Origin of the sequence: Fretibacterium fastidiosum (genome assembly GCF_964642095.1) — a bacterium.
Taxonomy (GTDB): domain Bacteria; phylum Synergistota; class Synergistia; order Synergistales; family Aminobacteriaceae; genus Fretibacterium; species Fretibacterium fastidiosum.
In genome coordinates, this window is the sequence record NZ_OZ209244.1 from 915,489 (window position 1) to 1,030,831 (window position 115,343).

The 115,343-nt window shown below is 62.5% G+C and carries 96 protein-coding genes and 1 tRNA gene (2 of these 97 cut by a window edge); 37 read left to right on the forward strand and 60 right to left on the reverse strand.

Features of this window, described 5'->3' with window-relative positions; all coding sequences use genetic code 11:
• Nucleotides 1-1,530 carry the 5' portion of an AAA family ATPase gene (locus tag ACK28C_RS04100; RefSeq protein ID WP_409152481.1) on the reverse strand. It extends 42 nt beyond the left edge of the window, so 1,530 of the gene's 1,572 nt are visible here — the first part of the coding sequence; its start codon is at nt 1,528-1,530; the stop codon falls past the left edge of the window.
• A gap of 155 nt (nt 1,531-1,685) precedes the next feature.
• Here ACK28C_RS04100 and ACK28C_RS04105 point away from each other — a divergent pair, with 155 nt between their 5' ends.
• Nucleotides 1,686-1,937 (forward strand): hypothetical protein, encoded by a 252-nt coding sequence (locus ACK28C_RS04105; protein ID WP_208873679.1) that lies wholly within the window; start codon nt 1,686-1,688, stop codon nt 1,935-1,937.
• A 149-nt stretch (nt 1,938-2,086) separates the two neighbouring features.
• Here the strand turns inward: ACK28C_RS04105 and ACK28C_RS04110 are convergent, their stop codons facing one another.
• From ACK28C_RS04110 to istA (ACK28C_RS04125), 4 genes are all read right to left on the reverse strand, one after another.
• On the reverse strand, nt 2,087-3,829 hold the full coding sequence (locus tag ACK28C_RS04110; RefSeq protein WP_015556951.1) for an ABC transporter ATP-binding protein: 1,743 nt from the start codon (nt 3,827-3,829) through the stop codon (nt 2,087-2,089).
• The gene (locus ACK28C_RS04115) at nt 3,822-5,630 is read right to left on the reverse strand and encodes an ABC transporter ATP-binding protein (protein WP_015556950.1); all 1,809 of its coding nucleotides are present in this window, start codon (nt 5,628-5,630) and stop codon (nt 3,822-3,824) included. Before ACK28C_RS04115 ends, ACK28C_RS04110 begins: the two co-directional genes overlap by 8 nt.
• Nucleotides 5,631-6,092: 462 nt before the next feature.
• The gene (gene istB, locus ACK28C_RS04120) at nt 6,093-6,875 is read right to left on the reverse strand and encodes an IS21-like element helper ATPase IstB (protein WP_409151923.1); all 783 of its coding nucleotides are present in this window, start codon (nt 6,873-6,875) and stop codon (nt 6,093-6,095) included.
• Nucleotides 6,872-8,179 carry an IS21 family transposase gene (gene istA, locus ACK28C_RS04125; RefSeq protein ID WP_409151924.1) on the reverse strand — a complete coding sequence of 436 codons (1,308 nt, stop codon included), beginning with the start codon at nt 8,177-8,179 and terminating at the stop codon, nt 6,872-6,874. The genes istB (ACK28C_RS04120) and istA (ACK28C_RS04125) overlap by 4 nt, the downstream gene beginning before the upstream one ends.
• A gap of 213 nt (nt 8,180-8,392) precedes the next feature.
• On the opposite strand from istA (ACK28C_RS04125), the gene ACK28C_RS04130 reads away from it, so the two are divergent.
• Nucleotides 8,393-9,106 carry a helix-turn-helix domain-containing protein gene (locus tag ACK28C_RS04130; protein ID WP_409152482.1) on the forward strand — a complete coding sequence of 238 codons (714 nt, stop codon included), beginning with the start codon at nt 8,393-8,395 and terminating at the stop codon, nt 9,104-9,106.
• Between the two features lie 183 nt (nt 9,107-9,289).
• On the opposite strand, the gene ACK28C_RS04135 is transcribed toward ACK28C_RS04130, so the two are convergent.
• The gene (locus tag ACK28C_RS04135) at nt 9,290-10,855 is read right to left on the reverse strand and encodes an AAA family ATPase (protein WP_409152483.1); all 1,566 of its coding nucleotides are present in this window, start codon (nt 10,853-10,855) and stop codon (nt 9,290-9,292) included.
• An 881-nt stretch (nt 10,856-11,736) separates the two neighbouring features.
• Here ACK28C_RS04135 and infC point away from each other — a divergent pair.
• From infC to istB (ACK28C_RS04185), 10 genes are all read left to right on the forward strand, one after another.
• Entirely contained in the window at nt 11,737-12,339 is a 603-nt protein-coding gene (infC, locus tag ACK28C_RS04140; protein WP_243440657.1) for a translation initiation factor IF-3, read from the forward strand.
• Nucleotides 12,340-12,405: 66 nt separating this feature from the next.
• Nucleotides 12,406-12,606, forward strand: coding sequence for a 50S ribosomal protein L35 (gene rpmI / locus ACK28C_RS04145; RefSeq protein WP_015556949.1), 201 nt, complete (start codon nt 12,406-12,408; stop codon nt 12,604-12,606).
• A gap of 43 nt (nt 12,607-12,649) precedes the next feature.
• A complete protein-coding gene (rplT, locus tag ACK28C_RS04150) occupies nt 12,650-13,003 on the forward strand; it encodes a 50S ribosomal protein L20 (protein WP_015556948.1) in 354 nt (117 codons plus the stop codon).
• 142 nt (nt 13,004-13,145) lie between these two features.
• Nucleotides 13,146-14,189, forward strand: coding sequence for a phenylalanine--tRNA ligase subunit alpha (gene pheS / locus ACK28C_RS04155; protein WP_341523988.1), 1,044 nt, complete (start codon nt 13,146-13,148; stop codon nt 14,187-14,189).
• On the forward strand, nt 14,189-16,618 hold the full coding sequence (pheT, locus tag ACK28C_RS04160; protein WP_409152484.1) for a phenylalanine--tRNA ligase subunit beta: 2,430 nt from the start codon (nt 14,189-14,191) through the stop codon (nt 16,616-16,618). Before pheS ends, pheT begins: the two co-directional genes overlap by 1 nt.
• Nucleotides 16,619-16,688: 70 nt before the next feature.
• Nucleotides 16,689-16,973 (forward strand): hypothetical protein, encoded by a 285-nt coding sequence (locus ACK28C_RS04165; protein ID WP_015556947.1) that lies wholly within the window; start codon nt 16,689-16,691, stop codon nt 16,971-16,973.
• Between the two features lie 5 nt (nt 16,974-16,978).
• A complete protein-coding gene (locus tag ACK28C_RS04170; protein ID WP_208873667.1) occupies nt 16,979-17,326 on the forward strand; it encodes a hypothetical protein in 348 nt (115 codons plus the stop codon).
• A 90-nt stretch (nt 17,327-17,416) separates the two neighbouring features.
• Entirely contained in the window at nt 17,417-18,949 is a 1,533-nt protein-coding gene (locus ACK28C_RS04175; protein WP_409152485.1) for a sodium:solute symporter, read from the forward strand.
• A gap of 254 nt (nt 18,950-19,203) precedes the next feature.
• Nucleotides 19,204-20,511, forward strand: a complete 1,308-nt coding sequence (gene istA / locus ACK28C_RS04180; RefSeq protein WP_409152486.1) for an IS21 family transposase — start codon at nt 19,204-19,206, stop codon at nt 20,509-20,511.
• A complete protein-coding gene (istB, locus tag ACK28C_RS04185; protein ID WP_409152487.1) occupies nt 20,508-21,290 on the forward strand; it encodes an IS21-like element helper ATPase IstB in 783 nt (260 codons plus the stop codon). The genes istA (ACK28C_RS04180) and istB (ACK28C_RS04185) overlap by 4 nt, the downstream gene beginning before the upstream one ends.
• Nucleotides 21,291-21,905: 615 nt before the next feature.
• Here the strand turns inward: istB (ACK28C_RS04185) and ACK28C_RS04190 are convergent.
• On the reverse strand, nt 21,906-22,298 hold the full coding sequence (locus ACK28C_RS04190) for a pyridoxamine 5'-phosphate oxidase family protein (RefSeq protein WP_015556944.1): 393 nt from the start codon (nt 22,296-22,298) through the stop codon (nt 21,906-21,908).
• A 218-nt stretch (nt 22,299-22,516) separates the two neighbouring features.
• On the opposite strand from ACK28C_RS04190, the gene ACK28C_RS04195 reads away from it, so the two are divergent.
• Nucleotides 22,517-22,912 carry a helix-turn-helix domain-containing protein gene (locus ACK28C_RS04195; RefSeq protein ID WP_015556943.1) on the forward strand — a complete coding sequence of 132 codons (396 nt, stop codon included), beginning with the start codon at nt 22,517-22,519 and terminating at the stop codon, nt 22,910-22,912.
• Between the two features lie 79 nt (nt 22,913-22,991).
• Here the strand turns inward: ACK28C_RS04195 and ACK28C_RS04200 are convergent, their stop codons facing one another.
• The 19 genes from ACK28C_RS04200 to ACK28C_RS04290 all read right to left on the reverse strand — a co-directional run bounded on the left by ACK28C_RS04200 (nt 22,992) and on the right by ACK28C_RS04290 (nt 42,908).
• Entirely contained in the window at nt 22,992-23,525 is a 534-nt protein-coding gene (locus ACK28C_RS04200) for a type II secretion system protein (protein WP_409152488.1), read from the reverse strand.
• Nucleotides 23,518-23,958, reverse strand: coding sequence for a type II secretion system major pseudopilin GspG (gene gspG, locus ACK28C_RS04205; RefSeq protein ID WP_015556941.1), 441 nt, complete (start codon nt 23,956-23,958; stop codon nt 23,518-23,520). The genes ACK28C_RS04200 and gspG overlap by 8 nt, the downstream gene beginning before the upstream one ends.
• 59 nt (nt 23,959-24,017) lie before the next feature.
• Nucleotides 24,018-25,166 (reverse strand): type II secretion system F family protein, encoded by a 1,149-nt coding sequence (locus ACK28C_RS04210; RefSeq protein ID WP_015556940.1) that lies wholly within the window; start codon nt 25,164-25,166, stop codon nt 24,018-24,020.
• 1 nt (nt 25,167) lies between these two features.
• Nucleotides 25,168-26,733, reverse strand: a complete 1,566-nt coding sequence (locus ACK28C_RS04215) for a GspE/PulE family protein (RefSeq protein ID WP_015556939.1) — start codon at nt 26,731-26,733, stop codon at nt 25,168-25,170.
• 2 nt (nt 26,734-26,735) lie between these two features.
• Nucleotides 26,736-28,793 (reverse strand): type II secretion system secretin GspD, encoded by a 2,058-nt coding sequence (gspD, locus tag ACK28C_RS04220; RefSeq protein WP_208873663.1) that lies wholly within the window; start codon nt 28,791-28,793, stop codon nt 26,736-26,738.
• A 75-nt stretch (nt 28,794-28,868) separates the two neighbouring features.
• Entirely contained in the window at nt 28,869-29,216 is a 348-nt protein-coding gene (locus tag ACK28C_RS04225) for a prepilin-type N-terminal cleavage/methylation domain-containing protein (RefSeq protein WP_208873661.1), read from the reverse strand.
• Nucleotides 29,217-29,218: 2 nt separating this feature from the next.
• Complete coding sequence (gspC, locus tag ACK28C_RS04230) at nt 29,219-30,175, reverse strand: type II secretion system protein GspC (RefSeq protein WP_409152489.1); 957 nt, start codon at nt 30,173-30,175, stop codon at nt 29,219-29,221.
• Nucleotides 30,172-30,774, reverse strand: coding sequence for a hypothetical protein (locus ACK28C_RS04235; RefSeq protein ID WP_409152490.1), 603 nt, complete (start codon nt 30,772-30,774; stop codon nt 30,172-30,174). Before ACK28C_RS04235 ends, gspC begins: the two co-directional genes overlap by 4 nt.
• On the reverse strand, nt 30,771-31,292 hold the full coding sequence (locus ACK28C_RS04240) for a hypothetical protein (protein ID WP_409152491.1): 522 nt from the start codon (nt 31,290-31,292) through the stop codon (nt 30,771-30,773). Before ACK28C_RS04240 ends, ACK28C_RS04235 begins: the two co-directional genes overlap by 4 nt.
• Entirely contained in the window at nt 31,289-32,482 is a 1,194-nt protein-coding gene (gene gspL, locus ACK28C_RS04245; protein WP_409152492.1) for a type II secretion system protein GspL, read from the reverse strand. The genes ACK28C_RS04240 and gspL overlap by 4 nt, the downstream gene beginning before the upstream one ends.
• 2 nt (nt 32,483-32,484) lie before the next feature.
• On the reverse strand, nt 32,485-33,402 hold the full coding sequence (locus tag ACK28C_RS04250) for a general secretion pathway protein GspK (RefSeq protein ID WP_409152493.1): 918 nt from the start codon (nt 33,400-33,402) through the stop codon (nt 32,485-32,487).
• Complete coding sequence (locus ACK28C_RS04255; RefSeq protein WP_409152494.1) at nt 33,377-33,994, reverse strand: type II secretion system protein J; 618 nt, start codon at nt 33,992-33,994, stop codon at nt 33,377-33,379. The genes ACK28C_RS04250 and ACK28C_RS04255 overlap by 26 nt, the downstream gene beginning before the upstream one ends.
• The gene (locus ACK28C_RS04260; protein ID WP_409152495.1) at nt 33,991-35,976 is read right to left on the reverse strand and encodes an O-antigen ligase family protein; all 1,986 of its coding nucleotides are present in this window, start codon (nt 35,974-35,976) and stop codon (nt 33,991-33,993) included. The genes ACK28C_RS04255 and ACK28C_RS04260 overlap by 4 nt, the downstream gene beginning before the upstream one ends.
• Nucleotides 35,977-36,067: 91 nt before the next feature.
• The gene (locus ACK28C_RS04265; RefSeq protein ID WP_409152496.1) at nt 36,068-37,708 is read right to left on the reverse strand and encodes a fused MFS/spermidine synthase; all 1,641 of its coding nucleotides are present in this window, start codon (nt 37,706-37,708) and stop codon (nt 36,068-36,070) included.
• A gap of 235 nt (nt 37,709-37,943) precedes the next feature.
• The gene (locus ACK28C_RS04270; protein ID WP_409152497.1) at nt 37,944-39,413 is read right to left on the reverse strand and encodes a TrkH family potassium uptake protein; all 1,470 of its coding nucleotides are present in this window, start codon (nt 39,411-39,413) and stop codon (nt 37,944-37,946) included.
• Nucleotides 39,414-39,441: 28 nt separating this feature from the next.
• Nucleotides 39,442-40,824, reverse strand: coding sequence for a Trk system potassium transporter TrkA (gene trkA / locus ACK28C_RS04275; protein WP_015556937.1), 1,383 nt, complete (start codon nt 40,822-40,824; stop codon nt 39,442-39,444).
• Nucleotides 40,821-41,579, reverse strand: a complete 759-nt coding sequence (locus ACK28C_RS04280) for an acyl-[acyl-carrier-protein] thioesterase (protein ID WP_409152499.1) — start codon at nt 41,577-41,579, stop codon at nt 40,821-40,823. Before ACK28C_RS04280 ends, trkA begins: the two co-directional genes overlap by 4 nt.
• Nucleotides 41,566-42,756, reverse strand: a complete 1,191-nt coding sequence (locus ACK28C_RS04285; protein WP_409152500.1) for an aminotransferase class V-fold PLP-dependent enzyme — start codon at nt 42,754-42,756, stop codon at nt 41,566-41,568. The genes ACK28C_RS04280 and ACK28C_RS04285 overlap by 14 nt, the downstream gene beginning before the upstream one ends.
• Before the next feature lie 14 nt (nt 42,757-42,770).
• On the reverse strand, nt 42,771-42,908 hold the full coding sequence (locus ACK28C_RS04290) for a hypothetical protein (protein WP_409152501.1): 138 nt from the start codon (nt 42,906-42,908) through the stop codon (nt 42,771-42,773).
• Nucleotides 42,909-43,231: 323 nt separating this feature from the next.
• Here ACK28C_RS04290 and dnaA point away from each other — a divergent pair, with 323 nt between their 5' ends.
• From dnaA to ACK28C_RS04315, 5 genes are all read left to right on the forward strand, one after another.
• Nucleotides 43,232-44,593 (forward strand): chromosomal replication initiator protein DnaA, encoded by a 1,362-nt coding sequence (gene dnaA / locus ACK28C_RS04295; RefSeq protein WP_409152502.1) that lies wholly within the window; start codon nt 43,232-43,234, stop codon nt 44,591-44,593.
• A 271-nt stretch (nt 44,594-44,864) separates the two neighbouring features.
• Nucleotides 44,865-46,034: a DNA polymerase III subunit beta gene (gene dnaN / locus ACK28C_RS04300; protein ID WP_409152503.1), complete on the forward strand. Its 1,170-nt coding sequence runs from the start codon at nt 44,865-44,867 to the stop codon at nt 46,032-46,034.
• 24 nt (nt 46,035-46,058) lie between these two features.
• Nucleotides 46,059-47,084 carry a DNA replication/repair protein RecF gene (gene recF / locus ACK28C_RS04305; RefSeq protein WP_409152504.1) on the forward strand — a complete coding sequence of 342 codons (1,026 nt, stop codon included), beginning with the start codon at nt 46,059-46,061 and terminating at the stop codon, nt 47,082-47,084.
• Nucleotides 47,085-47,118: 34 nt separating this feature from the next.
• Nucleotides 47,119-49,011 carry a tRNA uridine-5-carboxymethylaminomethyl(34) synthesis enzyme MnmG gene (gene mnmG, locus ACK28C_RS04310; RefSeq protein WP_208873647.1) on the forward strand — a complete coding sequence of 631 codons (1,893 nt, stop codon included), beginning with the start codon at nt 47,119-47,121 and terminating at the stop codon, nt 49,009-49,011.
• Nucleotides 49,008-49,538: a DUF721 domain-containing protein gene (locus ACK28C_RS04315; protein WP_015556932.1), complete on the forward strand. Its 531-nt coding sequence runs from the start codon at nt 49,008-49,010 to the stop codon at nt 49,536-49,538. Before mnmG ends, ACK28C_RS04315 begins: the two co-directional genes overlap by 4 nt.
• A gap of 16 nt (nt 49,539-49,554) precedes the next feature.
• On the opposite strand, the gene ACK28C_RS04320 is transcribed toward ACK28C_RS04315, so the two are convergent.
• Nucleotides 49,555-50,790 (reverse strand): four-carbon acid sugar kinase family protein, encoded by a 1,236-nt coding sequence (locus tag ACK28C_RS04320; protein ID WP_208873644.1) that lies wholly within the window; start codon nt 50,788-50,790, stop codon nt 49,555-49,557.
• A gap of 323 nt (nt 50,791-51,113) precedes the next feature.
• Entirely contained in the window at nt 51,114-53,132 is a 2,019-nt protein-coding gene (locus ACK28C_RS04325) for a TerB N-terminal domain-containing protein (protein WP_409152505.1), read from the reverse strand.
• A gap of 170 nt (nt 53,133-53,302) precedes the next feature.
• Between ACK28C_RS04325 and ACK28C_RS04330 the strand changes: the two genes are divergently transcribed.
• A complete protein-coding gene (locus ACK28C_RS04330) occupies nt 53,303-53,527 on the forward strand; it encodes a DUF3343 domain-containing protein (protein WP_208873639.1) in 225 nt (74 codons plus the stop codon).
• Here ACK28C_RS04330 and ACK28C_RS04335 read toward each other — a convergent pair.
• Nucleotides 53,524-54,429 carry a DUF2156 domain-containing protein gene (locus ACK28C_RS04335; RefSeq protein ID WP_015556931.1) on the reverse strand — a complete coding sequence of 302 codons (906 nt, stop codon included), beginning with the start codon at nt 54,427-54,429 and terminating at the stop codon, nt 53,524-53,526. The two genes, ACK28C_RS04330 and ACK28C_RS04335, sit on opposite strands and share 4 nt — an antisense overlap.
• A gap of 126 nt (nt 54,430-54,555) precedes the next feature.
• A complete protein-coding gene (locus ACK28C_RS04340; protein WP_015556930.1) occupies nt 54,556-54,858 on the reverse strand; it encodes an HU family DNA-binding protein in 303 nt (100 codons plus the stop codon).
• A 587-nt stretch (nt 54,859-55,445) separates the two neighbouring features.
• Here ACK28C_RS04340 and ACK28C_RS04345 point away from each other — a divergent pair.
• Nucleotides 55,446-55,877, forward strand: coding sequence for a hypothetical protein (locus ACK28C_RS04345; RefSeq protein ID WP_409152506.1), 432 nt, complete (start codon nt 55,446-55,448; stop codon nt 55,875-55,877).
• Between the two features lie 1,840 nt (nt 55,878-57,717).
• On the opposite strand, the gene ACK28C_RS04350 is transcribed toward ACK28C_RS04345, so the two are convergent.
• The gene (locus ACK28C_RS04350; protein ID WP_015556929.1) at nt 57,718-58,536 is read right to left on the reverse strand and encodes a slipin family protein; all 819 of its coding nucleotides are present in this window, start codon (nt 58,534-58,536) and stop codon (nt 57,718-57,720) included.
• A 605-nt stretch (nt 58,537-59,141) separates the two neighbouring features.
• The gene (locus ACK28C_RS04355) at nt 59,142-59,756 is read right to left on the reverse strand and encodes a hypothetical protein (protein WP_409152508.1); all 615 of its coding nucleotides are present in this window, start codon (nt 59,754-59,756) and stop codon (nt 59,142-59,144) included.
• A gap of 174 nt (nt 59,757-59,930) precedes the next feature.
• On the opposite strand from ACK28C_RS04355, the gene ACK28C_RS04360 reads away from it, so the two are divergent.
• A complete protein-coding gene (locus ACK28C_RS04360; protein ID WP_409152509.1) occupies nt 59,931-60,770 on the forward strand; it encodes a class I SAM-dependent methyltransferase in 840 nt (279 codons plus the stop codon).
• A 125-nt stretch (nt 60,771-60,895) separates the two neighbouring features.
• On the opposite strand, the gene ACK28C_RS04365 is transcribed toward ACK28C_RS04360, so the two are convergent.
• The 15 genes from ACK28C_RS04365 to ACK28C_RS04435 form a co-directional block, all read right to left on the reverse strand.
• A complete protein-coding gene (locus ACK28C_RS04365; RefSeq protein WP_409152510.1) occupies nt 60,896-61,729 on the reverse strand; it encodes an endo alpha-1,4 polygalactosaminidase in 834 nt (277 codons plus the stop codon).
• Between the two features lie 97 nt (nt 61,730-61,826).
• The gene (locus tag ACK28C_RS04370; protein WP_015556926.1) at nt 61,827-63,182 is read right to left on the reverse strand and encodes an MATE family efflux transporter; all 1,356 of its coding nucleotides are present in this window, start codon (nt 63,180-63,182) and stop codon (nt 61,827-61,829) included.
• A gap of 185 nt (nt 63,183-63,367) precedes the next feature.
• The gene (locus ACK28C_RS04375) at nt 63,368-63,814 is read right to left on the reverse strand and encodes a hypothetical protein (RefSeq protein ID WP_015556925.1); all 447 of its coding nucleotides are present in this window, start codon (nt 63,812-63,814) and stop codon (nt 63,368-63,370) included.
• Nucleotides 63,815-63,833: 19 nt separating this feature from the next.
• Nucleotides 63,834-64,661 carry a metal ABC transporter permease gene (locus ACK28C_RS04380; RefSeq protein WP_015556924.1) on the reverse strand — a complete coding sequence of 276 codons (828 nt, stop codon included), beginning with the start codon at nt 64,659-64,661 and terminating at the stop codon, nt 63,834-63,836.
• Nucleotides 64,658-65,401 (reverse strand): metal ABC transporter ATP-binding protein, encoded by a 744-nt coding sequence (locus ACK28C_RS04385; RefSeq protein ID WP_208873633.1) that lies wholly within the window; start codon nt 65,399-65,401, stop codon nt 64,658-64,660. Before ACK28C_RS04385 ends, ACK28C_RS04380 begins: the two co-directional genes overlap by 4 nt.
• An 11-nt stretch (nt 65,402-65,412) precedes the next feature.
• Complete coding sequence (locus ACK28C_RS04390) at nt 65,413-66,351, reverse strand: metal ABC transporter solute-binding protein, Zn/Mn family (RefSeq protein ID WP_208873632.1); 939 nt, start codon at nt 66,349-66,351, stop codon at nt 65,413-65,415.
• 95 nt (nt 66,352-66,446) lie between these two features.
• Nucleotides 66,447-66,890: a Fur family transcriptional regulator gene (locus ACK28C_RS04395; protein ID WP_208873631.1), complete on the reverse strand. Its 444-nt coding sequence runs from the start codon at nt 66,888-66,890 to the stop codon at nt 66,447-66,449.
• Between the two features lie 353 nt (nt 66,891-67,243).
• Entirely contained in the window at nt 67,244-68,512 is a 1,269-nt protein-coding gene (locus ACK28C_RS04400; protein WP_208873630.1) for an OFA family MFS transporter, read from the reverse strand.
• 17 nt (nt 68,513-68,529) lie between these two features.
• Nucleotides 68,530-69,750 carry a CaiB/BaiF CoA-transferase family protein gene (locus ACK28C_RS04405; protein ID WP_015556922.1) on the reverse strand — a complete coding sequence of 407 codons (1,221 nt, stop codon included), beginning with the start codon at nt 69,748-69,750 and terminating at the stop codon, nt 68,530-68,532.
• A 74-nt stretch (nt 69,751-69,824) separates the two neighbouring features.
• Complete coding sequence (locus ACK28C_RS04410) at nt 69,825-70,895, reverse strand: proline racemase family protein (protein WP_015556921.1); 1,071 nt, start codon at nt 70,893-70,895, stop codon at nt 69,825-69,827.
• A 61-nt stretch (nt 70,896-70,956) separates the two neighbouring features.
• A complete protein-coding gene (locus ACK28C_RS04415; RefSeq protein WP_409152511.1) occupies nt 70,957-72,528 on the reverse strand; it encodes a BCCT family transporter in 1,572 nt (523 codons plus the stop codon).
• Nucleotides 72,529-72,913: 385 nt separating this feature from the next.
• Nucleotides 72,914-73,450 carry a 2-oxoacid:acceptor oxidoreductase family protein gene (locus ACK28C_RS04420; protein WP_015556918.1) on the reverse strand — a complete coding sequence of 179 codons (537 nt, stop codon included), beginning with the start codon at nt 73,448-73,450 and terminating at the stop codon, nt 72,914-72,916.
• 3 nt (nt 73,451-73,453) lie between these two features.
• A complete protein-coding gene (locus ACK28C_RS04425) occupies nt 73,454-74,212 on the reverse strand; it encodes a thiamine pyrophosphate-dependent enzyme (protein WP_015556917.1) in 759 nt (252 codons plus the stop codon).
• A 1-nt stretch (nt 74,213) separates the two neighbouring features.
• Nucleotides 74,214-75,290 carry a 3-methyl-2-oxobutanoate dehydrogenase subunit VorB gene (vorB, locus tag ACK28C_RS04430; protein WP_015556916.1) on the reverse strand — a complete coding sequence of 359 codons (1,077 nt, stop codon included), beginning with the start codon at nt 75,288-75,290 and terminating at the stop codon, nt 74,214-74,216.
• A gap of 14 nt (nt 75,291-75,304) precedes the next feature.
• Nucleotides 75,305-75,502, reverse strand: coding sequence for a 4Fe-4S binding protein (locus ACK28C_RS04435; RefSeq protein WP_015556915.1), 198 nt, complete (start codon nt 75,500-75,502; stop codon nt 75,305-75,307).
• A gap of 360 nt (nt 75,503-75,862) precedes the next feature.
• Here ACK28C_RS04435 and ACK28C_RS04440 point away from each other — a divergent pair, with 360 nt between their 5' ends.
• The 3 genes from ACK28C_RS04440 (at nt 75,863) to ACK28C_RS04450 (ending at nt 79,758) form a co-directional block, all read left to right on the forward strand.
• A complete protein-coding gene (locus ACK28C_RS04440) occupies nt 75,863-76,633 on the forward strand; it encodes an IclR family transcriptional regulator (protein ID WP_015556914.1) in 771 nt (256 codons plus the stop codon).
• Between the two features lie 563 nt (nt 76,634-77,196).
• Nucleotides 77,197-78,501, forward strand: a complete 1,305-nt coding sequence (locus ACK28C_RS04445; RefSeq protein ID WP_015556913.1) for a dicarboxylate/amino acid:cation symporter — start codon at nt 77,197-77,199, stop codon at nt 78,499-78,501.
• Between the two features lie 75 nt (nt 78,502-78,576).
• The gene (locus tag ACK28C_RS04450; RefSeq protein ID WP_409152512.1) at nt 78,577-79,758 is read left to right on the forward strand and encodes a hypothetical protein; all 1,182 of its coding nucleotides are present in this window, start codon (nt 78,577-78,579) and stop codon (nt 79,756-79,758) included.
• Nucleotides 79,759-80,025: 267 nt separating this feature from the next.
• Here ACK28C_RS04450 and ACK28C_RS04455 read toward each other — a convergent pair whose 3' ends face one another.
• The 8 genes from ACK28C_RS04455 to ACK28C_RS04490 all read right to left on the reverse strand — a co-directional run bounded on the left by ACK28C_RS04455 (nt 80,026) and on the right by ACK28C_RS04490 (nt 91,684).
• The gene (locus ACK28C_RS04455; RefSeq protein ID WP_409152513.1) at nt 80,026-80,793 is read right to left on the reverse strand and encodes a hypothetical protein; all 768 of its coding nucleotides are present in this window, start codon (nt 80,791-80,793) and stop codon (nt 80,026-80,028) included.
• A 385-nt stretch (nt 80,794-81,178) separates the two neighbouring features.
• Complete coding sequence (locus ACK28C_RS04460) at nt 81,179-82,063, reverse strand: LysR family transcriptional regulator (protein WP_015556912.1); 885 nt, start codon at nt 82,061-82,063, stop codon at nt 81,179-81,181.
• Nucleotides 82,064-82,453: 390 nt separating this feature from the next.
• Nucleotides 82,454-85,750, reverse strand: a complete 3,297-nt coding sequence (locus tag ACK28C_RS04465; RefSeq protein WP_015556911.1) for a DEAD/DEAH box helicase family protein — start codon at nt 85,748-85,750, stop codon at nt 82,454-82,456.
• Nucleotides 85,751-85,833: 83 nt separating this feature from the next.
• A complete protein-coding gene (locus ACK28C_RS04470; protein WP_208873625.1) occupies nt 85,834-86,943 on the reverse strand; it encodes a restriction endonuclease subunit S in 1,110 nt (369 codons plus the stop codon).
• 16 nt (nt 86,944-86,959) lie between these two features.
• Nucleotides 86,960-88,462 (reverse strand): class I SAM-dependent DNA methyltransferase, encoded by a 1,503-nt coding sequence (locus ACK28C_RS04475; RefSeq protein WP_015556909.1) that lies wholly within the window; start codon nt 88,460-88,462, stop codon nt 86,960-86,962.
• Between the two features lie 4 nt (nt 88,463-88,466).
• Nucleotides 88,467-89,525, reverse strand: coding sequence for a Fic family protein (locus tag ACK28C_RS04480; RefSeq protein ID WP_015556908.1), 1,059 nt, complete (start codon nt 89,523-89,525; stop codon nt 88,467-88,469).
• Nucleotides 89,526-89,732: 207 nt separating this feature from the next.
• Complete coding sequence (locus ACK28C_RS04485) at nt 89,733-90,125, reverse strand: metal-dependent transcriptional regulator (RefSeq protein WP_015556907.1); 393 nt, start codon at nt 90,123-90,125, stop codon at nt 89,733-89,735.
• 176 nt (nt 90,126-90,301) lie between these two features.
• Entirely contained in the window at nt 90,302-91,684 is a 1,383-nt protein-coding gene (locus ACK28C_RS04490; protein WP_015556906.1) for an MATE family efflux transporter, read from the reverse strand.
• A 176-nt stretch (nt 91,685-91,860) separates the two neighbouring features.
• On the opposite strand from ACK28C_RS04490, the gene ACK28C_RS04495 reads away from it, so the two are divergent.
• The 12 genes from ACK28C_RS04495 to ACK28C_RS04550 all read left to right on the forward strand — a co-directional run bounded on the left by ACK28C_RS04495 (nt 91,861) and on the right by ACK28C_RS04550 (nt 105,248).
• Entirely contained in the window at nt 91,861-93,036 is a 1,176-nt protein-coding gene (locus ACK28C_RS04495; protein WP_015556905.1) for an NADP-dependent malic enzyme, read from the forward strand.
• Nucleotides 93,037-93,062: 26 nt separating this feature from the next.
• Nucleotides 93,063-94,439 (forward strand): class II fumarate hydratase, encoded by a 1,377-nt coding sequence (fumC, locus tag ACK28C_RS04500; protein WP_409152514.1) that lies wholly within the window; start codon nt 93,063-93,065, stop codon nt 94,437-94,439.
• Between the two features lie 161 nt (nt 94,440-94,600).
• Nucleotides 94,601-94,687 (forward strand) — tRNA-Leu (locus tag ACK28C_RS04505).
• A gap of 350 nt (nt 94,688-95,037) precedes the next feature.
• On the forward strand, nt 95,038-96,054 hold the full coding sequence (locus ACK28C_RS04510) for a gamma-polyglutamic acid synthetase (protein WP_409152515.1): 1,017 nt from the start codon (nt 95,038-95,040) through the stop codon (nt 96,052-96,054).
• Nucleotides 96,051-96,512: a poly-gamma-glutamate biosynthesis protein PgsC/CapC gene (locus ACK28C_RS04515; RefSeq protein WP_409152516.1), complete on the forward strand. Its 462-nt coding sequence runs from the start codon at nt 96,051-96,053 to the stop codon at nt 96,510-96,512. Before ACK28C_RS04510 ends, ACK28C_RS04515 begins: the two co-directional genes overlap by 4 nt.
• On the forward strand, nt 96,509-97,534 hold the full coding sequence (gene pgsW, locus ACK28C_RS04520) for a poly-gamma-glutamate system protein (protein WP_409152517.1): 1,026 nt from the start codon (nt 96,509-96,511) through the stop codon (nt 97,532-97,534). The genes ACK28C_RS04515 and pgsW overlap by 4 nt, the downstream gene beginning before the upstream one ends.
• 816 nt (nt 97,535-98,350) lie before the next feature.
• Nucleotides 98,351-99,967 (forward strand): dipeptidase, encoded by a 1,617-nt coding sequence (locus tag ACK28C_RS04525; RefSeq protein ID WP_015556902.1) that lies wholly within the window; start codon nt 98,351-98,353, stop codon nt 99,965-99,967.
• A gap of 69 nt (nt 99,968-100,036) precedes the next feature.
• Entirely contained in the window at nt 100,037-100,597 is a 561-nt protein-coding gene (locus tag ACK28C_RS04530; protein ID WP_015556901.1) for a DUF6305 family protein, read from the forward strand.
• Nucleotides 100,598-100,670: 73 nt separating this feature from the next.
• Complete coding sequence (locus tag ACK28C_RS04535; RefSeq protein WP_208874039.1) at nt 100,671-101,987, forward strand: C4-dicarboxylate ABC transporter; 1,317 nt, start codon at nt 100,671-100,673, stop codon at nt 101,985-101,987.
• Nucleotides 101,988-102,018: 31 nt separating this feature from the next.
• Nucleotides 102,019-102,198, forward strand: a complete 180-nt coding sequence (locus tag ACK28C_RS04540; protein ID WP_208874077.1) for a hypothetical protein — start codon at nt 102,019-102,021, stop codon at nt 102,196-102,198.
• 12 nt (nt 102,199-102,210) lie between these two features.
• On the forward strand, nt 102,211-103,377 hold the full coding sequence (locus ACK28C_RS04545) for a succinylglutamate desuccinylase/aspartoacylase family protein (RefSeq protein ID WP_015556899.1): 1,167 nt from the start codon (nt 102,211-102,213) through the stop codon (nt 103,375-103,377).
• A 236-nt stretch (nt 103,378-103,613) separates the two neighbouring features.
• Nucleotides 103,614-105,248, forward strand: coding sequence for a dipeptidase (locus ACK28C_RS04550; protein ID WP_015556898.1), 1,635 nt, complete (start codon nt 103,614-103,616; stop codon nt 105,246-105,248).
• A gap of 573 nt (nt 105,249-105,821) precedes the next feature.
• Here ACK28C_RS04550 and ACK28C_RS04555 read toward each other — a convergent pair.
• Both ACK28C_RS04555 and ACK28C_RS04560 read right to left on the reverse strand, forming a co-directional pair.
• Nucleotides 105,822-106,922, reverse strand: a complete 1,101-nt coding sequence (locus ACK28C_RS04555) for an Rpn family recombination-promoting nuclease/putative transposase (RefSeq protein ID WP_409152518.1) — start codon at nt 106,920-106,922, stop codon at nt 105,822-105,824.
• Between the two features lie 214 nt (nt 106,923-107,136).
• Nucleotides 107,137-108,129 carry a helix-turn-helix transcriptional regulator gene (locus ACK28C_RS04560; protein WP_409152519.1) on the reverse strand — a complete coding sequence of 331 codons (993 nt, stop codon included), beginning with the start codon at nt 108,127-108,129 and terminating at the stop codon, nt 107,137-107,139.
• A gap of 251 nt (nt 108,130-108,380) precedes the next feature.
• Between ACK28C_RS04560 and ACK28C_RS04565 the strand changes: the two genes are divergently transcribed.
• Nucleotides 108,381-109,745, forward strand: coding sequence for an MATE family efflux transporter (locus ACK28C_RS04565; RefSeq protein WP_409152521.1), 1,365 nt, complete (start codon nt 108,381-108,383; stop codon nt 109,743-109,745).
• 215 nt (nt 109,746-109,960) lie between these two features.
• Here ACK28C_RS04565 and ACK28C_RS04570 read toward each other — a convergent pair whose 3' ends face one another.
• The 3 genes from ACK28C_RS04570 to ACK28C_RS04580 all read right to left on the reverse strand — a co-directional run.
• A complete protein-coding gene (locus ACK28C_RS04570; protein ID WP_409152522.1) occupies nt 109,961-111,160 on the reverse strand; it encodes a sigma-54-dependent transcriptional regulator in 1,200 nt (399 codons plus the stop codon).
• A 77-nt stretch (nt 111,161-111,237) separates the two neighbouring features.
• Nucleotides 111,238-112,098 carry a hypothetical protein gene (locus ACK28C_RS04575; protein WP_015556896.1) on the reverse strand — a complete coding sequence of 287 codons (861 nt, stop codon included), beginning with the start codon at nt 112,096-112,098 and terminating at the stop codon, nt 111,238-111,240.
• Nucleotides 112,095-115,343, reverse strand: partial view of a DNA-directed RNA polymerase, beta subunit/140 kD subunit gene (locus ACK28C_RS04580; RefSeq protein WP_015556895.1) — the 3' portion only. It continues 1,338 nt past the right edge of the window; the window shows 3,249 of its 4,587 coding nt (coding positions 1,339-4,587); the start codon falls outside the window, past its right edge; the stop codon is at nt 112,095-112,097. The genes ACK28C_RS04575 and ACK28C_RS04580 overlap by 4 nt, the downstream gene beginning before the upstream one ends.

Below are 115,343 nucleotides of genomic sequence, written 5' to 3' on the forward strand. Positions count from 1 at the left end.
GATGACCGCGGACGTCATGGCGCGGCCCTCTCCGTCGTAGGGTTTTGCATAGCCCTTCTCCTCGATCTGCTTCCGACCCTCGTCCCGAAGCCTCGCGATCTCGCCCGCGCTCCGCGCCAGCTTGAACTCCAGCACCACTGCGCGGTTCGGGAAAAGGACCAGGACATCGCTTCGCCCCCGGTTCGTGGGGACCTCCCCGTGGGCCGTGATGCCCGCCCCACGCAGGAGCATCAAAAACAGAGATCGGTACAGGGACTCGTTCCGCCGGGTGAAATCCTGGTAGGGGATGCCGGCCAGCGCGGTGTTGTACAGCCTGACCGCCCCCTCGATATCCCCGTCCTTCAGCGCGCGCCAGAGGTTCGAGCCAAGGGCCGTGAAGCCCTCCACACGATAGACGTTATCCAGGTACAGGCGCGAGATGGAGTTCAGGACCTCGCGGTTGGGATAGTCCAGAGTCAGCTCCTGCTCCTCCGCGGATTCGATGGTCAGATAGCCGCTCTGGAAGAGGAAGCTCTCCGGCCTAGCCCGCTCGATCTCCTGGCTGTCCGCGAAGTCGGCGGGGACGCTTTTGTGCCGATAGACCTCCGGGTCGTCGATCCCGTGGCTGCGCAGATAGGAGAGGATGAACGTGGGGGAGCCCGAGTGATACCAGTAGTTTTTGAACTCCCTGTCGGCCAGGAAGTTAAGGATCGAGAAGGGATTGTAGAGCCGCGTTTTGCCGTCGAAGCAGAAGCCGTCGTAGTAGTCCTTCATCCGCATCAAGAGCTCCTGGCGGGAGAGGCTCATCTTGCCGGCTGCGTCGTCGATCCAGTCCGCGAAGTCGGCCTCGAGCTCCTCCTGTGTGTAGCCCACGACGTCGCCAAACTCCTCCACCATGGAGATGTCCCGCAGGTTGTTCATGGCGGAGAAGACACCCGTCTTCGTGAACTTGGAGATGCCGGTCAGCATGACAAAGCGGAGGTACTCGTCGCAGCCCTTCAGGACGGTGTAGAAGCTACGGAGCGCTTCGCGCATGGCCTCCGCCGCCTCCAGGTTTCCGATCTTGTCCAGGATGGGCTTGTCGTACTCGTCGATCAGCACGACGACCGGCCCGCCCTGGTCATAAAGCCCGGAGATCATCCCCTTGAAGGCGCCTCCAGGCTCGTCTGCATCGCTTCGGGTCAACGTTATCCCGTGCCTGTGGCTCCGATCGGTAAGCTCCGCCACGAGGTTCTTCTCGAAGCACGCGACGTCCCGCACGTCCATCATGCTCATGTCGAGCCGCAGCACCGGCGCGGGGTGTTTCGCCTGCTCCGCCACCCACGCCTCGGCGGCCAAGCCCTTGAAGAGTTCGGCCTTCCCACGGAACATCGCGTCGAGCGTCGAGAGCGTCAACGACTTGCCGAACCGCCGGGGGCGGGACAGGAAACAACGGTCAGAGCTGACAAGTTCCATCAGCCGCGCCGTCTTGTCCACATAAAGATGCCCCCGCTTCCGCAGCCTCTCGAAGCTCTGGATGCCTATAGGCAGAGTTTGAAGTTTTTCGCTCATAATCCCGTCACCTCGCTTCGATTGAGTGTTTTATGACCTTATTCTAGCAGAGATGGAGGGGGGATTGTGAAGACCCTCATTCACTCGGCGCCTCCTGTGCTTTCAGGAGGTGCCGGCATTTGAGACTTCAGGAATTTCGGAGAGGAGAACAGCTTTTGAGGAACTTCGAGAATTTGCCTGTTGTACTTGGCCTGACAGCCCGGCATTTACCTGTTACATTTGGCTTGACAATCCAGCGCCTGAAAAAATTTCGGCGTTGTGCCGCTTTTTGTTCTTTCCACGCTCATGCGCACACCGGCAGGATTAAAGTGCTTGCCCAGCATTTTTACGCCCAGCAGCTAACCGCCAACGCAGAGAGCCGCCGTTACGTCAAGAGAAGTCGGAATGTTTTACGGGGCGCACTATAATCAGCCCCGGTTCAAGGAGATTGAGAGAACTTGCATATTGCCGCAAAGGACAGCATAATGAGATAGCCGATGCCGATCATCAGAAGGACAGTACGATAACAAGGACGAACACCTTGAAGTTCAGGATTTTTGATTTCATGTTTCTCCTCCTAAGATGATTTGAAAGTATAATTTCCAGCCTGATTTTGCAATTTCCACAGCCGGGAGTAGAGTCCGTCCGTCCCAACAAGCTGGTCGTGGGTCCCATGCTGCGTGATCCTGCCGTTTTCAAGGACAAGGATCAGCTGTGCGCCGCGCACGGTTTTCAGCCGGTGTGCGATCATAATTACGGTGCGCTCTTTGGATATTTCATCCAGTGCCTTTTGCACCATTGCCTCGTTGTCTGCGTCTAGGGAGGCGGTAGGCTCGTCCAGAAGCAAGATCGAAACATCCTTCAAAAATGCTCTCGCCAGCGAGATGCGCTGCCGTTCACCCCCGGACAGGGTTGCGCCGCCTTCGCCCACCACCGTATCGTAGCCCTCCGGTAACGCTGAAATGAAGTCGTGGCAGCGCGCTTTCCGGCAGGCGTCGATTATTTTTTGTTCGGTGATGTTCTCATCCCCAAAGCACAGATTTTCCCGTATTGTCCCCCGGAACAGATAGGCGTTTTGCATCACCATAGATACCTGCGAAAGCAGGCTTTCCGGCACAATGCTGCGAAGCTCTTTCCCGGCAAAACGTACCTGTCCCTGCTGATAGTCCCAGAATCGCGCCATCAGCCGCAGAAGCGTAGATTTGCCGCTGCCGGAGGGCCCTGTCAGCGCAGTAAGCGCCCCTGCCGGCGTTTCAAAGCTCACGTCATGGATCACATCGTTGCCCTCCGTGTAGCAGAAGGAAACGCGGTCAAACGCATAGCTGTCGCCGTGGTCGATTTCGTCCGTACCGGAAGGGGCAGGCGTTGTCATCACCCTGTCCAGACGTTCACCGGAGAGCGCCATGCCCCGCAGAGCGGAAAGGCTGCTCACAAGGGTAAGCGCCGGTTCGGTCAGCTTTGTGGCAATCACAAGAAAGCCCGCGAAGTCCAATATGGTAAGACTGCCGCCCAGCAGCAGATACAATCCCACTGCCGCTGTCACGGGAACAACGAATTTGACCAGCGAGGCACACAGGGTAGAAAGGCTGCCTGCAACGGCCTCGTCCTGCAGAGATTCCCTGCGCAGGTCTGAAAACGCTTTTTCCAGAGCATCGAATCCGTTGCCGGTACGGTGGTAGGCTTTGAGGTCTTTCATACCGTGCAGGTATTCATTGAGCTGCGTTGCAGCTCTTGTCTTGGCCTCCATAACGGAGCGGCTGTGCTTTTCCTTAACCTTTGTAATTTGCAGCATCAGGATTGCGCAGACAGGCAGCATGGCAAAAATCGCCACCGCCATGTGCCAGTCGAAGAACAGCATACAAACAAAGGAAAGCAGCAGCAGGAAGCCTACGCCGATGGGATAGGGCAGCCAGAAGCACATGGTATATTCCACATTGGCAAAATCGCCTGCAAAGGAGCTGATCAGCTCGCCGGATTCCTTTGAGGAAAAGAAGCCGAGGCTTTGACGGCGCAGCTTTTGAATATAAGCGATACGCTTATCTGCGGTGTCGTGATAAGCCCGCCCGTAGGTGTTGTAGTAGGAAATCAGCTCCACTGCGTATTGCAGGAGGACATAGCCAAGCCCAATGATAGCTATTTTTGTCAATAGTGAAATGTCCAGCGTATAGGGCAGATAAAACGCCTGCCCCAAGAGATAAATCGCCCTATATGCGAGGATGGCGGGAAGTATGCTGGACGACTGAGAGAGAAACAGCCACAGCGTCGGCGCAAGGATCTGCTTCGGGTGGTGGAAGGTAAATTGCCGGATCATCTTAAACATGGGCAAGCCCTCCCTTCATCTGCCAGCTTTCCGTTTCGTTCTGGATTGCCCACAGGTGTGCGTACAGTCCGTTTGCTTGCAGCAAATCGCTGTGTGAGCCGCGTTCCTTGAGCTGCCCGTTCTCCAATACGAAAATGTAGTCTGCGTCCTGGATAGAGTAAAGCCGGTGGGCTATCATCAGGACAGTCTTGTCTTTCAAAAGCTCCGTCATGCCTTTCCGCAGAGCAAGCTCGTTTTCCGCGTCAGTAAAAGCCATCGCTTCGTCCAGTACGACAATGGGCGCGTCCTTCAATATCGCCCTTGCAATGGCGATGCGCTGCGCCTCGCCGCCCGACAGCCTGTGCCCGCCGTCGCCCAGCCTCGTATCATAGCCTTTCGGGAGGGAGAGGATGAAATCGTGGCACCTTGCCGCCTTTGCCGCCCGTTCCACGTCCTCGCGGTGAACCTTACGGTGCATGGCGATATTGTCGTAGACGCTTTCCGCAAAGATATGCGTGTCCTGAAAAACAAAGGCGACAGTGTTCATCAGGGCTTCCGTGGAATACTCCCGGATGTCCCGCCCCGCAATGCTGATAGAGCCGCTTTCCACATCCCAAAACCGGGCGATGAGCTGCCCTGCCGTGGATTTGCCCCCACCGGACGGCCCTACCAGCGCGGCAAAGCTCCCGGCCGGGATCTCCATTGTCAGGTGATCCAGCGCCATGCGGCGCAGGGGAGTGGCAGCGCTCTGATAAGAAAAACTCACATCCTGAAATGCGATTTCGGCTCCTCCCCTTGGCGCGGCCTCCGTCCCCTCGGACATGGGCTGCATATTCAGCACCTCGTCGATCTGATCCATGCGTACCGACAGGTTAAGCAAATCGGCACCGAACTCCACAAGTTCCATCAAGGGACTGATGCAGGCAGGGCCGACGATCAGGAACATCAGCAGCTCCATCATAAGCTCGTGGTCGCCGGGATGCAGGTGCAGCAATACGCAGCCGGAGGCGAGCAGAAAAGCCAGCACCGAAATCGTGATGGTCTTATACGCGCCGAAAATCGGCGTGACACGTTTCAGATAGGCCTTCCAATTTTCCCTGTTCTTCTCTATCAGTCCAGTCAGACGACGTGCTGCCGCCTCCGGCCTGCCAAAGATTTTTTCTTCCTCCATGCCCGCCACATATTCAGAAAACGCGGCGTCCAGCTCGGTTGAGGAACGGTTCAGATCGTTCCAGATCTTTTGCCCCCGCTTTCCGCCGAACGCGGAAAACTGGATAAGAAAGGCAAGCGCTAAGGCGATAAAGATCGTCAGCGCCAGCGGTATGTTGAGAGAGAACATCAGCACGGCAAAAGCTGCCAGCAGCAACCCCGCACCGAAGATATTGGAAACATCGTGAGCAATGATGTTTTCCATCTTTTCGATGTTCTCGTTCATCATCTTCTGTGTAGCTCCGGATTGCCCGCCTGTATAAAAACCGAGGTCCAGCCGCCCCATGTGGTCGAGGATGCGCATACGTAAATCATACAGGGCGTTGAACGCGCAGGCATGACAGGAAAAGCTGCCGATCACGGACAATACAATGCCCAACGCGATACTTCCTATCGTAACCGCTGCCCACAGCCACATCTCGCCGGTCGGGACAGCCGTACCATCAAGCGATGCCAGCAGGAAAAGTCGAACGATTCGGTAGACCGTGTAAAACGGTACGCCGGACAACAAAACGCTGAGTGCAGAGCAGGTCACTCCAAGGATGTATTTTCCCGGACTGCAATGTGCGGTTCGGAATACGCGAAGAATGACGTTTTTCTTTGCTTCTTGCATAGAAATCCTTTCTCTGCGGCTTTTGTCTTGACACGAATACCGCAAAATCTTTATTGGTTATACGCCCTTAACTGATAACAATTATATGCATGGAAGCCGGGTTGTCAAAGCGGCAAAAAGTGCCTCAAGGCCAAGCCTGTATTTCATAAAAGCTCCGTAAATCGTTGGGATACAGGCTATTTTGTGGTAGAATTTCATTCAAAAGTTGCCTACAGTTAACCCAAATTCGTGCCAAAACAGAAAACGATATGCCAAAACGGAAAGGGAGGGGGCGACGAGATGGTTACAATACACAGCATCGAAGAAATGCTGAACTTCTATATATCGCTTGGCGGCTTGCGGGAGGACGCGGCGAACGGCTTTCGCTATGTGTTTCCGAGGCAGCACTCCAAGATTGGTGTCAAGCGACATGCAAAATTGACCCATGGGCGACATCGAAAACTGACCCCCCTTGAGCCCTGTTCATTGTCCTGCGATATCCTGCTCCTTTCGCATTAAGCCCGAACGGCGCTTTTCAAGCAGCCGATAACTGTCCCCCCGAAGCGTCACCACCGTCGAGTGGTGCAGCAGGCGGTCTAAAGTTGCAGTGGCCACGACGTTGTCTCCAAACACGTCCCCCCATTCCGATACGCTCCGGTTACTCGTCAGAAGAAGGCTGCCCCTCTCGTATCTCCTGGACACAAGCTGAAAAAACAGGTGCGCGCTTTCGCGCTCAAGGGGAAGGTAACCCAGCTCGTCTACTATCAGCAGCTTCGGCTTGCTGAAAAAGGACAACCGCTCCTCAAGACGAAGCTCATTCTTGCTCTTGCTCAGACTCGTCAGCAAGGCAACCGCCGTGGTGAACAGAACCGAGTAGCCCCGCTCTATCGACGCTCTGCCCAGAGCTATAGCCAGATGCGTTTTACCCACTCCGGGCGGTCCCAGAAAAAGCAAACTGTCCCCATTCGCCACCCACCGACAGTGACTCAGCTCCTCAAGCTGACGACGGTCCGCTGAACTCGATCCCCAATCGAAACCATCAAGCGTCCTCACACACGGGAAGTGGGCGATCCTCAGCCCCATCTGGATTCGACGGATGTCCTTATGCCGCGCCTCCTCGCAGCAAAGACGGTACAAAACCTCGCGGTAGCTCAGCCCCTCCTTGGACGCTGCGTCCAACAAAGTATCCAGATTCTCTCGAATGCCAGTCAGCTTCAGACGACCCAGCAGACTCATGAAATGCTCCTCGTCAATAACCTTGCTCATGACGCCTGCACTGCTTCTTCGTACTCACTCAGCGGACGGCTCAAGGAATCTGTCGTGACCACGCGCAAAGAGGAGCTTTCCCCCTCCCCACCACAATACATAATTCCTCTAAGGTGCTCCTTGTCCGTGCTCTTCTGGTGCGTGCCGGGCTGCAGGACATGCCGCGCCAACTCCGTACCGTCAGACTGGTAAATCACGACCTCCGCTTCTGTAACCTGCACCTGGACACGTTTGCCGATGGCCGACCACGGCACACTGTAACGGTTCGTGTCCACAACCACATGGGCGTCCGAGGGCACCTTCCTCACATACTCCCGGACCTGGACAAACGGGGCTCTGCCATGAGCGGGCCGGAGCGCTGCTCTCTCCGTCGACTCAAAACGGCACAACGGCGTGTCCGAGGCATCTGTCAACACCCGCCCGTCCGACTCCGTACGAAGCCAGTTCGCAATATGCCGTTCCATATCCGACCAGCTTGAGAACTCCCGACCCGCGATGCAGTTCCGCTTCACGTAACGGACCCCGTTCTCCACCTTTCCCTTCGTGCGGGCCCGGAAGGGCGCGCAAGCCCGTGGGGTGAAGCCCCAATAATCTGCAAACGCTTTGAACTTCTCGTTCAGCAAAAGCTCTCGTGTCCTGGGGTTGTGCTCTGTGACCAAAGCCCGGGGATTGTCCGTCAAAACCTCCGCAGGAACTCCTCCAAAATACGCAAAGGAATCCTCCATCCCCTGAAACCAAGCCTGTTGGTTCTCATGCTCGAAGGCTTTAACGTAGAGACGACGGGAGTACCCAAGCTTCGAGACAAAAAAGTACACCTTGACCTCAGTCCCCCCTATCAGGACTCTCTTCTCTCCAAAGTCTATCTGCATTTGATGGCCTGGGGGCGTCTCAAAGCGAACGGTTGCTAAAGCCTCCCGGCCTAAAACCTCACGATGCGCCTGCACTGCACGCTCTACCGTACGCAGCGAAACGGCTATCCCCTTCTCCGACTCCAACTCCTGCCGGATAACGTCGGCATTACCGCCGTGCTGAAAAAATTTCTCGTGGAGCCAGTCCTCGTGACCCCGAAGGGCTCCCTGAAAAACACGCTTGTCCGTAAGGTTGTACTTCACAACTCCGCCGTTGCGGAGGTATTTACGAACCGTAACCCGGCTCATGGAGAACTCCCTCGATAATTTGTGGATGCTCCATCCCTGAGAATGAAGCCGCAGCATGGCTGAAACTTCGTCCTGATGTTTGATAGCTCCCTCACCTGCCAACTGTAGGGTTGTTCCACTCAACAGTTTGGCAGAACGCTGAACCATACAAAACCCCTCCCCTCATCTTTCCTCTGAGGGTGGGTCAGTTTCCTCTGTCGCCTATGGGTCAGTTTATACTGTCGCCTGACAATTGGCTTCTGGGGCGATCTGCACGGCTTTTCCGCAGCGGACGCAGACTTTACCTATCCGCAGGATACGATCATCCGCAGCCAGTTCCGTCAGCGGTATGTGGGGATCGGTCTGAGTAAGCAGGGCTCGGTGGAAGCCTACACGCAGAGGGATCAGACGATTCACTTCGGTGCGGGTATCAACTGCTTTGTCTTTGATTCGCCCGTCCCATTTTTTATGAAAGTTCCCGGAGGGCAACGGCTGCGGTTTCAAGGGCTGTATTTTCAGGAAGCGTTTTTCACGGAGAACAGCGTTCCGCTCTATGACAGCTTCTGGCGGGATGCAAAAAACACGATTCATGGTGCAGACCTTCATGCGCCGGAGCTGGTGTCCATCTATCGCCGCATCGAGCAATGCTGCTTGACAGGACTTGCTTTTGATACATGGCTGAGAGGATTGGGACTGGAGGCTGCGGGCTATCTGATCGAACTTGTGCAGCAGCTATCCTCGCAGACGCCGGTCTATCTCGACGAGAATGAGATCCACGCGGTGGAAAAGGCAAAGGCTATCCTGCAAGCCAGCCTGGAGCACCCACCTGCCGTTATTGACCTTTGCAGGAAGGTTGGCGTCAACAAGAACAAGCTGCAAAAGGGCTTCCGGCTGACCGAGGGGAAAAGCGTTGCGGAATACGTCCGCACCCTGCGCATGAAACGCGCCCTTGATCTGCTGGGGGACGATACCCTCTCCATCCAGGAGGTGGCGAAGGAGGTTGGCTATAACGGCATCAGCAATTTCTATGCGGTTTTCCGGCAGACCTTCGGGGACACGCCCGCCGTGATACAAAAGCTGCTGGGGATGAAGTGATTTTTGCAGGTTTGGATTTGCAATCCAAAGGCAACGGTCAGCGGCTCGAATGCTCGCAGCGGTTCAGGATCATGTCGGTTTCCAAACCCAGCTCTTCCCATTCGCGCAGAAGCAGGTGTTTGAGCCTTCGGATGCGGAATGAGCCGGCCTCTCGAGAGATTTTTCCCCTTTCGTCTGCCCCTCCTACAAGCAGACGAGCGCCGTGTGTTTTTTTGCGTCGACGACGATGACCGCGGTCGTCACGGCGCGGCCCTCTCCGTCGTAGGGTTTTGCATAGCCCTTCTCCTCGATCTGCTTCCGACCCTCGTCCCGAAGCCTCGCGATCTCGCCCGCGCTCCGCGCCAGCTTGAACTCCAGCACCACTGCGCGGTTTGGGAAAAGGACCAGGACATCGCTTCGCCCCCGGTTCGTGGGGACCTCCCCGTGGGCCGTGATGCCCGCCCCACGCAGGAGCATCAAAAACAGAGATCGGTACAGGGACTCGTTCCGCCGGGTGAAATCCTGGTAGGGGATGCCGGCCAGCGCGGTGTTGTACAGCCTGACCGCCCCCTCGATATCCCCGTCCTTCAGCGCGCGCCAGAGGTTCGAGCCAAGGGCCGTGAAGCCCTCCACACGATAGACGTTATCCAGGTACAGGCGCGAGATCGAGTTCAGTACCTCGCGGTTGGGATAGTCCAGCGTCAGCTCCTGCTCCTCTGCGGATTCGATGGTCAGGTAGCCCGCCTGGTAGAGGAAGCTCTCCGGCCTGGCCCGCTCGATCTCCTGGCTGTCCGCGAAGTCGGCGGAAACGCTTTTGTGCCGATAGACCTCCGGGTCATCGATCCCGTGGCTGCGCAGATAAGAGAGGATGAACGTAGGGGAGCCCGAGTGATACCAGTAGTTTTTGAACTCCCTGTCGGCCAGGAAGTTGAGGATGGAGAAGGGGTTGTAGAGGCGGGTCGCGCCGTCGAAGCAGAAGCCGTCGTAGTAGTCCTTCATCCGCGTCAGGAGCTCCTGGCGGGAGAGGCTCATCTTGCCGGCCGCGTGGTCAATCCAGTCCGCGAAGTCCCACTCAAGCTCCTCCTGCGTGTAGCCAACGACGTCGCCAAACTCCTCCACCATGGAGATGTCCCGCAGGTTGTTCATGGCGGAGAAGACGCCGGTCTTGGTGAACTTGGAGATGCCGGTCAGCATGACGAAGCGGAGGTACTCGTCGCAGCCCTTGAGCACGGTGTAGAAACCACGGAGCGCCTCGCGCATGGCCTCCGCCGCCTCCAGGTTCCCGATCTTGTCCAGGATGGGCTTGTCGTACTCGTCGATCAGCACGACGACAGGGCCGCCCTGCTTGTAGAGGGCGCGGATAAGCTCTTGAAACTTATCGCTGGGCTGCTGACTGGAGAGCGTCACGCCTGCATCTTCGGCCCTCCAGGTCAACGTGCTGTTAAGGGACTCTTCAAACTGAGCGACGTCCCTGACGTTCATCATGCTCATGTCGAGCCGCAGCACGGGCGCGGGGTGTTTCGCCTGCTCTGCGGCCCACGCCTCGGCGGCCAGGCCACGGAACAGATCGACCTTCCCCCGGAACATCGCGTCGAGCGTCGAGAGGGTCAGCGACTTGCCGAACCGCCGGGGGCGGGACAGGAAGTACCGTCTTCCGCTTGAGATGACTTTCTGCAGCCGATGGGTCTTGTCCACATAGAGAAGCCCCTCCTGGCGCAGCATCTCGAAGCTCTGGATGCCTATGGGCAGAGTCTGAAGTTTTTCGCTCATAATCCCGTCACCTCGCTTCGATTGGTCTTTTTATGACTCTATTCTAGCAGAAGTGGAAAGGGCGTGTGAGGAGCTCGATGCACACGGCGCCTCCTGCAGGCTTGGGAGGCGCTGGCGTTTGATATTTAAGGGGTTTCGGACGAGGAAGGCAGCCCGTCTTTAAGGAAACACTGATTAAGTCGCTAGGAACTGTCACCCGTATTGGCTCCCTTCAGTGCCAGAAACTTCATCAGGCCGCGCGAAGCGCGTGGGGATTGGGACTGACGGCCCGTGAGCAAGGGCGAACGGCAGCCGGAAGGCTCCCCGAAGGGAGGGCGTAGCCCCATTTTCAAATTTTAAGAAGCGCTGAAGGATACCCTTCGTTTGATGCTCCTTGATCGCTTTCAACAACTTTTGAAGATTAATCAGCTCTTCCTTAAACTTTTCCTCTGCCTGGCCCTTTACTTTGCCCGCGCTTTGCGTTCCCGTGGATTTGGGTGGGCCCCAAATCCACAGGTTGCGATGGCTTTATCGGCGCTCAAGCCCGTCGTTGTACAGGTTAAGCCGATACTGACCTTTCACCCGTCAGGTGCAGCAGAAAATGTGCAAAACCGGTTTCCGACGCACGTTAAAAACTTTGCCTGTGGTTTGGGGTGGGCCGCTCCCCCTTGTCCTTTGGCGCGGACTGTGCTATAGTTTCAGAATAAATTTCGTGCGAAGCAGAGGTTGGCCCCTCTCGCCTGTTCGGCGTCCGCCCGGCGGACCGCTGTCGGGCTACGATGAACGCTTTTCAACCGGCGCGGGCCGGAGGCGAGTTTCAACGGGGGATGGGCTGACGCTTGTCCCCCGTTTTTTTACGGGCTGCGGCGGACGGAACGATCACAATGGAGGTGAGGCTTATATTGCCCAGAACGGATGAGGACGCGCCGCGTGTCAACGAGGAGATCACAGCGCCGAACGTGCTGCTGATAGACGAGAACGGGGTCAAGGTTGGCCAGACGGACACTCGTGAGGCCATGCGTATGGCCGAGGAGAAGATGCTGGACCTGGTGGAGGTGGCCCCGCAGGCGAAGCCGCCCGTGTGCCGTATCATGGACTACGGCAAGTATCGCTACCAGCTGCAGAAGAAGGAGAAGGACGCGAGGAAGAAGCAGAAGGTCCAGGCTCTGAAGGAGATCAAGATGCGCCCCAAGATCGACGAGCACGACTTCGACTTCAAGATGAAGGCCATCCAGAACTTCCTTGCGGGGGGCCATCGTGTCAAGGTCTCCGTGTTCTTCCGAGGGCGCGAGATGGCCTTTCTCAACCGCGGTGAGGACGTCTTGAACCGGGTCATTGCGGAGTGCGGTGAACTGGGCAAGTGTGAGGACTCCCCCAAGATGGAGGGGCGCTACATGCGCATCCTGGTGACGCCCACGCCCCAGGCTTCGGCCAGGGCGAGCGCCAGGGATGCCGCGGAGGCAAAGAAGCCCTCTCCTGAGCCGGCCGAAGCCGCCGAGGCCTGAGCGCCGGCCGCCGAAAGGCGCGCGCCACGGCCTTAAGACAGTCATACGAGTGAGGAGAATGTTCTGATGCCTAAGATGAAACTGAAGTCGCACTCCGGTGCGAAGAAGCGCTTTTTCCGCACGGCGAGCGGCAAGCTGGCCTATCGTAAGTGCGGCCGCTCCCACATCATGGTCCACAAGGGAGCCAAGCGTATGCGCACCCTGCGCAAGACGGGCTACGTCACGGAAACGCTGATGGAGCAGATGAACCACCTGCTCCCCTACTAGGGATGTCCCGCCGTTCTGGTCCGTTTGAAAGGATTGATGACAAATGCGCGTTAAGGGTGCGTCGATCAGCAACAAGAAGAGGAAGAAGCTTTTTACCGTCACGAAGGGGTATTGGGGCCAGCACAAGCACGCCTACCGCCGCGCGCGGGAGGCCTACCTTGCCGCCCTGTCCCGCGCCTACAACGACCGCAAGCGCAAGAAGCGCGACTACCGCCGCCTGTGGATCACCCGCATCAGCGCCGCCGTCCGCTCCGAGGGCATGAGCTACAGCGTCTTCATGAACGGCCTGAAGCGGGCCGGGGTCGCCATGAACCGCAAGATGCTGTCCGAGCTGGCCATTCACGACATGGAGGCCTTCCGCTCCCTCGTGGGGCAGGCAAAGTCCGCCCTCAGGTAGGCCGTCGCCACGGCCTGGGGCGATCGCGGCCCCGACTTTTTTTGAAGGCTGTCCCTGGGGTTCCCCGTCGCAGGCACGACGGGGGCCCTTTTCGTTTTGTGCCGTCCCACGCGGCCGGCGTTCCGGAAGAGGCTGAGACATTGTGAACGACGAATTGATGAAGGGTATGCAGGAGGTGCGCGCCTCCTTTGAACGGGCGCTGGCCGACGCCGCCACGACGGAGGCGCTCGAGGAGGTCCGCGTGCGCTGCATGGGCAAGAAGGGCGCCCTGACGGCGCTCCTGCGCTCCCTGGGCAGGCTTTCCGCGGAGGAGAGGCCCGCGGCGGGACAGGACCTGAACGCCCTGCGCGACGAGATGGAGGAGAAGCTCTCCTCCCGCAGGCGCCAGCTGCGCGACGCGGAGAACGAGGCGCGGGAGGCGGGAGAACGCATCGACGTGACGCTGCCCTCCCGCGGCCGCCCGGCGGGGGCGTTCCACCCCGTGCTCCAGACCCTGCACGAGCTGGCGGAGATCATGGTGGGCCTGGGCTACTCCGTGGCCCTGGGGCCGGAAAAGGAGGAGGAGCACTACAACTTCGACTGTCTGAACATGCCCTCCTGGCACCCGGCCCGTGACATGCAGGACACGTTCTACTTCCCGGACGGCACGCTGCTGCGCACCCACACCTCGCCCGTCCAGGTGCGGTCCATGCTGAAGTACGGCGCCCCCCTTCGCATCGTCTGCCCCGGCAAGGTCTACCGTCGGGACAACGACCCGACCCACTCCCCCATGTTCAACCAGATGGAGGGCCTCCTGATCGACCGGGATGTCTCCTTCGCCGTCCTGAAGGGGACGATCGGAGCGGCGGTGAACGCCTTCTTCGGCCGCACGCTGAAGAACCGCTTCCGCGCCAGCTACTTCCCCTTCACCGAGCCCTCGATGGAGCTCGACATCGAGTGCGTGGTGTGCGGCGGCCGCGACCCCCGCTGCCGCGTGTGCAAGGGCACGGGCTGGCTCGAGGCCGGCGGCATGGGCATGGTCCACCCGGAGGTGGTGCGGGCCGGAGGCATCGACCCGGACCGCTACAACGGCTTCGCCTTCGGCCTGGGGCTGGACCGCATGGCCATGCTGAAGTACGGCATCGGCGACCTGCGCCTGCTCTTTGACGGCAACGTCTCGTATTTCCTGTCGGGGAGGGATGCCTGATGCTCATATCCTGGGAACTGTTGAAGGACTTTATCGACGTCGGCGTCTCGCCGGAGGAGGCCGCGGAGCGCCTGACGCTCTCCGGCGCGGAGGTCGAGGGCCTGCGGCGCACGGCGGGGGCCATGAGGGGTGTCGTGACGGCGCGAATCGCCTCCCTCGCGAAGCACCCGACTCAGGACCGCCTCGCGGTCGCCCGTCTGGACGCCGGCGATAGACGGAACCCCCTCTGCATCACAAGCGCAGTGAACATGAAGCAGGGGGACCTGGTGTTCTACGCGCCCCCCGGCTCCGTCCTGCCCGACGGCACGGAGCTCGGCATGCGCGACTTCTTCGGCGTGGACAGCGCGGGGATGATGCTCTCCGCCGAGGAGCTGGGCCTGCCGGACGTGGACTCCCCCGACGGGCTCCTGATCCTGCCCCCGGACACCCCAGCAGGCGTCCCGGCGGAGGCCCTCTACCACCTGGGGGATACGGTGCTCGACGTCTCCGTCACCCCGAACCGCGGCGACCTCCTGAGCCTCCTCGGTCTGGCCAGGGAGCTGAAGGGGCTCTTCCCCGACGCGACGCTCAGGACGCCCGCCTGGATGGCGCCCCTGAAGCAGGAGGAGGACTGGACGGAGCGGTTCGGCGCTATCTCCCTGCCGGACCGGGGTTGCCTGTGCTACCGCCTGGGGCTGGCCACGGGCGCCAAGATCGGGCCGTCGCCCCTGACGGCGCGGATCGACCTGAGCCACATGGGCATGAGGCCGCTCACCAACGCTGTGGACGCCACGAACTACGTCATGCTGGCGCTGGGACAGCCCCTCCACGCCTTCGACCTCAACACGCTGCCGGAGCGGGAGATCACGGTGCGCGCCGCCCGCGAGGGTGAGCGCATGACGACCCTGGACGACAAGGAGCGCCTCCTGACGGAGCGCGACATGCTCATCACGAGCGGCGGGACCCCCATCGCGCTGGCCGGCGTGATGGGAGGAAAGCAGACCGGCATCGCTGAGGACACCCGAACGATCGTGGTGGAGAGCGCCTGCTTCTCCCCCGTGCGGGTGGGACACACGGCCCGTCGCCTCGGCATCACCTCGGAGGCTGCCTTCCGCTTCTCCCGAACGGTGGACCCCACCCTCTCCGGAACGGCTCTATCCGCGGCGCTTTCCCTCCTGCGCGACTGGTGCGGAGCGGACGTGAGCTGCCGTCCGCTGTCCGCCGAAAACGCCCTCCCGACCCCGAAGCCCGTGACCCTGACGCGGCGCAAGCTCTCCGTCTACCTGTCCTTCGACGACATGGACGGGGCTCAGAGGATCCTCGAGGGCTTCGGCATCGCGCGCCACGGCGGGACGGAGGACGCCCGGACCTTCCTGCCCCCAAGCTGGAGGCCGGACGTCGCCATCGAGGAGGACCTCATCGAGGAGGTCGGCCGATTCCGGGGCTACAACGACGAGCCGGGCCGCCTGCCGGGCGAGATGCCCGTCCGCGCGGAGGTGGGCTCTCCCACCAGCCTGGCCGCCGCCCTGCGCAGCGCCCTCGTGGCGCGCGGCTACACCGAGGTCATGACCTACAGCTTCCTGCCCGATGACTTTCCGGCCCGGCTGCACCTGCCGGACGAGGACCTGCGGGCGCACCCATTGACGCTGGCCAACCCGATCAGCCGCGACCAGATCGCCATGCGCACTACCCTCGTGCCGGGGCTGCTCATGGGGCTTCGGACGACCCTGGCCTCCGGCTGGCGCGGCGCGGTGCGGACGTTCGAGCAGGGGCGCGCCTTCCTGAGGACCGCGCCCGACGCGGCGGAACACGTGGAGATCGACCGCGTGGCGGGCCTGGCCTTCAACGGCACGGACCCCCGCACGCCCTGGAAGGGGCAGGAGGAGGACTTCTACAGCGTCCGTGCGGACGTCGAGGCGCTGCTCCTGGGGCGGGGGCTCACGCCGCGCTTCGTGCCGGGCAAAGAGCCCTTCGCCCACTCCGGGCAGACGGCCGAGGTGCGGGCCGTCACGCCGGAGGGGGAGAAGCGGATCGGCTGGCTGGCCCGCCTGAAACCGGCCCTGGAACAGGAGCTGGACGTGACGGGGCCGGTCTGTCTCTTCGAGCTGGACCTTGCACCCCTCGAGGAGCTGCGCAAGCCGAGCTACAGGCCCGGTAGCCCCTTCCCCGCCTCCCTGCGCGACATCTCCATGTTCGTGCCGGCGGGCCGCGACCAGGACGAGGTGGCTGCGGACGTCCGCGGGGCTGCCCACGAGGCGGGGGGCAACATCCTGGAGACGCTTCGCCTCTTCGACGTCTACGCGGGGAAGGGCGTGCCCGACGGCTTCGTCAGCATGGCCTACTCGCTGAACTACCGCGCCCCCGACCGTACCCTGAAGGACGAGGAAGTGGAGTCCATCCACCGAAAGGTGCGGGACGCCCTGACACGGAAAGGGTACAATATACGGTAAGTCATCCCGGCCCTGTCGGGCCTCCGGCCCGGCAGGGCCGTCCCGTGCGGCAGAGGAGTTGTGATAACGGATGGAACTGAAGAGCATCGAGAACCTTGTGGATCGCCTCGCGGAGCGGATCGAAACGCTGATCGAGGAGCGGGACGACCTGCGGCGCGAGGTGGACCGCCTCAATGCCTGCGTCGCCGAGCGCGACGAGGAGTGCGTCCGCGTCCGCCAGGAGATGGCGCGGACCATCGAGGAGGCGGCGGACGAGTCCGCGCACGTGGAGCGCAGCGGCACGGAGATCGAGGCGAAGCTCCAGACCCTGAACGACCGCCTCATCGAACTCGTGATGGAACAGCAGCGGGGCTGACGGTCGTGAAGGCGCCAAGGAACGTGCCCCTGACCGTCGGAAAGAGGACCTATACCATCAAGACCCCGCTGGACGACGCGGCGCTCTCCCGCGTGCAGGCCCTGCTCCGCGACGCCTGCGGAGACCCAGCCCGCGGGACGGGTCAGGAGGAACTGATGCTCCTGGCCTGCCTGAAGCTCGCCTACTCCCTGGACACGCTGACGGAGCGCCTGGAGGTGCTGGCGGACCGCCTCTCCGATGCGGAGGGCCTCCGGAAGGCGCCCTCCGTCTCCGGGGCCTCCGGGAGGGCCACGGACGAAGGGGAGGAAGCCAGCGAAGAGGACCGCAAGAGCGGATTTCCTGCGCCGCGATGACCGCGAAGGGCGACGGTCCGGCGGGGGAGCGCGGGCTGCAGGGCAGCGCGTCATTTCAGGGCCGCCGGTGCGGCAGAGGGGATTGATTTCATGGAATTTCAGATGGGGCTGGGGATCGTATTGGTGCTGGCGTTGATCGTCGGCGTGGGGCTCTGGTCGGGCAGGAGGGTGAAGAGCAAGGCGGACTTCCTGACCGGCGGTGGCCAGGCGGGGCCCGCTCTGGTCTGTGGCGCGCTGATGGGGAGCCTCGTCAGCGCCCAGTCCACGATCGGCTCCGCGCAGATGGCCTTTTACTACGGCCTGACGGCCTGGTGGTTCACCCTGGGTTCGGGGCTGGGCTGTCTCCTCATGGCCCTGGGCTACGTCCGCGCCCTCCGGGCCAGCGGCTGCGTGACGGAGCTGCAGGTCATCTCGAAGGAGTACGGCGGAGCGGCGGAGAGCGTCGGAGCCGTGCTGAGCGCCCTGGGCATCTTCATCACCGTGCTGTCTCAGATCATCGCCTGCATCGGGCTCTTCACGATCCTGTTCCCCAACCTCTCCATAGCGTGGGCCGCAGTCCTGACCGTGGCCGTGATGGGCTGTTATGTCGTGTTCGGCGGCGCCTGGGGGGCGGGCATGGGCGGCGTGGTGAAGGTGGCCCTGCTCTACCTGGCCTTTATGGCCGGCATCGTGCTGGTGCTGCGCTGCGAGGGCGGGCTTCCGGGGCTGGCGGAGACGCTCTCGAACCTCCTGGCGGGCACCCCCCTGGGGATGGTCCAGCGCGCCGCCGCCAACGTGCCCAACGTAGCGGACGGAGGGGACCTGGCACAACGCTTCGCCAGCCTCACCGCCCGGGGGCTCCCCACGGACATGGGCTCCTGCCTGTCCCTCATCGTGGGGGTCCTCTCCACCCAGACCTACGCACAGGCCGTCTGGAGCGCCAAAACGGACGCGGCGGCGCGCAGGGGCGTGCTGATCAGCGCCCTCCTGATCCCCATCCTCGGAGCCGCGGGCATCCTCATGGGGCTCTCGGTGCGCGCCCACTACATCACTCAGGCGGAGGCGGAGGCGCTCGCCGCCGCGGGACAGGCCATCCCTGACCTTCCGGTCCTGGCCAGCACGCTGCACGTGCTGCCGGCCTTCGCCATGGACCACATGCCGCCGCTGATGGCCGGCGCCGTGCTGGGGACGCTCCTGATCACGGTGATCGGCGGCGGGGCGGGGCTGTCGCTGGGCATGGCCACCATCCTGGTGGAGGACCTGTACCGGCGCGCCACGAAGCGCATCGACACCGCCTCGAAGGAGCTCCTGGCGACGCGCCTCACCATCGTGGGGATCCTCGCCGTCGGGGCGGCGCTGGCCGTCCTCGCCCACGACAGCAAGCTGAACGACCTGGGCTTCCTCTCCATGGGCCTGCGGGGGGCGGTGGTGTTCGCCCCCATGACCTGCGCACTGATGATGAAGGGGCGCATTCGTCCACCCTTCATCATGGCCGCGATCGTGCTCGGCCCGTCGGCGGTGGCGGCCGTCCCCCTCCTGAGCCTGCCCGTGGACCCGATCCTGAGCGGCACGGCAGTCTCCATCGCCTGCTGCCTCGCGGGGCTGATCTTCCAGCCATCCAGGGAAGTACGGGCCAGGGCCTGATCCTGGCGGAGCGCGGGGAGGAAACAGAGGCCAACGCACCCATTCTCGGAACATCGCCCCTTGCCTGTTGAAGATTTTTGCAGTAAACTGCAAAAATCTTCAACAGAAGGTGTGCTGCATGGAAATCAAAAGAGACCGTTACCTGATACCAATTCGCGTTTAAAGAAAGGTGTCAGGCGACAGTATAAACTGACCCATAGGCGACAGAGGAAACTGACCCACCCTCAGAGGAAAGATGAGGGGAGGGGTTTTGTATGGTTCAGCGTTCTGCCAAACTGTTGAGTGGAACAACCCTACAGTTGGCAGGTGAGGGAGCTATCAAACATCAGGACGAAGTTTCAGCCATGCTGCGGCTTCATTCTCAGGGATGGAGCATCCACAAATTATCGAGGGAGTTCTCCATGAGCCGGGTTACGGTTCGTAAATACCTCCGCAACGGCGGAGTTGTGAAGTACAACCTTACGGACAAGCGTGTTTTTCAGGGAGCCCTTCGGGGTCACGAGGACTGGCTCCACGAGAAATTTTTTCAGCACGGCGGTAATGCCGACGTTATCCGGCAGGAGTTGGAGTCGGAGAAGGGGATAGCCGTTTCGCTGCGTACGGTAGAGCGTGCAGTGCAGGCGCATCGTGAGGTTTTAGGCCGGGAGGCTTTAGCAACCGTTCGCTTTGAGACGCCCCCAGGCCATCAAATGCAGATAGACTTTGGAGAGAAGAGAGTCCTGATAGGGGGGACTGAGGTCAAGGTGCACTTTTTTGTCTCGAAGCTTGGGTACTCCCGTCGTCTCTACGTTAAAGCCTTCGAGCATGAGAACCAACAGGCTTGGTTTCAGGGGATGGAGGATTCCTTTGCGTATTTTGGAGGAGTTCCTGCGGAGGTTTTGACGGACAATCCCCGGGCTTTGGTCACAGAGCACAACCCCAGGACACGAGAGCTTTTGCTGAACGAGAAGTTCAAAGCGTTTGCAGATTATTGGGGCTTCACCCCACGGGCTTGCGCGCCCTTCCGGGCCCGCACGAAGGGAAAGGTGGAGAACGGGGTCCGTTACGTGAAGCGGAACTGCATCGCGGGTCGGGAGTTCTCAAGCTGGTCGGATATGGAACGGCATATTGCGAACTGGCTTCGTACGGAGTCGGACGGGCGGGTGTTGACAGATGCCTCGGACACGCCGTTGTGCCGTTTTGAGTCGACGGAGAGAGCAGCGCTCCGGCCCGCTCATGGCAGAGCCCCGTTTGTCCAGGTCCGGGAGTATGTGAGGAAGGTGCCCTCGGACGCCCATGTGGTTGTGGACACGAACCGTTACAGTGTGCCGTGGTCGGCCATCGGCAAACGTGTCCAGGTGCAGGTTACAGAAGCGGAGGTCGTGATTTACCAGTCTGACGGTACGGAGTTGGCGCGGCATGTCCTGCAGCCCGGCACGCACCAGAAGAGCACGGACAAGGAGCACCTTAGAGGAATTATGTATTGTGGTGGGGAGGGGGAAAGCTCCTCTTTGCGCGTGGTCACGACAGATTCCTTGAGCCGTCCGCTGAGTGAGTACGAAGAAGCAGTGCAGGCGTCATGAGCAAGGTTATTGACGAGGAGCATTTCATGAGTCTGCTGGGTCGTCTGAAGCTGACTGGCATTCGAGAGAATCTGGATACTTTGTTGGACGCAGCGTCCAAGGAGGGGCTGAGCTACCGCGAGGTTTTGTACCGTCTTTGCTGCGAGGAGGCGCGGCATAAGGACATCCGTCGAATCCAGATGGGGCTGAGGATCGCCCACTTCCCGTGTGTGAGGACGCTTGATGGTTTCGATTGGGGATCGAGTTCAGCGGACCGTCGTCAGCTTGAGGAGCTGAGTCACTGTCGGTGGGTGGCGAATGGGGACAGTTTGCTTTTTCTGGGACCGCCCGGAGTGGGTAAAACGCATCTGGCTATAGCTCTGGGCAGAGCGTCGATAGAGCGGGGCTACTCGGTTCTGTTCACCACGGCGGTTGCCTTGCTGGCGAGTCTGAGCAAGAGCAAGAATGAGCTTCGTCTTGAGGAGCGGTTGTCCTTTTTCAGCAAGCCGAAGCTGCTGATAGTAGACGAGCTGGGTTACCTTCCCCTTGAGCGCGAAAGCGCGCACCTGTTTTTTCAGCTTGTGTCCAGGAGATACGAGAGGGGCAGCCTTCTTCTGACGAGTAACCGGAGCGTATCGGAATGGGGGGACGTGTTTGGAGACAACGTCGTGGCCACTGCAACTTTAGACCGCCTGCTGCACCACTCGACGGTGGTGACGCTTCGGGGGGACAGTTATCGGCTGCTTGAAAAGCGCCGTTCGGGCTTAATGCGAAAGGAGCAGGATATCGCAGGACAATGAACAGGGCTCAAGGGGGGTCAGTTTTCGATGTCGCCCATGGGTCAATTTTGCATGTCGCTTGACAAAAGGCAAGAAAGGCCCCCCTGATGGAGCCCCTAAGCGACCTGCACAGCTCACTGCGTTCGCTGGCAGTTTGCTTATGCAAGGGGGGCTGCCCTGAAGGGGCTGGGTGACGGCCCGTGAGCAAGGGCGAACGGCAGCCGGAAGGCTCCCCGAAGGGGAGGGGTGTTTTTCATAAGACGCGCCTGTCTGACATTCCCCGTCAACGCCTCCACAAGGCAATCCATTGCCTTGTTTCGGCACAGCCGACCGACCGGCCGCCGCAATCCTCCCGAAAGATCGGCTTGCGTGAGGCCGGTCGTCTGGCCGAACCCCTCCGGTTCGCTGACGCGAACCACCTCCCCTTTCAGGGGAGGCAATCCATATTAAACGCGAATTGGTATGATCTTCCAGCCGAAGCACACGGGCGCCCTGACCTGATCGGTCCCCGCGCCCCAAAGCACAAACAAAGGGAGAGGGCCGATGGGGCGACGCGCCCCATCGGCCCTCTCGTACCGGCCTTCCTTCAATCCGGCCCGTCCGGGCGACGTCTCGTCCCCCGGACGAGACCGTCCGTTAGAGCTCCTTCTTGTTCTCGGCGCCCGGCGTCGTCACGATGACCTTCGCGGGCGTGATGACGAGAGCGCCCTTGGCGGTGGCCGCCCCGTTGAACATCTTTTCGACCATGGCCTTGAAGGTGTCCACGACGGCCCCCTCCGTGACGTACTCCGCAGTTCCCTTGACCTGGTAGCCCTGCAGGCTCTGCGGATCGTAAACCGATACGGCGATCCTGCCGTTCTCCCGGACGTTCTTGAGGGTGGTGTCGAGGAACACGTCGCCAACGACCAGCTTCCCGTCTTCGCTCACGTCCTTGAACGCCACCGGAACGACGTTCGGCCCATCGGCAGAGCAGGTGGCCAGGTCCCACATGGCGCTCTTCAGCAGCTTCTTTACCTCTTCGTTCAACATCCGTATCGCCTCCACTGGGTCGTGTCTTGCACAGCGCTGCGCTCCGTTGCCTCGTTCCTCATCGCGGCTTTATTTTAGCATCGCCACTCCTTCCTTCAAAGATATAAGCAAATTTATTAGCGACTCATAAATTTAATAGCCGCTACAAATAACGAAGCGAGCGTGATATACTGAAGTTCTTCAACGAAGCCGCCGTTTGCACACGAAAAGAGGCCGTCATGTACCAGAAGAAGCTGGACCCGGACGTCCGTTGCCCCCTGGAATACGGGCTCGAGGTGTTCGGGGGGAAGTGGAAGTCCAGGGTGATCTGTGTGTTGAACGAGAAGAAGGTGCTGCGGTACAGCCAGATTCGCTCCGAGATGGCGAACATTAAGGACGCCGTGCTGGCCGGGACCCTGAAGGAGCTGATCGCCGACGACATCATCCGGCGCAAGTCCTACGACGAGATCCCGCCGAGGGTGGAGTACTCCCTCACGGAGAAGGGGCTGTCGGTCGTCCCCATCCTGCAGAGCATCTGCAGGTGGAGCGGGGTCTTGACCAGGGAGGGGGCGGAAAACCCGGACACCCTGTTCAAGCAGTGCCAGAAGTGCGATTACAACCGGCGCGCGAGGTGAAGCCCCAGGGCAGGGAGGGCAGCCGTCGGGCTTGAAGGGCGCCCTCCCCGGAAATGGCCTGACGACGGGCTCCGGGCCGTCAGCGGCCCCGCCGGGGCACCGGAGCGCAGTAGCCCGTCACCGTCAGGAGAAAGCGATCCGCTGCGCCCTCCGCCGTCCCCGGATCCGCCCAGGAGATTCGGGCCGGCGTGCAGGAGCCGTCCGTGTAGAAGTAGACGACCTCCGGCTCCATGCTCCAACCGGCGCCCGCCGGCGGGTAGGCCAGCTTCACGGGGCTCCAGGCCAACACGCCCTCCCGCGCCCGGGCCGTGCCCAGAAAGACGCCGAGGTCCCGGCTGTCCGGGGCCCGCCGAACCAGCGCCTCCACGTCGATTCGGCCGCGCCGGGAGCGTTCCTCCGGCCTCAGCACGAAGCGGATGGACACCCCGGACAGGGCCAGGTCCCCCGCCTCCTCCACGCTGCGCTGCAGCAGCGCCGCGGGGGGCTCGTAGTAAAACGAGATGCGCGGCGCCAGGACGGCGGCCATGAGCCCCACGATCGTGAGCACGATCATGATCTCGATCAGCGTGAAGCCGCGCCGCCGCACCTCCCCGAAGAGCGGGGAATCAGTCATCGTTCGTGACGTCCGCGCCCTCGCCCTCACCGCCCTCCTCGCCGTCCGGACCGGTGCTGACGATCTGGATGCGCCCGTTTCGGTTGCGATAGATGTAGGGGTTGCCCCAGGGATCGTCCGGGACCTTTTTCAAGTACCCTCCCTCGACGTAGTGCTTCGGCACGGGGGAGATGGTGGGCGCCTTCACCAGCGCGTCCAGTCCCTGCTGCGTGGAGGGGTAGAAGCCGTTGTGCATTCGGTACATCTCAAGGGCCTCCTCGAAGCTCTTGATCTGCGACCGGGCCATCGTGCGCTGGGCCTCCGCCACCTGGGGGCCGATGCGCGGCACCACCAGAGCCGCCAGAAGGCCGAGGATCACCACCACCACCATGATCTCGATCAGCGTGAAGCCGCGCCGACGGGTCATGTGTAAACCGTACTTCGTCTTGCTCATCTCACGTTCCTCCCAAAGCGCGCCCGCGCCGAATTGGCATACGGGAACGTCAATTTCAGTTACTTTACGATGCCCGCCAGGTCGAACACCGGCGTCAGTATGGCCAGGACGATGAACCCGACGGAGACGCCCAAAAGCAGCACCATCATGGGCTCCATGAGCGTCGAGAGGCGCTCCATCCGGCTCTGGGCGATCTCCCGGCACTGGCCGGAGACGTTCGAGAGCGCCTGGGACAGCTCGCCGCCCATCTCTCCCACCCGCACCACCGCCACGATCTCCTCCGGGAAGCCCGTCCTCTCCAGGGCCCTGTCGAACCGGTGCCCCGCCTTGACCATCTCCGCACAGTCCAGCCAGCGCCTGGCCCTGGGGTCCATCGAGGAGGCCATCCGCAGCGCCTGAACCAGGGGAATTCCAGAGCGCAGGAGCGTGCTGAGGTGCGACGTCACGAGCGCCAGCGTCAGCTGTTCGTTGATGCCCCGCATGAAAGGGATCGCGATCTTCTTCCCGCGCCGCTTCATCCACAGGAACAGCAGCAGGAGCCCCGCCAGGACCCAGACGCCCCAGTCGATGATGAAGGAGGACAGGCCGATCAGGATGCGGGTCGGCAGGGGCAGCGTCTGGTGCATGTCCTCGAACAGGGACGAGATCTTCGGCACCACATAGGTCAGCATGAAGGTGACGACGCCGACCCCCACCACCGCCATGACGATGGGGTACGTCATCGCCCCGCGGATCTTGCGCACCAGGCCGTCCTCCAGCTTGAACTGCTCCGCCGCCTCCGCCAGCACGGAGATGAGGGAGCCGCTCTGCTCGCCGGACTCCGCCACGCGCCACAGGCTCTCGCGGAAGGCGCCGCTCTCGGCCAGGGCCGTGTGGAACTTCCGCCCGCCCTCCACCTCCGCCAGGAGCTTCTCCAGCGCCGGCCCCATGTGCCTGTCCCGCGCCTGCTTCGCCATGATCCTCAGGGAGTCCGCCAGGGGCAGGCCGGACTTGAGGTAGGACGCCAGGCTGCGACAGAAGAAGATGTGCGCGTCGAGGGACAGGAGCTTCGGGCGTCCGCTGCGCTTCCGCTCCGCCGCCGCGACGTCCACCACCACGATGCCGCGCTCCGTCAGGCGCTCCACCGCCTGCATGGAGGAGGAGGCCTCCACCGTCCCCCTGGTCTGCTTCCCCCGCGCGTCGTAACCCGAATAGGTGAAGTAGGGCATGTCACTCCTCCCCCGCCACGCGAATCAGCTCGTCCGGCGAGGTCCGTCCCGCCTCGACGGCGGAGAGCCCGATCTCCCACAGCGTGCGGAAGCCACCGTCCCTGGCGATCTCCCGCAGCCTGGAGGCCGTCGCACCGGCCACGAAGGCCTCCTGCACCGCCTCGTCCACCACGAACTGCTCGTAGAGGCCGATGCGTCCCCTGTAGCCCGTGTTGTGGCACTCGGAGCAGCCCACGGGCTCAAACGCCCGCTTCAGCCCTTGACGGGCCATGGCCGCCGGCGGGGCCACCTCCCTCATGCAGTGCGGACAGAGGCGGCGCGCCAGGCGCTGGGCCACCGCCCCGATCATGCAGTTGGCCGCCAGGTAGGGCTCGATGCCCATGTCCACCAGACGAATGACGGCGCCGATGGAGTCGTTCGTGTGGAGGGTCGAGAGCACCAGGTGCCCCGTCAGGGAGGCCTGGACGCCGATGTGGGCCGTCTCGAAGTCGCGCATCTCCCCGATCATCACGATGTCCGGGTCCTGCCGCAGGATGGAGCGCAGGGCGGAGGCGAAGGTCACGCCGGCCTTCTCGTTCACCTGAATCTGCGCCACTCCCGGCAGAGCGTACTCCACGGGGTCCTCCACCGTGATGATGTTCACCTCGGGCCGGGCCAGCGCCTGGAGGATCGCGTAGAGGCTCGTGGACTTCCCCGACCCCGTGGGACCGGTGAAGAGGATCATGCCGTGGGGGCGGTGGATCAAGGCCTCCATCGTCTCGCGCTCATCCCTCTCCATGCCCAGGTCCTCCAGCGTCAGGAGCCCGTGTCCCTTGTCCAGAAGGCGCATGGCCAGCCGCTCGCCGTACTGCGTCGGCACGAGCCCCACCCGGACGTCCACCGCCCTGTCCCCCAGGGTGATGCCGATCCGGCCGTCCTGGGGCGTCATGTGCTCCGCGATGTCCATCTTGGCCATGACCTTGATGCGGCTCGTCAGCGGGGCCTGGTGCGTGCGCGGCAGGCGCAGGCGGTCCTGCAGCACGCCGTCGATGCGAAAGCGGATCAGGACGTCGTCCTCGTAGGGCTCCACGTGGATGTCCGTGGCGCGCTGGCGCAGCGCGTCCACGAAGAGGCCGTTCACCAGGCGGATGACCGGCACGTCCACCGAGTCGCTCAGCACGTCCTCCCGGCTCAGGTCCTCGATGTCGTCGATGCCCTCCATCTTCCGCGCCGCCTCGTCCGCGGCCACGCTGCGAAGGTCGTAGAGCTTGCGCAGGAGCTCGCTCACCTCCGACTCCGTGCGCAGCTCGACCTCCACGGGACACCCCAGGGCCGTGCCCAGCACCTGGGCCCTGGGCCAGGCGTCCAGGGACGACGCCCCCACGATCAGCACGCCACTGTCGATGCGCAGGGGGACCACACCGCCCTGGCGCAGCACGTCGAGGCCCATCCCCTCCGGCAGGAGCTCGGAAACCTCCTTTGCGTCCGGCAGGGGCGGCAGGGGCGCGCTTCCGTCGGCGGGGAGGGCGGCCGCCTCCGGGTCCTCTCCCAGGGCCCGGACGTCCACGCTCCTCAGGCGTTCGGACATCGCTACTGCCTCCTGCTCTTTCGGACGCTCTCGTGATAGAGCTCCTGGAAGCGGCGATCGACCTCGCGCTCGATGGGGTTCATGTCCATGCTCGTCAGCGAAGGCCGCGCGCCGGACGGGAAGATATCCGCGTTCCCGCCGATGACGTCGGCGGAGGCAAAGGCACCCGTGAGGCCGGAGGCCCGGAGCGTCGCGCCCCGCATCTCCTCTGGGTTCGAGATGATCTGGGGCGTCAGGAAGATGACGAAGTCCACCTTCTCCTTCTCCTTCGAGACCTTCTGGAACAGGCTGCCGATCAGGGGGATGTAGGACAGGCCCGGCACGCGCCGTCTGAGGGCCCGCTCCGTCTCCTTGATCATGCCCCCCAGGATCACGGTCTCCCCGTTCGCCACCACCACCGAGGTGTGCACCTCCCGCTTGGCCGTCACGGGCGTCACGGACCCCGTGGCCGTCAGCACGTCCTCCGTCGTCTGCTTGATGTCGAGCGCCACCACGTTGCCGCTTCGGATGTGGGGCGTCACGGTGAGCGTCAGGCCCGTGTCCTTGTAGTCGTAGCTCTGCTGGGTGGCGTTGGGGTTCGACAGCTCCGAGGTGCTGGCCTTCAGGACGGGGATCACCTGCCCCACCTGGAAGGAGCTCTCCTTGTTGTCCGTACACATCAGGCGCGGCACGGAGAGGACGTTGACGGCGTCGTACTTCTTCAACATCTCGATGGAAGCGTAGATCAGCGCGAGGGGCTTGTAGTTCTTCACGGAGTAGGTGGAGCCGTTGCGCTCCACCAGCTCCTCCTTCTTCGAGAGCTCGCTGAACCACTGCGCGAATTGGGAGGGGACGGACCCCTCGCCCAGCTGGCCCATGCCGCCCAGCATGATGTTGTCCCAGATCTGGCCGCCCAGGATGTTCCAGTCCACGCCGGCCCGGTCCAGGTTCGTGACGTTGATCTCCGCGATGAAGCCGCGCAGCAGCACCTGCTTGGCCTGGACGTCGATGGCGTCCAGCACCCCCGTCAGGGCCTCGTACTGCTTCTGGGTGGCCGCGAAGATCAGGCTGTTGGTGGTGAGGTCCGGCACCACCGTGGCGGGGTACTTGCCCTCCTGGTTCGGCTGCAGCAGGGAGGACGCCGCCAGCACCTTGCTCAGCTGCTCGGACGCCGCCGTGGCGTCGATGTTCTTCAGCTTGTAGACGTGGAAGTCCCCCACCTTGGAGTCCACGTCCAGCTCCTTCACGATCCTGGCGGCCTGGTCGATGTTCCCCCGGTCTCCCACCACCACCACCTTGCGGCTCGCGGGGTCCGCGACGGCGCTGAGCCCCTGCATCGGGCCCCCCGTCTGGGCGATGGCGTTCAGCTGCGCCGCCACCGTCGTCGCGTCCGCGTGCTTCAGGAGGAAAGCCCGCGTCACCCGCGCGCTCTGGGGCGTATCCAGCTTCCGCAGGAGGTCCGCGCCCTTGTTGACGTCCGTCGCCTGCCCCTGGAGCAGCACGTCGCGCCCGTTGCCCACGGGCAGCGCGATGAGGGTCTGTCCGAAGGCCTGCTGGAGCGCCGGGACCACGGAGTCCACCGTCACGTAGTCCAGCGGGAAGATGTAGGTCATGGTCTCGCTGCCATAGTCGGGGCCCCTGCGCCCGCGGTCCACGGTCGGCGAGGAGCTGACGCCGCCCTGCTGCACGATGGAGAAGTTCCCCATGTCCCGCAGGGAGAAGTTGTAGATCTGGAGCGTGGCGATCATGATCTGCCGCGCCTCCGCGAGGGAGGAGGGCTTGGGCGAGATGATGGTGATCTTCGCGTTGACGTTCGGGGGAACGATGATGTTGTCCTGCAGGAGCTCGGACATGAACCGGATGAACTTCACGAGGTCCATGTCCTTGAAGTTGAACTGCACCAGCCCGGAGCGGCGCATGGCCTGGGCGGCCGCCACCACCTCCCTCTCCTCGTCGGCGGGCAGGGTCTGCCCCGCCGGCGCTTCGGCCGGCGCCTCCGCCGCAAGGGCTCCCCCCGCGACAAGGACGCCGAGGGACAGCGCAAGCACGCCCCACAAAAACACCCCGTAAACTCTCTTCAAGGCACTTCCCCCTTACACACTGCTGACTCCAGGCAAAACCCGGTTCGTACCGGGAGCTCTATCCACGACGGGCCCCTACCGGGAGGCCTCAGGCAGGTAGATGACCATCGAGCGCTTCCCCATGCTCACCGTCACCCGCCTGAAGGGCAGCTCCAGGTCCTCGATGGGCACGGAGTCGATCTCCGTGCGCCACTCCACGTCCTCCTCCCTGCCGCTGTCGGGCATGTCCCTCTCCGTGCGGAAGCGCAGCCATATCCTCTGCGCCGCCGCAGTCAGCGCCCGCTCCGCCGCGATCTCGGAGAGCGACCGCAGCGACATGGTGATGAGGCGAAACCCGCCGGCGACCACCATCCCCACGATGGCCACCGCCACCAGGACCTCCATCAGGGTGAAGCCGCGCCGGGCGCCGGACATGCCGCTCACGCTCAATGCACCACGTACCGCAGTGCGGTGGGCTTGCCCTCCCGGTCCACCTCCACGTCGAAGCGCTCGCTGTTCATCAGGGAGTTGATGGAGTTCGCGATATCCGCCATGTTCGTGAAGGGGATCCCGTTGACGGACTTGATGACGTCGCCCTTCTGCACGCCCAGCTGCTTCAGGATGCTGTCGTCCTGGATCCACTGGATTTCGAGGCCGTTCCCTCCGTCGTTGGGGCGCAGGCGGATCTTCTTCAATTCGTCGAAGGGGTTCTGCACCAGGCTGGTCACGAGTTCGCTTGGAACCTCGCCGTCCTGCTCCCCCGGCCTGGCGGGCGTCACGCTACCCTCCGGGACGCCCACGGGCCGGGCCTCCGCCATGGGAGCCGAGAACGCGCCCCGTTCCGAACCGGGCTCGCTGTAGCGGAGCTCCCGCACTACCACCTCGTCCTCCTTGACGAAGACGGCCTCCCGGTAGGTGACCTTCGCCAGCGTGTAGACGTCAAAGCTCGTCCCCATCAGCACCAGGCGCACCTTCCCCTTGTCCTCGATCCAGGCCCCCACATCCGGCAGGGTCCCCCGCAGCACGGCCGTCGCCAGGGAGCCGGTGACCTCGACGTCCGCGCTCCGGGCCGTCGGGAGGCTCACCTCCATCGGCGAGACGCGGAAGGGGTTGGCCGTCAGGAACTCCTCCATGCCGGCGCCGACGGAGGACGCCCGCTCCGCCTCCGCCGGCAGGGCGGACCGGCCCACGGCGCGCTCCGTGCCGAAGCGCCCCAGCAGCGCCTCGAGGCAGGCGTCGGCGAACCAGCCCAGCGTCAGCCCCATCAGGACGGGCAGGAGCCAGAGCCACGCCGAGTAGACGCGCCCGCCCTCAGCACTGCGCGGGACGGCCGCCTCCCGGCGCGCCCGCCCCCGGAGCCGGGAGAGCCTCCCCCTGAGGGAGGACACCAGCTCGCCCCTCATTGTCCCGCGCCCCCTTCCGACGGAGCGCGGCGCAGGACCCAGCCGCCCCCCTCGCGAACCAGGGGCAGAAAGCCCTGCAGCGTCTCCATGTTGCCCTCGAAGGACTGCGGCACGGAGATCGCGGCCTCGGCCCTCGATATTTTCATGCGGGCGGGGTCCACCGCCACGAAGCCCGACACCGCGAAGTCCCCGTCCGCGCGCAGCCGCTCCAGCAGCACCCCGTCCCGGCCCGCCGTCAGCAGGAAGCCGCCGTCCCCGAAGTTCATCGCCTGACCCATCGTCATCTCGCCCCCGGTGAAGTCCGCCTCGCAGACCGGCGCCAGGCTCAGCAGGCTCGCCATCAGCTGAGGGCGCAGGGTGAGGGACCTGAAGGAGAAGGTCGTGAAGCCGCTCACGGAGAGGCCGTTGACCGTAAAGCCCCCTTCCGCCGCCTCCACGTCCGAGAAGGCCAGCCTCATGCCGTGCCGCTCCAGCGCGTCCCCCGCCAGGGTCAGGGAGGCCACGCCCGCCTCGCGCCAGGGCAGGAAGGCCCAGAGCGCGGCCACGAAGGCGACCAGGAACAGAAGCGCCTTCAGGAGGCGCGTCGCCAGGCGCCTCATCGCCCGGCGTCCCCCTTGACGGGGCCGATGATCGCGGAGACCGACAGGAGCTGCTTGTCCCCCGCGGGCAGCACCCGCACCTCCGCAGAGAGGAAGTGCACGCCCCGCACGGCCAGCTGTCGGTTCAGCTCCACCAGCTCCTCCGCGTGGAGCCGGTTGATCTCCACGGACTGGTTCCTTCCGTCCGGCGAGATGCGGTTCACCCGGCTGCCCAGCTCCATCCGCTCGGAGACCTGGGCGAACACCGTGGGGACGTCCACGCTTCCCTCCGACGCGCCCGCCCCTCCGGCGGGCGCCATGCGGCGGTACTCCTCCGCCAGCATGGAGAGGGTGCGCAAACGCTCCTCCTGGGTCGCCAGCGCGACCGCGGCCTCGGCGGTCCAGCCCGACACCCAGCTCACCGCCGCCCAGACCCCCAGCGCCAGGAGGGCAACGGCTAAAAAGCGCACCGACCCCGGCGCCTCGCCCCGAAGGACGGCCCTCGCGTTGTTGATCGTCCCGTCAAAGTTCATCGTCATTCCCCGCCTCCCAGAGGCTGCCAGCGGACGCGGAGGTCAAAGCGATACCCCACGCCCGATACGCTCTGCGTGTTGTCCAGCTGCGACAGCGCGGCCCGACCCTCCCAGGCCTTGCGGAAGGCCAGCACCGTGCTCATGTCCGGGGCCGATCCCGTGCAGTCCAGTCCCTCCGCATTATAGCGCAGGACGTCCACCTTGACGTCCATGCTGGGGTTCTCCGCGAAGACGGCGCCCAGGTCCGCCAGCACGCTCCCCAGCTCGCGCCCCTCCGTTCCGCCCTGAAGCTCCGCGATCCGGTCCCGCGCCAGGGCGACGGGGTTCGAGATGCGCCCCGTGTGCGTCGGGTCGAAGGTCTGTCGGTACAGGTCCTCGCCCCTCCGGCGGGCCCCCTCGACCTGGGACAGGGCCTGCCGCCAGCGCAGGACGCTCCCCGCCAGCACCAGGACCCCCATCAGGAGGACCCAGCAGGCGGCCCGGCTCATGAGCCGGACGTCCCGTTCGAGGCCCATGGCCCCCTCCAGCGCCCTGCGGGAGAGGTTGAGCGTCCGGAGCCAGGGACAGTGGAGCAGGCTCTCCCGCGCGGACTCCTCCAGCGCCGCGGCGGCTCCGGGGTCCCGCGCGTCGAGGACGAAGGACGCGCCCCTCTCCAGCTTTCGGGCGGCGCAGCAGCGGTCGAACCAGGCCAGCTCCGCCTCCGGGGAGGACCGGTCCCGTGACGTCCAGCGGGTGAGGGCCGGCCTCCAGTCCTGCCACAGGATCGAGCAGAGGTTCTCCTCGTCCGCCCACAGGGCGACCCCGGTCCCCTGCACCCGCGCGGCCAGGGGCAGCGGCGCGGGCCAGACCAGCGACCGGCCCCCGTCAAGGGGGAGGTTCAGCTCCGAGGGCGAGAGGTACCACACCGACCCCGACACCCCCCGGCCGGCCCGCTCCATGACGACGGGGAACAACTCGATCTCCCCGGCCGCGGCATAGGGCGCGACCTGAAGCCGAAGCGCCTCCCGTACCTTGGCGAGGTTGGCGAAGGGGAAGGAGAAGGGGGCCAGGGCCAGGGATCGCATGGGGACCAGCGTCACCTCCAGGGCGCCCCGACGCGCCCCCGACGCGGAGGACAGCGGCAGCAGCTCCCCGCCAGCCAGACGCCGGAACGTGACGGACTCGGAAACGGCCCCTCTCTTGAAAAGCGAACGCACTCTCATGACTCCTCCCAGCGGACGACCTTCTTCTCCGTCCGGTCAAAGATGATGTTGAACGAGGTCCCTCCCGGCGACTCGTCGATGAACTCGACGCGCAGGGCGAAGTAGCGGCTCTTGAAGGCGGCGAGGTTCGTCAGCCGCGTGGCCGTCCGGGCCGTGAGCCCTGGAATGGACTGCACGTCTTGAAGGCTCCTCAGGACGTGCTCCCTCCGGTAGGCCTCGACCCGCTCCGCCTGTCCGCCGTCGAGCCCCGGCAGGAGGCGCAGGACGGGGAGGGGGGCCGAGTTGAGGTTGACCTTCCCGTCGCTCCAGAGCGTGCAGAAGTCGCTCAGGCCCGGCCTGCCGTTCCCGCCCCGCAGGACCTCCGGCGTGAGCTCCTTCATCAGCAGGAGCTCCGAGAGGTCCAGGGGCGGTCGGTTGATGAACTCCTTCCGCTCGACGCCGCCGACCCGCCCCCTGTCGTTCCGATCCAAAAAGTCCAGCATCGGCGTGGCCAGCTCCCGATGCCCCAGCGCGTCCCACAGGTCCTCCCACGGGCCCCGCAGCTCCTGCCTCACGGTGTTGCCGTCCGGCAGGAAGAGCTTGCGGATGGGGAATTTGTCGTCCAGCGGCCTCACCTGCACAGCCCACAGCCCCAGCCCGTCGGCCGGGAAGAGGAACGGCTTGAACCACTGCTGGCGGGGGCTGTCGGCGTCCATCTGGCCGCTGACCTTGGCGATGGCGCTGATGACGGAGTCCGCGAGCACCTGAGCCATGCTGCGATTCGTCAGGGCCGTCCGCTCCTGGAGGACGCTGCGCACCTGGAGGCGAACGAACCAGGCGAAGGCCGTGGCACAGGCGATCAAAAGCGTGCCCAGCATCAGCACGGACACCAGCACGAAGCCGCGCCGCCTACGGGAACACGGCGAAGTCCTCAACGCTCTCCTCCTCCTTCCCCGTCCCCCGCGTCAGGGCGATGAAGAGCCCGGCAGGGAGGGGGCCCCTGTACTCCCTGCGGCGTTCCCCCCCCTCCGCGGGGACCTCGACGCGGAAGCTCGTCACCCCCGGAAGGACGAGCTGCCCCTCCTCGCCCTTCAGCTTGTCGGGGTCCACCTCGGTCGGGAGCTTCCCCGACAGCACCCAGCGGTAGAGCCCCGGCAGGAGGTCCGGGCGCATCGGGCTGCCCCTCTCGACCCGGTAGACCAGGCTGCCCGCCGCCACGTCCTGCCTCGCGGGAGAGGCGCTCATCACGATCAGGACGTCGTCGTCCCCCCCTCCCAGCACCCTGCCGTCCTTCACGATGACCGGGACGGGAGCCGCCCGCAGCGCAGCCGCGGCGTCACGCCCGATGAAGGCCAGCGCGCGGGAGAGGGCGGAGGCGTCGGAGTAGTCCTGCTGAAGCTCCACGACGCGCCGAACCGTGACGACGACGGGCGCAAGGGCCAGGGCCGTCACCATCCCCGTCAGCATCACCGCGATCATGACCTCGATGAGCGTGAAGCCGGTTCGGCGCATGGAGCGTTCCGTCACTCGGAGGCCGTGGCGTCCATGGACCGGCGCGATTCGGCCCCCTCAAAGGTCATCCCGCCCGACGGCTGGAGCGGCACCAGGACCAGGGCGTCGACGGAGCGGCCCAGGCGGTCCGTCACGTCCGGCTGGGGCATCAGCTGGAAGGTCCCCGGCTTGAGGTAGCTCGCCAGCTCCTTCAGCACGTCCTGGGCCTGAAAGCGCTGGGCCCAATGCAGGAGTTTGCTCATATCCTCGGAGTGGGGCTCGCGGCGGAAGTGGCCCAGCAGAAGGCTGAAGCCGCGGCTCAGGGCGTCGAAGTCACCCGCCTGGTCCCCCACCTGGAGGTAGTGGTAGCCCAGGTTCTTGATGGCGTCCTCCCGGACGATGGGGTGGGCGGCGGCCCTCTCCAGCCAGCCTCGCTGCAGGACGGCGTTGGAGGTGTTGAGCGCCCTCCGCAGCAGGAGGTTCCCCTCGATGCCGCTCAGGAGGTAGGCCGACCCGGTGACAGCGGCGGCGAAGAAGAGGGCGCCCGTCAGCTGCGCCGCCCGCTTCGCCATGGCCGCGGACCAGCCCAGCCTCCCCGTCAGGACCTCCCGGTTCGTGATGGCGAAGGCCAGCGCCATCCACAGGATGTTCTCGATCCGGTGGAAGGGGCGGGTCCAGAGGGCGTTGAAAGCGATGAGGGTGACGAGAGCGCAGGCCCAGATGGCCTCACGGGGCAGGTGTCGGCCCCGCAGGAGGTGCGCCAGGACGGCAGCGCCCCACAGGCCGAACATCGCGAGGAGCAGCACGCCCCCCAGGACGCCCGCCTCGCAGAACCACTGCAGGAACTCGTTGTGGGCCCAGTGGGTGTACTGCCACTGGTACCAGGGCTCGTGGTTGGTCTTGAAGGCCTCCCGCTGGGCCTCCAGGTAGTGCCACTTGAACTGCCCGATGCCCACGCCCCCCGGGTGCTCCCGGAACATGGCCTTCGAGGTGGTCCAGATGCCGATGCGGCCGCCGACGGTCCAGGCGTTCTGGACCATGTCCCCCGTCTTGGCGATGAGGTCGCTGCTCCGCGCGCGGTTGACCGACATGGAGCCGCCCAGCACGGCGACAAAGAGCAAGAGTGCCAGTCCGAGGCGCAGGGCGTAGGCCCGGCCGAATCGGGCCACGGTCACGAGGCCCAGCACGAGGAGCCCGGCGAACAGCGAGAATATCCCGGAGCGGCTGGTGCTGTTCCAGAGGCCCCAGACGTTGACGCCCATCAGGAGCAGGTTCAGGACCGTCAGCCACAGGGGCCTTCTCCGGCCCTCCTCGTCCACGGCGTAGGCGATGAACAGGTAGACGGAACTCATGACGCAGACGGCCATCCAGAGGCCGAACATGTTCTGCTGGGCGGTGTTCCCGATGTAGTTGCCCGGCGTCGGCAGGATGACGGAGCTCAGGGACTGCAGGCCCGACAGGGGTGTCCCCTCAAGGAATTCCAGCCCGTTCAACCCCCGGATCTGCAGCTCCGCGAACAGGACGTTGATCGCCCCGTTGACGTTGGCCAGCCACAGGATCGGCCGGAGGCTCCCGTTGGGGAAGGAATCGACGCTCAGCACGTAGAAGGCCCACACCGCCGCCAGGCAGATGAGCTCGTGCAGCATCCCCGTCGCGGAGGAGATGGGGGTCCAGAGCGGCATGAGGGCGCAGTAAACCAGCATCAGGGCCCAGATCGACCCGAAGAGGTCCACCCTCAGCGTCAGGCGGTCCCCGCCGTTTCGGACGAGGCGCCAGCCCGCCGTCAGGAGGGCAAGAGCGACAGGGAACCCTGCCACGGACCACTTCATGATGTGCAGCGTGTCGGCGAACCGTACGCCGGAGTAGACCAGGTTGGGCAGGACCAGGGCCACGATCCAGAGCGGAACCAGGATCGGCGAGGGGACGAGGGGCATCGGCCTCCTGGCCGCGACCGGGCCGGTCTTCGCCTGGCTCGTCCTGCGGGAGGACTTCATCGGAGAATTCGTCAAGGAGAACACGACCTTCCTTCCAAACGAAATTCAAATCCAGAGCGATCAAGGCGCGTAAGGGGAGCGATCCCGCTGCGGGCAGGACCGCCGGTCCGCACGCCTACTGCGCCAGCGCGTAGCGCTCCACCGGGGCGAAGGCGTCGGTGAAGGCGGGGATCTCCGGGACGAAGGGGTCCAGCCACTGGTGGGCCAAAAGGGGCAGGACGCGCGCATCGGGGACCGGAGGGACCGGGGGGTCGTTCGAACAGAGGCCCATCAGCATGAGGTTCTGCAGCGCCTCCGCGCTCTCCGGCTCCGGAGCGGAGGCCGGGAAGATCAACATCCGGGGGAAGGCCTGGGAGAAGGCGGCGTAGATCCCCTGGAACACGCCGCTGCGCCGGCCCGACAGCGCGGCGATGACGTTGGTGATGAGGACGCCGTCCGGCGCCATCAGGGCGCGGATCCGCTCCGCAGCCTCCACGGTGGTCATGTGGAAGGGGATGGAGTACCAGGAGCCGAAGACGTCCATAAAGACCGCGTCGTAGGTCCCGTGCCGCTCCAGGTCCTGCGCCATGCGGTTCAGGAAGGCGCGGGCGTCCTCGTGGAATATCCTGAGGTTCGGGCTGTCCTGCAGGTCGAAGTAGCGCCGTGCCGCCTCCGTCACGCCGGGGTCCAGCTCCACCACGTCGATGGAGACGTTTCGCTCCGCCAGGACGTGGCGCGGCACGCAGTAGCCGCCCCCGCCCAGCATCAAAATCCGCTTCGCGTCCGGCTTGTAGTGGAAGGCCAGGTCGTAGAACTTCGTGTAGTCGCTCACCAGCTCCGCGGGGCTGTCCGGGTACATCAGGGACTGCGCCCCGTCCGGGTCCGTCATCATGATGCGGACGCGCCGGTTGTTGTTGCGCAGCATGAGGCTCTCCACGATGGAGATGTGGTTGTAGGCCGTGTCGATCTGGACGCCCACGGGCGTCATGGGCAGCCCGTACACCCTGGAGGCCCAGGCGCCGCAGCTGAGACAGGCCGCCGTCAGGAGGACACCCCGCCAGGAGGCGGCGTAGAGCAGCATGGAGAGCGCTGCAAGGGCGCTGGCGAGCCCCATCAGGATGACCCCGGAGGGAAGGAGGGAGATCAGGACGAAGCCGCCCAGGAAGGTCCCCAGGATGCTCCCCGCCGCGTTCAGGGCCGAGAGGCGCCCCACCGTGCCGCCCGACGAGGCCACGTCGCGCAGGGCCAGGCGCGCGATGAAGGGCGACGTCATGCCCAGGAGCAGGGTCGTCGGGGTGAAGATCGCGAGGGCGGCCGCGACGGACGTCAGGTAGAGGTTGAAGGAGCGCCGGAGGAGGGCGGTGAGGATCGCGTTGCTGGCGAAGGCCGTCGCCCCCAGGATCGCGGCGGCCAGGAGGAGGATGCGGCCCAGGAGGCGGGCCTCCGGACGCCGGTCCGCCAGGCAGCCGCCCAGCCAGTTTCCGGCGCAGAGGCTCGTCATCATCACGCCGATCAGCGCCGTCCAGACGACCAGTGACGTGCCGAGGAACGGCGCCACCAGGCGGGAGCCGGTGAGCTCCAGCACCATGACGGCCGCGCCACAGAAGAAGGAGGCTGCCTGGAGGCGCTTCGGGACGCGGCCGTCCCCCGGCACCCCCTTCCCGGTCTGAGGGGGGACCTTCGACAGCTTCAGCTTTTTCTGTTTCGAGCCTTCAGGAGCGGCCTCCCCGGTATGGAACGGGGCCTCCGCTTCCGGCAGATGGGGATCATACTCCATGAGTTTTCAGTCCTTTTAACGCCCTTGAAGGCGTCATCGTTGTCTTCACCTGACGTTCACCCTCCACAGGAGCCAGGGGCCGACAGGCCCAGAACGGAGGGGTTCGGAAAAGCGCCCTCCGTCGGAATACACTCAGTGTGGTATTTTACCAGACCTCAGGCGGGGCCGAAACGTGCCGAATGCTTAGGGCGCGCTGACTGATTTTCGCTGTCCCGGCCACCACCCGTCCGGCGCCTCAACGCCTCCACGCCCCCGGCAGGAAGAGGAGGAACACGGCGAAGAGCTCAAGCCGCCCTGCCAACATGCAGAAGGAGAGGATCCACTTGACGCCGGCGGGCAGCCAGGCGAAGTTCTCCACGGGCCCCAGGGCGCCCAGCCCCGGCCCCACGTTGCTGAGGCAGGCCACCACCCCGGAGAAGGCCGACACCATGTCGAGCTTCGGGTGGTCGAAGGCGGCGATCGCCAGCGTGGCCGAGGTCATGATGAGGAGGTAGAGGACCAGGAAGGCCGAGGCGGAATCCATGACGTCGCGGCCGATGGCCCGCCCGTTCATCCGCGCCGTGACCGTCGCCCTGGGGTGCAGCAGGCGCAGGGTCTCCGCCTGGACCTGGCGGCGCAGGACCAGAAAGCGCACGACCTTGCACCCGCCCCCCGTGGACCCGGCGCAGGCCCCCACCACCATCAGGATCAGGAACAGGAACCGGGCGAACTCGGGCCACAGGTCGTAGTTCTCGGTGACGAACCCCGTGGTGGTGATCAGGCTCACCACGTGGAAGAAGGAGGCGCGCAGCGCGGGCTCGACCCCGGAGAAGCCGCGGCGGAGGAGGCAGAGGGCGATGGCCAAGGCGGAGGCCGCGACGATGGCGGCGTACCAGCGCAGCTCCTCGTCGCCCAGGACCGCCCGCACGCGCCTCGCGAAGAGCAGGAAGTAGAGCGAGAAGTTGACGCCCGAGGCGAACATGAAGGCGGTGATCACCCACTCGATATAGGGGCTGTGGAAGGCGGCGATCGAGGCGTTCCGCGTGGAGAAGCCTCCCGTGGCGATGGTGGCGAAGGAGTGGACCACCGCCTCGAAGAGGCTCATGCCCCCCAGCGTCAGCAGGAGGGTTTCGGCGACCGTCAGCGCGAGGTAGACCTCCCACAGGCGCAGGGCCGTCTCGTGGAGGCGCGGGGTCAGCTTCTCCGGCGTGGGGCCGGGCACCTCCGCCTTGTAGAGCTCCATGCCCCCCACGCCCAGAAAGGGCAGGATCGCGAGGCTCAGGACGATGATCCCCATGCCCCCAAGCCAGTGGGTCAGCCCCCGCCAGAGCAGGATGCCCCTGGGGAGGGCCTCAACGTCGGCCAGCACCGTAGCCCCCGTGGTGGTGAAGCCCGACATGGTCTCGAAGAAGGCGTCGACGTAGCGGGGCGCCGCGCCGAACTGCCAGTAGGGCAGCGCCCCGACCGCCGAGGCGATCACCCAGGCGAAGCCCACGACGCCCACGGCCTCGCGGATGCCCAGGCTGTCCCCAAGCGGACCGGGCCGCCAGCGCCGGCCGGCCAGGAAGAGGCCCAGGCTCAACAGGATTCCGGTGCCGAGGGAGACGGCGAAGGCGGCCGCATCCCCCGTGCCGTCCAGGAGGGCCAGGAGGAACGGGGGGAGCATGAACAGGGAGACGATCGCGCAGATGAAGGAGAGAACGCGGAGGACGATCCCCACCTTCATCGGTGAAGCCCTCCCGCCGGCGCGCGCGTCACGGCTGCGCCTCGCTGAAGAGCTCCACGGCCTCGCGCATCAGGGCCGTCGAGGCGAAGAGGATGAGGTGGTCGCCGGGTTCCAGCTTCGTCGACCCCATGGGGACGAAGACCCGGTTTCCCCTGCCGAGGAGCGCCACCAGGACGCCCTTGGGCAGCCCCAGGTCCGACAGGGGGATCCCCGCCCGGCTGTGCTTCGCCGGCAGCACCACCTCCAGCATCTCCGCGTCGATCTTCTCGATGATGGAGAGGGCCCTGGCGTGGCCGGGGTAGCGGATCGTACGGAGGATCGTGGAGGACAGCGCCTCGTTCAGGTCCACCACGGCGTCGACGGGCATGTACTTCGGCATGTCGCGGTAGAGGCGGCGGCGCACCACCGCGATGCTCTTGCGGACGCCCATGGCCTTCGCCATGGCGGCGTAGACCAGGTTCACCTCGTCGGAGTCCGTGACGCAGACGTACCCGTCCGCCTCCTCGATGCCCTCCTCCTGCAGGACTTCCCTCTGGATGCCGTCCTCGTGGAGGAACAGGGTGTTCCTGTCCCCCAGCTCGTTGGACAGCCTCCTGCAGCGCTCCTCGTTGACGTCCAGGAGGCGGATCTCCGCGTGCCGGTAGGCCTCCTGGATCCTCTGGATCAGCTGGCACCCGATCTTTCCGCCCCCGACGATGAAGACCCGGCGCAGGGGCCGGGAGTTCTTTCGCTGAAAGAGCTCCTCCAGCATGTAGACCGTCTCCTTGTAGGAGACCACGTAGCACAGGTCCTGAGCGGCCAGCACCGTGTCGCCGTCGGGGACGAAGCTCTCCCCGTCGGGGCGCTCCACGCACACCACGATGGCGACGAGGTCCTTGTAGTCGATGCGGATGTCCTTCAGGGACTTCCCCACCAGCGGGGAGTCCTCCGCGACGCGAAAGGCGTAGATGGCCGCCTGTCCGTTCAGGAGCTCCGCCGTGCGGGTGGCAGAGCTCACCGTCAGGAGCTCCAGGATCTCCCGCGCCACGGACCGTTCGGGCGAGATCATCATGTCGATGCCGAGCTTCTGCCCCCAGGTGGGGGAGTCCGTGAACTCGAGCCCCCGCGCCCTGGCGATGACGTGCCGCACCCCGGCGCTGTGGGCGATCCAGCAGGATAGCATGTTCACCTCGTCCCGGTCCGTGCAGGCCACCAGGATGTCCGCGGCGCAGTCCTCCTCCCGAACGCCCGCGTCCCACAGCACCTGGGGCCTGGCCCCGTTGCCCCGGATCACGCGCACGTCCAGCTCGTCCTCCGCGCGCTTGGCCCTCTCCGCGTCCTGCTCCACCAGGTTGACGTTGTGTCCGTCCCCGGACAGGGTGGCCGCGATGCTGCGCCCCACCTCGCCCGCCCCGACGATGACGATGTTCATGATCGACAGGGCTCCCAGCTGCAGGAGAACAGGGTCATGGGCTTCTCGCCGGGACGCCCGTCGTCCGTGATGCGGTAGGCGAAGGACCGCGCCCTTCCCCGCTCCGGCAGGGACGCGATGTGGATGCGGGGCCGGCCGCCCCAGCGGATCCCGGACCGGAAGGACGCCGAAATCCCCCTGGGCTCGAACTCCATCGGGTCGATGGGCGTGGCCTCGAAGATCCACTCGAAGTAGGCCGCGTTGTTCACGTGGGCGTTGACGTCCAGGTCGTGAAAGCGGATGGGCCAGGGGACTTCGGTGCAGGGCGCGTCCGGTTCGGGGGTCGGGACGTCGGGAAAGTCCGGGTCGATGGGGCCCGTGTAGCGCTCGTCGATCCTGGGCAGGTGGGCCTTCGGGCGCACGGGCCGTCCCGACGCCAGGTCCAGCAGGAGCCAGGAGGTCTTGGCCCAGGCCAGAGGCGTCCCGTCCGGCCGGTCCACGTTGAAGACCCGGAGGGTGTTGTAGCCGTGCTCCACGTCGTGGAAGGTCCCCACCACGAAGCGCTCGTCCAGGGCCGGGAGCGGCGCCAGGACCTCCACCTGGTAGCGCAGCAGCACCCAGGCGTAGCCCCGTGCGAGGAGCTCCGAGGAGGTCCCCTCCAGCTCCCTCACCGCCAGGCTCGCCGTGTCCTGAAGGTAGTCCAGCAGGCTGTGGAGCTTCAGCCGCCCGCGGCAGGAGGCGTCGGACGGCAGGACCGTCAGCTCACGCAGGTACATGCGCCCTGATCCCCCCAAGCGCCTTCACCGCTTCCGACAGCGCGCCGAAGAAGTCGTCAACGTCCTGAGGCGCGTTGAAGTACCCCGGCGAGACCCTCAGGCTCCCCTGGGGAAACGTGCCGAGGGACCGGTGGGCCTCCGGCGCGCAGTGCAGCCCCGGACGGGTCTCGAACCCCCTGCGGGACAGCTCGTCCGCCAGGACCCCGTTGTCCACCCCCCGGACGTTGATCGAGAAGACGGGAAGCCGCCCCTCCATGCCCTGCTTTCCGCTGAGCAGGACGCCCTCCTGCTTCGAGAGGCGCTCCAGGAAGCGCCGCCCCAGCTCCCGCTCGCGGGCCTCGACGGTCTGGACGCCCTCCGCCTCGAGCCACCTCAGCGCGGCGTGGAGCCCCGCGATGCCGGGCAGGTTGGGGGTCCCGGACTCGAAGCGGTCCGGCAGCTCCTCCGGCTGAGTCTCCAGGTGCGAGTAGCTCCCCGTGCCCCCCGTGACGATGGGCTCCACCCTCCGGGCGAAGTCCGGCCTCCACACCACGCCGCCGATGCCCTGGGGGCCCATCAGCCCCTTATGCCCCGTGAAGCACAGCGCAGCGAGCCCCAGCTTCGCCGCATTCAGGGGCAGCACCCCCGCCGTCTGAGCCGTGTCCACCACCAATGGCAGCTCCACCTCACGGCAGATCGCCGCCACCTCATCCAGGGGCTGAATCGTCCCGCAAACGTTGCTGGCGTGGGCCATCACCATCAGGTCGAACCGCTCCGTCCTCAGGAGCCGCCGCAGGTCCTCCGGGTCCAGCAGCCCCTCGCGGTCCGAGGGCAGGAGCGTCAGCAGGACACCCCGCTCCTCGAGAGCCCTCAGGGGCCGCATGACGGCGTTGTGCTCCATGGAGGAGGTGACGACCTTCATCCCCGGCCGCAGGAAGCCCCGCAGGACGAAGTTCAGCGCTTCGGTCACGTTGGCGCAGAAGGTGACGTACCGGGGGTCGGCGTCCTCCCAGCCGCCGAGCAGGGACGCGACCCGGATGCGGCAGTCCAGAACGGAGTTCAGCGTCTCCATGTCCCGGGCGGAGGAGGTGCCCCGGGCCAGGTTCGCCCCGCCGCGGGCCAGAAAGGCGGCCATGGCCTCGCCGACGGGGGCGGGCTTCGGCCAGGTGGTGGCGGCGTTGTTCAGATAGATCGACATCGAAAAGACCTCCTTCACTCCCACAGGCTTCCCACCGCCCTCTCCCTCGAGCCACCTGCAACGAAAGGGCGGATGGCGCCCCGGCGGGAGGTCCCGGACAGGACCTCTCCACAGACGGCGTTCTTCGTCCACCGTCCATCCACATCGTTCATGATATCATTAAACTTCGCCGCAGAGCATCCGCGACGGGGGAACTTATCTACTCCACCCTCGTCCGTTCGCGCTGCCCCTCGAAAGCGGGGCGAGACGGCGAGTTATCCACAGGTTTTGCATAACTTTCCTGTGGATAAGTGTATAATTAGCTCAAATTGGCCTGAGAAATGCCTTACATAAGAGCCGTCGATGTGGACAACCCTGCGACCTTCGGGAGGTCCGGGAACCGGGGCCGGCGCCTGTCCGCATCCCCATCGCGGCGGGACCCACAGCCCGCGGACGGGCGGCAGGGACAGGCTTCAAGACACAGGGGTGAAAGGGATTGCAGCAGAAGGACGAACGAAACTTGACGGACCTGTGGCAGGGGATCCTGAAGCGGGCGGACCTCCCGGAGGGGACCGTCCCGCTGTGGTTCAGCACCTGTGCTCCCGTCTCCATCGAAGAGGGAGAGCTGGTGGTGGACACGGCAAACCCCTTCATCAAGGAGCAGATCGCGAAGAAGTTTCTGGCCCGGCTCAACGAGGCGGCGGAGGGGATGGGGGTGAGGGGCCTCCGGCTCCAGGCCAGCGTGCAGCCGGAGGAGGCCAGGGCGGAACCGGCGCGACAGGAGCGGCAGGAAGGGCCGGGGCGCAGCGCTCCCGCGGCCCGGATCAGCCTGAACCCAAACTACACCTTCGAGAGCTTCGTGGTGGGCAAATCGAACCGCCTGGCGCAGGCCTCCAGCCTGGCCGTAGCGGAGAGCTTGGTCTCCACGGAGGCCCCCGTGAAGGAACGCTTCAACCCCCTGTTCATCTGGGGCGGGGTGGGGCTCGGCAAGACGCACCTGATGCACGCCATCTGCCACTACGCCCTGAAGCGGTCGCCGGACCTTCGGGCCCTCTACATCAGCGCGGAGAAGTTCCTGAACGAGTTCATCCAGTCCATTCGAGACTCGAAGACGGACCAGTTCAAGGACCGTTACCGCAACGTGGACATTCTGCTGATCGACGACATTCAGTTCCTAGGCAACCGGGAGCGGAGTCAGGAGGAGTTCTTCCACACCTTCAACACGCTCTACGAGGGCAACAGCCAGGTCGTCATCTGTTCGGACCGGCAGCCCTCGGAGCTGCAGAACATCGAGGACCGGCTGATCAGCCGCTTCAACTGGGGGATGGTGGCGGACATCCAGCCCCCGGACCTGGAGACGCGCATCGCGATCCTTCAAAAGAAGGCCATGCTGCGGGGCTGCGACCTGCCGGACGAGGTCGTCCACTTCCTGGCCCAGCACATCCCCAGCAACATCCGGGACCTGGAGGGCGCGCTGAACCGCGTCATCATGTCCTCGGAGCTCTACGGGGAGCCCGTCACCATCGAGCGGAGCTCCGAGTGGCTGAAGGACGTCCTGCGCATGGACGTCAAGGCGCCGGTGACGGTGGAGGACATCCAGAGCGTCGTGGCGGAGTACTTCAGCATGAGCCCCGAGGAGCTGACCAGCTCCAAGCGGACGGCGGAGCTGGCCATGGCCCGGCAGATCGCCATGTTCCTCTGCTGCGAGATGACGGAGACGAGCCTCCTTCGGATCGCTCACGCCTTCCGCAAGAAGGACCACACCACCGTCATCCATGCGCGGAAGAAGATCAGCGAACTCGTCAAGACGGACCAGGAGGTGCGTCGAGCTGTGGATAACCTCAAGAACAGGCTGTGAACGAACCGTGGATATCCAGGGGTTATCCACAGAGTGAACCGGAAGCTGCGAAATCCGCTCACGCCGCCCACAGGTTATCCACAGGGTTCCCACGAAAAATCCACACGACGAAAAACCCGAAGCCGACGGCGCCGCGTCAACTTATCCACAGACTTGTTCGAGATTATTATTATTACTGTTACTAAAAGACAAAAAGATAAAAGAAGTCTCAGACCGACACACAACGGACGGACGCCTCACACAGGAAAGACCCCAAAAAGGAGGACCTGGAATGAAACTGGAAATCAACCGCACGGAATTCCTCAAGGCCTGGCAGATGGCCGAACACTCCAGCAACGTTAAAAGTGCCATGAACGCCGTCAGCGGCATCCTGGTCAACGCAGGAGACGCCGTCACCCTCGAGGCGACCGATTTCAAGACCGCCATCCGGTGCACCGCCTCAGGGGTTCGGACCGTCGAGCCCGGTTCCGCCGTCCTTCCGGTTCGCCTCCTGGGGGACTTTCTGAAGAAGATCCAGTCGGACACCGCCGCCCTGGAGGTCGTCCAGGAGCGCGGAACGCTCACGGCCGGACGGAACAAGATGCGCTTCTCCACCTTTCCCGTCTCGGAGTTTCCAAGCATCCCACGCAGCGACAGCGCCTCGGAGCTTGCCGACGCCCTGGCCGCGGACCTGATGCGGGCCATCAACGAGGGCTCCGTCGCCAGCTCCACGCCGGTGGACTTCCCGAAGTACCTTGGGACCTGCCTCGTGAAGGTCCAGGGGGACCTGATGAGCGTCGTCTCCACGGACAGCAAGCGGCTCTCCATCTCGAAATGCCCCTGCGAAGCCAAAGCCGAGCGGGAGATGATGCTCCCCATTCCCGCCCTGAAGGAGCTGAACCGGCTTGCCGCCCTGGGGAACCCGGAGTCTCGCGTTCAAATCTTGAACGACGGCTCGACGGCCTGGTTCCGGCTCGAGGGGGTGGAGTTCTCCATCCGCTGCGTGGAGTCCGCCTTCCCCAACTACGAGCGGATCCTGACCTCCGACGTCCTCACGACCCTTCGGGTCCATAAGGACGACATCCTCCCGGCCCTGGAGCGGCTAGACATCATCGCCCGAAACACCCCGGCCCACCTGGTGGTGCTCCGGCTCTCACCGGGTGGGGAGCTCCAGATGACCGCGAAGGCGCCGGACTTCGGAACGGCCTTTGAGGTGTTGAACGCCTCCATCGACGGGGACCCCCTGCGGGTGGGCTTCAACCTGACCTACCTCCAGGATGGGGTTCGGGCTCTGAGGGGCGGCGAGGTGACGGTGGAGTTCAACGGCGAGGAGGGCCAGACCCGCGTCCTCCAGGAGGACTCGGACAGCTTTCTCTACATGCTCATGCCGGCGCGCATCGCCCCTCAGGACCTCCTGGAGGCGGAGGAGGACGCGGCAGCGGAGCAGGACCGGCAGGCGTGACCGTCAGACCGTACCGGCGGGGCCATGCGGTTTGAGGCCTGCGCCTTCAGGGACTTCCGCAGCTTTTCGTCCGCGCGGTTTGAGTGGGGGCCGGGGCTCAACCTCATCTGCGGGCCCAACGGGTCCGGAAAGACGAACCTCCTGGAGGGCCTGAACCTCCTCTCCGGCTGGGGGCCTTTCGGGGGTCGCACCGGCAGGGTCGTTGCCTGGGGCTCTCGCGAAGGCCGCGCCTTTCTGGCTGCGCGGGCAGCGGGGGAGAGCGGGCACGAGCTCCAGGCGAAGATCTCGACGCGCCTGGCCCTCAGAGCGGACGGCAAACAGGCGAGCTGCACGGAGGTTCGCCTCCTGGTGCCTTCCATCGTCTTTCTGCCCACCGACATCGACCTGGTCGACGGTCCCCCCGCCGTGCGGCGCCTCTTTCTGGACCGGCTCTCCGCGCTGTGCCTGCCCCCCTACGCGCGGCGGCTGGCGGAGTTTCGGCAGGTGGCCCGGCGGAGGACGGCCCTCCTGCGCCAGGGGCGTTCGCCGCGGGCCACCACCCTCCCCTTCGCCCGCATGGGGGGCTGGATCCTGGAGGCCCGACGCCGGGTGTGTCTGCGCCTGTCCCTCGCGCTGGAGGGGACGGTCGCTTCGGTGCCGCCCTTCTCCATTGCCCTGAGGCCCGACCTGACCGGAAGTGGAGAGGAGCACCTCCTGGCGGCGCTGGCGGAACACGAGGAGCGGGAGGCGCAGGCCATGCGCCCCCTGGTGGGCCCCGGACGCGACGACCTGGAGGTCACGGCCCTGGGCCGTCCGGCGGCGGAGTCCCTCAGCCGGGGGCAGAAGAGGCGCCTGGTCCTCGCCCTGATCCTGGCCGCCGGGCGGCTCGTGGAGGCCAGGATCGGCCGCAGGCCGGTGCTGCTCTTCGACGACCTGGCGGCGGAGCTGGACGCGGAGGGGCGGGCGGCGGCGGGAACCGCCCTGGCCGGGACCGGCTGGCAGGTCTTCCTCACCGGCGTGGAGGACCCCTTTCCCGATCTGGACAAGAACGTCTGCGCCCTGTTTCGTTAGGCGGCGAGACGGGTTTTCCCTGGAGGTCGATCCCTTGTTTCAGGAACGATACGACGTGGCGGTCGTCGGCGGAGGACACGCCGGCTGCGAGGCAGCGCTGGCCGCCGCTCGCATGGGCTGCCGCACGCTGATGCTGAACCTGAACCTCGACAACACGGCGATGATGCCCTGCAACCCCTCGATCGGAGGTCCGGCAAAGGGGCATCTGACGCGGGAGGTCAGCGCCCTGGGCGGGGAGCAGGCCAGGGCTGCGGACGCCTCGACGCTAATGGTCCGCTGGCTGAACACCTCCAAGGGCCCGGCCGTCCGGGCCCTGAGGGCCCAGTGCGACCCGGCGCTCTACGGTCTGTACTACCGCAGGCAGCTCCTGTCCCAGCCCAATCTGGACGTGGTTCAGGACGAGGCCGTGGAGCTTCTGACCCGGACGGACGGGAAGGGGAGGCGCACGGCGGGCGTCCTGACGCGATACGGCGCGCGATACGGCGCGCGGACGGTGGTCCTCTGCGGCGGCGTCTACCTGGGAGGGCGCGTCTTCGTGGGGGAGCGCTCCTTTCCCTCCGGCCCCATGGGCCAGATGCCTGCGGAGGGCCTGCTGAAGTCGCTCGCGTCCCTGGGGCTCAAGACGGGACGCATGAGGACGGACACCACGCCGCGCCTGAACCTGGCCACGATCGACCTCGGCGCCGCCGTCCCCCAGAGGTCGGCCGAAGAACCCCTCTGCTTCGACCTGTGGGGAGAAAAGCGCCTCCATCGGTCGGACTACGCCTGCTGGCTCTCCCGGACCACGGAGCGGACCTACGAGGTCCTGAGGGCGAACATCGGGCGTTCCCCCCTCGTCGCCGGAGGGCTGAGGTCCAATGGGCCCCGGTACTGTCCTTCGATCGAGGACAAATTTCTGCGCTTTCCGGACCGCAGGACGCACCCCATCGTCTTTGAGCCCGTCTCCCTCGATACGGGAGAGGTCTACGTCCAGAACTTCTCCACCAGCCTGCCCTACGACGTGCAGGTGGAGCTGGTCCACTCCCTGCCCGGCTGCGCCGACGCAAAGATACTGCGGCCCGGATACGCCATCGAATATGCGTATCTAAGCCCTGATCAAATGTCACCTTCGATGGAGAATCGGGAGGTTTCGGGCCTCTTCACCGCGGGGCAGGTGAACGGCACTTCGGGCTACGAGGAGGCGGCGGCTCAGGGGGTTCTGGCGGGCGTCAACGCCGCCCTTCAGGTGAAGGGAGAGGCGCCGCTGGTCCTGGGGCGGTCCGACGGCTACCTCGGCGTGCTGGTGGACGACCTCACGACGAAGAGCACGGAGGAGCCCTACAGGATGTTGACCAGCCGCTGTGAGTACCGGCTCCTGATGCGGTGGGACAATGCGGGGCGCCGCCTGAGCCGTTTCGGACGGCAGGTGGGTCTGATCGATGACGTGCGGTGGGATGCGCTCACAAGGCGGTGGGCGCGGGAAGACGGCGAGGCGGAACGGCTGAAGACGACGCGCCTGACCCCTTCGGAGGAGTGGGCAGCGCTCTTTGGCGAGGCGGGGGTGGAACCCCCGTCAGAGCCCCTGTCCGGGGCGGACCTCCTGCGGCGTCCGGGGGTGACCTACGATTTGGCCTCGCGGCTGTCGCCCCCCGAGCGTCCCCTCGACGAGGAGGAGGCGCACTGCGTCGAAACGGCTCTGCGCTATGCCGGCTACCTTGAAAAGGAGGCCCGAGCGGCCCAGCGCACGGCTGCCATGGACGGCGTCCCGATCCCTCAGGACCTGGATTACAGCGTGGTGACGGGGCTGAGCGCCGAGGGCCGTCAGAAGCTCTCTCGCTGGCGGCCCCAGTCTTTGGGCCAGGCCCTTCGCCTGTCGGGCGTTACCCCAGCGGACGTACAGCTGCTCTCGGTGGTCCTGCGGCAGCGGGGTCGGAGGGCCGGAGGATGAAGGCCGCAGTCGCCGGGAGCGGGACGACTGCGCCGGAGGAGCGGGTGACGGCGGGGCGGTCCAGGCTGGACCGCATGGTGTCCGTGAAGGATTTGTTGGGGCGGATCGTCCCGCAGAACGTCCGCGCCGAGCGGCTGAGGGAGATGGTGCGCTCTTGGCCCCTGGTGGTGGGGGCCGCGAGGGCGCGGAACTCCGCGCCCTGCGATTTGGTGGCGGGGGTGCTCTTCGTGGCGGCAAAGACGCCCCACGTGGCGCAACAGCTGAACCAGATGAAGGGAAACGTCCGGCGCGCCCTCAAGGAGCGCTGGGACCTGGACGTCCACGAGGTGAGGGTCACGCTGGGAGCGCCACCCTCAAGGCCCGCCGTATCGGGCCAGAGGCCCGGAAGGCGCGCTCCGGTCATCGAGCCCCCGGAGGCGGAGGTCCGGCGCTTCCGCAGCCAGTGCCCTCCGTCCCTGACGCCGGAGGCCGCGCAGGCCCTGGCTCACCTCAGGGCCTTCTTCACCCGGCGCTTCCCCCGCTCCTGAGGCGTTCGGGCAATCGTTACATCCAGGGGAGCCCGCTGCGGCCCTCGCTGCGGTGAATGAAGAACTCCATGCAGTGGACCAGGGCGCTCTCGCCGCCCAGGGAGCCGCTCTTGGTGATGAGGGGGAGGCCGTCGAAGGGGCCGCCCACCAGCGTCGTGAGGGTGATCCCCTCCTGGATCTCCCGCTCCAGGGCCACGTTCTCGGCGCGGGCTCGCTGGGCGATGCGGGCGGCGCAGTCCCCTCCCGCCACGCAGAGTCCGCCGATCCTCGCGTGGCCCATGATCTCGCGGGTGGTGTTCGCCATCAGGTCCAAGAATCCCTCCACGTCCTCGTTGGGGTAGCGACCGCGGATGAAGCGTCCCTCCTCGTCCTTCGCCACCAGCAGGATGGACTGCCCGCAGCGCAAAAGCGGGTCCGCCAGCTCCGCGGTGAGGGGGAGCACCGCCTCCGCCCGGTCGCCGTTCAGGCCCGCGATGCTGACGGGGATGGTCTTGACGTACCCCTGATCGACCAGCTGGCGCGCCTGGCGAAGGCTTCTGGGGTGGGCCGTCCCCACGACGAAGACGAAGGACTTCGGAGCGGTGGCCAGGGCGTTGGCCAGGCCGACGGACCCGACCCACAGGACGTCCTTGACGGAGCGGGCCTTCAGGACGCCGCTGACGATGAGGCGCAGGTCCTCGTCGTTCTCGGCGTCGAAGCAATAGCAGCCGTCCTGGGCCACGACCTCCGCCGTCCTCTGGGTGCGGATATCCTCCCGCGAGACCTCCCTGGGGTCCATCCCGGACTCCCGGAGGAGTTTCGCCACGGCGGCGGAGCTCGCCGGGTGGGCGGTGGTGGCCGTCTGGGGGGACATGGGCTCCTGCCGGTCCAGGTGCAGGGTCCCCTCCTCCACGGCCTTGCGGCTCCTGGAGAAGGCGGAGGCCACGACGATGCAGTCGAACTTCAGCGTGGCGGCAGCGGCGCGGAGCTCAGGGCCCACGTTGCCCCGAAGGCCCGGCTCGATGCGCTTGAAGAAGGCCGCGCTCTCCTTCCAGGGCAAAAGGTCGCGGGCTACGTTCTCAACTCTCTGGGCGGCGCGTTCCGGGGACAGGAAGAACGTTTCCATGTCCAGGGCCACGGCGGAGTACTTGCGCAGGGCGCCCATGGAGCCGGGGTCCAGCGTCACCGCGGCGTTGTACCCGCCGTTCATGAACTTCGCCGCGATCTCTACGGCGCCGGTGTAGTCGTCTGCAATGATCACATAGTCGAACACAAGGATCCCTCCTGAATGGCTCGGCAGCCGCCCGCAGGGCGGCGGGTTCGATGCCGTAAAGATAATTATGGAAGCGCTGATTAATCTTCAAAAGTTGTTGAAAGCAATCAAGGAGCATCGAACAAAGGATATCCTTCAGCGCTTCCCTAAATTTTTAAAATGGGGCTACGCCCCCCACTTCGGGGAGCCTTCCGGCTGCCGTTCGCTAACGCTCACGGGCCGTCAGTCCCAATCCCCACGCGCTTCGCGCGGCCTGATGAAGTTTCAGACACTGAAGGGAGCCCATACGGTTGACAGTTCTCAACAACTTAATCAGTGTTTCCTTATGAGTTTCTGAAGAGCGGCGACAGGGTCTTGAGGAGGGCCTCGCCCCGCTCCAGCGGCGCGCGCTCCTCGTAGGGTGGCGGGGCGGCGGGGGAGACGTTCAGGACGCCGCACACCCTCTCCCGCAGGGCCTGCTCCTCCGCCTGGGTTTGGGGAAGGAAGCTCAGGAAGTCGAACAGGAAGTTGCGCAGGTTGGCCAGCTCCTCTCCCTGAAGCCAGAATCGGATGAGCTCTCCGTAGTGCTCGGCGGGGCGGGGGGCGGGGACGTCCAGGAGCCCCTGGGCCTCCAGTCGGACGTTGTCCTCCGTGGAGAGGGAGAAGTAGTGGTTCAGGCGCTGCCGCAGCGGCTCGAAGAGCTTCCGGCTCCGGACCTCCATCAGGGCACAGAGGAGGTCCAGCAGGAAGGAGGCCGCGAGGTAATCCTGCGAGGGCCTGGCCCCAAGCTCCAGGGGCAGGAGGAGGATCGGATCCTCCCATCGGTAGTCCCAGCCGGACAGCCCCAGGTTGGGCAGGATCTGGTAGCCCTCCACCTGGGCCGTCTCCACCATGCTCTTTCGGTCCCCCCCGTGAACCTTCTCCGTCGAAAGGTCGAGGCCCATCAGCGCACCCAGCGCGCCCAGGGTGGAGGTCAGGGGACCGTCGCCGCGGTCCTGCCTCAGGGCCTCGACGAAGCCCTCGAAGTCGGGCCGTCCCTCCAGGCTCTCCGCCGCGGTCTTTGGCTGGCGGGGTGTCAGGTCGGCGACGAAGTCCCGCCACACGGCGACGAGGGGGTCGAAGACGCCGAGGTCCTCGAAGAAATTGGGCAGCTCCACCACGCCGCTTGCGGCCTCCTTCTTCGCGTCCAGGGAAGGGTTCGTGGGGACGTAGGCGAAGGTGAAGGTGGTCCTGGGCTTTTGGAGGATCAACCCGCCGTTCGTGGCTTCCTTGTAGAGCGGCGTGAACTTTTGAAGGAGCTCGTCGGAGTGGGCGACCTTCGGCGGCCTTTCGCCCAGGGCGGCGATCTGAAGCCTCTCCGACGTGCGCATCAGGGTGAAGGCCACTGCGGAGGGCAGGGGGAGCTTCGAGTTGGCGTAGGCCCCCAGGAGCAGGGTCAAGAGCTCGTCGGGCACGACGAGGAGCTTCTTGCAGAAGCTCAGGAGCTCGTCCTCCGACAGCCAGATCTTGACGGCCAGCCACGTGATGAAGTGGATGAGGTTCGTCAGAACGGCGTCCCAGCGGATCAGGGGCAGCAGGCGAAAGGCCTCCGCAAGGCACAGGCCCATGTCCAGCCGGTCCGCGATGACGCGCCGCTCCAGGCCGTACAGCCACAGGGAGGGGTAGCAGAGGTGGAGGGGGGGCTGAATGCGTCCGCCCGCGAGCCACGTCAGGTAGACGCCCCGCTGAAGGGGCGTCATCTCGGCGTAGGAGACGGCGCCGTCGGCGGGGAGGGGAGCGCCCTCCTGCGGGTACTCCACCGGCAGGACGACGTCGATGCAGCAGGGGTCCTTGACGGAGCTGGGGCCGTCGGACCAGTAGGTCACCGGCCCGAGGATGACGAGGTCCCCCACCTGCAGCGAGCCCGTACGGCCGCACCAGCGCAGGAGGGCGGCGGAGGGCTTCGCCTTCTTCGGAGGTTCGGCCGAGGAGCCATAGGCGTAGGGGGAGTCCTCGCCGAGGGTCGCGGGCGCGGCGGCCGAATAGGTGGCGCTCCCCACCGCGTTGGGGGAGCTGATGGGCTTTGCGGCCAGGACCGTGTCACAGGGGACGACCTCCTCCTGGAGGACGGCGATGCCGGATTTCTCCTGCGGCTCCGGAGCCTTGGGTTGGGGCGCAGCCTCCTCCGCCGGAGCTTCAGGGGCCTTGACGTCGGGCGGACCGATCTCGAGCCGATCCTCCTCGAGCGCTTCGGGGGGCGCGGCCTGGAGCGGCTCCTGTGGGACTGCCTCCTGTTGGGGCTGCGGGTGCTGGCGCGCCTGCTGCTTCTTGAGCAGCGCGCCGAACGCAACGGCCACAAAGATCCCCAGCACCAGGTAGAACAACTTCGCTCCCTCCCCTTCGTCGCTTCGTCACGATAGACGTATCCTTTATTATACCCGCCGCGCCCAAAGAGGCCGCGTCTTTTCGGAACTTCGTCGGAGCGGACGGGTCCTTTTCGTTTTATAATGAGGGTCGTGGCAGCAAGGACACTTGATAAAGGAGTGGTTTAGGATTGAGCTGCATCGCAACCTTCAAGACGACCAGCATGGCGCTGATGTTCGAGCGGACCTGCCGCGGCGCGGGGATCTCGGCCCGCATCGCCCCGGTGCCGCGCAAGCTGTCCTCCAGCTGCGGGCTGGCCTGCGAGTTTCCCTGCGAGGCGTTGGAGACGGTGGAGTCGCTTGCTGCGGACCACAGGATCGACGTGGCCGCCGTTCACGACCTGGAGAAGCTCTAGCGGGTTTCGGCCGGGCGTCCCTTGAGGTGCACGCCGTACTTCTTCAGCATGTCCGTCGGGCCGTAGGACAGCTTGGAGGCGCGGAGCCCCTCCTCGCCCATGTCCTCCTCCCGGTTGACCCAGTCGTACCCGGCGCCCTGGTTTTTGAGGAAGAGCTGGTTGATGGCCTGGTAGCTCCCGGCGTACTCGCCGAAGGCCTTCTCGAAGCGGATGTCGAGGGTCCGGCTGTCCAGCTCCTCCGCGATGGTGTAGGCGACGATCTCATCCTCCACCTTCAGGATGCCTCCCAGGAAGGGAAAGTCGTCCCAGCGCTCCAGGGCGGCGCGGATGGCCAGGTCCTCGTCGTAGAGTGAAACCGTCTCGTCCTCCGTCATGGTGCTGTCGCGATGCGCGCGCCACCGCTCCTGAAACTCCATGACGGCAGGAAAGTCCTCCGGGAGCATGGGGACGTATTCCCACTCGTAACTCGATGAAAAGGCCCGGACGCGGTTGCGCTTGTGGGCGTACTTCTTGCCCTTGAGCTCGATGAGCTCCGGCACGGAGTAGACGTATTCCCACTGGTCCCGGTCCTCCTCCACCTCCAGAACTTCCTCGAGGTCCTCCGGGATGAGCTGCACGACCCCCTCCGGAACGTCGAAGAGGGCTTCCTCCAAGGCGAAGTGCTCCAGGGTGCGGTGCCAGTCGAACCGGGTCCAGTCCCCGACGGGCCCGCAGATCCCCGGCTTCGGCCCTCTGGAGCGCAGCCAGTAGAGGGTTCCATCGAAGGCCAGGTCGATGGGGACGCTTTCCAGCCACCCCCACAGGCCGAAAAATGAATACTCCGCGTAGTGGACGGGGCATCGTTCAAAACAGGAGGTGTAGCTCTCCTTGTCCTCCCAGGCGATGGGCTTGAATTGGAGCATTGTTTCTCTACCTTCCTTACGGCGGGCACGACGTGCCCTGACTGTGCGGGCGGTTGAGCGTCCGAGAAGAGCAAGAAAAAAGCGGCTCGGACGGCCGCCTTTTTCTCGTGCTGCAGGTTGCAGGGACTACTTCGCCTTTTTCTTGCCCTTGATTGCAAGAACTTTCTCCTTGAGATCCTTGCCGGGGCGGAAGACGGGCACCTTCTTGGCGGGGATCTTGACGACCTTGGTGGGATCCTGAGGGTTGCGGCCCTCGCGCGCCGCGCGCTCCTTCACCTCGAAGACGCCAAACCCCACGAAGGTGCACTTCTCACCTCTGGAAAGAGCGCCTTCGATGGAAGCAAACACTTCCTCCACGACGGGGACGACGTCCTTCTTCTTCAGAAGAAGCTTCTCCGCAATCGCATCAATAAGTTCCGCTTTGGTCATTGCTTACGCCTCCAAACAAAGATTTTCCTGCATTTTATCAGCCTTTACGAAATATGCAAGGCCTTTTTTGAATTTAAAGGACCATGTCGCAAGACTTTAGGGGTTTTAAAATTGATTTAAGTATAAATACTTAGTTTTGTCGTCCTCCTCCCCTCTCAGCCGCTTTAGTTCAAGAGGTATTGATAAAAGGGCAGTAAAGGTTAATCTCTTTGTACGCTTAAATGGATCTAAAATAATATATTTATTGTTATAGTATTAATGAATAATAATTTTTTTAAGGTGAAGTTGTCGTTATTTTCTGGATGGTATGAGGCTTGACTACAGTCCCTTCACTATAGGGGTTCTAAAGGGTTGCCTGTGGGCCCGCTGTGTTCCGGTCATCCACAAAGTTAATCACATATCCACATAAGTTATGCACATTTTCCTTTAAGCTTCGATCTGGGAAAATTGGATATCGAATCTCCTGGAATCTCTGAAACGTAGATGAAAATCCATTTTGGCAAAAATTTGATTCCGATTGACGAAAACTTCTGCAGGATGATCAAGCTATCTTTAATTGGAGCCAACTAATGCAGGCAACGAAAGAAATGAGAGAGATGAAACTCGACATTAAGTTCCGTTTAAGAATAATCTGTTTAATTCCCTATCTCATTTGTGCGATGGAAGCGCTTCGAGCCAGTGAGCCGAGAGAGGCATTTTCAAGCGTAACGGGCATTTTTCAGCCCTGGGGTTACCCTCTTGAAAAAGACTCCAATCCGCAGTTTGTGGCGACTCGATCGAGGATCAAGCCCGTCGTTGCACAAGTTAACCCGACTCTGACTTTGCACCCATCCTGCACGTTAGAAAACGCAAAAACCCTTGCCCCAAATGTGAAAACTTTTCCTGTGGATTTGGGAAGGGTCAGATACTTCGCCTCAACTTTCTCCTTTGAAAGGGGAGGTGTCCCGAGGGGCAAGAGGGTTGTTTATACGCTCCAACAGCCTCCACCCTTGCTGTCGTGCGGCATCCTTTCTTTTTGAGAGATGAAGACACGATGTTCTCTCTCTCATCTCTTGAAACGATTTGATAATTGTGAAATTCTATCGTCTGATTTAAATTTGACGAAGGCTTTGCTATTGAGGCATTGATGAATGGATTGAATGGAAGGTCAGCTTGGGGGGATTTTAGTGTGATTTCGCTTTCAGAGCATTTTTGGATGAAACGACCTTTGAAATCACAACAAAGAAATACATAACAGTACGTCAAACAGGGCGAATAAAATAACGAAGGATACTCGCCACATCGAACGGATGCAAGATCGGAGTTGGGTTGACCTGTATAGTGGACGGGATTGATCCTCAACAAGGCCGTCGAATTCTTCGGATTGGAAAACGTTGATTTGTCTTGAGCTTTTCAACAAGTAGAATATGCAAGGAGAAAAACGAGCTCCTACTGAAAGCAATTCGTTGATATCAACCGCAGCACCCGATGGAGTGTGCAGAGAGTAAGGGTTTGTTTGAGTGAAATTATCTGATTCTGCCATGTTTCACGTGAAACATTCAGGAGCTGTGAAAAAGAGAAACAAGTTAGATGGTGAATGGTCTATAGCTCAAAGATGTCTTTCTAAAGGTTAATCAAAATAAGTTGCCTCTCTTAGAGAAAATGACTTCTCGTACTTCCAAGTGGGAGGAGCGGGGCGCAGTTTTGCCGAAATTTCAGAAAGCACGTAGGGATTGGGACTGACGGCCCGTGAGCGCCAGCGAACGGCAGCCGGAAGGCTCCCCGAAGTGGGGGACTGACGGCCCGTGAGCAAGGGCGAATGGCAGCCGGAAAGCTCCCCGAAGTGGGGGTGTAGCCCCATTTTAAAATTTCAGGGAAGCGCTGAAAGATACCCCTTGTTTGATGCTCCTTGATTACTCTCAACAACTTTTGAAGATTAATCAGCGCTTCCTTAACATGCCGCAACCGTCAGGGAGCAGCCCAATCTACGGGTTGCGATGGCTTTATCGTGGAGCACGCCAGTCGTTGTACAGGTTAAGTCGACTTTGACCTTTCAGCCGTCGGATGCGGCAAAAACGTGCAAAACCGGTGTCCGCTGCACGTTAAAACTTTACCTGAGGATTGGGGGAGAATCAACCATAAGGATATCTTTCAGAATTTTTCATAAATTTTAATATATATGCCTCCATCGAGAGCCTTCCTGCTGCCGTTCGCTACCGCTCACGGGCCATCAGTCCCAGCCCCTTCGGGGCAACCCCCCCTGCAGGGAGGCCTTTCTTTCCCTTTAGACGCAAATTGGTATGACAGCCCGTGAGTGTCCCGAACGACAGCAGGAAGGCTCCCCGAAGGGGAGGGGTGTTTTTCATAAGACGTGCCTGTCTGAGATTCCCCGTCAACGCCTCCACAAGGCAATCAATTGCCTTGCTTCGGCACAGCCGACCGACACGACGCCGACCGCCTGTCGGCGTCCGCAAGTCGTGTCGTCTGGCTGAGCTGCGGAAGTCCCCCGGACTTCCTTCGCCCTCAGCCGACCAACCGGCCGCCGCAATCCTCCCGAAAGATCGGCTTGCGTGAGGCCGGTCGTCTGGCCGAACCCCTCCGGTTCGCTGACGCGAACCACCTCCCCTTTCAGGGGAGGCAATCCATATTAAACGTGAATTGGTATCGGTCCTCCCTGCGGGGGAACTGACAACCCCTTCTCACAGTTAAAAAAGGCCGATCAGCATAAAATAAAGAGTATAAAAGAACTAACTTTAATTGACTTTTAGAGCAGGCGTACGCCCTTCAGGTCCGTTCAGGCTTAAAGCCACAGCCCGTGGACACGAAAAAAGCGCCCGCAGGGGGCGCTTAAACTGGTTTTCCACCCTATGGGGGCTGACGTCAGGCTTTGTCCGGGCCTTCCTGGGTCCGCCCGCCGAAAGCCTGGTTGATGAAGGGACGCAGCAGGTCGATGGGGATGGGGAAGAAGGTGGTGGAGTTGCGCTCCCCCGCGATCTCGCGGATGGTCTGCAGGTAGCGCAGCTGCAGGGTTACGGGGGAGACCTCCATCTGCCGCGCAGCTTCGGAGAGCTTGGTGGCCGCCTGGAGCTCGCCCTCCGCCGCGATGATCTTGGCGCGGCGTTCCCGTTCCGCCTCGGCCTGACGGGCCATGGCCCGTTTCATGCCCTCTGGCAGCTCCAGTTCCTTCACCTCCACCGCACTGACCTTGATGCCCCAGGGGTCGGTGCGTTCGTCGATGATCTCCTGCAGCTCCTGGTTGATCTTCTCGCGGGAGGAGAGCACCTCATCCATCTCGACGGATCCCACGACGGAACGGAGGGTGGTCTGGGCCAGCTGGCTGGTGGCGACGATGTAGTTCTCCACCTCCACCACGGACTTCGACGGGTCCAGAACCCGGAAGTAGACGACGGCGTTCACCTTGATGGCGACGTTGTCCTTCGTGATGACCTCCTGCACGGGGACGTCCAACGTCAGAATGCGCAGGTCCACCGTCACCGCCCGGTCCAGCAGCGGGATGAGCAGGACGATGCCGGGGCCCCGGCTGCCCACCAGCCGCCCCAGCCGGAACAGGACGAGGCGCCGGTACTCCGGGACGATCCGCACGGAGAAGGACAGGATAAAGAGGAGGAGGAGGACGGCCATAAAGAGGCCTCCAAGGTTGGAGAAGATGAAGGCAAGGTCACTGGAGTCAAGAACCATAACGATCACTCCCTGTTTGAATTTCGGACGGTCGTTGCCGTCCGCCGACGCAGTCGGTTTAAAGAGCATAGCATAAAAAACGGCGCAGGAACAGCAAAGAACCCTTTTCCAAATCCACGGCAAAGTTTTTAACGTGCGGCGGGGGCAGGTTTTGCGCCTCTTCGGCCGTACCTGACGGGGATAAGATCGGAATCGGCTTAATCTGTACAACGACGGCTACAGGATCACCGCCGACACGATGGAGCCCCTGGGCTACCCGACGGATTGGCTCAAGGCCGTAGGCTTCGGCGACCAGGACGTGGAGCCGAAGAAGTAAGGCTCGCGGCGTCAACGGAACGACGCGCCCTGCGTGGCGACGCAAGCCCCCCGTCGTCGGACGGGGGCTTGCATTTACAACCTGGACTTCAAGAAAACTCCTGCCGCAGGCCGTACTCTACCCTGAAGTCGATCATGAATCCCTGCCGGAGCCGGATGCAGGACGGTAATTCCGCCCCAACCTCGCCCCGTGAAAAGGTATTTTGCCGTGGGCACGTTCTCCGCAATCCTGTGCGCAATGCGCTCCATCACGGCAAATGACCGCGAGAATCCGTCGACTGGCCGACCTCTCAACTCCCCTTCAGGGCCTCGACCTCGTCGAGGGAAAGGCGGGTGAAGCGCGCGACGGAAGCCGGGGACATCCCTTCCCGCAGCATGGTACGCGCCGTCTCCTGCCTGCCCAACAGCTTGCCTTTAGCCTCGCCCTCGGCTATGCCCTCGGCCTTGCCTTTAGTCCAGCCCTTTGCCTCGCCTTCAGCCTTGCCCTCGGCCTTACCTTTAGCCCAGCCTTTAGCCTCGCCTTTAGCTACGCCCTCGGCTATGCCCTCGGCCCAGGCCTTCTCGCGGACCGCCCTCGTTGCCTCCGCCAACCGGTCCTCCCGAATCGCCTTGTAATCCAGCTGCGTCATCATCTCCCGCAGCTGATAGTAGCGGTTCTCTGGAGAACTCCAGTACTCCTGCTCCACCTCGCTCACCTCCGAAAAAACGGTATCCCCCGACAAGCTCTCGCGCAGCAGGGCCAGCCCCTCGCTCTCGTTGTTGATGTAGCCTCCCCATACCTGCGCGCGCTCCTCGGGGCTCAGAACGTGCCCCGGCCTCGCCTTCAGCTTCGCCCGCAGCTCCCGAAGGGGGTGCTTCGCCTTGTTCAACTCGACGTAAAACAGAAGAAGGTCGTCCGCCTCCATCAGTCGGCTTCCGTATCCTTATCCATGGTCCTCACCTCCCGCAGATGACGTATTCATTGGCGTTATTATAACAAGAACGGATTACAACCCCAAAAGTGGATTTGGGGAGAGGCATCTTTACTTTACGAGTTCCGGCGTTTGGCGTAGAATGTGTCCCCGTGGCGTCCACGTCCTGTGCGGTGTGCAAAGAATGCCGCTCCCCTCGCTTTGCTGCCGCAGTCCCAATTCGCCGACGATACTTCTTATGCAGGGATGATGATTATGGGTTACACGGAAATCAACGCGAAAACCATAGACCAGTGGGTGAGCAATGGCTGGGAATGGGGGCAATACGTCAGTCACGATGAATATTCTGAAGCGATCCACGGCCGTTGGAGTGTAAAACTTACGCCCGTAAAAACCGTTCCACGCGAATGGTTTGGGGACCTCAACAAGAAAAAGGTTCTGGGACTGGCCAGCGGTGGAGGCCAACAAATGCCGATTTTTACGGCCTTAGGCGCAGAGTGTTCGGTCCTGGACTATTCGGAGAAGCAGTTGGAGAACGAGAGGATCGTGGCCGAGCGGGAAGGCTATGCCATCGCCCTCGTCCATGCCGATATGACGAAGAAATTACCGTTCGAGGACGATTTTTTCGATCTGATCTTTTATCCGGTCTCGAATTGTTACGTCGAGGACGTAAAGCCCATTTGGAGGGAATGTTATCGGGTGCTGAAGGCTGGCGGCGTGCTGATGTCGGGGTTGGATATCGGCATCAATTATGCATTTAACGAGGACGAGACAACGCTCGTCAACGTATTGCCGTTTAACCCGATAAAACATCCCAGCCACTTGAAACAAATGCAGAAAAGCAACGGCGGCATACAGTTTTCACACACTCTGGAGGAGCAGATCAACGGACAGTTGGAAGCCGGATTTATTTTGACCCATCTCTACGATGATACGAACGGCTCAGGGAACCTGTGTGACCACAACATCACGTCGTACATCGCGACCAGAAGCGTGAAAAGGGCTTGAAAGCGCGGGAAGGCGCCCTGAGAGGGGAGGCAGAAACGGACAGAAAATCAGACGCGAATGGGCCGCGGCTTGCCTTCCCGCACGTCGGAAAATCTCTTCGGGCGCTTTCGTCAGATGCGATGATCTTATCGAAGCTCCGCCCCGTCGGCGTTGTACCAGAGAAAACCGTGCCCTCTGCAATAGGCGTCTATCCGTTTTGAAAGCGCCCGATCCGCTCCGTATTCCAGGAGATAAACGGATAAGCCGCAGCCCTTCGCTTTTTCAAGGTATTCCTGGTAATAAGCGGTTTCCGCTTCCTGCTGCACGCCGTAAGTGCCGTTTTCAAAATTGATGCTGGTGAAGACCGTCTCCTGATTGACCCCGTCGAACAAGGACAGCGCAGTGCCTTCCTCCATGCACCTTGAAACGAAGCGATCTCCGCCATTGATCACAAGCGGGAGGCCGTAGCCTTTCAGCCCTTTAACGATCGTGCAAAGCCCGTGAAACACGTCGTCCGTCTGGTAATGGTCATAGACGTCCGCGTTGTCCAGAAAGAAACCGTCAAAGCCCATGCGGGCATACCGTTTTCCCAGTTCGTGGACGATGAAGTCCTGCCATGCAGGAGAGGAGACGTCAACCCACCGTTCGTCCGGCCAGCTCTCATAGACGGCAAGCGTTGCCCCTTTAAAGCGCCCATAGTAAGGGCGATATTCCTCAACCGCCCCGATATTGATGTATCCGTACACCGTCTTTCCGGCGTCGTGCAGTTTCGCAACCTGATCCGCCTGAAATTCCGACGGTTCGATCACGATGAGGCGGCAGTCCTCCAGCCTGTTTATTTCTTCGGCACCGATGCCGAGGAACACCCCGTATTCCCGTGAATGCGCCGCCGCAGGGCCGGCAACGGAAGCTGAAGGGCAGAGCGCAGCGCAGAGGACGACGCACAGCACAAAAAATCGTTTTCGTTTTGTGTATTCCATCAATCCCTTTCCCCTCCCTTTCTTCATTTGCATTGGTGCCGTTCTCTGATTCTCCGTCGGGCATACCGCGGTCAAGGGCCCGCTCAGGGACGACGCCTCACGAGCACAGCGCCGGCGCGCGTCTCTTATGCGCTTGATAATAAAGGAGAAATGCGACGGCGGTCACGGCCCAGGACACGGGATAACAGCCGAGGATCGTGTAAAATCCAGGGTGCCGCGGGACGACGAAAAGGATCCAGAGGATTCGCGTCGCGCAGGTTCCCAGCAGGGTGATGAGCATTGGCTTGAAGGTCTCTCCCGTCCCCCGGATCGCCCCTGCGTACACCTCTCCAATCGCATAGAGGCAATACAGCGGCGCAAGGAAGTGCATGATTTTGCCGGCTTCAAAGGCGATGTCGAGGTCCGCGGGATTGATGAGCAGGCGCCCCAGCGAAACGCTTCCGAAGAACAGGGCAGCGCTGACCAGGGCGATAAAGCCAACGGTCATGAAAAGGCCGACCCTGACGCCGAACCTGGTGCGGGCGTACTTCCCCGCCCCATGGTTTTGCGCCACGAAGGTGGCGACCGCTTCGGACAGGGAGTCCGCGATCAGCCAGATCAGAAAATCCAGCTTTCCGCACAGCGCCCACGCTGCGATGTTGTCCGTGCCCGTGCGGTTGATGCCGGATTGAACCATCATGTTGGCGACGGGATAGAGGGCGGACTGAAGGCCAACCGGAAGGCCGATCCTGCAAATGGAATGCAGCATGGCTTTGTCGACCCTGAGTTCCGCGCCGCTCACCCTATAAGGCGCTCTCGTCCTCAGGAGGACCCGCAGCACGAGCGCGGCGCTGAGCCCCTGGGCGCATACCGTGGCGAGCGCCGCGCCGGGGGCGTTCATCTTGAATATCGCCACCAGGACGAGGTCCAGGACGACGTTGGCGCCTCCTGCGGCGATCAGCACATAAAACGGCGTCCTGGAGTCGCCCACCGCGCGAAGGATTCCTGCGCCCACGTTGTAGAGCATGGAGAGGGCGAACCCACCGAAAAGGATGCGGACGTAGGAGAGCGACCCGTCAAAGAGCTCTCGCGGCACCTCCATCGCCTTCAGGCAAAGGGGAGCCGCGAGAAACCCCAGGACGGACAGCACCAGGCCGCCGGCCAGAGCGAAACCGATTCCGGTGTGGACGGCCCTGGATAAGGACGAGTGGTCCCTGGCCCCGAAGAACTGCGAGATCAGGATGGTCGTCCCCGCGGACAGCCCCACAAAAAAATTGACGGGCAGCTTCAGGAAGCTGTAGACGGCATCGATGGCAGCCAACCCGGTCTTTCCCGCAAACTGTCCCAGGATGACCGCGTCCACCGTGGTGTAGAGTTGTTGGAACAGGCTGCTTGCGAGGATGGGCAGGAAATAGAGCAGAAGCCTTTTCCCGACGGACCCCTCGGTCAAGTCCACGCCGCGCGTCTCCTTCATCGTGCCGCACCTTCCTCTCAGCGGGCTTCGCCACGACCATCCAGCAGCCTGTGCCGGGTCATCCATCCTCTTCGACAGCGCGCCGCGACCGCCGAAGGCCTTTATAGAGAAGCCGGATGGGTCCTGCGCCGGAAGATAAGTTCGCCGCCGCGCAGGGCTCCGGCGCGCGCTTTTCCGTCACCGGGTCACATGGAGACCTTTTCCTTGCCGCGCTTCTGCAGGACCTCCAGCTCCTGAAGCTCAAGGTAGGGGTAGGGCTCCTCCTCCCCCTCCAGCTTCCGCTCCCGCAGCACGCCGACGACCCGCACCCAGGCGTTCTCAGGCGGGGCGTCCTTCCCGATGCAGGCGAAGCCGATGGGCGCGTTGTCCGGACCGCAGCAGATCGCGATGCGGACAACGGCGAACTTCTCCGGTCCATCGCTGAAGTCCTCCTCCGTGATGGGGAGGACGAACCCCTCGTACTGGATGGTCTTGCCCAGGTAGTCCCCAAGGTTCATGAAGATGTCCGTGATCATCTGCACGAAGAAGTTTTCGCGTATCACGTAGTCCGGCTTCGCAGCCGCCGCGGGTGCGACGGCCAGCAAAAGGCACAGGACGAGGAATGCGCGGGGTGTCCTCATCTTTTTTCTCATCGCAAGGGCCTCCTCAAGCTCAGGCCGTGCGCCCCATGAGGCGCGCCAGGAGCACTGCCCCCATCAGAGCCGCCACGTTGACGGACACGATGCCGGCCCCCGTGGGGAGGTTCCAGACGAAGGAGAGGAACAGCCCCACCGCGAAGCAGGCCAGGGAGATGCAGGCCGCCAGGACGACGAGGGCGCGGAAGCTGCGCACCAGCCGGCGCGCCGTGACCGCCGGAAGGATGATCAGGCTTGAGATCAGGAGCGTCCCCATCATCCTCATGCCCAACACCACCGTGAGGGCGGTGAGGAAGGAGATCAGGAACTGATAGAGCGTGACGTTGATCCCCAGCGACCGCGCGTAGTCCTCGTTGTACGTGATCAAAAAGAGCCGGTTGTAGAAGAGGACGAACAGCCCCGTGACGAAGAGCGAGAGGGCGACGGAGAGGATCACGTCCTCGTTCGTCATCGCCAGGATGCTGCCGAACATGTAGCTGCACACGTCGAGGTTCATCCCCCGCGTCAGGGCGGTGACCAGCACGCCGAAGGCCAGGGCCCCCGAAGCCGCGATGCCGATGGCCACGTCGCCCCCCACCCTCTTGCGCTGACTGACGAACATGATGAGGAAGGAGGCGGCGACGACCAGCGGCGTCGAAACGTAGAGTGGCGGCAGGTTGAAGGCCAGGGCCACGGAGAGCGCTGCAAACCCCACCTCGGAGAGCCCATGGCCGATCAGGGAATAGCGCTTCAGGACGAGGATCACGCCGAGGATGGAGGCGCACAGTGAGACCATCACCCCGACGATCAGCGCCCGCGTGACGAACGGGTAGGAGAGGACCTCCCAGACCTCCTGAAACGTCATGCCGGTACCTCCACGAAGGCCGGGACGCCCTCGGAGTCGAGGGAGGGCGCTTTCCAGACCCCGCTGCGCCAGGCATCGGGCGTCCCCACGAAGAGCAGGCGCCGCGCCATCACCGCCACCCGCGACGCGCGCTCGGCCACCTCGTCCAGGTCGTGCGAGACCATCACGATCGTCGTCCTCCGTTCCCTGTGAAGCCGGGTGAGGAGGACGTAGAACGCGCGGCGGCTCTCCTCGTCCAGCCCCGAACAGGGCTCGTCCAGCAGCAGCAGCTTCGGTCCGCGGCACATCGCCCGCGCCAGCAGGACGCGCTGCATCTGTCCGCCCGACAGCTTCCCGATTCGCCGGCCTGCAAGGTTCGCGATCTCGAAGGTGGACAGCGCCGCCGCCGCCGCCGCCTTGTCCGCGCCGGTGTAGAACGGGACGCGCCAGCCCCGTCTCTGGGTCCCGGAAAGGACGATCTCCCACACCGTCGCGGGGAAGTCCCGATCGGCCCCCTCGACCTGGGGGACGTAGGCCGTCCCCTCAAGCCCCGTCCTCAGATCGACGCGGCCCTTCGTCAGGGGCGTCAGGCCTAGGATGCCGCGGATCAGGGTGCTCTTTCCCGATCCGTTGGCTCCCACGATGCAGAAGAACTCCCCCTCCTCGACGCTGAAGGACACGTCCTCCACCGCGGGAATGGCGCCGTAGGCGATGGAGACGTGAGAGAGCGACAGGAGCACCTTGTCGTCAGGCCGATTCAACGACCGTCCTCCTACAGGGTAAGGGCCTGCTCGACGGCATTCTGGTTGGCCCGCATGATGTCCAGGAAGGTCACGCCCTTCTCGAACTCGTCCTTCGTCAGGTTGTGGGCCGTGCTGAACGTCAGCAACTTCGCTCCCGTCTGCTCGGCGATGGACTGCGCGACCTTCGGGACGACGAACTCCTCGTGAAAGAGGCAGCGGATGTCCTTCTTCTTCATGTACTGGATCACCTGGGCGATGCGCTGCAGGCCCGGTTCGCCCTCGGAGGAACAACTGTCGTAGGCCGTCACGTAGTTCAGACCGTAGTGCTTCAGGAAGTAGAGGTACGCAAAACGTCCGCCGAACACCAGGGTCCGGTGCCTGCCCTTCTTCACAAGGGAGGCGAACTCCGCGTCCAGCTCCGCCATCTGGGCCTTGTAGGCCGCGGCGTTCTTCGCGTAGAGGTCTGCGTGCTCCGGATCGGCTGCCGTCAGCCCCGCCACGATGTTATCCACCATCTTCTGGGCCAGGGACAGGTCCAGCCAGATGTGCGGGTCGTACTCGTGATGGTGGTGGTGCGTATTCCCGTGCTCGTCGCGGTCTTCGTGGTCCGGTTCCTTTTGAAGGGCGACTCCCTGCGAGGCGTCCACCACGACCAGCTTCTCGTTGTCCAGGCTCTGGACGATGCGATCGGCCCAAGGCTCCATGTACTTTCCCGTGAACACGAAGACGTCCGCCTCGTTCAGCGTTTTGACGTCGGACGGGCGGGGTTCGAAGGTGTGGCTCTCCACCCCTGGGGGCAGGAGCATCTGCACCTCCGCCCGATCTCCGGCCACCTGTCGGACGAAGTCGTACTGCGGGAAGAGGCTGCACACGACCAAAAGCTTCTTCTCCTCAGCCCCGGCGCCTCCCGCCGCCAATGCCAAAACCAGGGCGCAAAGGCCCGCCGCAAACGTTCTTGAAATCCTCAAACTCGGTAACCTCCCAGAAAAAATAAAGAATAAATTGGAACCAACGGCGCCCCGCGCACGGGCCCCTGAGGGAGCCGCTGCGTCGGGAACGCAATTCAACGGCGCCCCCGTTTGACGCAGCCGGGGCACCGCCCGTAGAGGACGAGCCGGCTCTCGTCGATCGCGAGGTCGTTCTCATCGGCAAAGCGGTGGAAGGCCTCGCGGAGGGGCTCGCTGTTGATGTGGAGCATCGTCCCGCACGTCTCGCAGAGGAGGTGGTAGTCCTCCTCGTCCTCAGTCGCGTCGCCTGAGTACTCGATCAGGGCGGGGCCGCCGTCGGGGCTGCGGTAGCGCCGCACGCGCCCCGCCTCCTCCAGCTCGGCCAGGAAGCGATAGACCGTCGCCTTGCTGACTGGGGTCCCCGACGCCTTGAGGCGATCCACAAGGGCCTCCGCCGTCAGGTGGTCACCCTTCGCGGCGTTCAGGCACCGCAGGATCAGGTTCTTCTGCCTCGTGCTCCTTCGCAGGTCGCGGGGCGCATTCTCCTCCAGACCCTTCACGCTCTCCCCCTCCTTCGGCACAAACTGAAACTGAGACGCACAATCAACTTGAAGAAAAATACCTCAGCCGCAAAAATTTGTCAAGGTTATCGGGAAAAATCGCGATCAAATTTGCAGGTTGCGACGGTTTTATCGGGGGGCAAGCCCGCCGTTGTGGAGGTAAGCCGACTCTGGCCCTGCACCCGTCCGGTGCGGTGGGAAACGCGAGAAGCCTGTCTTCGCCGCATGTTGAGATTTTTTTTGGTTTTTGAGAGAAGCAAGGAGGATTGTGCCGGGCAGTTGAACAACCACCCGGCGAGTGTCTTGACCTTTCAATGCACCATGAGGTCTTCTTCGGAGAGGGGGCGCTGCACTCAGCCCGACAGTTCGTCCTTTTTGGCGATGGCCCTGTAGAGAAAGGATATTGCGAGGCCGGATACGGCGAGGCCTGCAGCCATCAGAAATGCCGGCCTGTAGCTGCCCTGTCCGTTAAAGACGGCCCGCATCGTCATGGGACCCGCGAAGCCTGCAGAGGAAAAGCCAACGAACATGACGCCGTAGTTCAGCGAGCTGTGCTTCACGCCAAACTGGTCGCTGGTGAAGCCGGGGTACACCCCCATGAACGCGCCATAACAGAGGCCAACCAAACAGATGCCGCCACAGAAGAGCGCCACGCTTTTATTCCCGCCGCTGACGTAGGTTGTGAGTGAGGCAGCGGCTGCCAGGATGTACACGGCCATCAAGGTTTTGACACGCCCTATCCTGTCCGATATCCAGCCGGCCGCGATGCGCCCCGCCGTGTTGAACAGCGCCAGGACGGAGACGACAAGCGCCGCTGCGGCACTGGTCATGCCGATCATCGTTTGGGCGATGCTGGCGGCTTCAGAGATGGCCATCAGGCCCAGCGTGGAGCCGACGAAGAGCATGGCCAGCATCACGTAGAAGACGGAAGAGGAGAGCATCTGCAACGTGCTTTTGTCCCCGGCTCCCGCGGCCCCCATCCCAGCCTGCGGCGTCCACCCGTCCGGGACGAAATCGTCCGGGCAGTTAACGATCGACAGCGAACTGACAAAGGCCAGGCCAATGATCACGGCGCCAAAGATGAGGAAGGCACGGTTCACCCCAACGGCATGGGTCAGGGCGTCGGCGACGGGTGGGATCAGGATGGAACTGAGGCCATAGGAGGCGGTGCTGATCCCCCCGGCCAGGCCTTTCTTATCCGGGAAGAACTTCACGGTGTTGCTGATGGTGCAGACGTAGGTGAAGCCCTCTGCCAGCCCGCAGAGAATGCCGTATCCCAGCGCCAGAGTGAGGGTATTGGTCGCCATGCTGCTGACGATGAACCCCAGCCCGAAGACTGTGACGCCGATAAGGATCATCAACCGGGCCCCCAGGGTCCTGTCCAGGATGCCTCCAAGGATCATGGTGATGAAGGCATCGCCGTTGGCGAGGGAGAACACGATGGCCAGGTCCGCTGCTGTCAGGGAGGTGCCGTTCAAGGCGTTCAGATGCCGGGCCATGGGCCCGGCGAAGACACTCCAGGAGTAGACGGAACCCACGCAGAGGTTGGCGAGGCAGCTGGCCGCCAGGATGCTCCATCGCTTCCTGGACAGTGCCGCGTTTCGCGTCTGAACGTCCTGCATACTTATCCGGGATGCCATCAGATCACGCCGTTCTCATGCAGTTTCGCAATTTCCCCATCGCTCATATTGATGAGCTCCTTGAGGATGCTGTCCGTGTCCTCGCCAATCCCAGGAGCGGCCTTGCGGGGCGCGTCCGCGCAGCCGTGCATCTTGATGGGGGAGCCGATGATCTCAATTTCCTTCCCGAAAGCCGGATCGTAGACCTTCCATAGCATGTTGCGACGACGTATGATATCGCTTTCGCAGGCCTGAGCCGGCGTCAGAATGTTCCCGAAGGGAATGCCCGCGGCCAGGATCTGCCGCTCGATGTCGGCCACATTGTGTTTGAGGCTCCAGCTCTCAATGATCTCCTTCAACTCTGCCTCATGCGTGCAGCGGAGGGAGTTTGTCGCGAAACGGGGGTCCCTGGGCAGGTCCGGCATGTTCATCACGCTGCAGAGGGCGGCGAAGAAGCGATCCGTGCCGCAGGCGATGACGAACATGCCATCCGACGCCCGAAACGCATCGAAGGGCGTGATGCCCGGATCGCGATTCCCGATAGCCCTGGAAATCTCGCCCTTGATGGTGTAAGCCAGGGGGCCGACCTCCAGGATGGAGAAGATGGAGTCCACCATGGAGACGTCGAGCCGCCGCCCCAACCCTGTGCGCTCTCTCTGGAAGAGGGCTATGACGATGCCCAAAGCCAGATACGTCCCGGAGTAGTTGTCTGCGATGGCGGGTCCCACCTTCACGATATCGTCGCCGAAGCCGGTGACGCCGATAATGCCGCCCAACGCCTGGGCTACGATGTCGTAGCAGGGGCGGGGCGCGTCCGGCCCTTCAATGCCGAAGCCGGAGATGGAGGCGTAGATCAGCCTGGGGTTGATTTCCTTCAGCACATCATACCCCAGCCCCAGCTTCTCCATGGTCCCCACGCGGAAGTTCTCCACAACCACGTCCACCTTGGCGATCAGTTCCTTATAGATACGCTTTCCCTCGTCGCTCTTGAGGTCCAGGGCCAACCCGTACTTGTTCCGGTTGTAGCATGAAAAGTACCCGCTGGCGCCATCCTTGATGGGTTCCCAGGTCCGACTCTGGTCGCCCTTGCCCGGGACCTCCAGCTTGATGACCTCGGCGCCGTGATCGGCCAAGTGCATGGTGCAGAAGGGGCCGCTGTAGGCGTGAGTCATGTCCATGATGCGCACGCCTTCCAGGGGGCGTTTTGAGAGAAGTTCATGCATGCTGCGATTGTCGTCCATAACGTCCTCCGTGTTGAGTGTTCAATGAAAGGTAGGGGGCGCGAAGAACCGCGCCCCGCAAAAGTTGTCCTTTGTCAGGCCCAGATGTCGCCAATGGTGAATCCTTCCGGAAAGGGGTCTGTGGGGTCCAGTACCAGGTTTCCATAGCCGTAGATCCAAGACTCTCCAGTGATGGTGGGGACCACGGCGTCGTATTTGCCTATCTTTGCCTTTTCCACCAACTCGCCGGTGTAGACCACACCCAGGAGCCCCTGATGACGGAACTTCTCGTTCAGCTTCAGCTCCCCTTTGGCGTACATAGCTGCCATACGGGCACAGGTTCCGGTACCACAGGGGCAGCGGTCCAGGGCGCCGATCCAGGTGGAGGGATCGTCGAAGTCCACAGCGCCACTGGCCACCGTGACGGCGTTCTTTACGTCCACCGTGTCGCTCTTGTAGTTTTCGGGGTCATAGAGCTGGGAGATGGTGACGCCCACGCCAGGGTAGTTGGGGTGCTCCACGGGGAGCTGGTCCTGGACGGCCTTGAGGATCAGGGAGGAAACCCGGGTGATCTCCCGGCCCATCTCCGGGACCAGCTTGATCCAGGGGAACTGTCGGGCGTCAGCCATAGCGTAGAACATGCCGCCCCACGCTACATCCACTTTCACCTTCTCCACGCCGTGGCCGATGTGAGGAACGGCGATCTCCTTGTCCGTGTGCACGGCAAAGGCCGGAACGTTTTTGAAGGTCACAGCCACGGCCTTTCCGTTCTCGCACCGGGCCTTGATACCGATAAGCCCTGCCGGTGCTTCGAGGTTGAACTCGTTCATCCCCTCTTTCATAGGGATGATGCCTGTCTCCAACAGAGCGGTGGCCACGGAGATGACGTTGCCGCCGGACATCATGGGATACTCGGTCTGCTCCATGATGATGAACCCTGCGGCTGCATCGGGATGCTTGGGAGGAACGATGATGTTGCAGCAGAGAGGGGGATATCCCCTGGGCTCACGGAGCAGCAGCTTGCGCAGGCCGTCATCGTGAAGACGCAGGTACTCCTCCATTTCGTAGACGCTGTTTCCGGGAATGTGTCCCACGCCGCCGGTAACAACGCGCATGGGCTCGCCATCGTGGGTTTCGACAACATTCAGCACTCTCTTAAAGCTCATGATTCTGCCTCCTGAAATTAATTTTAATGATTGCGGTGCTGTTGGTTGGTGGCTTTGCTGTTTATTCCTCGACGTCGATGGGGTTTTCCACGACGCCCCATTCACCGTTCTCTTCGCGGCCTTCAAAATAGGCGTCGTAGCATTTCTTGCAATACTTGAAGAGGACGATAGCGCACATGATCAGAATGATGCTCTGGAGTAGTCCCACCAGCGTGAACATGCCCTTGACGGAATTGATTCCTCCCGTGGCCACCAGCGTGTAGGCCGTGCCACAGAGGATGCAGCCCGCCAGGATTTTCTGGAACATGGGGGGCTCGGCATCGGCCTCGAGTTTGCGGCAGGCGAGGGTGGCGACACAGGAAGCCATGGGATCGGCAAGAGTGGAAAAACTCATGACAATGCACAACAGGAACATGATGGTGACGAAGTTGCTCATAGGCAATGTCCCGATGATTTGAAACACTGTGGCCTGCATACCGGAGGTATTGACGGCGTTCCATACGTCGAAGGCCTCCGAGGTTTGAAGGTGAATGACTTGGCCGCCGAAGATGGCGATCCAGACGATACAGAAGAAGGAGGGGACCAGGATCTGCACCAGCATAAAGGTACGAACCGTGCGGCCGCGGCCCATGCGGGCAAGGAACATGCCAATGACCGGGGCGTAGACGATGAAAGAGGCCCAGTACTGAACGATCCAGTCCGCGAACCAGCTGTCGTTTGTAGTGAGCACGTTGGTCATGACGGTCATCTTTCCGAAATTGTCGATGATGTAGCCAATGGATTCAGAGCCTATCTTGCTGATGAACTGGGTATTTCCGAAAATCAGGACCCAACCCATGAGGAAGAAGAAGAAATACATACAGCAGGTGGAGACGTATTTCAAGCCTTTGCTGATACCCGTGACGCAGGAGGTAATAAACACGCAGCCAATGAAAATAGCGGCCAGCAGCCAGATCAAGCGGGACTGCGGAACGCCAAAAGCCGCCTCCAAGCCCGCGCCGATCTGCATCAAACCTACGCCCATGGAGTTTGATGTAGCGCCCATGATGCAGAAGATGACGACAGCGGTAAGCAGCGTGTTGAGCCAGGGGATTTTTTTGCCGATAGCACATTCTATGATGGAATTGAAGGAAAGGGATTTCTTGCGGTTGAAGCAGATCACTGCGAAGGCTGCACCGCAGATGGCATACATGCAATATTGGACAAAGCTCCAATCCCACATGGCCTGGGCCACGGCAAAGATAGCCGCATCCCGTGAGCCCGCCGTCCCTACGGCTGTAGGCGTGGTCATGAAGTGGTACATGGGCTCTCCCATAGCCCAGAACAGGAGGCCTGTGCCGATGCCGGAACAGATGGACATGGCACACCAGATGGGCATGCTGTAAGCCGGCTTCGCATCCTTGCCGCCGATAACTACGTCGCCGTAGCGAACGGCCACGAACACCACACCGAGGATGATAAATGCCAGGGACAGCAGGTTGATGTACCAACCCAGATAGTCTGCCATACCGTAGAGCAGCGTGGTCATAAAGTTGCCTACGGGCTCGCGCCAGATAACGCCGGAGGTGATGAACAGAGCCAGGATAATGATAGCCGGCCAGAACGCCGCCTTATTCATCCGTTTATCTTCCAACTGTGTACCCATCAATTTTCACCTCTAGTTTCATTTTTGAATCGGGAATTTAAACAGCGGCAGGGTATACGCATACGATTCCTTTTTCTGCCGGAAGCGCATTCGGATTTGTCACAAAAGAAGCGCGCTGCGCAACAGGGGAATTGGGGAGACGGCGAATTTTGCCCCTTTTCTGCCACCATTTCGGCAAAAGCCCCCCGGGCTTCCCCCGCATATACGGTACTATCGTCATGACAACCAACGATCTTTTAGGAGCTCCTCTATATCTCCATGAAGGATTGCCAAATCGTAAAGCGCCTGGATGGCCTGCTGCCGGATTTCACCCCCATTCTCCATTCAGCATGGCTTTTTCGGTATCGTCAGCCTTGTTACCGCCCTCCTCCTTTTAAGCCTTCACGGCTTCGTCGCGGCCTATGCGATAGGCCTCCAGGTTCTTGGGGTTGCTGTGGCCTTTCCGGCTGAAATAGCGGTCCAGGCCCTCTTCAAAAGCATTGTGGTCGATAAGGCCCGTGGCCTTGATCATGGCCCCCAGAATCACGATATTGGCCGCCCTGCCGTTGCCGATGGCGTTGGCCCGATCCGTGGCGGGGATCAGGTAAACGTTCACATTTTTTGGATACTCCCGCTCGCTCATGAGGGAGCTGTTGACGATGACAGTTCCGCCGTCGCGCATTTGTCCAATGAACTTGTCGTAGGACGGCTCGTTCAGCGCCAGAAGGATATCCAGCTTCGTCGGGTAGGGGCTGCCTATCTCTTCATCGGAGATGACCACGCTGCAGCTGGCCGTGCCGCCCCGCATCTCCGCGCCGTAGGAGGAGGTCCAGCTGACGTTCTTTCCCTCGTGGGCAGCCACGTCGATCAATATCTTGCCGGCGGTCAAAACGCCCTGTCCGCCAAAGCCCGCCATGATGATATCCGCCATGGTCTACGCTCCCTTCTCTTTCTCTCGGGCGGCGCTTCTGTCGACGTATACGCCTACCGGGAACACCTTCTCGATCTCGTCCTTGATTTTCTTCATGGACTGCACCGGCGTCAGCTTCCAATTGGTGGGGCAGGGGGAGAGAACTTCGATGAGGGAGAAGCCCTTATTGTCCCGCTGGTTCTCGAAGCCCTTCCTTATGAACTGCTTCGTCTGGTCGATGTGCCTGGGGTCGTAGAGCGCGCCCCGTGCCAGGAACTCCACATCGAAGCCGGCGATGGCTTTGAGCATATCCACGGGGTGCCCCATGGTGTCCTGCCTGCGGCCGGCCTTGCTGCTGACGGTCCTGTCGCCCAGGAGGGTGGTGGCCAGGTTCATCTGCCCGCCGGTCATGCCAAAGGTGCCGTTGTTGACCACGATCATGGTGATGGGCACGTCGCGAATGGCGGCGAAGCAGGTCTCGGACAGTCCGATGACGTAGGAGCATCCGTCGCCGGCATGGACATAGACCGTGGCGTCGGGACGGACCTTTTTGATGCCGGTGGCCACGGCGGCGCAGCGCCCGTGGGGGCCGGCGATGAACTCGTAGTTCAATGCGTCCTGGGCCCAGAAGGCGCAGGCGATGTCCACGGAGGCGATGACCTTGTCCTGAAGCCCCAGCTCCTCGATGCTCTCGGCGATCGTGCGCTGAATGATGCCATGGCCGCACCCTCCGCAGTACCCTGCAGCCTTGATGATGGATTCCGGTTTCTTGAAAACGGGCATCTTACAACACCTCCATGGGCTGAATTTTGCCCTCCTGTATCTCGCGGCAGTGGGCGACGATCCCCTCCGCCGTGGGCAGGTCCTTTGACGTGAGGTACCCGTAGAGCGGTCGGTCGCCGCGGCTGGCCAGCAGGATATCCTCACCCATCTGAGACGTGATGCTCATCTCCACGGTCACGTACCCCCTGACGCTGGTCGGGATCTTCTTGAAAGCGTCGGCGGGGTAGGGCCACACGCTGATGGGCCGGAGCAGCCCCAGCTTTATACCCTCCTTTCGGGCCAGGCGCACGGCAGAGCGGCACACGCGGGACGAGATGCCATAGGCGATCAGCAGAAGTTCCGCATCCTCCATCTGGAAGGAATCCCAGCGCTGTTCATCGCGGTGCATGGCTTCAATCTTGTCGCGCATCATCTTGTTGTAGGCCTCGTAGCCCATGTAGTAGCTCAGGTTGTATGCCTTGTTCTTCTTCTGCTCCCTCGGCTTGCCCGTGAGGGTCCAGTCGAACTTGTCGATATCGTGTTCCTTTTCCGCAGGCAGGTAGACCTTCTCGATCATCTGGCAGATGGCGCCGTCGCTCAATATCTCCACTACATTGCGATACTTCTCCGCCAGGTCGAAAGCCAGGTATGTCAGGTCCGCGCACTCCTGCACGGAGGCCGGTGCCAGAACCAAAAGACGCTTGTCGCCGTGGCCGCCGCCCCTGGTGGACACCCAATAGGAATCCTGTCCTGCGGTGATCTCGCCGTCCCCCAGTCCAAAACGCATCGAGTTGACGAGGACGGCGGGGATACCGGCGGCCGACAGATAGGAGATTTCCTCCTGCTTCAGGTCGAAGCCCGGGCCGGAGGAGCTGGACATGCACCTGGCGCCGCAGGCGGCTGCACCGTAGAGCATGCTCATGCTCGCCACCTCGTTCTCCCCCTGAATGAACACGCCGCCCCGCTTCTCCATGTGATCGGACATGTACTCCAGTATCTCGCTCTGCGGCGTGATGGGGTAGCCCGCGTAGAACCGGCAGCCCGCCCGCAGAGCGGCCTCGGCAATCGCTTCATTGCCCTTCATGAGAGCGTATTCCATGCTTTTTCCCCTCCTCACTCGATCGTGAACACGTAGTCGGGGCACACCTTGTAGCAGATGCCGCAGCCGATACACAGGTCCTGATCGACCTTGATGATCTCATAGCCCTTCTTGTTGACCGTCTCCAGCGGAATGATTGCCTTTCGCGGACAGTTGCCCACACAGAGCTGGCACCCCTTGCACAGTTCCACATTCGCGCTCGCTTTCGCCATTGCGGTCCCCCCAGATTGCAGATTTTTGATTGTGGTTTCATTTATTTTGGAACGCAACCCGATACTAACATAAAAATTGAAACGTGTAAAGACTTTTGTTTTGATAATTTTATATATAAACCGAATTAGTTTCGCTTAAATGATTTACCATCAAAATATTATTTAATTTTTGAAACGTATTGTGTAAATTATGAAACCAGTGTTTTTGTTTTTTGAGTTATCGTCCATAAAATGTTAATTTTTTAATTTCTATTAAAAGTTTTCTTTGATGCGTTTCACTTTTATTGACAAGCTGGGCAAATATGATATTATGCGGTCCATAGACGATCGAACATCAAGGAGGAAATCGAGAAGCCCATCATGCCCGGCCAGATTGAACCGCAGTCCGTACAGGTCATCGACCGCACCTTTGCCGTGATGGAGCTCGTGGCCCGGAGGGGCGTCATGAGCCTGAAGGATATCTACTCCGGCCTGGAGTTGAGTAAGGCCACTGCCCTGCGCATCGCGAATGCCCTTGTGAGCAACGGCTATTTTGAACGCGACGAGAAGGGAAGCTACTCCCTGAGCTTCAAGTCCTACGAGATTGGCATCTGCGCCGTGCGCCGGGTGGAGTACATCCCCTTCATCCGTGAGACGCTGGACCACCTTTCGGGCGCGCTCGACGTCATCGCGCAGTTTTCCGTCCGGGAGCAGGACGAGCTTCTGTGCTTGGAGAGTTTCGACCTTGCACACTCAAACTTCTCCGTCTACACCCGGGTGGGACAGCGGTCCCAGCTTTACGCCACCTCCGCGGGTAAGGCCATCCTGAGCGTATCCCCGGATGAGGATATCCGCTCTTTCTGGAACAGGATGGACATCCGGAGCTTCACGCCCAAGACGATCACGAACCTTGATGACTTCCTGATGGATATCCACAAGACGCGGCAGCGTGGCTATGCCCTGGACCAGGAGGAGACGGAGGCTGGGCTCTTCTGCGTGGGGACCCCGCTCGTCAACGCCAGGCATAAGGCCATTGGCGCCATCAGCCTCTCCTTCAGCCGTTTGGACGAGGCGGCACTTCAGCGCGTCACGAGTGCGTTGCTCAATCAGACCCAACGCCTGGCCTACATGCTCAGTTATTCGATAAAATAAAAAGCAAGCTGGATTGTCAAACCAGGTGCAACAGGCAAGCCGACTCCGGAGAAGGGATTACAGTTCTTCGTTTTCCGGCTTGAAAGCCGACCGGCAGCGTTTGTGGCGCAGGCGATAGAGCTTGCCTGTCTCGTCGGCACTGTAAGCGCCTTTGACGAGGTATGCCGGAGTTCCCTGCCGATCGTTGAGGGACGGTCGGTTCAGGGCACCGAAAATCTTGCGGCCTTCTGCATCCCCGTCTACGAAGACCCGGTATACTTTCTCGCTCTATTGCTATAAAATGAAAACAACCTATGCCCTTCCCATCAGAATTCTAGAGGAAGGGGCGGCCTCCGGGTGACAGTCTCCTTTGCTGTTCGTGCTCGTAAAACTCATTTACCGCGAATGACTGCCATCGGACGAAACTTCCAGGCGACCGACATGGGATGCCCCGCTTTCTGGACACAGCTCGCTTTGTTCGTTGGTCGTCTGCTTATAGGGGTCTTTTTTATCTTCTCTCACCTTCTGCTGGCATGTTTAAATATTGCAAATTATTTATTCTATTGAGAGGGGAAGTGTCGGTAATGAGTGAAGAGAGGCAGGAAGTGCAGCAGGTTGAGCAGCAGCCCGTTCAGAAGGAGAGGAAGAGGGTGGGCCTTGCCAGCAAAATCCTGATCGCCATGGTGCTGGGCTCCATCCTTGGGTGGGCCTTCAAGGGCAGCTACGAGACGTGGAGTGTCGTGACGGGGCCCCTGGGCACCATCTTCATCCGGCTCCTGAGGATGACGATCCTGCCCCTCATCTTCTTCTCCATCGTGACGGGCGTGGCCGGCGTAGCGGACCTGGGCCGCCTCAAGAAGGTGGGGGGAACGTTCCTGGTGTACTGGCTCCTTGCCTCGGCCTTGTCCGCCGTGTGCGGCGTGGTATGGGCCTACATCATCCAGCCTGGCGTGGGCATCAACCTGGCGGAGAAGGCGGAGGTGTTCTCCACGGACAGCGTGGACCTGGTCCAGACCCTGGTGAACTGGATCCCCGACAACGCGGCGGCGGCCTTCGGCAATTTCAACATCATCCAGGTCATCATCTTCTCCCTGTTCCTGGGCATCGCCATCGCGGTGCTGCCCAACGACCTTCCGGCGAAGGATGGCCTTCAGAAGTTCTTCGATTATGGCAACACCGCCATCACCAAGGTCGTTGAGGTCGTCATGGGCTTTGCCCCCGTCGGTGTGTTGTGCCTCATGGCGGACGTCACGGGCACCCTGGGCAACGAGGTCCTGACGGGCCTGGGCAAGATGCTGGCCACGCAGTACATCGCCTATGCCACCATTATCGTGGTGATCCTGCCGCTGATTCTGAAGTTCGTGGCGAAGGTCAACCCCCTTCAGCATTACATCAACATGTATCCGGCCATGCTCCTGGCCTTCTCCACCTGCAGCTCCAGCGCCACGCTGCCCCTGACCATGAAATGCGCCAAGGAGCGCGCGGGCGTGCCGGCGGAGGCCGTCGAGCTCATCGCCCCTCCGGCGGCCACCATCAACATGCAGGCCTGCTGCGCCGAGATGCCCATCTACGCCATCTTCGCCGCCCAGATGTTCGGCCTTGAGTTCGGCTTCGGGCAGCTGGCGGTGATCTGCCTGCTGGGCGTCATCATGGCTGCAGGGGTGGCTGGGGTGCCCGGCGGCGGCATCATGATGTCTGCCATCATGATGCAGAGCATGGGCCTGCCCCTCACGATCGTTCCCTGGGTTGCGGGCATCTACCGCCTCATCGACATGCCCAACACCATGCTGAACGTCACGGGGGATACCGTGGGCATGGTCACCACCACCTCCCTGCTGGGGACCCTGAACCGGGACAAGTTCAACGAGAAGAAAACGTTTGCCGAGTGAGGTCACGGTGCATGCAGCGGCAGGGATAGGCCCTGCCGCCGTTATTTTTTAAAAAAGTAATACGGAGGACCCATCATGATTGCAATTCGACTTCGGGAAGGCCGGGGGAGGTTCGGCGTGGTCGGCCACGTGGGGGTTGGCCACGTACACAGCCACAGCGGCTTCGTCCAGGACGACTCCGCCGGCTTTGCCGTGGCCGCGGGGCTGCTGAAGAGGGCCATGCCCGTGGATACCACCATTGCCTGTGCGGAAGCCGACGTGGATGCCAACACCATCACGGTGACAACGCGGGGGGGCGGTACGGCGACCCTGAGCCCCCGGCGGGGCGTCACGCCAGCGGAGGCAGAGCTCCTGGAGCGTGCCGCGGGACGCGATGCCCTCTACTCCCAGAACGTGGCCCTGGACACCTTCGGCCGCCTGTACGGCCAAGGGGTCGGGGAGGTCCCCGTGACGCTCCAGGGGGCCTGTGCTCTGGCGGTTCTGGACTCCTTCCGGCGCGCCATGGGCCCTGGGCTCAGGGTCACTTCGGAGACTTTCGAGAACAAGTACGACGTTACGGCCGGGACGGTGTTGGATGTGGAGGGCGTGCCCGTGTCCCTGATGCTGGTCATCAACGGCACGAAGGGCGGCATCGGCCCCGACGAGGACTACGAGGGCAACACGGATTGGACGGAGAAGGGGGAGCTGATGTACGAACTGGGGCTGCGCGAGGTCCCGACAGTGGTGGTGGAGTCCAAGGCCTTCATCCCCGCCATGGCTGACGGGGTGAAGGAAAACCAGTACATGGTCCGGGCCCAGGAGGGCGTGGACTGCATGGAACTTGGCTCCGCGCTCTTTGACGCCGGGCGGGCTCTGGGGCTGCCCATCCGCTATGAGAAGAACATGATGCCCATGCCGAAGGGCGCCCTGGCTCAGGCCACGGCAAACTTCGCGGACCGCATCATGGCCACCGCGGAGAAGCTGCGGACCGCGGACTCCGCCCGGGAGAAGACGGAGCTGACGGCGGAGCTGGCGCAGCTCGTCAGCGAAGACGCCGGCGGCGTGACCTTCATGACCAGCTCGCTTAACGACCGCGTACGGGGGGCGGGGACCCTGCCGGGGATCTCGGCGGTGCTCTCCATGGTCACCACGCCGGAGTATCAGGCCCACTGGAAGATTCCGAGGCTGGAGCCCGAGGAGGCCATGGGGTATCAGGATATCATCACAGTCGCGCTTCTGTCTCTGGCTGGGGCCGGTTTACGTAATGCGAGGCAATGAAGGCGATGCCAGGGCGCGGCGAACGGGAAGAACATCAAGGTCCTTCCCGTTCGCCGTGCTGCCCCGTGAGGGGCCCGCAGCACCCGGACGTCAGCCCTGCTCCGCCTGATGCCGGAAGTTCAGTCCCCCCCCCTTCGGGGAGCTTTCCGGCTGCTGTTTGCCCTTGCTCACGGGCCGTCAGTCCCAATCCCCAGGCGCTGCGGGACGGTTCGGCCTGAACGGACACGCCCCCTGCTCCTCTATTTGGAGAGCAGAAGTCGCGCAGGCTCACTTCGAGCCCCCCACAAGCCGTTTCATCGACGCCTTGAGGACGTTCTCCACCACCTTCATGACCGGGCCCCCCTGGTATTCCCGGTAGATGGCAAAATCCACGGCCGCCACGTGATCTCCCTCCGGGTCCGAAAGAGCGTACAGGCGGGCCAGGCAGCGGGTCGAGAGGTACTCATCGTCGTAGGCGGGCTGAACCTCGGTCTTCTCCTGGGGGATACGGACCCTCTCCTTCACCCGTCCCTTCTCGTCCCGAATCTGGACCTCCTCATAGACGGTATGGGAGTACGTCCTCTCGGGGACGTGCTCGACCTCCATCTCCTGGAACAGCTCGATCTGAAGCATGGCCTGAAACCCCATGTCGGCCGCTTTTTTGTAAAAGTCGCTCCGTGCCTCGGGCGAGGCGGCCGCAAAGTTCTCCGGGGTGAAGGGCAGGGCGCCGTAGACGAGGCTCATGTCCTGCAAGAGCGCTCCAAAGGTCTTGACGATGGGGGTTTTCTTCCTCATCGCCTCCTGAATGGCCGAGGTCGCCCAGCCCTCGAGGTCAGAGAGACGGCGGGAGGCGGGCATGACGGCGCTCGGACTTCTCGCGTTCAGCGATGCGGACACGGGCAGCAGAAAGATTTTGCGCAGCGCGGCTAAATCGTAGTCCGGGTTTTGCCAGAACTCGGGCTGCTCTTTAGCCGACGCGGGAGCACCCTGCAGCAGAAAGGCCAGGGCGACCAACAACAGCGCGGAACCTGCGACAACCGTTCTTCTTGAAAACACGATTTTGCCTCCATTTCGATTCGGAATGATCCTGCCAGGCCGTGTTAACACAAGAGTGAGAAATCGACAACAAAAGCAAAAAGCAGGAAGCCCGGGAAAATAACATCCAAACTTATCGTGCCGCGCAGCAATACGATGAAACCTTTTGACCCTGCAGAAAAGACGCTCGACGATAGTGCGCCTCCTTGTCAAGACACAAAAGAGGAAAAGCGCTGAACAGCTCCTTTCTGTCCGTGGGTTCAATCTCAGGATAGGACTCAAGCGGCGTCCTCATTATACACCGGCTCCGGCGTCAGGCCGCCAGGGGCCTGATGCAGACGGGAAGAACATCGAGGCCTTTCCCGTTCGCTTCGCTGCCCCGTGAGGGGCCCGCAGCACCCGGACGTCAGCCCTGCTCCGCCTGGTGCCGGAAGTTCAGGTACTCCAGGAAGCGCTTCACCGCCGGGGAGGCGGTCTGACGGCTCCGCAGGGCGACGCCGATATTGCGATAGACCTCGACGTCCAAAGGCTTGATGAGTATCTTATAGGGGATGCGCTTCAGGATGAGGGAGGGGAGGACGCTGATGCCGAGGCCGCTCTCCACCATGGACATAATGGCGTAGTCGTCCCATGTGGTGAAGTGTACGTTGGGCTTCAGGCCGAAGCGCTCGAAGATGCCCGATATCTCCGCCCGCGCGCCCTTCTCCAGCAGCATGAAGGGGAGGTCGCAGAGGGCCTGCACGGGAAAGACCTCGCAGTCCGCCATGGGGTGATCCGTGGGGATGACCGCCATGAACTGGTCCTGCTTCAGGAAGATCGTCTCAAGCTTCGGGTGGGCGGGCAGCCTCAAGAAGCCGCAGTCCACGCGGCCCCGCAGCACCCACTCCTCGATCTCCGCGTAGTCGCCCAGCAGGAGCTCGTAGTCGATGTTGGGGCAGTCCTTCTGAAACTCCTTGATGATGGGCGGCAGCCAGTGGGTCGCCACGCTGGAAAAGGTCCCGATGCGGATCAGCCCCGTCTGCAGGCCGTTCAGGCTGTCCACCTGCGTCTCCAGCTTCTGAAACGCGCGGCACAGCTCCTCCGCGCAGGGCAAAAGCCTCATGCCGTCGGACGTCAGCCGGACGCCCCCCTTGCTCCTCTCCAGAAGCGACACCTTCCACTCCTGTTCCAGGTCGCTGATCATCCGGCTGACGCCGGACTGAGAGTAGGACAGCGCCTCCGCCGCCTTTGTGAAGCTCCCATACTCAACCGTCTTGACAAAGGCGAGGTACTTCTGCAGGTTCATGTCCATGGGTGCTCACCCGATTTCATGCATAAGGTTCACAGCTTCAAGAGCCGTTATGCGATTTTGTAATCCATTGCATTTTATACTACACGGTTTGCGCTGAGATTGCAAGGCGGCTTGAGGGACCCCAATCTGCAGGGACGAAAAGTTCGGGCAAAGTAAGGGGTAGGCATCTGTAGCCTGACTTGTATTAACTCTAACTCTTCCCCTGGTCCCCTGGTTGGGGACTGCGATACTCCAAATATTCCTGATACGCCTCTTCCTTATAAATAATAATACGCTCATGCTCGCACCTTTTTAAGTGATTCATGCCCTAAAGCATAGCGCTTGTTCGTTGTTATGGCAAGGTTTGTCATGGCAAGGTTTGTGGACCGGTCCAATGTAAACCCTTTCTTATCAGGCTGCCAACGCATTTGCGTTGACCTGCTCGATGACCCTCCGGATGCCCTTCCAGACCGTCAGGTCCGTGAAGACTTCTACGATGCTGCCCTGATCGGTAAACGGAGTATCCTGCAACACCGATAAATCCTTCATCATCCCATTGTGGACGATGTATTCTACGATCTGATTGACGAAATAGATTTGTCGGCCATCAAGGTTCGTGTCGTTCAAAAACTCGGCAAAGGCAGCCTTGGCTGCGTTCATGTCGAGGCCGACAATTTCCCGCACGAACTCGCCCAAAGGCTTGGTTCCATACTCCGCCTCATACTCCTGCTTCGTACCGACCTCGCTCCAGAGAATTTCCTCCAGCACCTTCACGTCCGCTCCGGTCAGCGGTACATTGCTCTTCAGCTTGGCGATCACTTCATGATCCTGATGCTGACGGACAAAATACTCGGCCTTGGCTTTGTAGTTCTTCAGGTCATCATTTTCCAGTTCGGATTCTTTCCAGTCAACCGAAAGAATCTCGTCATCGAAATCCGTGTCGTAAATGATTTTGCCGACAGGAATATACTTCATCAGGTCGCGCAGGCCCTTTCGGATATGTTCAAATTCGTCGATACCGGCATGGTCCAGATAATCCGTGTGAAGGACCTTGTCGATCAGCTCCGCCTGCATCATGATTTCCGGAATATTGGCCACGCTGGCCACGGCCGCAACCTTCTGCAGCAGATCGTGTCTGGCGCGGTTGTATTTCTTTCCCGCCAGATAGGCCAGCTCAATCCCGTACATCAGGGCATCGAAGCGGAGCGCCTTCGGGTCGTCGTCTTCCGGCTCGATCAGCGGAGCCAGCTCTTCCCGCACCACAAGCGTATCCTCGTAGGTCAGCGCTTGATAATTCTCCGAGACGGCGTATCGATCCACGTACCTTAGATGCTGCCGGACCGCAAAGTTTTCCCGGTTCAGTTCCCGGACTTTTCCGGTCATATGCTCCACCAACGCACTACGATAGGCGATCAGCCGTTCCGTCTGATATTGCAGGTCCTGAAGCTTATAGGCAATCTCAAACTGAAGCCCGAAAATCGCACCCTGGAGGGCGATCCTGTTCGCCGTAGGCTTCCCTTTGCTCATGCGGAAGAACTCAAAGTTGCCGCAGAAATCAAAGATGTAGAACTTGCCTTTATCGACGCCATCGATCAGTCCGGGGCAACGGCGTGTGCCGCGTCCGATCATCTGCCAGAACTTGGCCTTGCTCATGACCTTCTTGAAGAAGACCAGGTTCAACACCTCCGGCACGTCGATGCCGGTGTCCAACATGTCCACGGAAATGGCGATCTGCGGCAGCTTCTTCGGGTCGGAGAATTCGTCGATGGCGCTCTGGGCGTAGGTCATATAATTGTCGATGACCCTGGCACAACCGTTCAGGTGCGGATACTCCTTCTCAAACCCCTCCAGGATATTTTCCGCATGGGTATGATTCTTGGCAAAAAGGATGGTCTTGCCCATTTTGTTGCCATAGTCGATTTTCAGGCCGTGAGTCATGAGGATATACAGGGCCTCGCGAATCGTATCCTCGTTGAATATCCATTCGTTCAATGCAGACGACGCGATGCTTTCAGGCAACTCGCCGTTTTCATCCTCAAAGGTATTCTCATAGGTTTCCTTATCTTCATCGGACAGATCGTCGTAGACGATGCCCTCCTGGATGAATTTCAGTTTCGTTTCCACGGACAGGAAATCCACCAGATATCCGTCCTGCACTGCCTGTGCCAGCTCATAGCCATAGGTCGGTACGCCACTTTCCAGCTCGAAAACGGCATAGGTGTTTTTGTCGATCTCGTCCTTCGGCGTGGCGGTCAGGCCCACCAGTGGAGCATCGAAATAGTTGAAGATGTCTTTATACTTGTTATAAATCGACCGGTGTGCCTCGTCGCAGATCACCAGATCGAAATGCCCGCAGGAGAACAGCTTGCCCTCCTCGTCCCGCACGGAATCGATGCAGTTCATCATCGTCTGATAGGTGGAGAACACACCGTGCGCGGCATAGTTGTCCTTCTCCTCGCAGAGGTTCGTAACGGACAGATCCGGCAGGAGGTTCACGAAGCTCCGCCTGGCCTGGGTGACCAGGGAATTGCGGTCTGCCAGGAACAGGACGTTCTTGATCCAGCCCTGTTCCAGCAGCACCTTGACCAGCGCAATGACGGTCCGCGTCTTGCCTGAGCCCGTGGCCATGACCAACAGCGCCTTGCGGCGGTTCTTCTGCCCGAAGCTGTCACACACCGCCTTGATGGCAGCTTCCTGATAATAGCGGTCCGCGATGGCCTTGTCCACGACGATGTTCTTCAGGCCGGAGCGCATGCGCTGGAGGTTGAACAGCTTCTCCAGGTCCCGTTTGGAATGGAAGGCCGCGACCTGTCGCTCCGGATACTGATTATCCACGATCCGGGTGTCGAAACCGTTGGTCAGGAACACCACCGGCCGGCGGCCCTGCTTCTGCTCGATCAGGTCCGCATACAGCTTTGCCTGTTGACGGCCTTTTGCCACATCGACGCAGGTGCGCTTTGCCTCGATCACCGCAAGGATCCCCCCGTCATCGCCCGTCAGCACATAATCGGCATAGCCTGTCTCGGACTTGTTGGGTACGCCGGAGATTTCATATTCGTCGAACCAGTTCCTGCCTTTGGTCCAACCGGCGTCCTCCAGCATGGCATCGATATAGAGCTTTCGGGTCTTATACTCAGAAATGTCCAATGGCTTGGGCACGTAGGTTTGCTGCTGCTCGGCGCGGCGGGCGGTCAGTTCCTCCCGCAGCGCCGCATTCTCCTGAATGAGCTCTTCCAGCTTCCGTTCCGTTTCCGTATCGATGACCGGCGCGGCGGCAGGGGCTTCCTGCTCCAACAGGGAAGGATCGAAGGTTCCTTCCCGATAATCCTCCGCATAGCAGTAAGCCACGAAATCCAGAAAGATGAACAGGTTTTCCAGACATAGCGCAGCCTGTTCCCTTGTGATCTTTCGTCCGGCATGGGCTGCGGCGTTTCCGGTCTTACGGATGAAGTCCATCCGGCGCAGCAGGCTGTCGTCCACGATATCCCGGAACTCATCCGTGCTGATGAGGCTGACGAGATTGTCCTGGTACGGCATTGCCAGCGCACGGTCCACGGAATACATCCATTTGACGGCAGCCTCCATCGCCCTGCGGCAATTCAACACGCAGGCTGCCGTATCGATCCGATAGATGCGCTCCGCCGATACGGCAGGCTCCGTAAAGGAGGCGAAATCCTGTACTCTTGCAAAGAGGTCAAAGTTGGTCATGTGATTCACCTCCGAACGGTTTACGCTTCGCCTTTAATGGCCTCACCGAAAACATCGCTCATGTTCTTCCCCTCCTTAATTATCTATCTGAAATACGTCTGCATCAAGCTGTCGAACAGCAATTGTGCCTCATCGAGCGCCTTCTGAACGGCAATTTTTGATTTGTCGAGCTGTTCTTTGAAAGCAACAAATTCTTTTTGCAGTTCGATAGGCGGGATATAAATCCCTATGCTTTGTAATTCCTGTGCATTAATATTCGCCTGACCGATTGCAGCTTTGCACATTGCTAATAGCATTTGTTTTGAAAAGTCTGTGTTCAAGAAGGCTGACAGTATTTCTGGAAGGATACGGTCATTAACGCGTACTCGGACAATAAATCCGGCTAAGACCATCATTTCATCACGATTATAAACACAGGTTTTTCCAACAAGTTTCTTGCTATTGGTTCGATTGAATAATACATCGCCTCTGCGCACAGTATATTTCGGTAATTCTTCATCAGGAATATCAATCGTTTTAGTGTCCGAAAGGTCAAGCTCGCCGCTATAAGTAATGTTATTCATCCGAAGATACGGATATTGTCCACTATCGCCATCGGCGGCTTTCCTGCTGGAACCATAACGGACTTCTGAAATGAGGTCACGGATGGTGCCAGTTCCCCAACCTTTTTCATTTGCTGGATAAGTTCCAAACATCTCGACAAATCGGGCTTTGATCATATTATCCAGAAATAATAGCTCTTTTTGTCTCATATCAAGAATATGGGACACCTGGTCAAGAACTTGAACTATTCTGCTTTGCTCATCCAATGATGGGAATAGATGTTCCCGCTTTAGTGAGTCTTTGACCTTTACAAATGGCTGTACTGTTCCGCCTTTTATCCACCATGCCTCATTATTCAGCATGTACCAACAATAGTCTCTATCAGCAATGCTCTCATCAACAGAAAGGGCATGTGTATTCGCACAGATATTCCATTTTCCATCTGCCTTAAACGCTTTTCCGCACCTTGCTCCGACTGCACTTACAACAATACCTCTATGATCAAATCGGTAATCTGGCAACCAGACATCTTGTCCAGATGCACTGAATGCGGGATACCACCCATCTTTTGCAATTGGAGATGCTGTATTCTTTATTGCGGCATTTGCCACAGATAAGCTTTTTATTACCGCATCAAGTCTTATTTTCATCCCTACCAACCTCAATTTACAGCTCCAGGAGCTCCCGAAGCGCATCCATATCTGCTCCGATCTCCCTCTCAAGCTCGTCCAGCTTTGCCATGATCTCGCTCGTCGGCGGATACTCCACCGCCTTGTACTCCGTCTGCCTGTACTTGTTGAGGGAGAGATCGTAGTCGTTGCCGACGATCTCCTCCTTCGGCACGAAGAAGCTCTGTTCTGTCCGCTTCCGATCCTGCTCCGTATCCAGGGCATGAAATCGGGCAACGATGTCTGGAACGTCATTTTCCTTCGTCTCGCTGCGCTTGTCGTCCAGGCTGTAGCCGTCCGCCTTCATATCGTAGAACCAGACCTTGTCGGTGCCGCCGTGACCGGTCCTGGTGAAGATCAGGATGGCGGTGGATACGCCGGCATAGGGCCTGAACACGCCGGAGGGCATGGAGATCACGGCCTCCAGGCGGTTGCCCTCGATCAGCTCCTTCCGAACGGCCTTATGCGCTGTGGAGGAGCCAAAGAGCACGCCGTCCGGCACGATGCAGGCGCAGCGCCCACCAACCTTCAGCATCCGGAGGAACAGCGCCAGGAACAGCAGCTCGGTCTTCCTGGTCTTGCAGACCTTCAGCAAATCGGTAGAGACGATATCCGCGTCCAGGCTGCCCTTGAAGGGCGGGTTGGCCAGGATGAGGGTATACTTCTCCCGGTCCGGATTCTGGTCGGAGAGGCTGTCCCGGTATTCGATGAAGGGGTTGTCCACCCCGTGGGCCATCATGTTCATGGCGCCGATGCGCAGCATGGTGCGGTCCATATCATAGCCGTGGAACATGTGGTTCATGTAGTGGTCTTTGTTCTGGCTGTTGAAGAAGACCTCCTGTTTACGGTTTTCCTTCAGGTAATCGCTGACGGCCACGAGGAAGCCCGAGGTGCCGCAGGCCGGGTCACAGACGATCTCGTCCGCTTTGGGCTCCATCATATCCACCATCATGCGGATGATGTGACGAGGCGTGCGGAACTGGCCGTTGACTCCCGCGGTCGCGATCTTGGAGAGCAGGTACTCGTACACGTCGCCCCGGGTATCTGCCGCATTGAGCTGCGCCATCTGCTCATAGATTCCGTCCATGGCCGTGACGATCTTGTCCAGCATCAGCGGCGTCGGCACCTTGAAGATGGCGTCGCCCATGTATTTGGAATAAGCGCTCTCCTTGTCGCCGTGCAGGTTCTTGATGAAGGGGAAGACCCACTCCTGCACGGTGCTGTACATCTTCCCGGCTGGGAAGTCGTGGAACACGCTCCACTTGAGCTGGCTGCCGTCCACGGTGCGATCGCCGATCCGCACGTCCTGGGCGAAGACGCTCTCATAGGGCAGGCCCAGCATGGCCGCCTCCCTGGCGCGGCGGTTGTCGAAGTTATCCAGATCGTGGATAAACATCAGATAGGTCATCTGCTCGATGACGTCCAGCGGATTCGTCAAGCCGCCGGTCCAGAAAATCTCCCAAAGGCCTTCGATCCTGCCCTTCAGTTCCCCAGTCACCATGTCCCTACTCCTTCTCCCAGTTCCATGCGTAAGACGTATAGCGTCCTCCGCCGATCTTAAGGATCTCACCGTTCTTGAGCATATCGGCCAACGCCCGTTCCACGGTCTTCTGGCTGATATCCGGGCATTGGTTCATGATCTGCGTCTTCGTGAGCCGTCCGATGGTGTTCCGGACGATTCCCCGCACTCTGTCGGGCTTCGATAAGCCTTTCGTAACCAGGGTATCCACCCTGGCAGCAAATTCCCGACAGGCAGCAACCACGATGCCCAGCATATAGCGTACGAAGGGAAGATAATCGTTATGGCCCTCATGCCATCCGGCCGAGCTCTCCTGCAGGGCCTCGTAGTAGGTTCCCTTACTGTCCGCGATCAGCCTTTCAATGCTGATGTACTTCCCGACGAAATACCCGGAGCGGTACAGAAGCAGCAGCGTAAGCAGACGGCTCATGCGGCCATTCCCGTCATTGAAGGGGTGGATGCACAGGAAGTCCAGGACAAACATGGGAATCAGAAGAAGTGGGTCCAACTCCGGATCGGCTAGGGCCTCCCGAAGAGCATTGCAGAGAGCATCCATGGCTTCCGGCGTTTCCCATGCCGGAACCAGCTGGAAACGAACTCGTTTCGTCCCATCCGGCAGCTCCTCTGCGATCCCGTTGTCGGAGCTCTTGAAGCTGCCTCCGATGGATGTGTTGCTGAATTTATAAAGATCGCGATGCAACTGCAGGATCATACCCGGCCTGATGGGAATGTAATCGTAGTTTTCATGAACGGTATTCAGCACATCACGATAACCGGCGATCTCGCGTTCGCTCCGCCCCCTGGGCGTCGTCTTGTTCATCACGATCTTCTTCAGCCGGTCGTCGGTGGTGACGATCCCTTCAATGCGGTTGGATGCTTCCGTGCTCTGGATTTTTGCAATCTCCAACAACTTGGCGAGGGCATCCTTGCGCGCTTCGACAAACAGGTTCTGCCGACCTTTCATCTCATGGATCTGCGCCAGGTACGACACGATCTCCGGGGTCAGCAGCTTCTGGTATTCGGTTTTGTAATTCAGTGCTCTCATCGATATGCCTCTTTTTAGAGTGTAACATAGTCATTTCAATCATTTATGACACAATTACATCTTACCGAAAAGCCTGTCAAAAGTCAAAGCACGATGCCGGGTACCAGTCCCTGCAAGGGGCTCTTCTTTTAACCGTGGATTGAGGAGGGACAAAAAAACCGCGGCCACGAGGGCCGCGGGAGAGGGGTCGATATCGGGTTTCGGGGGTCACGCCTCCGACTTGATCTTCTCGGCATAACGGCACAGGGCGGCGAAGGTCTCCTCGCTGATGTCGTGCTCGATCTTGCATGCGTCGGTCATGGCCTGCTCCGGACTGACGCCGAGGTAGATGAAGAACTTCGTCAGCATCTTGTGCTTCGTGTACGTGCTGTCGGCGATCTCCATGCCCGAATCCGTCAGCACCAGCATCCCCGCGTGGTCCGTGGTGACGAAGCCGCGCTCCTTCAGGCGCTTCGTGGCGTAGGTCACGCTGGGCTTCGCCACGCCGAGGTGCGCCGCCACGTCGACGGACCGCACGTAGCCCTGCCGCTCCTTGATCATCAGGATCGCCTCAAGGTAGTTCTCCTCCGTCTTGCCAACCTCTGCCGCCGTAGTATCCATGCCAGATACCCCCTAATTTTTAACTAAGATTAACATTGTTTAACCTAATTCTCAAGCGAAATCTTCAGGGCTTTTAGCCGGCGCGAGCATTTTCAGCAAAAATACTGAGTGCGCAGCGTGTCTTTTACACTTTTCCCTGTCGAAGGGACGGACCTTTCGGCACGCCGCAGCGCCGTTCAGAAGCTGCCGAGGGCGCGACGGCTGAAGGCCCGCGGGCGCAGCCTGTAGTAGGCGACGATCGTGGCGACGCTCATCAGCACCCAGGAGACGGCGTAGACGTTCATGAGCATCTCGAAGCTCCGGTTCCACTGAAAGACCGTGAGGAGCCAGAAGATGCGGAAGACGCAGGAGCCCATCAGGGTGATGACCGTCGGGGTCATGGAGTAGCCCAGCCCCCGCAGCGCCGCTCCGGGAATCTCGTAGAACCCCACCAGGAACTCCAGGACCGCCGCGCGAAACAGGCGCGCCATGGCGAAGGTCATGACGGCGGCGTCCACGGTGTAAAAGCGCATCAGCGGTTCGCTCCAGAAGGAGAAGGCGGCGCAGGTGAGCGCCGTCAGGCCGATGCCCCAGGACATGCTGATGGTGTAGATGCGGCGGCAGCGTCCCTCGTCCCCCGCCCCGTAGTTCTGGCTGGTGAAGGTCATGGACGCCTGTGCGAAGGCGCTGATGATGAAGTAGGCGAAGTACTCGAAGTTCAGCGCGGCTGCGGACCCCGCGGAGGCGCTGGCCCCGAAGCTGTTGATGCCCGCCTGGATGAAGACGTTGGACAGGGAGAAGACGACCCCCTGCAGGCCCACGGGGACACCGATCTTCAGGATGCGGCGGGTGTGGCCGCCCTTCAGGGACATCTCCCTCCAGCTGAAGGCGAAGGGGTCCGGCTCGCGCATCAGGCAGCTCAGCACCATCCAGGCGCTGATGACGTTCGAGATCACCGTCGCGATGGCCACGCCGGTCACGCCCATGCGAAAGGCGATCACCAGCACCAGGTTCAGGATGACGTTGACGACGCCGCCCACCACCAGGAACCAGAAGGGCCGCCGGCTGTCCCCCTTGCTGCGGAGCACGGCGGAGCCGAAGTTGTAGAGCATGATGAAGGGCATTCCCATAAAGTAGATTTCGAGGTACGTCACGGCCAGCTCCAGCACGTCGGGGGGCGTCGAGAGCATCCTCAGCACGGGGCGCGAGAGCACGAGCCCGGCGACCGCCAGAAAAAGGCCGCTGATGAGGGCGATGAGGACGCTGGTGTGTACGGCCTGGCGCACCTTCTCCCGCTCCCCCTGTCCGATGTAGTTCGCGATCAGCATGTTGGCGCCCACGGAGACCCCCACGAAGAGGTTGACCAGCACGTTGATGACCGCTCCGTTGCTGCCCACCGCCGCCATGGCCTGGCTGCTGTCGAACCGTCCCACCACGGCCACGTCCGCCGAGTTGAACATCTGCTGAAGGATGGTGCTGGCCGCAAGCGGCAACGCGAACAGGACGATCTTGTCCCACAGGGACCCGTGCAGCATGTCGATCTGATTGCTCTTTTTGCTCTTTCCGGCGCGTTCCGCCATGATCCCGATCTTCCCCTCCAAAAAAATTAAAGGTGCCGGCGGCAGGCCGGCGCGCAGGGAACACGAACCCTCTTACCCGCTATTATAGCGTGACTGCACCATCCGCGCTGGCGCTATAATAACGGGGGCCGCAGCGCCAGGCCGGCAATCACGCAACGGAAAGGAAGTCTTGAGTTATGGATTACGCTAAGGAATCGCTTCGGCTTCACGGGGAGTGGAGGGGCAAGATCGAAATCGCCGTCCGCGTCCCCGTGCAGACGAAGGAGGAACTGGCCCTGGCCTACACGCCCGGCGTGGCCCAGCCCTGCCTTGAGATTCAGAAGGACGTGGACAGGAGCTACGACCTGACGCGCCGCTGGAACCTCTGCCTCGTGGCCACGGACGGAAGCGCCGTGCTGGGGCTGGGGGACATCGGGCCGGAGGCCGGGATGCCCGTGATGGAGGGCAAGTGCGCGCTGTTCAAGGCCTTCGGCGGCGTGGACGCCTTTCCCCTCTGCATCCGGTCTCACGACGCGGACGAGATCGTGGAGACGATCTACCGGATCTCAGGCTCCTTCGGTGGCGTGAATCTGGAGGACATCTCCGCGCCGCGCTGCTTCGAGATCGAGCGCAAGCTGAAGGAGCGCTGCGACGTCCCCATCTTCCACGACGACCAGCACGGCACGGCCGTCATCACGCTGGCGGGCCTCACGAACGCCCTGAAGTTGACGGGCCGGACCCTGCCGGAGGCCCGCGTCGTCATCAACGGTGCCGGAGCCGCCGCAATCGCCATCGCAAAGCTCCTGATCGGCGCGGGGGCGCGGGACGTGACCCTCTGCGACCGGACGGGAGTCCTCCACAGGGGCCGGGAGCAGGGCATGAACTGGATCAAGGCGGAGATGGCGGAGGTCACGAACCCGGCCGGCATCCGGGGGACCCTGGCCGATGCCATGAGGGGGGCGGACGTCTTCATTGGCGTCTCCGCTCCGGGGGCGGTGACGCAGGACATGGTCCGCAGCATGGCGAAGGACCCCATCCTCTTCGCCTGCGCCAACCCCACGCCGGAGATCTTTCCGGACGAGGCCCTGAGCGCCGGAGCGAAGGTCGTGGCCACCGGCCGCAGCGACTTACCCAATCAGATCAACAACGTGCTGGCCTTTCCAGGCATCTTCCGGGGCGCCTTCGACGTCCGCGCGCGGGACATCAACGAGGAGATGAAGATGGCCGCCGCCAACGCCCTGGCGGACCTGGTGGACGAGGCGTCCCTCAGGCCGGACTTCATCATCCCCAACGCCATGGACTCCCGCGTCGTCCATGCCGTGTCCCGCGCCGTGGCGGAGGCCGCCCGGAAGAGCGGAGCCGCGCGCCTGTAGCCCTGCGACGGACCGGAGAAGACGTCATGGAATACCGCGTCGAACACGACTCCATGGGCACGGTGAACGTGCCCGCGGACCGATACTGGGGCGCGCAGACGGAGCGCAGCCGGCAAAACTTTCCGATCGGCGTGGGGCTGGAGACGATGCCGCGGGAGGTCATCCACGCCTTCGGCATCCTGAAGCGTGGAGCCGCCACGGCGAACCGCGCCCTGCGCCCGGAGAGGATGACGGAGGAGAAGTGCCGCGCCATCACCCAGGCGGCGGCGGAGGTGGCCGAGGGGAAGCTGGACGATCACTTTCCCCTCGTGGTGTGGCAGACCGGCTCCGGCACGCAGTCCAACATGAACGCCAACGAGGTCATCGCCAACCGGGGCAACCAGCTGGCCGGACGCCTCCTGCTGCACCCCAACGACGACGTCAACATGTCCCAGTCCTCCAACGACGCCTTCCCCACCGCAATGCACATCGCCGCGGTCCTCGCGCTGGAGGACCGCCTGCTGCCGGCTGTCGAGGGCCTGATCGCGACCTTCCGGCGGCTGGAAGCGGAGAACGAGGGCGTGGTGAAGTGCGGTCGCACGCACCTTCAGGACGCGACCCCCATCCGCTTCTCCCAGGAGATCTCCGGCTGGTGCAGCAGCCTGGAGCGCGACGCCGAAATGCTGCGCGCCGCGTCGGCCCCGCTGCACGAGCTGGCCCTGGGGGGCACGGCCGTGGGAACGGGGCTGAACGCTCCCGCGGGCTTTGACGTCGAGGTTGCCCGCGCGATCTCCGGCCTGACGGGCAGGGAGTTTCGTCCCGCGCCCAACAAGTTCCACGCCCTCACCTCCAGGGACGAGCTGGTCTTCGCCCACGGTGCCATGAAGGCCCTGGCCTGCGACATGATGAAGGTCGCCAACGACGTGCGCTGGCTGGCGTCGGGGCCACGGCTTGGGCTGGGCGAGATACGAATCCCGGAGAACGAGCCCGGCTCCTCCATCATGCCGGGGAAGGTGAACCCCACGCAGTGCGAGCAGGTGACGATGGTGGCCGTGCAGGTGATGGGCAACGACGCGGCCGTCGGCGTGGCGGCCTCTCAGGGCAACTTTGAGCTGAACGTCTTCATGCCCGTCTGCATCTACAACTTTCTCCAGTCCGCGCGCCTCCTGGGGGACTCCATCGCCTCCTTCGACGAACGGTGTGCCGCGGGGATCACGGCGAACCGCGAACGGATGCGGGCCAACCTGCACGGCTCCCTGATGCTGGTGACGGCCCTGAACCCCTTCATCGGCTACGAGAACGCGGCCAGGACGGCGCAGCTGGCCTTCAGGGAGGGGCTGTCCTTGAAGGAGGCCTGCGTGAAGCTGGGCTTTCTGACGCCTCAGCGCTTCGACGAGGTCTTCCGCCCGGAGGCGATGGCCTGAGGGGCCTCGGGCGGGCCGAAGGGCCGGCGTTCCCTATCCGCGGTACGAGGCCATAACGCGGGCGCACTTCATCGACCGAACGCGCGCGGGGGCATGGCCCCCCGACCTCGTCCGTTCCGCTTGACAACCTCCGGCGCTTCCGATTACAATACTCACCGTTGGCCGGGATGGCGGAATCGGTAGACGCAGTGGACTCAAAATCCACCGGTGGCGACACTGTGGGAGTTCGAGTCTCCCTCCCGGCACCATGAAAGCGGAAGCGCTGCGGCGCTTTGACCTCGCAGGAGCATAGAAACTCTGTCAGGGTTACCAGGGTGTTATGGGGCGGTTTGGGCCGCCCTTTTCTTGTCTTAATAGGGTTTAATCCCTACTGTCCAGAACAAATATAGGGGCTCAACACCCCCATCTCCCGGACATGACAAAACGTGACGGGAAAAACGAGCAAACCGTTTGCTCACAAACGGACAGCCTGTCCAAAGTTGAGTCGGCACCCGTCAGGGCAAAGAAAGACCGATCAACGCTTATGCGCTATACTATGAGCGCGAAGCGGAGGGCCTTTCGAGTTTTTGTGTCCGCATAGGGGCTGGAGGAACGCTGCATGGATTTGAGACGTGTGGGCATCAGGATCCTCGTGACGGGGACGCGCGGCAAGAGCAGTCTGGTCCGCCTTCTGCACGCGGGGCTGTCGGCCGTCGGGCTCAGGACCCACTCCCGCGTCACCGGGGTGCTGCCGCGGGAGCTGTCGCCTGCCGGTCAGCGCGTGATCCGGCGGACCTCGCCCGTGAGCTTTCGGGAGATGCGCTGGTGGCTCTCGCAGGTCCCCAGGGACGCGGAGGCCCTGGTGCTGGAGAACAGCGCCGTGTCCCCCCTCCTTCAGCCGGCGGCGGGGCGCTGGCTCGACCCCACGCTCCTGGTCTGGACCACGCTGCGGCCCGACCACCAGGACGCCTGGGGACCTGGCGTCCGGGGGGCGGCGGAGGCGCTGTTGCGGGGGGTTCCCAGGGGGGTCCCCGTCCTGGCGGGCCCCGAAGCGGCCCTCGTGGCCCGCGCCCTCGAGGCGCGCGGTCCCGCGACGCTGATGGACCTGCCTCCCTCCTTTCGGGAGGGCAACGTCCTCCTGGCGATGAGGGCCCTGACCCTGTCCCTGGAGGGGACGGGCCTCGCCTCGTCCGAGGCCCTTGCCGCAGCGCGGCGCGCCATGGAGTCCCTCCCGCCGGACGTCGCGGACTTCCGGATTCTGGGCGAGGGCGAGGACCTCCTGGCGGTGGCCTTTTCGGCGAACGAGACGGGCAGCACGGAACGGCTGTTTGTCGAGACGGGCTGGAGGGCCGAGGAGACGACGCTGCTCTTCCACCACCGTCCGGATCGGCCCGCCAGGCTTCGGGCTTTCCTTCCATGGATTCGGTCCCTGCCGTGGCGGGCGACCACGTTCACCCGCACCTCGCGGCCATGGCTCCGCCTCGACCGCCTGCGCTGGACGGACGATATCTCGGACCCGGCGTCCTTCGCGGCGTGGCGAAGGGGGCGGGGCAGGGTGTTCGCCTGCGGCAACGTCGCGGGGTGGCCGCTTGAGTTTTTGTTGAGCGCGGAACGGTTGCTGGAGGAGGCGTCATGAACGGTCCTTTTATCGGTTCTCTGAACGCGGCGGAGGCGTGGGGCTGCGTCACGATGGCCCTGGGCATCCTGATGGGGCTCGTCTGGAGCAGGAGGACGGGCTGGGGGTGCGGCGGCCTGGTGACGCCAGGGCTCATGGCGCTTTACGCCGCTTCGCCGGCCCGGGTCGTGGCGGCGCTGGCGATGGGGCTCCTCCTGGCGCCGCTCCTGTCCGTCGTCGCCCGTTCCCTGGCGCTCTACGGGCGGGAGCGGACGGGAGCGGCGATGCTGCTGGCCCTGGCCGCCCACCTGGCCCTGCTGTCCGTCGTCTCCGTGCCGCCCTGGCTGGGGTGGGTCGTTCCCGGGCTGATTGCCGCCGACGCGGAGCGGCAGGGAGCGGTCATGACGGCGTGCGGGGCGACGTCCTGCGCCATTGCGGCCTCCTTCGCCGCAGGGCTGATGAGGGGGCTCGTCGGATGAGGGCCGTCAGGACGCCCTTCGTGGGCGGCTCCCCCCTGCGCCTCCTGTTCCTGACGGCGGCGCTGGCCGCGCTGTGGCTGTCGTGGACTCCGCCGCTCAGCCCTGCGGAACAGCGGCTGTACGACAAGGTCCTGGCGGCTCAGGCCTTCCTCTGGGATGAATTGGGCCGTCGTGGCCTGCCCCGCGACGAGGGGGCGGACCCCCACCACAGCGGGCTGATCGGGCTGGAGTGGAGCGTGACCACCACGACGCAGGGGGACCTCAAGGCCAAGCGCTGTGCGACGGACCCGCTCTGGGCGGTGCAGATGCTGCGGTGGTTCGACGAATTGGGGCTCGTGAAGGGGGATCGGATCGTGGTCCTCGCCTCCTCCTCCTTCCCCGGCGCCATCTACTCCGTCCTGGCCGCCGCGGAGGCGAGAGGCCTCGATACGGTCCTGGGGGTCTCCCTGGGGGCCTCCAACTGGGGGGCCAACCGGCCGGAGGCGCCGTGGCCCGTGCTGTCGAAGGCCCTGATCGGCGCCGGGTTCCTGCGCACCCGTCCCGCGCTCTGCACGCTGGGGGGCGGGGGGGAGAACGGGGGCGGGATGCCTCAGGAGGCGCGGGACATCCTGACCGCAGCGGCTCAGGCGGAGGGCCTGCCGCTTTTGGCCAACGGGGACCTTGAGGAGGCCGTCCAGGCGAAGATGCAGCTCGCCCGCGAGGGGCGGACGAGGCTGGTGGTCAGCGTCGGCGGCCCCGAGGCCAACATGGGAAACAGCCCGGACGTCCTGCGCCTCCCGCCAGGACTCATCCCGCCGCGGCAGGATGGGGGCGACGGCGTGATCGGGCGCGCGCTGCGCGAGGGATACCCCGTGGTCCACATCCTCTACCTCCGCGGCATGGCGGACGCCTGCGGCGTGGCCTGGGAGACGCGGCGGCCGACCTTCGTCCGGGGGCGCGGCGTCCTGGCGGGGGCGGCGGGGCTCCTGCTCTTCGCCCTGGTTTTGGCCACGCACCGCCGGTGGGGCTGGGAAGGGGAGTAACCGCCGCTCGGCCAGACGACACGACTTACGGACGCCGACAGGCGGCCGGCGTCGTGTCGGTCGGCTGAGGGCGAAGGAAGTCCGGGGGACTTCCGTAGCTCGGCCAGACGACACGACTTACGGACGCCGACAGGCGGCCGGCGTCGTGTCGGTCGGCTGAGGGCGAAGGAAGTCCGGGGGACTTCCGTAGCTCGGCCAGACGACACGACTTACGGACGCCGATAGGCGGTCGGCGTCGTGTCGGTCGGCTGAGGGCGAAGGAAGTCCGGGGGACTTCCGTAGCTCGGCCAGACGACACGACTTACGGACGCCGATAGGCGGTCGGCGTCGTGTCGGTCGGCTGAGGGCGAAGGAAGTCCGGGGGACTTCCGTAGCTCGGCCAGACGACACGACTTACGGACGCCGATAGGCGGTCGGCGTCGTGTCGGTCGGCTGTGCCGAAGCAAGGCAATGGATTGCCTTGTGGAGGCGTTGACGGGGAATGTCAGACAGGCGCGTCTTATGAAAAACACCCCTCCCCTTCGGGGAGCCTTCCGGCAGCCGTTCGCTGACGCTCACGGGCCGTCAGTCCCAGCCCCTTCGGGGCAGCCCCCCTTGCAGGGGGCCTTTCTTTCCCTTTAAACGCGAATTGGTATTAAAAATGATTTTTTTAAATTGTTTTAATATCATCGTTAAATTCGGAATTCAGGGATATGAAATTCAGGAAAAATGCTGATATAATGTATGGAGATCGGGAGACTCGGACGGAGGACGACCGGCTCCCGGCGGCGTGCATTTTCTTTTCAACCGTATAACTCAAGAAAGGAGATCTTTGGCATGTTTCGTTCCAGACGCAGTTTGTTCCGCACGTTTCTGTGTTCGGCGTTGTGTTTGCTGTCGTTTGTCCCTGCGCTGGCCTGCACCGACGTGGTGGTCGGCAAGGATGCGTCCGTCGACGGGTCCGTCATGACCTGTCACACGGCGGACGGGGCCTACTACGACGCCCAGATCCGCTTCATCCCCGGCCAGAAGTACCCCTCGGGGACCAACATGGACGTCTATCGCAACATCGTCGGCGAGGAGCCGGGCGGCTGGGTCAAGGTTGGGGAGATTCCCCAGGTCGCCGAAACCTACGGCTACTTCCACGTCGGATATCCCGCGATGAACGAGCACCGCGTTGCCATCGGGGAGACCACGATCGGCCAGAAGGAGATCCTGAAGACCATGCCCGGTGGCAGGGCACTCTTGGCCATCGAGCAGCTGGAAGTCCTCGCGTTGCAGCGCGCCAAGACGGCGCGGGAGGCCATTCAGGTCATCGGAGAGCTCTCGCAGAAGTACGGCTTCATGCCTTCCTGCGGCACGGAGGGCGAGTGCCTCACCATCACCGACCCGGACGAGGCCTGGATATTCCACGTGTTCAGCACGGGCTTCGGCTGGACGCAGGAGAGCGGCAAGCCGGGCTCCGTGTGGGCGGCCCAGCGCGTGCCGGACGACGAGGTCGTGGTCGTCCCCAACATCGCGCGCATCCGCTTCATCGACCCCAAGGACACGAAGAACTTCATCGTTTCGGACAACTACATGCAGCACGCCATCGACAACAAGCTCTACGACCCCGACAGCGGCCAGCCCTTCGACTTCCAGGCCGCCTACTCCCCCGCCACGGGCAACGACGACTGGGCCCTGAGCTCCCTTTGGATTCGCAATCGCCTCTACACGATCCACAAGGCCCTCGCACCGAGCCGCGAGTGGGACCCCTACGCACCCGTCAACGCCTACCCCTTCTCCATCAAGCCGGAGAAGAAGCTCTCCGTCCGCGACATCATGGGCTTCATCCGCGGCTACCACAAGGGCAGCCCCTTCGACATGACGATGGACCCCGCCTGGATCGTGGAGGGCAAGGACGGTGTTGCGGAGCTCAGCCCGCTGACGACCCCCTTCCCCACCCGCCTGCAGCGCAACCTGCTGAAGATCCCCTACTCCCGAAGCATCGCGACCAACGCCTGCGCCTACAGCTGGGTTTCCCAGATGCGGAAGGACCTGCCGGAGCCGGTGGGCGGCGTGATGTGGTTCGGGTACGACAACCCGGCCCATACCCTCTACGTGCCTGTCTACACCGGAACCCGCGACACGAAGGAGAGCTGGAAGTCCCACTTCGACCGCGACAAGCTGAGTCTGGACTGCGCTCAGTGGGCCTTCATGCTCCAGGACGACGTGGTGAACTGGCGCTACCAGGAGGCCATCAAGGACCTCGAGGCCGTGCGGAACCCCATCGAGGACGACTTCTTCAAGAAGCAGGCCGAGGTGGAGAAGCGGGCGGCCGACCTCTATAAGGAGTCTCCGGAGAAGGCGTCGGAGTTCCTGACGAAGTACACCATCGAGTGCATGGACCGTGCCGAGAAGGCCTACTGGGACCTCGACTTCTCCAGCATCGCGAAGTACACGAACAACCGCTAGCGCCCCTTCGGGCGTTTGGGTTTGGGCGTTTTAACAGTCGGTTCCACATTTTGAAAGGAGATCGTGTGAATGAATCGTAAGGGTTTGTTTCTGTTGGTTCTGGCCCTCTGCCTGACGGCCGCCTCCGCCTTTGCCGCGGAGCTGCCGAAGGTGGAGACTCCCATCGTCGCGACGACCTGCGGGCAGAGCCCCGGAGCCATGATGGTCAAGATGTCGGCCATGCAGGCGAAGGTCACCCCGGTCGAGGCCAGCAAGACGCTCACCGCGGAGGAGATCGCGGGGATGGACTGTAAGACACTCGTCGTGACGACGGGCACCAGCATGAAGGGCATGGGCGCGGCCGGCACGGACGTGGACAAGGAGATCGCCCGCTGCACGGCGCTGATCAAGGCGGCCAAGGAGAAGGGCATCCTCGTCATCGGGGCCCACATCGAGGGCATGGCCCGCCGAACGGACGCCTCGGACGAGGCCACGATCAAGGCGATCATTCCTCTGGCGGACGTCATCCTGGTGATTCAGGACAGCGACAGCGACGGGTTCTTCACGAACTACGCCAAGGAGCTGGGCAAGGAGCTGATCGTCGTCAAGGATGCTCTGGGCATCGGTGCCAAACTGGCGGAGCTGAAGTAGGATACCGATTGGGGCGGGCGCTCTGCGCCCTCCCCAATTTTTAGTCTCGAAAAAGGAGGCGTCCAGAACATTGATGTTTTCTCATGCCTACACCATCCTGGGGATCGTCGTCGCGGTCTTCCTCGTTGCGAAGGCGCTTCGGCTCTCCACGGAGCTTTCCATGCTGCTCTCCGCCTGCTGCGCCGCCGCTTACCACTGCGCGGCCTGGCCGGCGGGGGGAGCGGCTTTCGGAGAGTTCCCCCTGCGCCACATCGTGGAGGGGACCTTCACCTATTTTGACGTCTGCCTGATCTTCATCAGCGCCACGTTCTTCATGGCCCTGATCAAGGAGTCGGGCGGCGTGGCCTTCATCGTGCGCCGCATCGTGAGGGCCTTTCACGCCCGCCGCGTGATCTGCCTGCTGCTCTTGACGTTCGTGATGCTGATCCCTGGCGCTCTGACGGGGTCGGGGGCGACGAGCGTCCTGACGGTTGGGGCCCTGGTCGGCTCCGTGCTCTCCGCCATGGGGGTGGACGACACCCGAAAGACGGCGGCCATCTTCATGACGGCGGCCATGAGCGCCGCCGCGCCCCCCATCAACCTGTGGGCCATGATGGCCGCTGCGGGGGCGAACATGCCCTACGTCGGCTTCAACGGGCCCCTGGCGGTGCTCTCGATCTCCGGAGCCCTGTTCTCCATGTTCTGGCTCGCCGGGCGCGGCAGTGCCGCAGCGGGGGAGGAGGCCCTGGAGAGGCTGCCGGAGGCTCCGGCCGGCATGAACTGGCTGCGGGTCCTGATCCCCTTCGTGGTCTTCGGCGGCCTGCTGGCCGCGGGCCGCATCTGGCCCTTCGACTTCCCGATCGTGGGCCTGCCCATGATCTTCATGATCTCCGCGTTCTCCGTCTGGGTCCTCTCGCCGGTGAAGCTCGACGTGTGGGAGATCCTGTGCGAGACGATCCACAAGCTCCTGCCCCTCGTGGGGATCATGGTGGTGGTGGGCGCGCTGATCCAGGTGCTGGCCCTCTCCGGCGCGCGGGGCGTCATCTCGCTGCACGTCGTGATCTTACCGCTCTCGACGCTCTTTGCAACGCTCTTCATCATCCTTCCCATCTCCGAGGGCATCCTTCAGTACGCCGTGGCCCCGCTCCTGGGCGTCCCGCTGATCATGCTCTTCAACATGAAGAACATGAACCCCATCGTGGCCATGTCCGCCATGGCCGTGCTGTGGCCGCTGGGAGACTGCCTGCCGCCGACGGCCGTCATCGGCAGAGCCTCGGTGATGGAGCTGAACTACAAGGGACGCTACTACTCCGACTTCGTCGCGGCGTGCCTCGTCCCCATGGCATTCGTGGCCATCTGCTGCACGCTCTTCCTCATCTACAGCAAAGAGCTCTCCCTGCTGGCCATATAACCCGTGGGACAACCCGTCTGGAGGTATAATGATGAACGATGCTTTGATGATCCTGATCAATCAGGTGATCACCTACGGCTACTACGCCATGACGCTTCTCTTCGCCTGCGCTCTGGCGTGGAACTTCAAGAGGACCCGCGATCCGCAGGAAGCCGTCCTCTACGCCGTGATCCTCATCCCCTTCGTCCTGCGCTTTCTGCACATCAAGTAGGGGGCGACGACGATGGAGAGACTGAAGTGGATTAAAGCGATGGCTGCCGTCCTCTGCACGGCGGCGGCGGCCTGGAGCGGGGCCGAGTTCTACGCGATGCGGCACTACAAGGAGCCGGTCGCGCTGGGGCCCGGGGTGACGCAGGTGCAGAAGCTGAGCCTGTACGAGCCTTCCCTGCAGGGCACGGCCAACGACTGCAACCTCTATTTCCTTGACAGCGGCAAGCCCGGTGGCACCGTCCTGCTGCTTGGCGGCACCCACCCGGAGGAGCCCGCGGCGAACCTGGCCGCGCAGGTCGTGGTGGAGAACGCGAGGCCCGAAGCCGGCCGCCTGATCGTCGTGACGCGGGCCAACACCAGCGGCTCCCTCTATTCGCGCAACGGCGAGGCCTACCCCAGCTTCTACGACATCGAGACGCCTTGGGGAAAGAAGACCTGGCGCCTTGGCGACCGCTCCGGAAGCCCTCTGGACTCCTGGCCGGACCCGGAGGTCTACGTGCACTACCCCAGCCGCCAGATGCTGGCCTACATGGACATCCGCAACCTGAACCGCTGCTGGCCGGGCCGGCCCAACGGCCTGCTGGTGGAGCGGACCACCTACGGCCTGGCGCAGATGATCCGCGCGGAGAGCGTGGACGTCGTGGTGGACCTCCACGAGGCGGAGCTGGAGTACAGCGTGGAGAACACCATCGTCGCTCATGAGAAGGCCCAGGAGATCGCGGCCATGGCCTCCATGCTCCTGACGGGCACGGAGTTCGAGGTGCCCATCGGGATGGAGTTCTCCCCCAAGACGCTGCACGGCCTGTCGCACCGCGAGGTGGGGGATCACACCCAGGCCATGTCCATGCTCTATGAGGTGGCGGAGCCCCTGCTGGACCGCATCCGGGGCGTCACCGATCAAAAACTGGTTTTGGAGGGCAAAGACGAGTTCGTGGTGGAGGCGGGCAAGCACAAGCTGCTCTACGCCCCCATCGACGAAAACGGCTGGCACATCGACGTGCGGGTGGGGCGCCACCTCTCGACGTTCCTTCAGTGCCTGGATATCTTCTCCTCCATGACGCCAGGTCGGGAGATCGTGCTGACCGGCGTTCCGCGCTACGCGGAGGTGAAGGAAAAAGGGGTCGGATCCTTCTTTCACGACCCAACGAAGGCCCCGCTGGGCGGCGTCGCTTACGATTAGAAAAGGCTTTAAAGGGCTGAACGGGAGCCTGCCGCTCCCGACGGCTTGATTCAGGAGGGCCGTCCGGCCTCGCCGGTCTTTTAGCGCGAGGCGCTCCGAAGCGGCGATACGGCCGCAGGTTTCCAGACGGCTGGCGCGTTTATCTTGCGTTCATCGCAGGAGCTCGTCTCCTGCGGCGACAGGGTGCGGCAGTGCGGCGCCCTGGTATCTCAACTTTTTTCAGGAGGTTGTTGTTCATGCGATTGATCAAGGTTCTTGTTCTGGGCGTGGTGCTGTGCCTGACGATGGCCGCTGCTGCGCTTGCGTGCACGTCCGTGATGGTGGGCAAGAAGGCGACGGCGGACGGGTCCGTCCTCGTCTCCTACACCTGCGACGGCTGGTATGACCATCGCTTGAAGGTCGTACCCGGCGGCAAACACAAGAAGGGCGAAATGGTCCCCGTCTACCACAACATCTGCTACCAGACGCGGCCGGGCAAGGAGCTGAAGAAGGTCGGGGAGATCCCGCAGGCGGAGACGACCTACACCTACTTCCACGTGGGCTACCCCATCATGAACGAGAAGTCCGTCGTGATGGGCGAGTACACCTGGGGCGGGCGCGAGGAGAGCGAGTGCCAGAACGCCATCTTCATGATCGAGCAGCTGCAGGTCCTTGGCCTCCAGCGCGGGGCGACGGCCCGCGAGGTCATTGAGGTCATGGGCGAGCTGGCGGAGAAGTACGGCTATGCCGACGGCGGCGAGGCCCTGACCGTTGGTGACAAGAACGAGATCTGGCTGTTTGAGATCACCGGCCCCGGCCCCCTGTGGACGCCGGAGAGCGGCAAGCCCGGCGCGGTCTGGGCGGCAGTGCGGTGCCCGGACGACAGCTACGCCATGGGCTCCAACCGCTCCCGCATCGCGGAGATCGACTTCGACGACAAGGACAACTTCATGTACTCCTCGAACGTCAAGACCGTGGCTCAGGACATGGGGTGGTGGAAGGAGGGCGAGCCCTTCGTATTCCACAAGCTCTACAACCCGGAGCCCTACGGCTCCCCCTACTACCAGCAGCGCCGCGAGTGGCGGGCCTACAACCTGCTCACCCCCAGCGTGAAGCTGGCTGAGGACGCGGCGGAGCAGTACCCGCTGTTCCAGAAGCCCGACAAGCCCGTGACGCCCCAGGACCTGATGGCGCTCTGCCGTGACGTCCTCGAGGGCACGCGCTTTGACATGACCAAGGGGCTTGCCGCCGGCCCGTTCGGCACCCCGACGCGCTACGCGGTGACGAAGGACATGAAGCCTGAGGACCGCAAGGGCAACGACTGGAACCGCAGCATCAGCCTGTTCCGCTGCAGCTACAGCTTCGTCGGCCAGGTGCGCGACAACCTGCCGGAGCCCCTGGCGGCCGTGGCCTGGTTCGGCGAGGACCAGCCGATCACGACCTGTTACATGCCCATCTACGCCGGGACGAAGGAGGTTCCCGAGTCCTACAACACCGGCGAACGCGTCAAGTTCGACCCCAAGTCCACCTGGTGGGCGTTCAACTTCGTGGGCAACTGGGCGGACCTCAACTTCGCCGCGATGATCGGCGACGTCCGCGCCGAGCAGAAGCGCCTCGAGGGCAAGTTCTTCGCGGAACAGGCCGACTTCGAGAAGAAGGCCGCCGAGCTCTACAAGAAGGACCCCAAGAAGGCCTCCGAGATGATCACGAAGCACGTGGACGACAACATGAAGCTGGTGGACCGGGACTGGTGGGCGCTGGCCTGGACGCTTGTGGGCAAGTACAACGACGGCTACAGGATCACCGCCGACACGATGGAGCCCCTGGGCTACCCGACAGACTGGCTTAAGGCCGTGGGCTTCGGCGACCAGGACGCGGAGCCGAAGAAGTAGGGTCCTGCGGCGTCAACGGAACGACGCGCCCTGCGCGGCGCACGCAAGCCCCCCGTCGTCGGACGGGGGGCTTGCGTTTATAACCTGGACTTCAAGAGACTCCTGCCGCAGGCCACACTCTGCCCTGAAGCTGATCATGAATCCCTGCCGGAGCCGGATTCAGGACGGTAATTCCGCCCCAACCTCGCCCCGTGAAAAGGTATTTTGCCGTGGACACGTTCTCCGCAACCCCGTGCGCAACGCGCTCCACCATAGCAAATGACCGCGGGAATCCGTCGACTGGCCGACCTCTCATATCAAATCGCGTTTAATATGGATTGCCTCCCCTGAAAGGGGAGGTGCCGCCAAGGGCGGCGGAGGGGTTCAGCCAGACGACCGGCCTCACGCAAGCCGATCTTTGGGGAGGATTGCGGCGGCCGGTTGGTCGGCTGTGCCGAAGCAAGGCAATGGATTGCCTTGTGGAGGCGTTGACGGGGAATGTCAGACAGGCACGTCTTATGAAAAACACCCCTCCCCTTCGGGGCAGCCCCCCTTGCAGGGGGGCCTTTCTTTCCCTTTAGACGCAAATTGGTATCAACGCCCCTTCAGGGCCTCGACCTCGTCGAGGGAAAGGCGGGTGAAGCGCGCGACGGAAGCCGGGGACATCCCTTCCCGCAGCATGGCGCGCGCCGTCTCCTGCCTGCCCAACAGTTCACCCTCGGCTTTGCCCTCAGCTTTACCCTCGGCTTTGCCTTTAGCCCAGCCCTTTGCCTCGCCTTTAGCTACGCCCTCGGCTCTGCCCTCGGCCCAGGCCTTCTCACGGACCGCCCTCGTCGCCTCCGCCAACCGGTCCTCCCGAATCGCCTTATAATCCAGCTGAGTCATCATCTCCCGCAGCTGATAGTAGCGGTTCTCCGGAGAACTCCAGTACTCCTGCTCCACCTCGCTCACCTCCGAAAAAACGGTATCCCCCGACAAACTCTCGCGCAGCAGGGCCAAACCCTCGCTCTCGTTGTTGATGTAGCCTCCCCATACCTGCGCGCGCTCCTCGGGGCTCAGAACGTGCCCCGGCCTCGCCTTCAGCTTCGACCGCAGCTCCCGCAGGGGGCATGTCGTCTTGTTCAGCTCGACGTAGAACAGAAGAAGGTCGTCCGCCTCCATCAGACGACGGCCCGTCCCGGGGTTCATCAGCGCAAAGTCCCACAGCCCACGCTCTCCCTCGAAAAGGTCGAATCCCAACAGCGAGATGGAGACGATCGGGGACAGGCTCGCGTATCCCTCGCCCCTCTTGAGCGACCTCGTGTAGTTCCGGCACAGGTAGAAGAGGCAGCGCTTCTGAAAGTGGGTGTAGTTCTCCCGCTGCATCTCGATGTGGAGGGTGCGGCCCAGGTCGTCCAGCGCCGTCAGGTCCAGGCGCGTGTACTTTGCCCCCAGCGCCTCGGGCTCGCGCTCGGTGTCCGTGAGGGTCACCGTCTGCAACAGGGGATAGCCCAGGGCGCCGAAGAAGGCGTTCAGCATATCGCGAAGCAGCCGGCCCCGCGCCGGCGTCCCCAGCAGGAAGCGGAAGTACAGGTCGGTGGAGCGGTCGATGTTCTCCGGCAGCTCCCCCTGCTCCTGAAGGTTCAGCATCTCCTGCCGTTCGTGCGTCGTCATCACCGGAACGCCCCTCGACTTCTCTCCCTTGTCATCATCCACGTTCATCACCCCTGAAGGCAACGTATTCGTTGGCTTTATTATAGCAACAACGGGTCGCAAACCCCATGGCGACACTGTGGAAGTTCGAGTCTCCCTCCCGGCACCGTGAAAGCAGAAGCGCTGCGGCACTTTGACCTCCCAGGAGCATAGAAATTTTGTCAGGGTTACCAGGGTGTTATGGGGCAGCTGCGGCCAAGGGGCCTGAGGCGGCCGGTTACCCCCGGTACAGGGTCCGATAGCCCTTCGGCCCTATGCCGTAGGCCCTCTTGAAAAGTCCCGCGAAGTGCCCGGAATTGCCGTATCCCACCCGGGCCGCGACCTCTCCGATCGACAGGTCGGACTCCTGCAGCAGCGTAAGCGCCCGGTTCATGCGCAGGTTCTTGAGGTACCCGTAGGGCGTCGTCCCGTACTCCTTGCGGAAGGCCAGCTGGAAACGCGAGGTGCTCATGCAGGCGAGCCGGGCCAGTTCCCGTATGCTGGGATATGCGGCCGGGTCCTTTGCCATCGCAGCGACGACCCGTCGCAGCCCCCTGTGGTCCTCCGAGTCCAAGGTTACGGCCAGGTGCGGCGTCTCGGTCCGGCACTCGAAGTTCAGCGCGATCAGCGACAGCGCCTCCAGAATCTTGCCCTCCATGTAGAGGAGCTTGGCGGCTCCCTCGGCCCGGCAGTCCCGAATCTGACGGAAGAGAAAGCGCAGCTCCGGCGGGTTGGGGCTGCGGGACAGGAAAGCCACCGCGTCCCGGGAGGCTTCGTAGTCCTCCCCATAACGTTCCCTCAGGAATCCGTCGAAGTATTCCCCGGAGACCCGAATCTTGGTGAAGCACGCAGGCACGCCGGCCTCGCAGCGCACGAACACGGTGCGGCTGTCGTTGATGTGACAGACGATCCCCCGCTCCACCCGCTTGAACCTGCGCCGGCCCACGCGGTAGGAGCTGGAGTCCGTGTCGAAGCAGCCGATCTCCAGGTACTTCCGCGCAATCCGCCATGTATGCTCGAAGGTCGTGTGGGGGACGAAGTTCGCGATGAGGACGACGAACAGTTTGTTGAAGTCGAGGACCCGCAGGGTCCCATCGCCATACTCGGGCGCCATGCGGTAAAGGCGATCGTGCGGCGACGAACGCTCCGTGTCCGGTATGAACTGTGGGGCCACCGGCAGCCATAAAAAATCTTCCTGCGACCGGGAGTCGGAACCCGGATTCCTCTGCATCGTCTTCACCCTTTCGCCCGAGCCTCGACAAGATAATAGCATACCCAATAAACATCACGACATTTTAACGTAAACGAGTTTGAAAACGACGAATCCCCCTTGCACAGGCGTTTTAAGGCACTCGACGTATGTGCGGCGTTCGTAGGCGGGGTACCTTGTCTTTTTCCGTTCGAGGGAATAGAGTGTTGACGCTTTGCCGGCGAAACAAAAATCCCGGAGCACGGGAAATTGTTAAGAAGGGGATGCGCAGCATGGACAAAAAAGAGAGAATTCGTCTGATGGGGGAGGGAAACGTCACCGTGGCCCTGCTTCGGCTCGGAATGCCGATGGTCGTCAGCATGCTGGTGACGGCCCTGTACAACCTGGTGGATACCTACTTCGTATCGGGGCTGGGCACCGTCTCCGTCGCCGCGGTCTCCGTGGCGTTTCCGTTTTCCCTGTTCTTCGTGGGGTTGGGGCTGACCTTCGGCGCAGGGGGCGCGTCGCTCATCTCCCGGCTGCTTGGTGCGGGGGAGAGACGGCGGGCGGAGGCCGTGGCCTCGACGGCGCTGTTCACGGCGATCGGGGCCGGGGTTGTCGCCGGGGCTCTGTGCCTGCTTGCCGTCGTCCCGGTTCTGCGCCTCATGGGGGCAACGGAGACCGTTTTGCCCCACGCGCGCGTCTACGCGGTGCCGTTCATACTCAGCGCGATCCTCGGCGTGGGCAACGTCGCGGCCGGGAACCTGGCCGTAGCGCAGGGGGCGGCCGGAACCTCGCTGGCGGCGATGACGGTCGGCGCCGTCCTGAACATGATTCTGGACCCCATCATGATTTATTCCCTGGACATGGGGGTCCGCGGGGCGGCGGCGGCCACTCTGATCTCTCAGGCGGTCACCGCTCTCCTCTACCTCCGCTTCTTCGCCGGGGCCGGAAGTTACCTGCGGCTCTCCCTCAAAAACTTCTCCCCGACTCGGAGAATCTATGCCGATGTCCTGAGCGTCGGGAGCTCCGTCCTGCTGCTGCAGCTTTTCTCCGCGCTCTCCATGAGCCTGCTCGTGAGGGCAGCGAGCGCTTACGGCGACGAGGCGGTCGCCGCGGTGGGGATCGTCCTGAGGATCGTCACGCTCGGCATGTTCGTCGTCTTTGGGTTCATCAAGGGGTTCCAGCCGATGGCGGGCTTCAACTACGGGGCCGGGAACCTCGCGCGTCTGAACGAGACCGTCAGGACCTGCCTCCTCCTGACCACGCTCTTCTGCCTGGCCTGGACGGCTGCGATCCTGTGCCTCTCCGGGCCGATCCTCTCCCTCTTCAGCCGCGACGCACGCGTCCTCGCCGTCGCCGGGCGGGCCCTCCTCGCCAACACCGTCCTGTTCTTCTCGCTGGGTTTCCAGTTCACCTGCTCGACCCTGTACCTGGCCTGCGGCAAGGCCCTGGAGGGCGGTTTTCTGAGCGCGGGGCGCCAGGGAATCTTCATGATCCCGCTGCTCCTGGTCCTCCCGCGCCTGTTTGGCCTGGACGGAGTGCTCTACGCCCAGGCGGGCGCCGACCTCCTGACCACCCTGGCGACCCTGGCCCTGATCCGCAGGGGCCTGCCCTCCGCTGAGCCGTCGGAGCCCGGAGGTTCCGGCGCTTCCTGAAGAGCGGCGGAGCGCACACAGGCGCATGGGTTCCGGCAGCGCCAGGAAAACGGGTACAGCGTATTTTTTGGTCCGTTTGAGGAGCTTCGATCCCCGGCACTCGATTACCGAGGAAGACCGTCTCCGGGAAAAAGTTTGGGGCGGTCTTCGCCTTCTTCAACTGTGACTTCGGGCCGAGGTGTCGACGGCAAGGAGGAACGCCCGTGCAGGCTGTGTCAGTCCGCGAAGTGCCTGAGGCACAGGCATTCCGACGCGGAGGCGACGGCGCGCCGGACCGACTGCCGGAGCAGGAAGCGAAGCTCCCGGAAGTTTCCCGGAAAATTGCGGCGCTCGATATATTCAATGGCGTCGAGGCTGATAAAACGGACCTTCCTGTCGGGGTTGACCTCCTCGTCCTGCAACGTCAGACTGACAAGCAGCCGCAAGTCCCTTTTTCGCTCCCGAAGGGGAGGGATCGTGATGACGTGATCGAATCGGCAGAACAGGTCCTCGCGAAAATCCCCCTCTCCCCTGTCGATCCTCCTGTTGGTCGCTGCAATGACGACGCAGGGAGCGCTTACCTTCTCTGTGGTCCCGCGCGGGAGCACGTTGCCGTCATCCATGTAGGTCAGGAGCCGTGTTTGGTTGCGGGGTTCCATGTCCCCGATCTCGTCCAGAAAGACCACCCCGCCTTGAGCTGCGACGAAGACCCCAGGACGGTCCTCGTCGCATCCCGTATAGGCCCCCTTTTTGGAGCCGAAGAGCTCGATGTCGATCAGGTCGTTCGTATAGGCCGAGATGTTCAAACGCTTAAAGCGATTCTCCGCACCGGGGAACAGGACGTCTGCCGCAGCGCGCGCCAAAAGAGACTTGCCGCAGCCCGTCTCTCCAAGAAGCAGCAGAGATGGGGGACGCGTATTCGGCGTCAGAGGCAGTCGTTTTCCGATGTCACCGAGGGCGTTCTTAAATTGACGGGCCATCGTCCGCGTCGAGGGGTCCGAGAAAAGGCTGACGAACCCGACCCGATGTTGGGCCGTGAGCTTTGCCTTCCAGTCTACAGGCTTGCGGAAGCTTTCCTCCGCACCTCCCCCCTGCCGCATGGATTCGCGGGCGAGTTCCTTGACGGCGGAAGCGAGATCGCCGAATTCCTCATAATCCCACTTTTCTCCGAGCCTTGACAGACGGAAGAGCCCTCGCACATCCCATTGGGGATCTGCGAGGACATCCGCCGTGTCGTCATTCCATTCGTCGTCCTGCAGCAGCAGGATTGTCGGCATGGGACCTTTATCCAGAGGCTTGCAGTTTTTCAGCGTTTTCGGGGACGCGATGACGAAGAACGCGGATTCAATGTTGGGAACAAAGTCGTAGCCTGGTTCCCTGAGTTCTTCCTTGCCTGAGGTGCTCAGGCTCTCGAAGGCCTTCTTCAGAATCTCCATGCATTCCTTATATTCTGTCTTTTTTCTGTCGAAATGCAGGTAGATGCCAATGCTTCGCTCTGTCAATTTTTTATTCGTCATTCGACGGATTCCCCTCCGCTCCAGATATCCCATTTTGACCATTCGGCCAGCTTTTTACGTTGGAGCGTCGAAGGCGCGTAGTGAAAATCGGTTCCCGCTGAAGCGTTCAAGTCCTTAAAAAAGGCGTTGATCTCATCGGGAAGCCAATCCTTGAGCAGCTTCCATTCCGGCCTGCCGATGCCCCGCCTCTTCAATTGCATCTTGAGCCATTCCCGTTCCAGAACTTCCGGATTCTTTTTCCCCTGTCCCATGATAAAAAGATCCAGAGGGGTCAGCGTCCGCTCCACAATCAGCCCCACCCGGCCAAGCTGATCTATCCAGGAGACGCCCTTCCCGTTTTCCTCGTTTCCCCTGCAGGAATCCGAGGGCGTGCAGGAGCCGGAGGATACCGGGGAGGGTTCGTCCGCATTCATGCTTTGCTTTGTGAAAAACTCCCGAAGGAGCCATGGGGCCGTTGTCTCCGGGAAATCCGTCCCCATCTGTGAGCGGAGGTAGTCGAGCAGGTTCTGAAATTTTCGCCTGAATTGCTCCCGCTGCGAAAGGTGATAGCCAAACCGGTCTGCGGCCCAGACGATGCGTCCACCGCACCACAGCCAGATGGGTCGGACCAGGGTGGAAGGACGGGCCTCTCCCTCATGGTACGACGAGTCGCTGTCCAGGTCGTCGTCTGGCGCCTCGTCCTCCTCGTCATCGGAAGCGTCGTTGACCTCCACGTCCAGCTCCTCCTCGAAGCGTTCCTCGTCCGGCTCCGTGTCGTCATGGATAAATCCCCTCCCGGTACGAAAGGCGACGTTTTGCTGGACAGCCCGATTCCCGGCGACCTGCCGGGGCGTGGTCCCCACGATCTGTCGAGTCATCGATCCGATCCTCCCCAAAGCAGTCTGCTCTTGATGGTCTTGAAATCGTCGGTAAAGGACGCACCCCCCAAAAGGGGTTCGATACGTTCATGGGCCAGGGCGGACAGATAGCGTCCTTCGCTGTCTGAGGCCTCCGCGTCGAGCCCCCGCGCCAGGCTCTGTCTCAGAGCCAGTTCATAATGGATCAACGCCTGCGGAAGCTCTTCAAAGGCATCGCTGTCGCCCTTCGCAAGGACGTCCAACATTTTACCAAGGCGTTTTTTTATGTCGTGCGTTTCGGGTCCCTTGATGAAGTTCTCTCTCAGGCCGGCGATTTTGTTATCGTTATCCTTTTTCCTGTCAGCGCTTTTGTTGTCCTTTTGCGGGGCGGCGATTTTGTTCCCCTGGGGGCCCCCGCTGACGTCGTGAAAGCGTTTCATCGCCAGCTGTGTCCCCCGTTCCCCTATTGCCTGAGCGGCCGTGAGGCCGACGAATGCGCCGATCTCGACGGGGTGGGGGATATCCAGAGGTTTTTGAGACAGGTCTGCGCCGCAGCAGAGCGCACAGACCCCCTCGTCCGGGGGACACGCACAGAAAAGGGGGGAGCGCAGAACCAGGCGGTTCTTGTTTGCCAGGAGATGCTCTTTGAGCTCATCGTCCGAGATGTCGAGACCCTCCTTCCAGAAGGCGAGGACGGCCTTCAGGTCGTCTTTGCTGAGAGAACGCGCTGTTTGCCCTGCAAGCGTGCGCCCCCAGGCCACTCTCTCCAAGTCCCGTTCGAGCTTCCCCAGGGTGGGCAGGGTAAAGGTTTCCCCGTCCAGTGACAGGGTCAGGCACTCTTTTTGCTCCATTCTGGAGTACCCCACCTCAAGACCCTTTGCCGTTCCGCAGTCCTCGCGCTGGACCCGAAGCTCAAACAGCCCCTCGGCGAACTGACGTGACAAATACCCGGCCTCGGCGACGGCCAGTTTTTTCTGCGCCATGGAGTCCCGCGAGGGGTAGCTGTAGAGAAACATCTCGTCCTCCGTCAGGCCCCTCCAGAAGTTTCCCCGGATGTAGGGTTTGTCCGGAGTGCCCTTGATTTTGGTGATCTCTCCGATGGCCCACGTCATGTGGCGCACGTCGCGAACCTTTCCCTTGGCCCCGGACGCCACCATCCGGGCAAGTCCAAGGTCGGGGCGCTCCCTGAAGAAAGCCGCTATGGCCGCCTCGGCGTCCTCTTCCTTTTTCCCCTCCTTACAGGGCAAAAGTTGATCGAGACAGGCGGCCAGGCGCTCGAACTCCAGAGGGGTCAGGGTCGCCGCCCCGGTCGATGCGCTGCATACGGCGTGTTGCAGCCTCCCCAGCAGGGCGCTGCGCTCCGCCCAGGAGCGGGAGGCTGTGTGCCGCAGAAGGACGGGCAGGAAGTCCTCCAGTTTTTGGGGGCGTTGGCCTGTGGGGTCGTCGAGACCGGCCTGAGCGAGCCATTTGTCCCTGTCCGCCTTGTCCAGGTTCCACCAGCCCAGGGCCAGGTCCAGCCCCGAGGCCAGGGCGGGAGCCCCGGTCCCGACGAGGCCGGGATCGTTGGGAAGGGAAAATTTTTCGAGGCTCCCTGAGCTGGGATGGGGGAGAAACACTGCCATGGTGTCCCCATCGAAATCGGCGTTGAACCCCGCGGTGACGAACGGAGGAAGTCCGATGACGGGCTCGTTCCAGCAGCGGACCCGAAACGCCTGGAGGCTGTGCCGGTGCAGGCTCGGCTGGCGCACCAGAAAGGCCCAGAGCTCGTATTCTGTGCATAATTTCTGGTCGCAGCGCTTCGCCTCCTCGTCGGACCATTCCCTGCAGAGGGGGTCGTTGACGTAGGAACGGACCTTGAACGGAGGTTCCGAGAACAGGCTCCCTGCGCGTTCGTCCTCGTACCCGTCCAACAGTTCGGTCAGCATCATCAGGGGCAGACGGACCTCGTGCAGGGCCAGGTCCGGGCAGGGCACGATGACGGCGCGGGCGGAATGGTTGTAGCGGCGTCCCAGGAGGTGGCGCCGCGGCACGCCCTCCTTGCCGGACAACAGAGCGACGAGCTGTTCGCGGTAACGAAGGAACGCCATAAGCTGCTTCTCTTTGCCCGTGGCGTGCAGAATTTCGCTGAGAGCGGTCCTCAGGCCGGGGAAGAGCCGCAGGAGCTTCGGGTCAACGTACAGGTTCCCCTGAGAGCCCAGGAGAGATTTCAGTTTTTTGGCTTTATCAAGGAGGCTTTTCAGCCTTTTTCTGGCCTTGGGGTCTTCTGTGTTTTTGAGTTGGGCATTTTTCAATTGCTCGATTTGTTGGTCCAGGAACGCTTCCATGGAATGGGGGGACCCTTTGGAGTCCGGGTCCTTATAGCAGACAAGCTTCCCTGCGTCGTCCGCGTTGCCGTCGTCCCGGGTGCGATTCAGGAACGCTCTCAGGGATTCCGGTTCCGTCTTGTCCTGCTTGGCGGAGGCTGCTTCCGGCGCCCTGCTGACCCGGAGGACGTCCCGGCCGGCGTCAAGCGTCAGGCCGAGCGACCGGTAGATCCGCTGCATCAGGTCCCTTGTCCTGGCGAAATCCCCGGTGAAGTGTGCGCGCATTTTGAAAAGGACGTCGTCCGCCCCGTGGCTCAGAAACGACCAGTTTTCCATCTCGCCAAGCCGCTGGCCGGTTCTGGAACCGCACACCGCCGGCTGTCCCGATGCCTCCTGGATCGGCCCTTCGGCTCCACGAGCCTGAAGCTTTTTCAGGGCGTGGTGGTGCAGGCGGCAGAAATACTGCCAGCCCGCAAACGCGCGAAATTCCCGATGGCCGTTTTCCGTCGGGATCGACACGGGGAAGGCCCCCCATTCGTCCGCGCCGGCGCGGCGCATGAGTTCGGACAGGTTCTCCTTCTGCTTCCCCTCCAGTTCGTCGTCGTCCGGTATTCCCTTCGGAGCGGATTTCAGAAGAACGGAATGCGTCATCTCCCAAAGTTGCCCCAGGTTTTTGCGCCCCATGATCGAGCTGGGAGAGATGATCAATTCGGCTCGATACTCCCTGCCCCCTATGCGCACCTTCGGCATGGCCTCATCGGCAAGGATGCGGGTGACGACCCCTTTGTTGCCGTTCCGGCCCGTGAGTTTGTCGCCGAGTCCGAGAGGGCGCTCCACGCGAAAGGTCCATGTCAGATCCAGCGTCACGCGTATCCCTCTGGAATTTTCCGTTCCCGATGGACGGGACAGCCTCACGTCAACGTGAAAGCCGCCCTTATCCAGCGTCCCCGGCGCGTGGTGGTC

Bases quoted from the DNA above. Each gene is read 5' to 3' on its own strand.
- ACK28C_RS04110 (WP_015556951.1), bottom strand. From the start codon at position 3,829: ATGTTTAAGATGATCCGGCAATTTACCTTCCACCACCCGAAGCAGATC.
- ACK28C_RS04115 (WP_015556950.1), bottom strand. From the start codon at position 5,630: ATGCAAGAAGCAAAGAAAAACGTCATTCTTCGCGTATTCCGAACCGCA.
- istB (WP_409151923.1), bottom strand. From the start codon at position 6,875: ATGAGCAAGGTTATTGACGAGGAGCATTTCATGAGTCTGCTGGGTCGT.
- istA (WP_409151924.1), bottom strand. From the start codon at position 8,179: ATGGTTCAGCGTTCTGCCAAACTGTTGAGTGGAACAACCCTACAGTTG.
- ACK28C_RS04135 (WP_409152483.1), bottom strand. From the start codon at position 10,855: ATGAGCGAAAAACTTCAGACTCTGCCCATAGGCATCCAGAGCTTCGAG.
- rpmI (WP_015556949.1), top strand. From the start codon at position 12,406: ATGCCTAAGATGAAACTGAAGTCGCACTCCGGTGCGAAGAAGCGCTTT.
- rplT (WP_015556948.1), top strand. From the start codon at position 12,650: ATGCGCGTTAAGGGTGCGTCGATCAGCAACAAGAAGAGGAAGAAGCTT.
- pheT (WP_409152484.1), top strand. From the start codon at position 14,189: ATGCTCATATCCTGGGAACTGTTGAAGGACTTTATCGACGTCGGCGTC.
- ACK28C_RS04165 (WP_015556947.1), top strand. From the start codon at position 16,689: ATGGAACTGAAGAGCATCGAGAACCTTGTGGATCGCCTCGCGGAGCGG.
- ACK28C_RS04175 (WP_409152485.1), top strand. From the start codon at position 17,417: ATGGAATTTCAGATGGGGCTGGGGATCGTATTGGTGCTGGCGTTGATC.
- istA (WP_409152486.1), top strand. From the start codon at position 19,204: ATGGTTCAGCGTTCTGCCAAACTGTTGAGTGGAACAACCCTACAGTTG.
- istB (WP_409152487.1), top strand. From the start codon at position 20,508: ATGAGCAAGGTTATTGACGAGGAGCATTTCATGAGTCTGCTGGGTCGT.
- ACK28C_RS04190 (WP_015556944.1), bottom strand. From the start codon at position 22,298: ATGTTGAACGAAGAGGTAAAGAAGCTGCTGAAGAGCGCCATGTGGGAC.
- ACK28C_RS04195 (WP_015556943.1), top strand. From the start codon at position 22,517: ATGTACCAGAAGAAGCTGGACCCGGACGTCCGTTGCCCCCTGGAATAC.
- ACK28C_RS04200 (WP_409152488.1), bottom strand. From the start codon at position 23,525: ATGACTGATTCCCCGCTCTTCGGGGAGGTGCGGCGGCGCGGCTTCACG.
- gspG (WP_015556941.1), bottom strand. From the start codon at position 23,958: ATGAGCAAGACGAAGTACGGTTTACACATGACCCGTCGGCGCGGCTTC.
- ACK28C_RS04210 (WP_015556940.1), bottom strand. From the start codon at position 25,166: ATGCCCTACTTCACCTATTCGGGTTACGACGCGCGGGGGAAGCAGACC.
- ACK28C_RS04215 (WP_015556939.1), bottom strand. From the start codon at position 26,733: ATGTCCGAACGCCTGAGGAGCGTGGACGTCCGGGCCCTGGGAGAGGAC.
- gspC (WP_409152489.1), bottom strand. From the start codon at position 30,175: ATGAGGGGCGAGCTGGTGTCCTCCCTCAGGGGGAGGCTCTCCCGGCTC.
- ACK28C_RS04235 (WP_409152490.1), bottom strand. From the start codon at position 30,774: ATGAGGCGCCTGGCGACGCGCCTCCTGAAGGCGCTTCTGTTCCTGGTC.
- ACK28C_RS04240 (WP_409152491.1), bottom strand. From the start codon at position 31,292: ATGACGATGAACTTTGACGGGACGATCAACAACGCGAGGGCCGTCCTT.
- ACK28C_RS04265 (WP_409152496.1), bottom strand. From the start codon at position 37,708: ATGGAGTATGATCCCCATCTGCCGGAAGCGGAGGCCCCGTTCCATACC.
- ACK28C_RS04270 (WP_409152497.1), bottom strand. From the start codon at position 39,413: ATGAAGGTGGGGATCGTCCTCCGCGTTCTCTCCTTCATCTGCGCGATC.
- trkA (WP_015556937.1), bottom strand. From the start codon at position 40,824: ATGAACATCGTCATCGTCGGGGCGGGCGAGGTGGGGCGCAGCATCGCG.
- ACK28C_RS04280 (WP_409152499.1), bottom strand. From the start codon at position 41,579: ATGTACCTGCGTGAGCTGACGGTCCTGCCGTCCGACGCCTCCTGCCGC.
- ACK28C_RS04285 (WP_409152500.1), bottom strand. From the start codon at position 42,756: ATGTCGATCTATCTGAACAACGCCGCCACCACCTGGCCGAAGCCCGCC.
- ACK28C_RS04290 (WP_409152501.1), bottom strand. From the start codon at position 42,908: ATGAACGATGTGGATGGACGGTGGACGAAGAACGCCGTCTGTGGAGAG.
- dnaN (WP_409152503.1), top strand. From the start codon at position 44,865: ATGAAACTGGAAATCAACCGCACGGAATTCCTCAAGGCCTGGCAGATG.
- recF (WP_409152504.1), top strand. From the start codon at position 46,059: ATGCGGTTTGAGGCCTGCGCCTTCAGGGACTTCCGCAGCTTTTCGTCC.
- ACK28C_RS04315 (WP_015556932.1), top strand. From the start codon at position 49,008: ATGAAGGCCGCAGTCGCCGGGAGCGGGACGACTGCGCCGGAGGAGCGG.
- ACK28C_RS04335 (WP_015556931.1), bottom strand. From the start codon at position 54,429: ATGCTCCAATTCAAGCCCATCGCCTGGGAGGACAAGGAGAGCTACACC.
- ACK28C_RS04340 (WP_015556930.1), bottom strand. From the start codon at position 54,858: ATGACCAAAGCGGAACTTATTGATGCGATTGCGGAGAAGCTTCTTCTG.
- ACK28C_RS04345 (WP_409152506.1), top strand. From the start codon at position 55,446: ATGAGAGAGATGAAACTCGACATTAAGTTCCGTTTAAGAATAATCTGT.
- ACK28C_RS04350 (WP_015556929.1), bottom strand. From the start codon at position 58,536: ATGGTTCTTGACTCCAGTGACCTTGCCTTCATCTTCTCCAACCTTGGA.
- ACK28C_RS04355 (WP_409152508.1), bottom strand. From the start codon at position 59,756: ATGGAGGCGGACGACCTTCTTCTGTTTTACGTCGAGTTGAACAAGGCG.
- ACK28C_RS04365 (WP_409152510.1), bottom strand. From the start codon at position 61,729: ATGGAATACACAAAACGAAAACGATTTTTTGTGCTGTGCGTCGTCCTC.
- ACK28C_RS04370 (WP_015556926.1), bottom strand. From the start codon at position 63,182: ATGAAGGAGACGCGCGGCGTGGACTTGACCGAGGGGTCCGTCGGGAAA.
- ACK28C_RS04375 (WP_015556925.1), bottom strand. From the start codon at position 63,814: ATGAGAAAAAAGATGAGGACACCCCGCGCATTCCTCGTCCTGTGCCTT.
- ACK28C_RS04380 (WP_015556924.1), bottom strand. From the start codon at position 64,661: ATGACGTTTCAGGAGGTCTGGGAGGTCCTCTCCTACCCGTTCGTCACG.
- ACK28C_RS04400 (WP_208873630.1), bottom strand. From the start codon at position 68,512: ATGCAGGACGTTCAGACGCGAAACGCGGCACTGTCCAGGAAGCGATGG.
- ACK28C_RS04405 (WP_015556922.1), bottom strand. From the start codon at position 69,750: ATGGACGACAATCGCAGCATGCATGAACTTCTCTCAAAACGCCCCCTG.
- ACK28C_RS04410 (WP_015556921.1), bottom strand. From the start codon at position 70,895: ATGAGCTTTAAGAGAGTGCTGAATGTTGTCGAAACCCACGATGGCGAG.
- ACK28C_RS04420 (WP_015556918.1), bottom strand. From the start codon at position 73,450: ATGGCGGATATCATCATGGCGGGCTTTGGCGGACAGGGCGTTTTGACC.
- ACK28C_RS04425 (WP_015556917.1), bottom strand. From the start codon at position 74,212: ATGCCCGTTTTCAAGAAACCGGAATCCATCATCAAGGCTGCAGGGTAC.
- vorB (WP_015556916.1), bottom strand. From the start codon at position 75,290: ATGGAATACGCTCTCATGAAGGGCAATGAAGCGATTGCCGAGGCCGCT.
- ACK28C_RS04435 (WP_015556915.1), bottom strand. From the start codon at position 75,502: ATGGCGAAAGCGAGCGCGAATGTGGAACTGTGCAAGGGGTGCCAGCTC.
- ACK28C_RS04440 (WP_015556914.1), top strand. From the start codon at position 75,863: ATGCCCGGCCAGATTGAACCGCAGTCCGTACAGGTCATCGACCGCACC.
- ACK28C_RS04445 (WP_015556913.1), top strand. From the start codon at position 77,197: ATGAGTGAAGAGAGGCAGGAAGTGCAGCAGGTTGAGCAGCAGCCCGTT.
- ACK28C_RS04450 (WP_409152512.1), top strand. From the start codon at position 78,577: ATGATTGCAATTCGACTTCGGGAAGGCCGGGGGAGGTTCGGCGTGGTC.
- ACK28C_RS04460 (WP_015556912.1), bottom strand. From the start codon at position 82,063: ATGGACATGAACCTGCAGAAGTACCTCGCCTTTGTCAAGACGGTTGAG.
- ACK28C_RS04465 (WP_015556911.1), bottom strand. From the start codon at position 85,750: ATGACCAACTTTGACCTCTTTGCAAGAGTACAGGATTTCGCCTCCTTT.
- ACK28C_RS04470 (WP_208873625.1), bottom strand. From the start codon at position 86,943: ATGAAAATAAGACTTGATGCGGTAATAAAAAGCTTATCTGTGGCAAAT.
- ACK28C_RS04475 (WP_015556909.1), bottom strand. From the start codon at position 88,462: ATGGTGACTGGGGAACTGAAGGGCAGGATCGAAGGCCTTTGGGAGATT.
- ACK28C_RS04480 (WP_015556908.1), bottom strand. From the start codon at position 89,525: ATGAGAGCACTGAATTACAAAACCGAATACCAGAAGCTGCTGACCCCG.
- ACK28C_RS04485 (WP_015556907.1), bottom strand. From the start codon at position 90,125: ATGGATACTACGGCGGCAGAGGTTGGCAAGACGGAGGAGAACTACCTT.
- ACK28C_RS04490 (WP_015556906.1), bottom strand. From the start codon at position 91,684: ATGGCGGAACGCGCCGGAAAGAGCAAAAAGAGCAATCAGATCGACATG.
- ACK28C_RS04495 (WP_015556905.1), top strand. From the start codon at position 91,861: ATGGATTACGCTAAGGAATCGCTTCGGCTTCACGGGGAGTGGAGGGGC.
- fumC (WP_409152514.1), top strand. From the start codon at position 93,063: ATGGAATACCGCGTCGAACACGACTCCATGGGCACGGTGAACGTGCCC.
- ACK28C_RS04510 (WP_409152515.1), top strand. From the start codon at position 95,038: ATGGATTTGAGACGTGTGGGCATCAGGATCCTCGTGACGGGGACGCGC.
- ACK28C_RS04515 (WP_409152516.1), top strand. From the start codon at position 96,051: ATGAACGGTCCTTTTATCGGTTCTCTGAACGCGGCGGAGGCGTGGGGC.
- pgsW (WP_409152517.1), top strand. From the start codon at position 96,509: ATGAGGGCCGTCAGGACGCCCTTCGTGGGCGGCTCCCCCCTGCGCCTC.
- ACK28C_RS04525 (WP_015556902.1), top strand. From the start codon at position 98,351: ATGTTTCGTTCCAGACGCAGTTTGTTCCGCACGTTTCTGTGTTCGGCG.
- ACK28C_RS04530 (WP_015556901.1), top strand. From the start codon at position 100,037: ATGAATCGTAAGGGTTTGTTTCTGTTGGTTCTGGCCCTCTGCCTGACG.
- ACK28C_RS04535 (WP_208874039.1), top strand. From the start codon at position 100,671: ATGTTTTCTCATGCCTACACCATCCTGGGGATCGTCGTCGCGGTCTTC.
- ACK28C_RS04540 (WP_208874077.1), top strand. From the start codon at position 102,019: ATGAACGATGCTTTGATGATCCTGATCAATCAGGTGATCACCTACGGC.
- ACK28C_RS04545 (WP_015556899.1), top strand. From the start codon at position 102,211: ATGGAGAGACTGAAGTGGATTAAAGCGATGGCTGCCGTCCTCTGCACG.
- ACK28C_RS04550 (WP_015556898.1), top strand. From the start codon at position 103,614: ATGCGATTGATCAAGGTTCTTGTTCTGGGCGTGGTGCTGTGCCTGACG.
- ACK28C_RS04560 (WP_409152519.1), bottom strand. From the start codon at position 108,129: ATGCAGAGGAATCCGGGTTCCGACTCCCGGTCGCAGGAAGATTTTTTA.
- ACK28C_RS04565 (WP_409152521.1), top strand. From the start codon at position 108,381: ATGGACAAAAAAGAGAGAATTCGTCTGATGGGGGAGGGAAACGTCACC.
- ACK28C_RS04570 (WP_409152522.1), bottom strand. From the start codon at position 111,160: ATGGAGATTCTGAAGAAGGCCTTCGAGAGCCTGAGCACCTCAGGCAAG.
- ACK28C_RS04575 (WP_015556896.1), bottom strand. From the start codon at position 112,098: ATGACTCGACAGATCGTGGGGACCACGCCCCGGCAGGTCGCCGGGAAT.